Origin of the sequence: Roseobacter sp. HKCC-CH-9208 (assembly GCF_037805125.1) — a bacterium.
Lineage (GTDB): Bacteria > Pseudomonadota > Alphaproteobacteria > Rhodobacterales > Rhodobacteraceae > M30B80.
The window spans coordinates 1-113706 of record NZ_JBBLYK010000001.1 but is presented as its reverse complement, the minus strand read 5'-3'; the positions used below and the strand labels follow the sequence as shown (position 1 = coordinate 113706).

The 113706-nt window shown below is 56.2% G+C and carries 112 protein-coding genes, 1 tRNA gene and 1 other RNA gene (1 of these 114 only partly in view); 50 read left to right on the top strand and 64 right to left on the bottom strand.

Going from position 1 to position 113706, the window contains the following annotated elements; all coding sequences use genetic code 11:
* Positions 1-919, bottom strand: the 5' portion of a protein-coding gene (locus AAC621_RS00575) for a deoxyguanosinetriphosphate triphosphohydrolase (RefSeq protein WP_340251151.1). The gene continues 245 nt to the left of window position 1, outside the view; only the first 919 of its 1164 coding nucleotides appear in the window; the start codon lies at positions 917-919; its stop codon lies off the left edge, out of view.
* A gap of 94 nt (positions 920-1013) precedes the next feature.
* On the opposite strand from AAC621_RS00575, the gene AAC621_RS00570 reads away from it, so the two are divergent.
* The 3 genes from AAC621_RS00570 to AAC621_RS00560 all read left to right on the top strand — a co-directional run bounded on the left by AAC621_RS00570 (position 1014) and on the right by AAC621_RS00560 (position 4710).
* Positions 1014-1352 (top strand): HesB/IscA family protein, encoded by a 339-nt coding sequence (locus tag AAC621_RS00570; protein ID WP_340243585.1) that lies wholly within the window; start codon positions 1014-1016, stop codon positions 1350-1352.
* A 26-nt stretch (positions 1353-1378) separates the two neighbouring features.
* A complete protein-coding gene (gene xth / locus AAC621_RS00565) occupies positions 1379-2158 on the top strand; it encodes an exodeoxyribonuclease III (RefSeq protein ID WP_340251149.1) in 780 nt (259 codons plus the stop codon).
* A gap of 131 nt (positions 2159-2289) precedes the next feature.
* The gene (locus tag AAC621_RS00560) at positions 2290-4710 is read left to right on the top strand and encodes a GcvT family protein (protein WP_340251147.1); all 2421 of its coding nucleotides are present in this window, start codon (positions 2290-2292) and stop codon (positions 4708-4710) included.
* Here AAC621_RS00560 and AAC621_RS00555 read toward each other — a convergent pair.
* From AAC621_RS00555 to AAC621_RS00540, 4 genes are all read right to left on the bottom strand, one after another.
* Positions 4707-5060 (bottom strand): holin family protein, encoded by a 354-nt coding sequence (locus tag AAC621_RS00555; RefSeq protein ID WP_340251145.1) that lies wholly within the window; start codon positions 5058-5060, stop codon positions 4707-4709. The genes AAC621_RS00560 and AAC621_RS00555 overlap by 4 nt on opposite strands.
* 116 nt (positions 5061-5176) lie before the next feature.
* A complete protein-coding gene (locus AAC621_RS00550) occupies positions 5177-5788 on the bottom strand; it encodes a holin-associated N-acetylmuramidase (RefSeq protein WP_340251143.1) in 612 nt (203 codons plus the stop codon).
* A gap of 74 nt (positions 5789-5862) precedes the next feature.
* Positions 5863-7227: a PQQ-like beta-propeller repeat protein gene (locus tag AAC621_RS00545; protein WP_340251141.1), complete on the bottom strand. Its 1365-nt coding sequence runs from the start codon at positions 7225-7227 to the stop codon at positions 5863-5865.
* A gap of 13 nt (positions 7228-7240) precedes the next feature.
* Complete coding sequence (locus tag AAC621_RS00540; RefSeq protein WP_340251138.1) at positions 7241-7912, bottom strand: hypothetical protein; 672 nt, start codon at positions 7910-7912, stop codon at positions 7241-7243.
* Positions 7913-8206: 294 nt separating this feature from the next.
* On the opposite strand from AAC621_RS00540, the gene AAC621_RS00535 reads away from it, so the two are divergent.
* The gene (locus AAC621_RS00535) at positions 8207-9394 is read left to right on the top strand and encodes an efflux RND transporter periplasmic adaptor subunit (protein WP_340251135.1); all 1188 of its coding nucleotides are present in this window, start codon (positions 8207-8209) and stop codon (positions 9392-9394) included.
* Positions 9391-13086 carry an efflux RND transporter permease subunit gene (locus tag AAC621_RS00530; RefSeq protein ID WP_340251133.1) on the top strand — a complete coding sequence of 1232 codons (3696 nt, stop codon included), beginning with the start codon at positions 9391-9393 and terminating at the stop codon, positions 13084-13086. Before AAC621_RS00535 ends, AAC621_RS00530 begins: the two co-directional genes overlap by 4 nt.
* Positions 13087-13101: 15 nt before the next feature.
* On the opposite strand, the gene AAC621_RS00525 is transcribed toward AAC621_RS00530, so the two are convergent.
* Together AAC621_RS00525 and AAC621_RS00520 are read right to left on the bottom strand one after the other, a co-directional pair.
* Positions 13102-14934, bottom strand: coding sequence for an ABCB family ABC transporter ATP-binding protein/permease (locus tag AAC621_RS00525; protein WP_445322473.1), 1833 nt, complete (start codon positions 14932-14934; stop codon positions 13102-13104).
* A 100-nt stretch (positions 14935-15034) separates the two neighbouring features.
* A complete protein-coding gene (locus AAC621_RS00520) occupies positions 15035-16363 on the bottom strand; it encodes a LysM peptidoglycan-binding domain-containing protein (protein WP_340251131.1) in 1329 nt (442 codons plus the stop codon).
* A gap of 210 nt (positions 16364-16573) precedes the next feature.
* Here AAC621_RS00520 and AAC621_RS00515 point away from each other — a divergent pair, with 210 nt between their 5' ends.
* Positions 16574-17128, top strand: a complete 555-nt coding sequence (locus tag AAC621_RS00515; protein WP_340251129.1) for an LOG family protein — start codon at positions 16574-16576, stop codon at positions 17126-17128.
* On the opposite strand, the gene rarD is transcribed toward AAC621_RS00515, so the two are convergent.
* The 6 genes from rarD to AAC621_RS00485 all read right to left on the bottom strand — a co-directional run bounded on the left by rarD (position 17113) and on the right by AAC621_RS00485 (position 24000).
* A complete protein-coding gene (gene rarD / locus AAC621_RS00510) occupies positions 17113-17985 on the bottom strand; it encodes an EamA family transporter RarD (protein WP_340251127.1) in 873 nt (290 codons plus the stop codon). The two genes, AAC621_RS00515 and rarD, sit on opposite strands and share 16 nt — an antisense overlap.
* 174 nt (positions 17986-18159) lie before the next feature.
* The gene (locus tag AAC621_RS00505) at positions 18160-18762 is read right to left on the bottom strand and encodes a superoxide dismutase (RefSeq protein ID WP_340251125.1); all 603 of its coding nucleotides are present in this window, start codon (positions 18760-18762) and stop codon (positions 18160-18162) included.
* Between the two features lie 80 nt (positions 18763-18842).
* Positions 18843-19400 (bottom strand): sarcosine oxidase subunit gamma, encoded by a 558-nt coding sequence (locus AAC621_RS00500; protein WP_340251123.1) that lies wholly within the window; start codon positions 19398-19400, stop codon positions 18843-18845.
* Positions 19393-22395, bottom strand: a complete 3003-nt coding sequence (locus AAC621_RS00495) for a sarcosine oxidase subunit alpha family protein (RefSeq protein WP_340251121.1) — start codon at positions 22393-22395, stop codon at positions 19393-19395. The genes AAC621_RS00500 and AAC621_RS00495 overlap by 8 nt, the downstream gene beginning before the upstream one ends.
* Positions 22392-22712: a sarcosine oxidase subunit delta gene (locus AAC621_RS00490; protein ID WP_317654691.1), complete on the bottom strand. Its 321-nt coding sequence runs from the start codon at positions 22710-22712 to the stop codon at positions 22392-22394. Before AAC621_RS00490 ends, AAC621_RS00495 begins: the two co-directional genes overlap by 4 nt.
* 43 nt (positions 22713-22755) lie before the next feature.
* Positions 22756-24000: a sarcosine oxidase subunit beta family protein gene (locus AAC621_RS00485; RefSeq protein WP_340251119.1), complete on the bottom strand. Its 1245-nt coding sequence runs from the start codon at positions 23998-24000 to the stop codon at positions 22756-22758.
* A gap of 241 nt (positions 24001-24241) precedes the next feature.
* Between AAC621_RS00485 and ccmI the strand changes: the two genes are divergently transcribed.
* From ccmI to AAC621_RS00470, 3 genes are read left to right on the top strand one after another with little or no spacing between them, the layout of a single operon-like run.
* Positions 24242-25489: a c-type cytochrome biogenesis protein CcmI gene (ccmI, locus tag AAC621_RS00480; protein ID WP_340251117.1), complete on the top strand. Its 1248-nt coding sequence runs from the start codon at positions 24242-24244 to the stop codon at positions 25487-25489.
* On the top strand, positions 25486-25977 hold the full coding sequence (ruvX, locus tag AAC621_RS00475) for a Holliday junction resolvase RuvX (RefSeq protein ID WP_340242668.1): 492 nt from the start codon (positions 25486-25488) through the stop codon (positions 25975-25977). Before ccmI ends, ruvX begins: the two co-directional genes overlap by 4 nt.
* Before the next feature lie 14 nt (positions 25978-25991).
* Positions 25992-26222 carry a DUF1289 domain-containing protein gene (locus AAC621_RS00470; RefSeq protein WP_340251115.1) on the top strand — a complete coding sequence of 77 codons (231 nt, stop codon included), beginning with the start codon at positions 25992-25994 and terminating at the stop codon, positions 26220-26222.
* On the opposite strand, the gene dusA is transcribed toward AAC621_RS00470, so the two are convergent.
* Together dusA and AAC621_RS00460 are read right to left on the bottom strand one after the other, a co-directional pair.
* Positions 26219-27211: a tRNA dihydrouridine(20/20a) synthase DusA gene (dusA, locus tag AAC621_RS00465; RefSeq protein WP_340251113.1), complete on the bottom strand. Its 993-nt coding sequence runs from the start codon at positions 27209-27211 to the stop codon at positions 26219-26221. The genes AAC621_RS00470 and dusA overlap by 4 nt on opposite strands.
* A 25-nt stretch (positions 27212-27236) precedes the next feature.
* On the bottom strand, positions 27237-27515 hold the full coding sequence (locus AAC621_RS00460; RefSeq protein ID WP_340251111.1) for a hypothetical protein: 279 nt from the start codon (positions 27513-27515) through the stop codon (positions 27237-27239).
* 459 nt (positions 27516-27974) lie between these two features.
* Between AAC621_RS00460 and AAC621_RS00455 the strand changes: the two genes are divergently transcribed.
* The 7 genes from AAC621_RS00455 (at position 27975) to AAC621_RS00425 (ending at position 36724) form a co-directional block, all read left to right on the top strand.
* Complete coding sequence (locus tag AAC621_RS00455) at positions 27975-29465, top strand: SulP family inorganic anion transporter (RefSeq protein ID WP_340251109.1); 1491 nt, start codon at positions 27975-27977, stop codon at positions 29463-29465.
* Positions 29466-29477: 12 nt separating this feature from the next.
* Positions 29478-30350, top strand: a complete 873-nt coding sequence (locus AAC621_RS00450) for a universal stress protein (RefSeq protein ID WP_340251107.1) — start codon at positions 29478-29480, stop codon at positions 30348-30350.
* Between the two features lie 104 nt (positions 30351-30454).
* On the top strand, positions 30455-32608 hold the full coding sequence (locus tag AAC621_RS00445; RefSeq protein ID WP_340251105.1) for an FAD-dependent oxidoreductase: 2154 nt from the start codon (positions 30455-30457) through the stop codon (positions 32606-32608).
* Positions 32605-33222, top strand: coding sequence for a CDP-alcohol phosphatidyltransferase family protein (locus AAC621_RS00440; protein ID WP_340251103.1), 618 nt, complete (start codon positions 32605-32607; stop codon positions 33220-33222). Before AAC621_RS00445 ends, AAC621_RS00440 begins: the two co-directional genes overlap by 4 nt.
* Before the next feature lie 12 nt (positions 33223-33234).
* Entirely contained in the window at positions 33235-34422 is a 1188-nt protein-coding gene (locus AAC621_RS00435) for an ABC transporter substrate-binding protein (protein WP_340251101.1), read from the top strand.
* Complete coding sequence (locus AAC621_RS00430) at positions 34422-36092, top strand: ABC transporter permease (RefSeq protein ID WP_340251099.1); 1671 nt, start codon at positions 34422-34424, stop codon at positions 36090-36092. The genes AAC621_RS00435 and AAC621_RS00430 overlap by 1 nt, the downstream gene beginning before the upstream one ends.
* Positions 36089-36724 carry an ATP-binding cassette domain-containing protein gene (locus AAC621_RS00425; protein WP_340251097.1) on the top strand — a complete coding sequence of 212 codons (636 nt, stop codon included), beginning with the start codon at positions 36089-36091 and terminating at the stop codon, positions 36722-36724. The genes AAC621_RS00430 and AAC621_RS00425 overlap by 4 nt, the downstream gene beginning before the upstream one ends.
* Here the strand turns inward: AAC621_RS00425 and AAC621_RS00420 are convergent.
* From AAC621_RS00420 to iolD, 6 genes are all read right to left on the bottom strand, one after another.
* Positions 36721-37491 carry an ATP-binding cassette domain-containing protein gene (locus AAC621_RS00420; protein ID WP_340242657.1) on the bottom strand — a complete coding sequence of 257 codons (771 nt, stop codon included), beginning with the start codon at positions 37489-37491 and terminating at the stop codon, positions 36721-36723. The two genes, AAC621_RS00425 and AAC621_RS00420, sit on opposite strands and share 4 nt — an antisense overlap.
* A gap of 2 nt (positions 37492-37493) precedes the next feature.
* On the bottom strand, positions 37494-38606 hold the full coding sequence (locus AAC621_RS00415) for an ABC transporter permease (RefSeq protein ID WP_340251095.1): 1113 nt from the start codon (positions 38604-38606) through the stop codon (positions 37494-37496).
* Between the two features lie 86 nt (positions 38607-38692).
* Positions 38693-39604, bottom strand: coding sequence for a sugar ABC transporter substrate-binding protein (locus AAC621_RS00410; protein ID WP_340251093.1), 912 nt, complete (start codon positions 39602-39604; stop codon positions 38693-38695).
* Between the two features lie 101 nt (positions 39605-39705).
* Complete coding sequence (locus AAC621_RS00405) at positions 39706-40521, bottom strand: SDR family oxidoreductase (RefSeq protein ID WP_340251091.1); 816 nt, start codon at positions 40519-40521, stop codon at positions 39706-39708.
* A 136-nt stretch (positions 40522-40657) separates the two neighbouring features.
* Positions 40658-41554: a myo-inosose-2 dehydratase gene (gene iolE / locus AAC621_RS00400; protein ID WP_340251089.1), complete on the bottom strand. Its 897-nt coding sequence runs from the start codon at positions 41552-41554 to the stop codon at positions 40658-40660.
* A gap of 5 nt (positions 41555-41559) precedes the next feature.
* A complete protein-coding gene (gene iolD / locus AAC621_RS00395; RefSeq protein ID WP_340251087.1) occupies positions 41560-43437 on the bottom strand; it encodes a 3D-(3,5/4)-trihydroxycyclohexane-1,2-dione acylhydrolase (decyclizing) in 1878 nt (625 codons plus the stop codon).
* Between the two features lie 188 nt (positions 43438-43625).
* Between iolD and AAC621_RS00390 the strand changes: the two genes are divergently transcribed.
* Genes AAC621_RS00390 through AAC621_RS00370 form a run of 5 tightly spaced genes read left to right on the top strand, consistent with a single transcriptional unit; the run spans position 43626 to position 47825 of the window.
* Positions 43626-44447 (top strand): HpcH/HpaI aldolase family protein, encoded by an 822-nt coding sequence (locus tag AAC621_RS00390; protein WP_340251085.1) that lies wholly within the window; start codon positions 43626-43628, stop codon positions 44445-44447.
* Positions 44447-45430, top strand: coding sequence for a hydroxyacid dehydrogenase (locus AAC621_RS00385; RefSeq protein WP_340251083.1), 984 nt, complete (start codon positions 44447-44449; stop codon positions 45428-45430). Before AAC621_RS00390 ends, AAC621_RS00385 begins: the two co-directional genes overlap by 1 nt.
* Positions 45420-46541, top strand: coding sequence for a Gfo/Idh/MocA family protein (locus tag AAC621_RS00380; RefSeq protein ID WP_340251081.1), 1122 nt, complete (start codon positions 45420-45422; stop codon positions 46539-46541). Before AAC621_RS00385 ends, AAC621_RS00380 begins: the two co-directional genes overlap by 11 nt.
* A complete protein-coding gene (locus AAC621_RS00375) occupies positions 46523-47449 on the top strand; it encodes a MurR/RpiR family transcriptional regulator (RefSeq protein ID WP_340251079.1) in 927 nt (308 codons plus the stop codon). The genes AAC621_RS00380 and AAC621_RS00375 overlap by 19 nt, the downstream gene beginning before the upstream one ends.
* A gap of 28 nt (positions 47450-47477) precedes the next feature.
* Positions 47478-47825, top strand: a complete 348-nt coding sequence (locus AAC621_RS00370; RefSeq protein WP_340251077.1) for a hypothetical protein — start codon at positions 47478-47480, stop codon at positions 47823-47825.
* A gap of 30 nt (positions 47826-47855) precedes the next feature.
* Here AAC621_RS00370 and AAC621_RS00365 read toward each other — a convergent pair whose 3' ends face one another.
* Positions 47856-48626: an SDR family NAD(P)-dependent oxidoreductase gene (locus AAC621_RS00365; RefSeq protein ID WP_340251074.1), complete on the bottom strand. Its 771-nt coding sequence runs from the start codon at positions 48624-48626 to the stop codon at positions 47856-47858.
* A 155-nt stretch (positions 48627-48781) separates the two neighbouring features.
* On the opposite strand from AAC621_RS00365, the gene AAC621_RS00360 reads away from it, so the two are divergent.
* Complete coding sequence (locus AAC621_RS00360; protein WP_445322472.1) at positions 48782-49852, top strand: fatty acid desaturase; 1071 nt, start codon at positions 48782-48784, stop codon at positions 49850-49852.
* Here AAC621_RS00360 and AAC621_RS00355 read toward each other — a convergent pair.
* From AAC621_RS00355 to AAC621_RS00345, 3 genes are read right to left on the bottom strand one after another with little or no spacing between them, the layout of a single operon-like run.
* Positions 49849-50676 carry a class II fructose-bisphosphate aldolase gene (locus AAC621_RS00355; RefSeq protein ID WP_340251070.1) on the bottom strand — a complete coding sequence of 276 codons (828 nt, stop codon included), beginning with the start codon at positions 50674-50676 and terminating at the stop codon, positions 49849-49851. The genes AAC621_RS00360 and AAC621_RS00355 overlap by 4 nt on opposite strands.
* Complete coding sequence (locus AAC621_RS00350; RefSeq protein ID WP_340251068.1) at positions 50673-51530, bottom strand: 5-deoxy-glucuronate isomerase; 858 nt, start codon at positions 51528-51530, stop codon at positions 50673-50675. Before AAC621_RS00350 ends, AAC621_RS00355 begins: the two co-directional genes overlap by 4 nt.
* Before the next feature lie 12 nt (positions 51531-51542).
* On the bottom strand, positions 51543-52520 hold the full coding sequence (locus tag AAC621_RS00345) for a PfkB family carbohydrate kinase (protein WP_340251066.1): 978 nt from the start codon (positions 52518-52520) through the stop codon (positions 51543-51545).
* A gap of 115 nt (positions 52521-52635) precedes the next feature.
* Between AAC621_RS00345 and AAC621_RS00340 the strand changes: the two genes are divergently transcribed.
* From AAC621_RS00340 to AAC621_RS00330, 3 genes are read left to right on the top strand one after another with little or no spacing between them, the layout of a single operon-like run.
* Complete coding sequence (locus AAC621_RS00340) at positions 52636-53739, top strand: Gfo/Idh/MocA family protein (protein ID WP_340251063.1); 1104 nt, start codon at positions 52636-52638, stop codon at positions 53737-53739.
* A gap of 18 nt (positions 53740-53757) precedes the next feature.
* The gene (locus AAC621_RS00335; RefSeq protein WP_340251061.1) at positions 53758-54648 is read left to right on the top strand and encodes a sugar phosphate isomerase/epimerase family protein; all 891 of its coding nucleotides are present in this window, start codon (positions 53758-53760) and stop codon (positions 54646-54648) included.
* Between the two features lie 18 nt (positions 54649-54666).
* Complete coding sequence (locus tag AAC621_RS00330) at positions 54667-55803, top strand: Gfo/Idh/MocA family protein (RefSeq protein ID WP_340251059.1); 1137 nt, start codon at positions 54667-54669, stop codon at positions 55801-55803.
* On the opposite strand, the gene AAC621_RS00325 is transcribed toward AAC621_RS00330, so the two are convergent.
* The 4 genes from AAC621_RS00325 to AAC621_RS00310 form a co-directional block, all read right to left on the bottom strand.
* Positions 55793-56800, bottom strand: coding sequence for a LacI family DNA-binding transcriptional regulator (locus AAC621_RS00325; protein ID WP_340251057.1), 1008 nt, complete (start codon positions 56798-56800; stop codon positions 55793-55795). The genes AAC621_RS00330 and AAC621_RS00325 overlap by 11 nt on opposite strands.
* 69 nt (positions 56801-56869) lie before the next feature.
* On the bottom strand, positions 56870-57790 hold the full coding sequence (locus AAC621_RS00320) for a ribokinase (RefSeq protein ID WP_340251055.1): 921 nt from the start codon (positions 57788-57790) through the stop codon (positions 56870-56872).
* A 9-nt stretch (positions 57791-57799) separates the two neighbouring features.
* Positions 57800-58252: an RbsD/FucU family protein gene (locus tag AAC621_RS00315; RefSeq protein WP_340242635.1), complete on the bottom strand. Its 453-nt coding sequence runs from the start codon at positions 58250-58252 to the stop codon at positions 57800-57802.
* 31 nt (positions 58253-58283) lie between these two features.
* Positions 58284-59348: an ABC transporter ATP-binding protein gene (locus AAC621_RS00310; protein WP_340251053.1), complete on the bottom strand. Its 1065-nt coding sequence runs from the start codon at positions 59346-59348 to the stop codon at positions 58284-58286.
* 222 nt (positions 59349-59570) lie between these two features.
* On the opposite strand from AAC621_RS00310, the gene AAC621_RS00305 reads away from it, so the two are divergent.
* From AAC621_RS00305 to AAC621_RS00290, 4 genes are all read left to right on the top strand, one after another.
* A complete protein-coding gene (locus AAC621_RS00305; RefSeq protein ID WP_340251051.1) occupies positions 59571-61208 on the top strand; it encodes an extracellular solute-binding protein in 1638 nt (545 codons plus the stop codon).
* 82 nt (positions 61209-61290) lie between these two features.
* Complete coding sequence (locus AAC621_RS00300) at positions 61291-62472, top strand: carbohydrate ABC transporter permease (RefSeq protein ID WP_340251048.1); 1182 nt, start codon at positions 61291-61293, stop codon at positions 62470-62472.
* 1 nt (position 62473) lies between these two features.
* A complete protein-coding gene (locus tag AAC621_RS00295) occupies positions 62474-63391 on the top strand; it encodes a carbohydrate ABC transporter permease (RefSeq protein WP_340251046.1) in 918 nt (305 codons plus the stop codon).
* Positions 63391-63846 carry an RbsD/FucU family protein gene (locus AAC621_RS00290; protein ID WP_340251044.1) on the top strand — a complete coding sequence of 152 codons (456 nt, stop codon included), beginning with the start codon at positions 63391-63393 and terminating at the stop codon, positions 63844-63846. Before AAC621_RS00295 ends, AAC621_RS00290 begins: the two co-directional genes overlap by 1 nt.
* Positions 63847-63859: 13 nt before the next feature.
* On the opposite strand, the gene AAC621_RS00285 is transcribed toward AAC621_RS00290, so the two are convergent.
* From AAC621_RS00285 to AAC621_RS00270, 4 genes are read right to left on the bottom strand one after another with little or no spacing between them, the layout of a single operon-like run.
* Positions 63860-64600 carry a creatininase family protein gene (locus AAC621_RS00285; protein WP_340251042.1) on the bottom strand — a complete coding sequence of 247 codons (741 nt, stop codon included), beginning with the start codon at positions 64598-64600 and terminating at the stop codon, positions 63860-63862.
* Positions 64600-66096, bottom strand: a complete 1497-nt coding sequence (locus AAC621_RS00280) for an FGGY-family carbohydrate kinase (RefSeq protein WP_340251040.1) — start codon at positions 66094-66096, stop codon at positions 64600-64602. Before AAC621_RS00280 ends, AAC621_RS00285 begins: the two co-directional genes overlap by 1 nt.
* Before the next feature lie 15 nt (positions 66097-66111).
* The gene (locus AAC621_RS00275; protein ID WP_340251038.1) at positions 66112-67203 is read right to left on the bottom strand and encodes a M42 family metallopeptidase; all 1092 of its coding nucleotides are present in this window, start codon (positions 67201-67203) and stop codon (positions 66112-66114) included.
* Positions 67200-68003, bottom strand: coding sequence for a BtpA/SgcQ family protein (locus tag AAC621_RS00270; RefSeq protein WP_340251036.1), 804 nt, complete (start codon positions 68001-68003; stop codon positions 67200-67202). Before AAC621_RS00270 ends, AAC621_RS00275 begins: the two co-directional genes overlap by 4 nt.
* Before the next feature lie 106 nt (positions 68004-68109).
* Here AAC621_RS00270 and AAC621_RS00265 point away from each other — a divergent pair, with 106 nt between their 5' ends.
* Both AAC621_RS00265 and AAC621_RS00260 read left to right on the top strand, forming a co-directional pair.
* Positions 68110-69135 (top strand): aldo/keto reductase, encoded by a 1026-nt coding sequence (locus tag AAC621_RS00265; RefSeq protein ID WP_340251034.1) that lies wholly within the window; start codon positions 68110-68112, stop codon positions 69133-69135.
* Between the two features lie 22 nt (positions 69136-69157).
* On the top strand, positions 69158-69997 hold the full coding sequence (locus AAC621_RS00260; protein ID WP_340251033.1) for an amidohydrolase family protein: 840 nt from the start codon (positions 69158-69160) through the stop codon (positions 69995-69997).
* Here AAC621_RS00260 and AAC621_RS00255 read toward each other — a convergent pair.
* From AAC621_RS00255 to AAC621_RS00245, 3 genes are read right to left on the bottom strand one after another with little or no spacing between them, the layout of a single operon-like run.
* Entirely contained in the window at positions 69992-70888 is an 897-nt protein-coding gene (locus tag AAC621_RS00255; RefSeq protein WP_340251031.1) for a PfkB family carbohydrate kinase, read from the bottom strand. The two genes, AAC621_RS00260 and AAC621_RS00255, sit on opposite strands and share 6 nt — an antisense overlap.
* Entirely contained in the window at positions 70878-71870 is a 993-nt protein-coding gene (locus AAC621_RS00250) for a sugar phosphate isomerase/epimerase family protein (RefSeq protein ID WP_340251028.1), read from the bottom strand. Before AAC621_RS00250 ends, AAC621_RS00255 begins: the two co-directional genes overlap by 11 nt.
* Positions 71871-71880: 10 nt before the next feature.
* Positions 71881-72609: a GntR family transcriptional regulator gene (locus AAC621_RS00245; RefSeq protein WP_340251026.1), complete on the bottom strand. Its 729-nt coding sequence runs from the start codon at positions 72607-72609 to the stop codon at positions 71881-71883.
* A 95-nt stretch (positions 72610-72704) separates the two neighbouring features.
* On the opposite strand from AAC621_RS00245, the gene AAC621_RS00240 reads away from it, so the two are divergent.
* The gene (locus tag AAC621_RS00240; protein WP_340251024.1) at positions 72705-74222 is read left to right on the top strand and encodes a UxaA family hydrolase; all 1518 of its coding nucleotides are present in this window, start codon (positions 72705-72707) and stop codon (positions 74220-74222) included.
* Between the two features lie 5 nt (positions 74223-74227).
* Here the strand turns inward: AAC621_RS00240 and AAC621_RS00235 are convergent, their stop codons facing one another.
* Entirely contained in the window at positions 74228-74980 is a 753-nt protein-coding gene (locus AAC621_RS00235; RefSeq protein ID WP_340251022.1) for an SDR family oxidoreductase, read from the bottom strand.
* A 129-nt stretch (positions 74981-75109) separates the two neighbouring features.
* Here AAC621_RS00235 and AAC621_RS00230 point away from each other — a divergent pair, with 129 nt between their 5' ends.
* A complete protein-coding gene (locus tag AAC621_RS00230; RefSeq protein WP_340251020.1) occupies positions 75110-75442 on the top strand; it encodes a hypothetical protein in 333 nt (110 codons plus the stop codon).
* A gap of 21 nt (positions 75443-75463) precedes the next feature.
* Here the strand turns inward: AAC621_RS00230 and AAC621_RS00225 are convergent.
* The 7 genes from AAC621_RS00225 to AAC621_RS00195 all read right to left on the bottom strand — a co-directional run bounded on the left by AAC621_RS00225 (position 75464) and on the right by AAC621_RS00195 (position 83621).
* Positions 75464-75553: transfer RNA gene (locus AAC621_RS00225), tRNA-Ser, on the bottom strand.
* Between the two features lie 85 nt (positions 75554-75638).
* Positions 75639-76355 (bottom strand): alanyl-tRNA editing protein, encoded by a 717-nt coding sequence (locus AAC621_RS00220; RefSeq protein WP_340251018.1) that lies wholly within the window; start codon positions 76353-76355, stop codon positions 75639-75641.
* A gap of 8 nt (positions 76356-76363) precedes the next feature.
* On the bottom strand, positions 76364-78691 hold the full coding sequence (locus AAC621_RS00215; protein WP_340251016.1) for a mechanosensitive ion channel family protein: 2328 nt from the start codon (positions 78689-78691) through the stop codon (positions 76364-76366).
* Positions 78692-78693: 2 nt separating this feature from the next.
* On the bottom strand, positions 78694-79722 hold the full coding sequence (locus tag AAC621_RS00210) for a cysteine synthase A (RefSeq protein WP_340251014.1): 1029 nt from the start codon (positions 79720-79722) through the stop codon (positions 78694-78696).
* Positions 79723-79800: 78 nt separating this feature from the next.
* Complete coding sequence (locus AAC621_RS00205) at positions 79801-80907, bottom strand: NUDIX domain-containing protein (protein ID WP_340251013.1); 1107 nt, start codon at positions 80905-80907, stop codon at positions 79801-79803.
* 8 nt (positions 80908-80915) lie between these two features.
* Positions 80916-82127, bottom strand: coding sequence for a cyclopropane-fatty-acyl-phospholipid synthase family protein (locus AAC621_RS00200; RefSeq protein WP_340251012.1), 1212 nt, complete (start codon positions 82125-82127; stop codon positions 80916-80918).
* Positions 82128-82205: 78 nt separating this feature from the next.
* Positions 82206-83621: a cryptochrome/photolyase family protein gene (locus AAC621_RS00195; protein ID WP_340251011.1), complete on the bottom strand. Its 1416-nt coding sequence runs from the start codon at positions 83619-83621 to the stop codon at positions 82206-82208.
* A 282-nt stretch (positions 83622-83903) separates the two neighbouring features.
* Here AAC621_RS00195 and AAC621_RS00190 point away from each other — a divergent pair, with 282 nt between their 5' ends.
* The 8 genes from AAC621_RS00190 to AAC621_RS00155 all read left to right on the top strand — a co-directional run bounded on the left by AAC621_RS00190 (position 83904) and on the right by AAC621_RS00155 (position 89089).
* Positions 83904-84947: an extracellular solute-binding protein gene (locus tag AAC621_RS00190; RefSeq protein WP_340251009.1), complete on the top strand. Its 1044-nt coding sequence runs from the start codon at positions 83904-83906 to the stop codon at positions 84945-84947.
* A 106-nt stretch (positions 84948-85053) separates the two neighbouring features.
* Positions 85054-85407, top strand: a transfer-messenger RNA (tmRNA) gene (ssrA, locus tag AAC621_RS00185).
* 126 nt (positions 85408-85533) lie between these two features.
* Positions 85534-85890 (top strand): DUF4345 domain-containing protein, encoded by a 357-nt coding sequence (locus tag AAC621_RS00180; protein ID WP_340251007.1) that lies wholly within the window; start codon positions 85534-85536, stop codon positions 85888-85890.
* A 79-nt stretch (positions 85891-85969) separates the two neighbouring features.
* Positions 85970-86467 carry an SspB family protein gene (locus AAC621_RS00175; RefSeq protein ID WP_317654856.1) on the top strand — a complete coding sequence of 166 codons (498 nt, stop codon included), beginning with the start codon at positions 85970-85972 and terminating at the stop codon, positions 86465-86467.
* A 63-nt stretch (positions 86468-86530) separates the two neighbouring features.
* The gene (locus tag AAC621_RS00170; protein WP_340251003.1) at positions 86531-87091 is read left to right on the top strand and encodes a class I SAM-dependent methyltransferase; all 561 of its coding nucleotides are present in this window, start codon (positions 86531-86533) and stop codon (positions 87089-87091) included.
* 66 nt (positions 87092-87157) lie between these two features.
* The gene (fumC, locus tag AAC621_RS00165; protein ID WP_317654858.1) at positions 87158-88552 is read left to right on the top strand and encodes a class II fumarate hydratase; all 1395 of its coding nucleotides are present in this window, start codon (positions 87158-87160) and stop codon (positions 88550-88552) included.
* A gap of 112 nt (positions 88553-88664) precedes the next feature.
* Positions 88665-88862: a DUF4169 family protein gene (locus AAC621_RS00160; protein ID WP_317654859.1), complete on the top strand. Its 198-nt coding sequence runs from the start codon at positions 88665-88667 to the stop codon at positions 88860-88862.
* Positions 88859-89089 (top strand): ribbon-helix-helix domain-containing protein, encoded by a 231-nt coding sequence (locus AAC621_RS00155; RefSeq protein WP_340251000.1) that lies wholly within the window; start codon positions 88859-88861, stop codon positions 89087-89089. The genes AAC621_RS00160 and AAC621_RS00155 overlap by 4 nt, the downstream gene beginning before the upstream one ends.
* Here the strand turns inward: AAC621_RS00155 and AAC621_RS00150 are convergent.
* From AAC621_RS00150 to AAC621_RS00140, 3 genes are all read right to left on the bottom strand, one after another.
* Positions 89071-89964 (bottom strand): fructose bisphosphate aldolase, encoded by an 894-nt coding sequence (locus tag AAC621_RS00150; protein ID WP_445322471.1) that lies wholly within the window; start codon positions 89962-89964, stop codon positions 89071-89073. The two genes, AAC621_RS00155 and AAC621_RS00150, sit on opposite strands and share 19 nt — an antisense overlap.
* Before the next feature lie 92 nt (positions 89965-90056).
* Positions 90057-90227: a hypothetical protein gene (locus AAC621_RS00145; RefSeq protein ID WP_340250998.1), complete on the bottom strand. Its 171-nt coding sequence runs from the start codon at positions 90225-90227 to the stop codon at positions 90057-90059.
* A gap of 52 nt (positions 90228-90279) precedes the next feature.
* On the bottom strand, positions 90280-91026 hold the full coding sequence (locus tag AAC621_RS00140) for a cytochrome c biogenesis CcdA family protein (RefSeq protein WP_340250996.1): 747 nt from the start codon (positions 91024-91026) through the stop codon (positions 90280-90282).
* Positions 91027-91133: 107 nt separating this feature from the next.
* Here AAC621_RS00140 and AAC621_RS00135 point away from each other — a divergent pair, with 107 nt between their 5' ends.
* Complete coding sequence (locus AAC621_RS00135) at positions 91134-91376, top strand: sulfurtransferase TusA family protein (RefSeq protein WP_340250994.1); 243 nt, start codon at positions 91134-91136, stop codon at positions 91374-91376.
* Here the strand turns inward: AAC621_RS00135 and AAC621_RS00130 are convergent.
* The 3 genes from AAC621_RS00130 to AAC621_RS00120 are packed head-to-tail and all read right to left on the bottom strand — an operon-like array spanning position 91373 to position 94154.
* A complete protein-coding gene (locus AAC621_RS00130; RefSeq protein WP_340250992.1) occupies positions 91373-92461 on the bottom strand; it encodes an ABC transporter ATP-binding protein in 1089 nt (362 codons plus the stop codon). The two genes, AAC621_RS00135 and AAC621_RS00130, sit on opposite strands and share 4 nt — an antisense overlap.
* Entirely contained in the window at positions 92458-93264 is an 807-nt protein-coding gene (locus AAC621_RS00125) for an ABC transporter permease (RefSeq protein ID WP_340250990.1), read from the bottom strand. Before AAC621_RS00125 ends, AAC621_RS00130 begins: the two co-directional genes overlap by 4 nt.
* Complete coding sequence (locus AAC621_RS00120) at positions 93261-94154, bottom strand: ABC transporter permease (protein WP_340250988.1); 894 nt, start codon at positions 94152-94154, stop codon at positions 93261-93263. Before AAC621_RS00120 ends, AAC621_RS00125 begins: the two co-directional genes overlap by 4 nt.
* A gap of 225 nt (positions 94155-94379) precedes the next feature.
* Between AAC621_RS00120 and AAC621_RS00115 the strand changes: the two genes are divergently transcribed.
* Entirely contained in the window at positions 94380-95162 is a 783-nt protein-coding gene (locus AAC621_RS00115; protein ID WP_340250986.1) for a glycosyltransferase family 25 protein, read from the top strand.
* A gap of 217 nt (positions 95163-95379) precedes the next feature.
* Positions 95380-95718 (top strand): methyl-accepting chemotaxis protein, encoded by a 339-nt coding sequence (locus AAC621_RS00110; RefSeq protein WP_340250984.1) that lies wholly within the window; start codon positions 95380-95382, stop codon positions 95716-95718.
* 97 nt (positions 95719-95815) lie between these two features.
* On the opposite strand, the gene rpsI is transcribed toward AAC621_RS00110, so the two are convergent.
* From rpsI to AAC621_RS00060, 10 genes are all read right to left on the bottom strand, one after another.
* The gene (gene rpsI, locus AAC621_RS00105; protein ID WP_317654870.1) at positions 95816-96325 is read right to left on the bottom strand and encodes a 30S ribosomal protein S9; all 510 of its coding nucleotides are present in this window, start codon (positions 96323-96325) and stop codon (positions 95816-95818) included.
* A 3-nt stretch (positions 96326-96328) separates the two neighbouring features.
* Positions 96329-96787: a 50S ribosomal protein L13 gene (rplM, locus tag AAC621_RS00100; protein WP_317654871.1), complete on the bottom strand. Its 459-nt coding sequence runs from the start codon at positions 96785-96787 to the stop codon at positions 96329-96331.
* Between the two features lie 169 nt (positions 96788-96956).
* A complete protein-coding gene (gene lpxB, locus AAC621_RS00095) occupies positions 96957-98144 on the bottom strand; it encodes a lipid-A-disaccharide synthase (RefSeq protein ID WP_340250982.1) in 1188 nt (395 codons plus the stop codon).
* Entirely contained in the window at positions 98141-98926 is a 786-nt protein-coding gene (locus tag AAC621_RS00090; RefSeq protein ID WP_340250980.1) for an LpxI family protein, read from the bottom strand. Before AAC621_RS00090 ends, lpxB begins: the two co-directional genes overlap by 4 nt.
* A gap of 11 nt (positions 98927-98937) precedes the next feature.
* Positions 98938-99738: an acyl-ACP--UDP-N-acetylglucosamine O-acyltransferase gene (gene lpxA / locus AAC621_RS00085; protein WP_340250978.1), complete on the bottom strand. Its 801-nt coding sequence runs from the start codon at positions 99736-99738 to the stop codon at positions 98938-98940.
* On the bottom strand, positions 99738-100220 hold the full coding sequence (fabZ, locus tag AAC621_RS00080; protein WP_340250976.1) for a 3-hydroxyacyl-ACP dehydratase FabZ: 483 nt from the start codon (positions 100218-100220) through the stop codon (positions 99738-99740). The genes lpxA and fabZ overlap by 1 nt, the downstream gene beginning before the upstream one ends.
* Positions 100221-100333: 113 nt before the next feature.
* A complete protein-coding gene (locus AAC621_RS00075; protein ID WP_340250974.1) occupies positions 100334-101110 on the bottom strand; it encodes an enoyl-CoA hydratase-related protein in 777 nt (258 codons plus the stop codon).
* Positions 101111-101137: 27 nt separating this feature from the next.
* The gene (locus tag AAC621_RS00070; RefSeq protein WP_340250972.1) at positions 101138-101614 is read right to left on the bottom strand and encodes a cytochrome c-type biogenesis protein; all 477 of its coding nucleotides are present in this window, start codon (positions 101612-101614) and stop codon (positions 101138-101140) included.
* A complete protein-coding gene (locus AAC621_RS00065) occupies positions 101611-103590 on the bottom strand; it encodes a heme lyase CcmF/NrfE family subunit (RefSeq protein ID WP_340250969.1) in 1980 nt (659 codons plus the stop codon). Before AAC621_RS00065 ends, AAC621_RS00070 begins: the two co-directional genes overlap by 4 nt.
* 152 nt (positions 103591-103742) lie before the next feature.
* Entirely contained in the window at positions 103743-103937 is a 195-nt protein-coding gene (locus tag AAC621_RS00060; protein ID WP_340250966.1) for a hypothetical protein, read from the bottom strand.
* A gap of 294 nt (positions 103938-104231) precedes the next feature.
* On the opposite strand from AAC621_RS00060, the gene AAC621_RS00055 reads away from it, so the two are divergent.
* Positions 104232-104744 carry an invasion associated locus B family protein gene (locus AAC621_RS00055; protein ID WP_340250964.1) on the top strand — a complete coding sequence of 171 codons (513 nt, stop codon included), beginning with the start codon at positions 104232-104234 and terminating at the stop codon, positions 104742-104744.
* A 22-nt stretch (positions 104745-104766) separates the two neighbouring features.
* Here AAC621_RS00055 and AAC621_RS00050 read toward each other — a convergent pair whose 3' ends face one another.
* From AAC621_RS00050 to AAC621_RS00035, 4 genes are read right to left on the bottom strand one after another with little or no spacing between them, the layout of a single operon-like run.
* The gene (locus AAC621_RS00050; protein WP_340250962.1) at positions 104767-105978 is read right to left on the bottom strand and encodes a beta-ketoacyl-[acyl-carrier-protein] synthase family protein; all 1212 of its coding nucleotides are present in this window, start codon (positions 105976-105978) and stop codon (positions 104767-104769) included.
* Positions 105975-106241 carry an acyl carrier protein gene (locus tag AAC621_RS00045; protein ID WP_340250960.1) on the bottom strand — a complete coding sequence of 89 codons (267 nt, stop codon included), beginning with the start codon at positions 106239-106241 and terminating at the stop codon, positions 105975-105977. Before AAC621_RS00045 ends, AAC621_RS00050 begins: the two co-directional genes overlap by 4 nt.
* Positions 106242-106279: 38 nt before the next feature.
* Complete coding sequence (locus tag AAC621_RS00040) at positions 106280-107365, bottom strand: UDP-3-O-(3-hydroxymyristoyl)glucosamine N-acyltransferase (protein ID WP_340250958.1); 1086 nt, start codon at positions 107363-107365, stop codon at positions 106280-106282.
* 53 nt (positions 107366-107418) lie between these two features.
* Entirely contained in the window at positions 107419-109125 is a 1707-nt protein-coding gene (locus AAC621_RS00035) for a L,D-transpeptidase family protein (RefSeq protein ID WP_340250956.1), read from the bottom strand.
* A 423-nt stretch (positions 109126-109548) separates the two neighbouring features.
* On the opposite strand from AAC621_RS00035, the gene AAC621_RS00030 reads away from it, so the two are divergent.
* From AAC621_RS00030 to AAC621_RS00010, 5 genes are all read left to right on the top strand, one after another.
* Positions 109549-110103, top strand: a complete 555-nt coding sequence (locus AAC621_RS00030; RefSeq protein ID WP_340242585.1) for a YcbK family protein — start codon at positions 109549-109551, stop codon at positions 110101-110103.
* A 142-nt stretch (positions 110104-110245) separates the two neighbouring features.
* Positions 110246-110689 carry a peptide-methionine (R)-S-oxide reductase MsrB gene (gene msrB / locus AAC621_RS00025; protein ID WP_340250954.1) on the top strand — a complete coding sequence of 148 codons (444 nt, stop codon included), beginning with the start codon at positions 110246-110248 and terminating at the stop codon, positions 110687-110689.
* Between the two features lie 3 nt (positions 110690-110692).
* Entirely contained in the window at positions 110693-111193 is a 501-nt protein-coding gene (gene msrA / locus AAC621_RS00020) for a peptide-methionine (S)-S-oxide reductase MsrA (protein WP_340250952.1), read from the top strand.
* Between the two features lie 47 nt (positions 111194-111240).
* Positions 111241-111375, top strand: coding sequence for a hypothetical protein (locus tag AAC621_RS00015; RefSeq protein ID WP_340250950.1), 135 nt, complete (start codon positions 111241-111243; stop codon positions 111373-111375).
* 109 nt (positions 111376-111484) lie between these two features.
* Positions 111485-113521: an NADH:flavin oxidoreductase gene (locus AAC621_RS00010; protein ID WP_340250948.1), complete on the top strand. Its 2037-nt coding sequence runs from the start codon at positions 111485-111487 to the stop codon at positions 113519-113521.
* The last annotated feature ends 185 nt before the right edge of the window (positions 113522-113706 follow it).

Here is a 113706-nt window from a genome sequence, read left to right as displayed (position 1 = left end):
GATACATGCGGGTGAACAAAAACGCGCGCACCTCTTTGAGATCAGCAAAAACCTGATCCGAAAACCGCACCGTTGCGCGCCCCGCGTAGCGGATATCTTGCGGCGACACAGGGTCAAGCGCGCCAAGGGCTGTATTGGCATAGGCAATCACATCCTCAACCAATACCCCAAAAAAGCGGCGCAGCGCCTCGTGCCTGCGGCGGGTTGGTTCAACATCGGGATAGGCCGTATCCACCTCGCCAAAACACGGCCCCAAAAGGGGCAGCGCCATAATATCGGCCACCTCAAATAGCCCTGCCCTTAGCCCGTCATGAAGATCATGGTGATTATAGGCGATATCATCCGCAATCGCGGCAATCTGTGCCTCAAGGCTGGCATAGGCGGTCAATTCTAGATCGTGGCGCGCATTATATTCGGCCAAGGCCCAAGGATATGGGGCGGCTACAGGCCCGTTATGTTTCGCAATCCCCTCAAGGCTTTCCCAAGTCAGGTTTAGCCCGTCAAAATCCGCATAATGGCGTTCGAGATTGGTGACGATGCGAATGGCCTGCGCATTATGATCGAACCCGCCATAGGGCGCCATCAAATCGCAAAGCGCATCCTCGCCCGTATGGCCAAAGGGCGTGTGGCCCAGATCATGGGCCAGTGCAATCGCCTCGGTCAAATCCTCGTTTGCCCCAAGGGCGCGGGCAATCGTGCGGGCCACTTGCGCTACCTCGATCGAATGGGTCAGACGGGTGCGAAAATAATCGCCCTCATGCTCGACAAAAACTTGAGTCTTATGCTTAAGGCGGCGAAAACTAGAGGCATGGATGATGCGGTCGCGGTCGCGCTGAAAGCAAGACCTGTGCCCACTTTCCGCCTCGGGGTAGAGCCTGCCGCGACTGTCGCTCGGAGTGCAGGCATAGTTTGCGCGCATGATCCCTATCCTTGCCGTTTCAATTTGGCGGTCTTATATTGTAAAACACTCTGTTCTAACAGCCCGCAATCACAGCAATTTTTGCCCAAGCGAGATGGCGATGGATTTGAACCTACCTCCCAAAGTAACCCCTCGCGCCTTTGCGCGTCTGGCTGAGATTAACGCAGATACACCTGCACCGAAGGCGCTGCGCGTGGCCGTTGAGGGGGGCGGGTGTTCAGGCTTTCAATATGATATTCGGCTTGATGATCCCGCCGATGGTGATCTGATCTTGGAGGATGCAGGCCAAAAGGTTGTGGTTGATGAAACCTCGCTGCCGTTTTTGGCCAATGCCGTGATTGATTTTTCTGAAGAATTGATCGGCGCGCGCTTTGTGATCGACAATCCAAATGCCGCGTCATCCTGCGGCTGCGGGATTAGCTTTTCTCTTTAACCCATTGATTAAAAAGGCCTGCGCTTATGAAAATAGCCACATTTAACATCAATGGGATCAAAGCGCGCATAGATGCCCTGCCGCAATGGTTGGATGAGGCGACCCCTGACGTGGCGCTATTGCAAGAGATCAAATCGGTTGACGAGGGCTTCCCCCGCGAGATTTTCGAGGAGCGGGGGTATAACGTGGAAACCCATGGTCAAAAAAGTTTCAACGGCGTGGCCATTTTGTCGAAATATCCGCTCGAAGATGTGATCCGCGGCCTGCCCAGTGACGCAGAGGATGAGCAGGCACGTTGGATTGAGGCCACAGTGGTCGGTCAAAAGGCGCTGCGGATTTGCGGGCTTTATCTGCCCAATGGCAATCCCTGCCCCGGCCCGAAATATGAGTATAAATTAGCGTGGATGGCGCGGATGCAGGCGCGGGTTGCCGAACTTTTGGCGGAAGAAACCCCCGTTTTGTTTGCAGGGGATTACAATATCATCCCCCAAGACGAAGATGCGGCCCGCCCCGATGCATGGCGCGAGGATGCATTGGCGCGTCAAACCAGCCGCGAGGCGTTTCGCAAAATCGTGAACCTTGGCCTGACGGATGCGTTTCGCGCGCGGGTGCAAGGTGGCGACAATTATTCGTTCTGGGATTACCAAGCGGGGGCGTGGAACCGCAATGATGGGATCCGCATTGATCACATTTTGCTGTGCCCCTACGCGGCTGATCTTTTGCAAGATGTTGGAATAGATCGTGAAATCCGCGCGCGTGAAAAACCATCAGATCACGTGCCTGTTTGGGTTGAACTGGCTGCCTGATTTCCAGCGCCCCGCGATTTAGCCTATTCGCGGCATTTGCCCCCCCAATTTGGTCGAATTTAAGCACCTCAGCCGCCATTTGGCGGTCTAGGTTTGGTGCAAGGTAAGGATCATCTCAACGGGAGGTATGGATGTCTGAAACAGCGCGGGTCGTGATTATCGGGGGTGGTGTTGTGGGTGCATCCGTTCTCTACCACCTCGCCAAAGCGGGTTGGACAGATAGCCTTTTGATCGAACGGTCTGAACTGACCTCGGGCAGCACATGGCACGCAGCGGGCGGGTGCCACACCATCAACGGTGATCCAAATGTTGCCAAGCTTCAGAAATACACCATTGATCTTTATAAAGAAATTGAAGAGCTGTCAGGCCAGGCCACAGGCTTTCACATGACAGGTGGGGTGATGTTGGCCTCCACGCCTGAGCGGTTTGATTGGTTGAAATCCATCTCTGCCAAGGGGCGCTATCAGGGTATTGAAACCGAAGTGATCACTCCCGAAGAGGCGCATGAGCTGATGCCGCTTCTTGATCCGCGGCAGTTTACGGGCGCTTTGCGCACCGTTGTCGATGGCCATCTTGACCCTTCTGGTGTGACCTATGCCTATGCCAAATCCGCCAAAATTCTTGGGGCCAGCTATCAGACCCACCGCATGGTGACGGGCATCCTGCGCGCGCGCGATGGTGGTTGGATCGTGCAAACCGACAAAGGCGATATCGCCTGCGAGCATGTGGTGAATGCAGGCGGGCTTTGGGCGCGCGAAGTGGGGCGCATGGTGGGCATTGAGCTGCCCATCTTGGCGATGGAGCATATGTATCTCATCACCGAAGACATGCCCGAAGTGGCCGAGATCAACGCAAAAACGGGCCGCGAAGTGATCCATGCGGTCGATTTCGATGGCGAGCTGTATTTGCGCCAAGAACGTGGCGGGATGCTTATGGGCACCTATGAGAAGGCCTGTGTCCCATGGTCGACCCGCAACACGCCCTGGGAATTCGGGCATGAACTGCTGCAACCCGATATTGACCGCATTGCGCCAAGCCTTGAGGTGGGGTTTGAACATTTCCCCGCCTTTGCGAATGCGGGCATCAAACAGATCATCAATGGCCCCTTCACCTTTGCCCCCGATGGCAATCCGCTGATCGGGCCTATTCGCGGACTTGAGGGGATGTGGTCGGCCTGCGGGGTTATGGCGGGCTTCAGCCAAGGCGGGGGCGTTGGTCTGGCGCTGGCCAATTGGATCACCCAAGGGGATCCTGGCTTTGACGTGTGGGCGATGGATGTCGCGCGCTATGGCGATTGGACGACCCTCAGCTACACCAACCCGAAAGTGCAAGAAAACTATTCGAGGCGGTTCTCAATCAAATTCCCGAACGAGGAATTGCAGGCCGCCCGCCCCCATAAGACAACGCCAATTTATGATCGCATGGTCGGGCTTGGTGCGCAGATGGGCGAATCTTGGGGGCTTGAAGTGCCGCTTTGGTTTGCGCCCGAAGGTGTGCGGGATCAATTCTCATGGCGGCGCTCAAGTGATTTTGACCATGTTGGAGCCGAGGTGCGCAATTTGCGCAAGGCTGCGGGCCTGTTGGAAATCTCCGGCTATTCCAAATTTCGGATCGCGGGCGCGGATGCAGGCGCGTTTCTTGACCGCGTTTTGGCCTGTGCCCTGCCCAAACCTGGTCGGATGACGTTGGCACCAATGTTAAAGGAAAATGGCAAGCTGCAAGGTGATCTCACCTGCGCCTGCTTAGATCCTGAGACTTATATGCTGTTTGGCTCTGGCATGGCTGAAAATTTCTATGCCCGTTGGTTCGAGGCCCAAAAATTGAGCACCGAAGACGCCACCATTGAGGTGATCGGTTTGGGCCTTTGCGGGCTGCATATCGCAGGGCCAAAGGCGCGCGACATCCTTGCGCAAATTGCCCCTGATATGGCGAAGATGCGCTTCATGGATTTTGCGAAAATGGATGTGGCCATGGCCCCCGCCTATGTTGGGCGGGTCAGCTTTACGGGTGATTTAGGCTATGAAATTTGGATGCGCCCAGAATTCCAGCGCCAAATTTTTGAGGCCTTGTTGCGCGTTGGGGCGGATCACGGGCTGCGTCCTATCGGTCTGCGGGCGCTCAATTCTTTGCGTTTGGAAAAAAACTTTGGCGGTTGGGCGCGCGAATATCGCCCCGTCTATGGCCCGCTTGAGGCCCGTCTTGATCGGTTTGTGGCTTATAATAAACCCGCTGATTTTATCGGTAAAGCCGCAGCCTTGGCCGAGCGGGAGACGGGCGGAGCTTTACGCCTAATGAGTTTCGCGATTGACGCACATGATGCCGATGTGATCGGGGATGAGCCAATTGATTTTCAGGGGAAAACCATCGGTTGGGTTACATCTGGCGGCTATGCCCATACCAGCGCGACATCGGTTGCGATGGGATATGTGGCGAAGGAATATGCCGATCAGGCGGATGGCTTCACCATCGAGGTTTTGGGCAATGCCCTCAAGGCCACGCCCCTGCCCCAGCCCCTGTTTGACCCAGAGGCCAAGGTGATGCGCGCGCCTTAATCGGCGCGCCATTCCTCAAGCGCGGGATTTTCGTGACTGCCCCTTTGGCCAAAAGGCCTCCATCGGCGTGCTGATCTTTGCGGCGGTGTGTCGGCTATGCGGGCATAATACATTTCGCGCGCGCCGAAATAGAAACTCACCACCGCCCCCAAAAGCCACCAAAGCGGCTCGGGGATGGCCGCCAAACCCGTCATGCGCGCGGCAAAAGCCACAGGGTCGATCATAGCAAAGGCGAATAGGCCAATGACCGACAGCGCCATCAAAGGACGCGGCAGGCGGTTAAGCCCATTAATCGCGCGGTCAAACCCCGTGCTGCCACTATGGGTGAATTCGGCCGCGTAGCTGCGCAAGATTTCTGCGCGAAATTCTGCATCTGCGGCCTAGCGCGCGGCCGCATTGCCGGCAAAGACCTCGGATATATTTTCAACAGTGTGACCAAGGGCCGTTAGCCCGCCAAGCGCCCCAATCACCGCCATGATTTAACCCTTTCGTGATGCTCTGCCGCGCTTAAATGATATTTGGGCGACAAGAATGTTTCTGCCCGCGTAATCCAACCGCCCTTTCCGCCATCGCGCTTGCGCGCAAATTTCCGCAAACTGGGGCGTCTCTCCCCCAAGCTGTAATAGGAATTGCGCCGTGCAATGGCATAGGCATCAATCAACGCGCGCTCATTTCGGCTGCTTGCGGCCTGAGCGGCCCGTGCGGTGATGGGGCCAATCACCCCATCAACCGCGATATCAAACATCAAATCGCGCAGCAGGCGTTGCAGCAAAATGATTGCCTGCGCGCCCGCCTTCACCTGCATATCGTAAACGACAGGCTGCAACGCCTCAGGCAGCAAATATATGCGCGGGGCGCGATAGTAATCTTCTTCGAAGATTTCGATGGCAATAGCGCGAGTGAGGCGCAGGATATCATCACGGTCGATGTCACCATCGCCACCCAAATCGCGCCCCGCATTTCGCAGGGCGGCCAAGGCGATGCCAAAATTTGTGGGGCCGCCCGGATCATCGGGATCATCGGGAAAGCCGCCCTCATGGCTTAGGATCTGGTGTGAAATCGCCCAAACCGAAAGCATGGGCGCGCCCTCCCTGCTCTGCGGTTAATGACGGGGAGGGTCTATCAGCCTATGGTTAAAACAGGCTTAACAGCTCAGCGATAGGCATGCAGGCGACCATCTGCGCTGACCACATAAAGCGTATCATTGACAACGATGGGTTGGCTTGCCGCCCCGCCCCGCAGGGCAAGGCTGCCATCAAGCGCGGCACCTGTTTCGGGATCAAAACGCAGAATTCCACCATCGCCCGTGGCCAAGATCAAATGACCCCCCGCCAAAATCGGCCCGTAATAGGTAAATACGGCCTTGCGGCGGCGCTCGCGGCGGGCCTCGTACAGGGGCAATTCGGTTTCCCAAATCATATCACCAGTCGCTTGATCAAGACGGATCAACGCATTGCGGTCAGATACGAAAAACACGGAATTTCCTGCAACGATCAGACCAGAATAGGCCCCTTCTGTCGCTGTCCAAAGACGCTCGCCCGATCCCGCATCGATCGCGACAACGCGGCCAGACAGATTGCCCGCATAAAGCCTGCCCCCCACCAGAACGGGGTCAGAGGTGATATCGTTGATATAATTATAAGCCACACCGATCCGCTCACCCGCGATGGCACCCGACCAGACCCGCACGCCCGATTGGCGCAGCACGCCTGTCAACTCGCCCGAGCCAAAGGGAAACACGACCAAGCGCGAGGTCAGCGCAGGGGATGGGCTGCCTGACAAGACCGCAGCGGCCCCAGTTGCGGGGATTTCCCACCGCACACGCCCCGTGGCCGCATCCACGGCATAGGCCTGATCATCACGGCCCGTCACATAAACAACGCCGCCCGCCACAGTTGGTGCGCCAAGCGTTGCCCCAAGACGTTGACGCCATGAAATAGCACCGCTTGCGGCATCAATGGCCAGCAATTCACCATAGCCAGTGGTTGCAAAAATCTGGTCCCCTGCGGCGCCAATCCCGCCGCCAGAGACACCGCCGTCACGTTCGCTTGCAGGGGTCAAATCAATGCGCCAAATCACGGCCCCCTCGGGCGAGGTCGCCTGAAGCCCTGCATCACTATCAAGCGTAACAATTGCGCCATTTGTGAAAATTGGGTCCGCGGTCAGTCGGGTCCGTCTGCCATTGCCTTGACCAATATCCGTTGACCACAGCAGGCTTGCTGATTGCGAGAACCCAAGCGCAGGGATCGCATTGGCAGCATTCGCACCGCGCAATGGCCAATCCGTCAAACTTTGCGCTGTTGGTTGCGCGAAAGGCACGAGGGCCCTATCCGCCGCTTCGGCGGTGGCGTCCAACCCTTCCTTGCTTGGCAGGGTTTGCGCCAAAGGCACGCGTGTCCCGAACCGTTCACCTTGCAAGATCGGCTCGCGCTCACAGCCCGCCAAAAGGGCCAAAGCAATGAGGCTGACACCGCAGAGCCGCGCCATAGGTTTTGCGAAAGAAACGGTGCTATGCATAAAACCTGTCCCTTTATTCAGATGACGCGTTTTGGCCCGTGATCGTAGCGCCACTTTGCAGCGCGAAGATCAAGGCGCTGATCCGCTGACGCTGTGACAGGGTCACAACGGATTGTTCAGACAAGGCCTCAAGTGCTGCAATCGCCCCCTCTTTATCGCCCACCTTTAAGAGTTCCAGCGCCTGCATTTCACGCGCGATGCCTGCGAAAGGCGCACCATCCTCAGCCAAACGCGCCAATGTTGCATCGACTAATCCCTGATCCTCCAAGGGGGCAAGGATATGGGCGCGCAACAGGGCCAGATCGCGGTAACGCGGCAAGAGATCGGGTGCATCTGCAATCGCACGCAACGCTGCTGCAGCGGCCACCGGGTCGCTTTCGCTCAGGTCTGAGGCGCGAATGAAAGCCAATAGCACCTCTTGATTGCTGCGGCTTGGGGTGATCTCAGCGAGGGCCGCAGCGCGGGCCTCTGCATCGGGCAGATCAAGGGCGGCAATCACCGCATCCCCAAAATCACGCGCCGCCGCAAGATCGCGATTTGTGCTGATCTCGCGATAGGTCGCGGCCCCGACCAATGCGACAACAGCCAAAACGCCAATCCAGCCCCACCTTTTGAGCGCGCGAAACAGCTGATCGCGGCGCAATTCTTCGGTGACTTCATCAATGAAACTGTCGCTTTGGCTCATGCTGTGCCGTTCTTTCTTTGAAATCAAAACCCACAAGCCTCACTTAACGCGAAGCACAGAGCTTTGCCAAGTGCAACCGCACCCATAGAGCGCATTCGCAACCGATGATCAAATTCTGTCACAAAATAAAAACTAAACCATTCCGTTCATTCTTGCGGACGTAGGTATAAAAGACTAATCTAAACGCAACAGTTCACTCGTATAAGTCACAAAGCGTTACCCAGGCAAACGCAGAATACAAAAGATCAGCGGGCGTGATCAGATCGTAGTTGCGCCCCGAAAAGAGGTTATTTAATGCGCATTTTTCCAGTCATCACGGCCCTTTTGGTCTGCGCGGCGCTTTATGTGCTGATTTTTCAGCGCGATGCCTTGATGGGGCGCGACAGTGAAAGCCCTGCCGCGGCTGAGGCCGCGCAAATGGACAGCGGCACATTTGGGGATGCGATGCGCGTAGTGATTTTGCCAAGCCGCGCTGAGGTGATTTCCGATGCCGTGCGCCTGCGCGGGCGATCCGAGGCCGCGCGCTTTGTTGAGATTCGCGCAGAAACCTCGGGTCGGATTATTTCAGACCCGATCAAGGCGGGCCAATCCGTGACGGCAGGTGATATTCTGTGCCAAATCGATGAAGGCACCCGCGCCGCCGCCCTAGCCGAGGCTGAGGCCGCGCGCAGCACCGCTGAAGCGCAACTTGCAGCCGCGCAAATTGACGCCAATGCCGCAACCCGCCTGAATGAGAGCGGTTTTGCCTCTGAGACACGCGCGGCCAGCGCCTCAGCCAGCCTCAGCAGCGCCGAGGCCGCCTTGCGCTCGGCTGAGGCGGCCATTGATCGCGCCGCGGAAGAATTGGCCCGCGTAGAAATTCGCGCCCCCTTCAACGGGCTGTTGGAAAGCGACACTGCCGAACTGGGCACATTGATGCAGCCGGGCGCATTATGCGCCACGGTGATTGATCTTGATCCCATCAAATTCGTTGGGTTCCTGCCCGAGGCTGAATTGGCGCGTATCAGCATCGGCCAACTGGCGACCACGCGGCTGGTGAATGGGCGTGAGGTGGACGGGATTGTGCGATTTGTTGCGCGTTCTGCTGATCCGCAAACCCGCACCTTCCGCGTTGAGATTGAGGCGGAAAACCCCGATCTCAGCATTGGGGATGGCCAAAGTGCCGATATCGCAATTGCCACCGAAGGGACAGCCGCCCATTTGGTGCCAAGTTCTGCGCTGACTTTGGATGATCAGGGTGATTTGGGGCTGCGTGTTGTGGCCGAAGATAATCTTGTTGCCTTTTACCCCGTCACCCTCCTGCGCGACACGCCTGATGGGGCCTTGGTCACAGGGCTGCCTGACCAGGTCGACATCATCATTGTGGGGCAGGAATTTGTCTCAAACGGGGGGCAGGTCGTGCCTGTCTCGATCCAGGACATCCCCACAGGCCAAAACGCCACGATTGATGCAGCGCGATCCGCGCTTGGAGGGGCACAATGACCGGGATCATCGATTGGGCCGCCGCCCGTGCGCGGATGGTCTTGGCCTTTATCGTTCTGTCGCTGACGGTTGGCGCCGCCGCCTATGTGGGACTGCCCAAAGAGGGTGAACCTGACATTGATATTCCAGGTTTGTTTGTTTCTGTCCCCTTCCCCGGCATTTCCGCCACAGATAGCGAGCGTCAATTGGTGCGTCCGATGGAGGCAGAGTTTAAAGACCTCGATGGCTTGAAATCTATCAACTCCACCGCCGCCGAAGGGTATGCGGGGATCTTTATCGAGTTTGAATTTGGGTGGGATAAATCCGCAACCATTGCCGATGTGCGCGATGCCATGAACCGCGCCGAGACGCAATTCCCACAAGGTGTGGAGAACTATTCCATCAATGAAATCAATTTTTCGGAATTTCCAATCATCATCGTGGCGCTGTCTGGCAACGCGCCCGAGCGCACATTGATCCGCCTTGCGCAGGATTTGCAAACACGGCTTGAGGGGTTGTCGCCTATTCTGGAGGCGGGGATTGCAGGCGCGCGCGATGAGATGTTGGAGGTCTTGATCGACCCGCTCTCGCTAGAGGCCTATAATGTCACGGCGCAGGAATTGATTTCGGCGGTTGCAAACAACAACCAATTGATCGCGGCAGGCGTGGTCGACACCCCAACGGGTGCCTTGTCTGTGCGCATTCCATCCTCGTTTGAAAGTCCGCAGGACGTTTATGATTTGCCCGTCAAGGTAAATGGTGACCGAGTTGTGACCTTAGGGGATTTGGCGCAAATTCGCCTCACCTATGAGGATCGCACGGGCGCTGCGCGCTTTAACGGGAACCCCACGATTGCGCTTCAGGTCGTCAAGCGCCAAGGGTTTAACATTATCGACACCGCCGAATTGGTGCGCCAAGAAGTGGCCGCCTTCGAGGCGGAATGGCCCGAAGAATTGCGTGCCGCTGTTCATATAACCACCTCCTTGGATCAATCCAACACAGTTGCCTCAATGGTTGCGCAGCTTGAAGGTTCAGTCCTAACCGCAATCGCGCTTGTGATGATCGTTGTTCTGGCCACGCTTGGCACAAGATCGGCGCTTCTTGTGGGCTTTGCGATCCCAACCTCATTCTTATTGTGCTTTATCTTTTTGGGCATCATGGGCATCGCGGTGTCAAATATCGTGATGTTCGGCCTGATCTTGGCTGTAGGGATGCTCGTTGATGGCGCGATTGTTGTGGTCGAATATGCCGACAAACGCCTTGCGGAGGGCGCGCGCCCCATGCAGGCCTATACAGATTCCGCAAAGCGGATGTTCTGGCCCGTTATATCTTCGACCGCGACCACGCTTTGCGCCTTTCTGCCAATGTTATTCTGGCCCGGGGTTCCGGGTGAATTTATGGGGATGCTCCCAGTCACTTTAATCTTTGTTCTGTCCGCCTCTCTGATTGTGGCGCTGGTCTATCTGCCCGTGATGGGGGGCGTTGCCGCCCGTCTGTCGCGCAGCGCGGATCGCTTTGGTGGGCTGTTGATGCGCCTTGTGCCAAGTCGCGCCATTCGCATTGCTCTTGGGGTTGTGGTGGGGTTTGCTCTGTTTCAATCCGCCTTGATGGTTATGCGCGGCGGCGGTGCGGGGCCAGACACCCCCGCCCTTCTTGCAATCCTGCCGGGCGTTTTGGCTTTTTCGGTTACAGGTTTGGTCATGTCGGTTGTCATGGGCACATTGATCCGCCCGCGCGCGGTAGAACGGGTTGAGGGCGGATATAAGCGCACAAGATTGGGCCTGCTGATAGAGCGTTTGGTGGGCAACCCGTTTGCCCCCGTTTTGACCATTGCCGCGGTTTTGGGCTTTGTTGTCGTGACCTTCAGCTATTACGGGGCCAACAATAACGGCGTGGATTTCTTCGTGGAGACCGAGCCTGAAAACGCAATTGTCTATGTGCGCGCGCGCGGCAATCTGTCGGTCGAAGAAAAAGACGCTTTGGTCGCACAGGTCGAGGCGCGGGTGCTTGGCTTTGAGGGCGTGCGCGATGTCTTTGCCTTTTCAGGTGATGGCGGATTGAACAATAACACAGGCGGCGCAAGCGCCCCTGAGGACACAATCGGTCAGGTTCAAATCGACCTCGCCCCTTGGGGAACGCGGGCCGATGGCAATATCATTCTTGATGCGATCCAAGCGGAGTTGGACACCATTCCCGGCATCCATACCGAGATATTCGAGCAGGCCAATGGCCCTGCCAACGGCAAGCCGATTGATCTCGAACTAACAGGCGATGATTGGGCGCAACTTCAGCAAGCAACGGCGGACGTTCATGCCTATTTCGAGAACCTCGAGGGGCTGACCCTCATCGAAGATACGCTGCCCCTTCCGGGGATTGATTGGCAGATCAATGTCGATGTCGAGGCCGCAGGCCGCTATGGTGCGAATGTGGCCACAGTGGGCGCTATGGTGCAATTGGTCACGCGCGGGATTTTGCTTGATCGGATGCGCGTGCCTACATCTGATGATGAGATAGAAATCCGCGTGCGTTTTCCAGAAGATGCCCGCGTCCTGTCGACCTTAGACACTTTGCGCGTGCGCACCGCAGATGGATTGGTGCCGCTGTCAAATTTCGTCACATGGGAACCCGTGCGCCGTTTGGCCGAGATCAAACGCCTTGATCAATCGCGCATATTCCAAGTGAAGGCCGATGTTATCTCGGGGCTTATGCGGGTGACGATCGGGGATCGTGACTTGGGATTGCTGCGCAATGCGGCGCCTGAACACGCCAACAGGCCCGCTGAATTCAGCATAGATGGGCGCGACTATGTGCTTCATTCCTTGGCCGAAGGCGTGAGCCGCGCCGAGTTTGACGATGCATTGAACGGCGATGTTACCCTGACGGCTATCACGGCCAATGAACGGATTGCCCATATTACCGCCGCGTTAGAAACAGGCACGATTTTGCCCGATGGCGTGAATTGGCAATGGGGCGGCGACCAAGCCGAGCAAGCCGAAAGTCAGGCCTTCTTATCTCAGGCCTTTGCGGCCTCATTGGGCTTGATGTTCATCATCCTGCTGGCGCAGTTCAATTCGTTTTACAATTCGGTTCTGGTGCTTCTGGCGGTTGTCTTGTCGACCGCAGGGGTATTGATCGGGCTTTTGACCATGGGGCAAAGCTTTTCGATCATCATGACGGGCACGGGCATTGTCGCCTTGGCGGGGATTGTGGTGAACAATAACATTGTTCTGATTGACACCTATCAAGAATATAACCGCTATCTGGCCCCGATTGAGGCAATCATCCGCACAGTCGAGGCTCGCATTCGCCCTGTTCTTTTGACCACCATCACGACGATGGCGGGGCTCGCGCCGATGATGCTTGGCATCAGCCTTGATTTTGCAAATGGCGGTTACACCATTGATAGCCCGACTGCCCTGTGGTGGAAAAACCTTGCCACGGCAGTGGTCTTTGGATTGGGCATTGCCACAGTTCTGACCTTGGTCTTCACGCCATCGCTTTTGGCGGTGCGGGTCTGGTGGAATGAAATATTAGGCTGGATTGCGCAGGCCTTGGCGCGCATTGGCGCGGCGCGCTTGTCACAGCGCACCCAAGATTACGCTTTGGCGCGCGCGGCATTGGAAACGGCAAACCCCCTCATCTTGTGGGAGGATGACACAGCCGAAGATCAAAAAACACAACCTGCAGGCCCGACTGTTCACGCCGCACAGTAAAGGCAATCGCGCCCCTTATTGGAGCGCGCGTTCCTGTTCACTCATCTGCCGCGCCCACATGGCCGCATAGCGGCCACCTGCGGCAACCAAATCATCGTGGCGCCCCCGTTCTACAACAACGCCTTTTTCAAGCACCATGACCAAATCCGCATCCACCACAGTCGACAGGCGATGCGCGATCATGATCACGCTGCGCCCTTGACCAAGCGCGCGCAATTGGCCCTGTATCTCGCGCTCGGTTTCCGTATCAAGCGCCGATGTCGCCTCATCGAGCAAAAGAATGGGGGGATCTTTCAACAAGGTGCGCGCAATCCCCACGCGCTGCTTTTCACCACCAGAGAGCTTTAAGCCTCTCTCCCCCACGATTGTCTCATAGCCTTCGGGCAGGCTTTCGATGAAATCATGGATTTTCGCGGATTTTGCGGCGGCCTCAACCTCGGCACGGGTGGCATTGGGACGGCCATAGGCGATGTTGTAGAAAATCGTATCATTGAACAAAACCGTGTCCTGCGGCACCACGCCAATGGCGTCATGCAGCGAGCTTTGCGTCACCTTGGCGACATCTTGCCCGTCAATCAAAATCTGGCCCTTTTGGGGATCGTAAAAGCGGAACAATAAGCGCCCAATAGTGGATTTCCCCGACCCAGACGGCCCAACCAGTGCCACGCTTTGACCCGCCTCTAGGGTGAAATCCACCCCGTGCAAAATCGCGCGCGTGCTTTCATATGAAAAATCAATGGCGCGGAATTCCACTTTGCCACGGCTCACCTTCAGCTCTTGCGCATCAGCGGCATCATGCACATCGGCGGGCTGCTCAAGCAACGTGAATAATTCGCCCATATCAACCAAAGCCTGTCGAATTTCGCGATAGACTGTGCCCAAGAAATTCAATGGCATGGTGATTTGGATCATAAACGCGTTGACCATGACGAAATCGCCCACAGTCAAATCGCCCCGCTCAACCCCCAAAGCCGCCATGATCATCACAATCACAAGACCCGTGGTGATGATCAATGATTGGCCGAAGTTTAGAAATCCGAGTGAGTAATTGGTCTTGATCGCCGCCTCTTCATAGCCCGCCATCGCGCGGTCATAACGCTGTGCCTCACGCTCTTCGGCGTTGAAATATTTGACGGTTTCAAAATTCAAAAGACTATCGACCGCCTTTTGATTGGCATCGGTGTCCTGATCATTCATTTGGCGGCGAATTTTCACGCGCCATTCCGTTACCTTAAAGGTAAACCAAACGTAGAGGGCAATAGTTACAATCAGAACCGCCAAATAGCTGATGTCAAACACCGTGGCGAGGATGATCCCCGTTAGCAGTAATTCAAGGATCAGCGGCCCGATTGAGAACAGCAAAAACCGCAAAAGAAAATCTACGCCCTTGACCCCGCGCTCGATGATGCGGCTTAGGCCCCCTGTGCGCCGCGTGATGTGAAACCGCATCGATAAGGCGTGGATATGGCGGAAGGTTTCAATCGCGATCATGCGCAGGGCGCGTTGCCCAACACGGGCAAAAATCACATCACGCAATTGCTGAAAGCCGACATTGCCCGCGCGCGCGACCCCATAGGCCACTGTTAGGCCAACCGCCCCAAGGCCAAGGGCCCAAGCGGGGCTTGGCGCGCCTCCCCCAAGCGCGTCCACGGCGGCCTTATAGGCAAATGGCCCCGCAACCGCGACCAATTTGGCAACCACCAAGGCGGCAAGGGCAAAGACAACCCGATATTTCACCCATGGCATCTCTTTGGGCCAGAGATAGGGCCCCACCTTGCGCAAGGTGATCATGCTAGAGGCGCGACTTTCAGGATCAATCGCTGGCCCGTTTGTATGTGGTGCGGTCATTATCTGGAGACTCGGATATGGTCAGGTGACCCAAACGTAAAGAAGCGGGGCGCTGATGACTAGAGCCCCGCTTGAGCGATCCCGCCCCTACACGCGCGACCTATTGCGCAGGGATGGTGAAGACCTGACCCGGATAAATCAGATCGGGATCCCGAATTTGGTCGCGGTTGGCATTGAAAATCTGAACATAGTCAAAGCCAGACCCTAGCATATTTTCGGCAATTCCCCATAGCGTAAAGCCACGTTCAACTGTCACCACGCGAATGGCGTTTTGCGCGCCACCTGCGGCATCCGCAATCTCAGCCGCAGCCTCGCGGATAAAGCTGGTTTCAGACCGCGCGATCACTGTGCCATCCGCGGCCAGTTGATCTATGCGCAGATCATAAGCACCTGCGGCAACATTGGCGACATCGGCGCGCCATGTGCCATCTTCGGCGCCTGTCACCTCAGCCACAAGCGCGTTGTTGAGGTAAACCCGCAAAGCAGCGCCGCTATCGGCACGCCCCGCAATTTGAACATCCCCCGCACTGGAATAGCTGACCGTGTCAATGCTGAGGGCCGCGCCATCGGTGCTGCCACCTTGCACTAGCGAAACCTCCTGCCCGTCTGATTGCAGAACGATGGGCGTTGTGGTGCTTTGGGTCACTGTTTCCGCCTCGTCTGTGGCCTCTGCAACAGTCACAGGCGCGGCAATTGGGGCCACGACCAAGGTTTGTGCTGCAGCCACCCGCGCACCTGTCTCATCGGTCGCTTCAACCGACAAAAGACGCGGACTGTCCGAAGGGGCAAGTTTGGACAAAAGCACGAAATTGCCGGCTCGATCCGCAGTAGCATCCGCGCTATCTACACCATCCAGCAAAAGATAAATCTCGGCATTAGGCATCGCGCTGCCGGCGATCACGGTCATGCCATCGGGCGAGACACGGATGACATCCAAAACAGGCGCGGTCGTGACCACGGCCTCAGCCACATCAGCCGCCTCCTGCGCCGTAGAAGGTGTTTCGGGCGCAGTGGTTTCATCGCTCGCGGTTTCAGCAGCAGTAGTTTCTTCTGTGACCTCAGAGCTGACTTCTTCCGCAGCCGCTTCTACTGCGGTTTCCGAAGCAGCGGTTTCCTCTACGACCTCTGTACTGATTTCTTCCGATGCCACTTCTACTGCGGTTTCCGAAGCAGCGGTTTCCTCTGTAACCTCTGTACTAACTTCTTCCGCTGCCACTTCTTCTGCGGGCTCTGGCGCTGCCGTGCCGTTTGTGGCGTCATCTGCCACGGCAGGCGCCTCTGCTACGGCCTCCTCACCAGCGCGGTCTTCGTTCACCACTTGCCAGCCCAAATAACCCAAAGCGGCGATGGCAAGGGCGATTATGCCCATCCCAAGCCCCGACAAGCCACCCGCAACTTTTGACCCGTTTGCCATATTTTCTACCTTCATGACCGCACCGCATTGCGAGCGTATATATTTATCCCCAATCCGAAGGGCTTGCGCACATATTGCACCACGCTTAGCACCATCCGCAAGATGTTGCGAAACCTATCTGTCACAAAACTGCGCCACACTAACATCGCCGCAACAGTTGAGCCCTTTGTCGAACGCGGCTATCACAGAACCGACCCAATATGCAAAAACCAAAGGATAGGCCCGATGCGCGATTTTTCAGTTTGTGTCTTTTGTGGCGCGCGGGACGGGGCAAATCCCCTTTATGCAAAGGCCGCGCGCGACTTAGGCCTTGGGATTGCAAAGGCGGGAATGCGCCTTGTTTACGGGGCTGGTGATGTTGGGCTGATGGGGCATATCGCCCGCGCCGCGCAAGAAGCAGGTGGTGACACATTCGGGGTCATCCCAACCCATCTGATGGCCCGCGAGGTCGGCAAACGCGACCTGACGCGTTTTGTCATCACCGAGACAATGCATGAGCGCAAAAAGGTGATGTTCATGAATTGCGATGCGGTCGTGATGATGCCAGGCGGCGCTGGTAGCTTGGACGAGTTTTTTGAAGTGCTCACATGGCGACAATTGGGACTCCATGATAAGCCCATTATCCTCATGAACACCGCAGGCTATTGGGACAGGCTGACCCATCTGTTGCACCATATGGTCACAGACGGCTTTGCCGATGCCAGCCTGTTGGGCTTTGTTGAAACGGTAGATACGCCTGCCGACACTTTGGCGCGGCTCTCTGCCTATCGCGCTGCCTGAGGGCGCATAGCCCCTACCGAATAGATTGCGAGACCTGACCAGATCATTAGAAACGTAATTGTATGCCAAAGCGTCATAGCTTCGCCAAAAATGAGAACAGCCACGCTGAATTGTATTGTGGGATTAAGATATTGCACTAATCCGATTGTCGATAATGCAGTACGTTTCGAAGCATAAGAAAAAAGTATCATCGGTATAGCCGTCAGCGGCCCTGACAGTATCAATAAAATCAATTCTGTAAGGTCGGGAGAAAAGCCACTTTTGGTAGAATAGAGCCATGCAAGGTATACCATAGCGAGTGGCATCAGTAGTGATACCTCTGCTGTCACCGAAACTACGGGTCCAGCAATTACGTGACGTTTGATTAAGCCATAAAAACCGAAGCTGAATGCCAAAATCAATGAAATCCAGGGCGCGACACCCAAGCCTAAGGTTAGTTGTACCACCGCAAGTCCCGCCAACAATACAGCGATCTTCTTTGATCTCGTAAACGGCTCTTTTAAAATGAATGCCCCAAGCGCTACGGCCACCAGCGGAAATATATAAAAACCGAGCGAACTTTGCATCAGATGGCCAAGATTTACCGAAACGATAAAAAAATACCAATTTGTTGAAACCAAAACTGCAGCAGCAAATACTTGAGATAACGAACGTTTGTTAGAAAGCACGATGCGCAATTCGCCAAGACGGGACTGGATTGATAAAACTATAACAAAGCAAACAGCTGACCATATCGTGCGGTGCGCAAGGACTTCTGAGGAAGTAATGTCCGACAGTAATTTATAATAAAGCGCGGAGAAGCCCCAAATCAAGCAGGCCCCCACCATCGCCAAAACGCCTTTGGTGGCCTCTGTCATGAAGCATCGCCTTCGGTTCTGTGATTATGATCACATGTGAGGGGGGATTACGGGGGAGGTCAAGGGGGGCATTTGCGATCGATGCCCACCTTTGCATTAAATCTGACGGGAAAAGAAAAAACCCCCCGCTTTCGCGAGGGGTTATTGGTTCAATGAACGCTGCCTTCAAAGGGCTTAGCCCATCCGAGAGGCCACGTTTTCCCAATTCACGAGGTTGTTCAGGAAATTGTCCAAATATGCGGGGCGCTTGTTGCGGTAGTCGATGTAATAGGAATGCTCCCACACATCGCAGCCCAACAGGGCCGTTTGACCAAAGCAGAGCGGGTTCACGCCGTTTTCGGTCTTGGTAACCTTAAGGCCGCCATCTTTGTCCTGCACCAACCAGCACCAGCCCGCACCAAACTGACCAGCGCCTGCGGCGGCGAAATCAGCCTTGAACTGATCAACCGAGCCAAAACTATCAACCAGTGCCTTTTCCAATTCCGATGGCATGGCCGACGAACCTGGTCCCATCATTTCCCAGAACTGCACATGGTTCCAATGCTGGCTTGCATTGTTGAAGATGCCGTTTTGGGCCACAGCGCCTGCCTGATAGGTGCCTGTGATGATTTCTTCAACAGATTTGCCTTCCCATTCGGTTCCTGCAATCAGCTTATTGCCATTATCGACATAGGCCTTGTGGTGCAGGTCGTGGTGAAATTCCAATGTCTCGGCCGACATCCCCTTTGCGGCAAGCGCATCATGGGCATAGGGCAGGTCAGGAAGTGTAAAAGCCATGGGTTTATCCCCTCGTCTCGCGGTTTCAATTTCTAGACCACAGATGGGGGGCATAGCCCCCAAAGGTCAAGGGGGGCAGATCAGAAATACCCCACCTCGCCACCTTTTGCGCCAGAGACACGTAACAGGTCATGGACATATTGTTTGACCGAACGAAACGCAAAAAGCCGCGCTGTCTTTGGATCGGTCAACCAAACTGCGGCTGCCGCCTGTGCCACGCGACTGCGGCGCAATTCACCAACCCCAAAACTGTCGGGATGAAAATCCGCGGGCATCAGTTTGGCCAAACAATCGCGCAATGCGCCCGCTGTGGGTGCGGTGATCTCAAACACCGCGCGCGCATCGGACATATCGAGCGCCAAATGATGCAGCTTGGCCAATTTCTTGTCCAAACTGGCGACATGGGCAGCGCATTCCGCATAGGGGCAGAGGATCATCACCTCGTCATGTGACATCCATGCGACCCCATAGGCGCCCTTCTCAAGGATTGCGCGCGGGGCGGGCATGGCAAGGCCCGTGATGGCCTTGACCACTGTCGCCACTGTTTTCTGGGACAGATCTGCGCGCAAGGTGATCATCCCTTGCAGCGGCAGTTCGTTGACGCTGACATAAGGTGTTAGGGTGCTGAGATCAGACATTTTGCTTCTCCCCCTCGGGATCAAAGAAGATGGTCGAACAAATCCGTGCCTTGATCTGACCACCCTTACCATCGGTGAGATTCACCACCTCGCCCATGCGATCAGGGCCATTATGGATCAGCGCCATCGCGATCCCGCGTTTCAGGGTTGGTGAATAATAGGTCGATGTCACCCGCCCTTGGACATTGTTCTGGCCATTGGCGTTTTTGCCTGCGCGGATCACATAGGCACCATCTGGCAGAACCCCACCATCCAGCGTCTCAAGACCGACCAATTTCCACCGATCAGGATTATCCATGAAACTCCGCGCCTGTGCGCGTTTGCCCAAATAATCCTCTTTCTTTTTGGAAATCGCCCAATCGAGGCCCAAATCCTGTGGGATGACCGTGCCATCAGTTTCATCCCCGATCATGATAAAGCCCTTTTCAGCCCGCATGACATGCAGCCCTTCGGTGCCATAGGGGGTAATGTTCCATTCTGCGCCCGCCTCAATCAGGCTTTTCCAGAAATCCAATCCCTGACTTGCAGGAACAGCGATTTCAAAGGACAGCTCACCCGAGAAGGAAATACGGAACACCCGCGCCTCAAACCCGCCGATTTTCGCATCTGTCCACGCCATAAAGGGCAGTGCTTCTGCAGACAAATCAGTATCAGAGCCGAGCTTTTCCAACAGCTTGCGCGCATTTGGGCCAACCACGGCCACCTGTGCCCATCTTTCGGACACATTGGCCGTGTATACCTTAAAGTCCCACCATTCGCATTGCAGCCAATCTTCCATGTGCGCGTGGATGTGATCAGCCCCGCCTGTGGTGGTATGCACGAGGAACGTCTCTTCATCGAGACGAGCCACAACGCCATCATCCATCAAAAAGCCGTTCTCATTGCACATAAGACCATAACGGCAGCGGCCCGGTTTCAGGGTGCTCATCATATTGGTGTAGAGCATATCCATGAACCGCCCCGCATCAGGCCCTTTGACGATGATCTTGCCCAAGGTCGATGCATCAAGCAGACCAAGCGAGCCGCGGGTGGCATTGATCTCGCGGGTCACGGCTGCGTGGCGATCTTCGCCCGCCCGTGGATAGCAATAGGGGCGCCGCCACTGACCCACAGGCTCAAAATCGGCGCCATGTTCAACGTGCCAGTCAAAGATCGGCGTGCGGCGCAGCGGTTGGAACACCGCACCACGCGCCTCGCCTGCGATGGCCCCCATGGAAATGGGCGTATAGGGTGGGCGGAATGTGGTGGTTCCCACAGCAGGGATTTGCGCCTGAAGCGCATCAGCAAGCACCGCAAGACCATTGATATTGCTAAGCTTTCCTTGATCGGTTGCCATGCCCAATGTGGTGTAGCGTTTGGTATGCTCAACGCTTTCATAACCCTCGCGCGCGGCCAACTGAACGTCAGACACTTTCACATCGTTTTGGAAATCCAACCACATTTTCGTGCGTTTCTGAATGGGTGCGCGGGCGGGCATGATCCAAATCGGGGCCAAGGCCCCCAATTCAGGCTCCACCACTTTGGGCAGGCGCGATTTAACCGCTTGGCCCGTGGCGGCCGCAACAGCCGCCTGCGCGGATTTCAAAGACGCAGCTGCGGTGGAATGCCCGTCTGCCGCCCCCGCAACGAAAACAAACCCTTCGCCATCATGGCTGAGCGGCGGGCGTGTAGGATCGGGGCGGAAACAGGCCTGTGCCTCATCCCAAATCAGCTTGCCACCGCAATGTGACCAAAGATGCACCACAGGCGACCATCCGCCCGACATGCCGACCGCATCACAGGCGATGACCTCGCCCGTGCTGCCATCGCTGTCTTGCGCGCAGATTTTTACGCCCGTGACACGCTTGCCCCCCTGCGCCTCTGCAATGGCCATCCCCTGCTTGATCGCAATCCCCGCACAACGGGCGGCTTCAATCAAATCGCCTTTCGCATCGGGGCGTGGGTCGATAACGGCTGCAACCTCAAGACCCGCCTCTTTTGCGATTAAAGCACTGCGATAGCCATCATCATTATTGGTGGCAATCACGATACGCTTGCCCGCAGCCACGCCATAATTGACGATGTAATCGCGTAGGGCGCTGGCCAACATCACGCCCGGAATATCATTGCCTGCAAAAGACAGCGGGCGTTCGATTGCACCTGTCGCGGTGATGATGCGTGCGGCGCGAATACGCCACAACCGATGACGGGGGGCATCAACGCTCGGCGCGTGATCCGTCACGCGCTCATAGGCCAAGGCATAGCCGTGATCATAGACCCCTGCCCCCATAGTGCGGCTGCGCAAGGTGACATTCTTCATCTTACCAAGGGCGACCAATGTTGCGGTGATCCATTCATCCGCAGATTTACCGCCCAATTCGATCCCATCGACAGGCGCGCGGCCACCCCAATGGGCGGTTTGTTCAACCAACAGCACCCGCTTGCCTTGCTTACCTGCGTCCAACGCAGCCTGAAGCCCTGCAATACCGCCGCCGATAATCAGCAGATCAACATGGGCGTAGAAATGCTCGTAACGATCTGCATCGCGATCTTTTGGGGCTTTGCCCAAACCCGCAGATTGACGGATAATGGGTTCAAACACATGCTTCCAAAACGGGCGCGGGTGAATGAATGTCTTGTAATAAAAGCCCGCAGGCAAGAACCGCGCAAGGTAATTGTTCACCACGCCAATATCGTTCTCAAGGCTCGGCCAGTGGTTTTGGCTTTGCGCCTGAAGTCCTTCGAACAATTCGGTGGTGGTCACGCGTTGGTTCGGCTCAAACCGCGCATCACGGCCCAAACCGACAAGCGCGTTTGGTTCTTCCGCGCCCGAGGCCACAATACCGCGCGGGCGGTGATATTTGAACGAGCGGCCCACCAGCATCTGATCTTCCGCCAAAAGCGCAGAGGCCAGCGTATCGCCCGCAAGCCCACGCATTTTCTGGCCGTTAAATTCAAAAGAAACTGTGCGGGCCTTGTCGATCAGACGGCCGCCTTGAGGCAAACGATGGCTCATGTCAGGCTCCAATCAGGGCGTTTTGCCTGTATCTTTGCAATAATCTCTTTAGGGGGTTCGGGCGTTTGTGCGCTATAGGTTCCAAACACCTCTAGGGTCGCGGTGCAGCGCGCCGCCAAGAACCATTTGCCACAGCCATATGTGTGCCGCCAGCGTTCAAAATGCACGCCTTTTTGATTGTGCCGCATGAACAAATAACCTTCAAAATCCTCATCCGAAGATCCTGGGCCAAAGCGTTTGAGATGCGCCTCACCACCAGGGGAAAGTTCAGTCTCATCGGCGGAGACACCGCAATAAGGGCAGGTCAAAAGCAGCATAGCTGAACCTCGCTTTGGTAAATCTTAAACATCAAGGCAGGCATCAATGCGCCACCCCTGCGGCCACGCTTTCATCAATGAAGCGGCCCTCGCGGAAGCGGTTTAGGCCAAACTCATCGGCCAAAGGTGAATGCCCTTTGGCCATAAGTTCCGCCATCGCCCAACCTGATCCGGGGATAGCCTTAAAGCCGCCTGTGCCCCAACCGCAGTTGATAAAGCAATTTTCAACAGGGGTTTTCGAGATAATCGGGGAACGATCCCCCGTCATGTCAACAATCCCGCCCCATTGGCGCAGCATCTTAAGGCGCGAAATCATCGGGAATGTCTCGACCAAGGCGCGCACCGTCTCCTCAATATGCTGGAAAGAGCCGCGCTGTGTGTAGTTGTTATAACCATCTGCGCCGCCGCCAATGACCATTTCACCTTTGTCGGATTGGCTCATATAGCCATGCACCGTATTGGCCATGACCACCACATCCATGCAGGGCTTAATAGGTTCAGACACCAGCGCCTGCAGCGCAACCGATTCAATGGGCAGACGGAAGCCTGCCATATCGGCCACATGGCTGGAATGGCCCGCCACCACGATGCCCAATTTATTGCAGCCAATGCGGCCCTTGGTGGTTTCAATCGCGCTGACTGCGCCATTTTCGCGGTGGATGGCTGTGACCTCGCATTGTTGGATGATGTCCATCCCCATCGCCGAACAGGCCCGCGCATAGCCCCAAGCCACCGCATCGTGGCGCGCCGTGCCGCCTCGCGCCTGCCACAGACCGCCCAAGACAGGATAACGCGGCCCCTCAAGATGGATGATCGGGCAAAGTTCTTTGACCTCGCGCGGGGTGATGAAGCGTGTCTCAACGCCCTGCAGCGAATTTGCATGCGCCGTGCGCAAATAGCCGCGCTTTTCATGCTCGGTCTGCGCCAACATGATCACGCCACGCGGGCTGAACATGATGTTATAATTCAAATCTTGGCTCAGGGTTTCATAAAGGCTGCGCGATTTCTCATAGATCGCGGCAGAAGGATCTTGGAGATAGTTTGAGCGAATGATCGTGGTGTTGCGCCCCGTGTTCCCGCCGCCAAGCCAGCCCTTTTCAATCACGGCCAAATTGGTGATGCCAAAATTCTTACCCAAATAATAGGCCGTGGCCAAACCATGGCCGCCAGCGCCAATGATGATCGCGTCATACTGGGCCTTTGGTGTTGGGTTGCGCCACGCGCGTTCCCAACCTTGGTGATATCCCAATGCCTCTTTGACGATGGCAAAGACAGAATAGTGGCGCATAGCGAAAGACACTCCTGAAAACTTGCCCCTGTTTGGCCCTGTTCGGGACGCAAAAGGATACTGCGGGCGGCATATTTGCGCGCAAAAACGACCAGATGCAAAACGCAATTCCTGCATTTCTTGCCGTGCTTTGCGGGCCTGCGCAAGATGGTCGCGGCTTTGTGTCACGATTATCCTTTTGATCTGCGTGCCAAGGGCTTACATCTGAGCCAAGACGACATTTCGCGGGAGAATAGGCTTGATGGTTTTCTGGATCGCAACTGCTGCAATTTCTGTGGCAGCTATCTTGATTTTGCTGCGTGCTTTTCTGCGCGGCGTATCCGCGACAACCCCAACCGAAGCCTATGATGTGCAGGTCTATCGCGACCAATTGCAGGAACTTGAGCGCGATGAAGCGCGTGGCGTGCTATCGCCGCAAGATGCAGAACGCGCCCGCGCCGAAGTTTCGCGCCGCCTGATTGAGGCAGATCGCGCCCTGCAAGCGGCCAAAGAGGCGGGAACGGGCCTCGCCAATGGCAAGGTTTTGATCCCTGTGGGTTTGGTTGCGACATTGGCCCTTGCTGTTTTGGTCTATGCGCAATTGGGGGTGCCCAATTATCCAGATATGCCGATCGCAACCCGCATTGAACGGATTGAAGAAAATCGCGCCACCCGCCCCTCACAGGCCGAGGCGGTGGCCGAGGCGTCGGTGTCGGCCCGCCCCGCAATCCCTGAAAACCCAGAACTTGAGGCCTTGGTTGAACGTCTGCGCGCGATTATGGCCGAGCGGCGCGATGACCCAACAGGGTGGCGCCTCTTGGCGGAAAACGAGTTGCGCCTTGGCAATTTCGAGGCTGCCGTTGCCGCGCAAGAACAGCTTGTCGGCCTGCTTGCCCCAGAAAGCCCCGAGGGTGTGGCCGCAAGGGCCAATCTGGCCGAAATGATGATTTTGGCGGCGGGCGGGTATGTTTCGCCCGAGGCTGAGGCCGTGTTGACCGACACCATCGCGCAAGAGCCGCGCAATGGAACCGCGCGCTATTACATGGGCCTCATGTATGCCCAAGGGGGCCGCCCTGATCTGGCCTATACAATCTGGCGCACTCTTTTGGCCGAAAGCACGCCTGATGCGCCATGGCTTGAACCCATCCGCTTGCAGATTGAAGAAGTGGCCTTCCTTGCGGGTGATCCCATCAATGTGGATGACCTGCCTCAGCCCCGCCGTGAAGACGCCCCCCTTCGCGGCCCCGATGCCGCGCAAATGGAAGCCGCAGGTCAAATGAGCGCCGAAGATCGCGCTGCAATGATTGAAGGCATGGTTGGCAATTTATCGGCCCGTTTGGCCAATGAGGGTGGCACTGTTGAAGAATACGCACAGCTGATTACGGCCTTGGGGGTTTTGGGCCGCCTTGATGAGGCGCGCGCAATTCTGGCTGAGGCGCGCGCAAATTTTGCGGGCCAAGACGGCGCTGCGGCAGTGCTCGACAATGCTGAGGCAGGCCTGCCCCAATGACCGAGGGTTTTGTCGACCTTCACGACTTTGCAGCGGCCACCGCGCCGCCTGCCGCGATTTTGGGTTTGGATTTTGGCACCAAAACCATTGGCATTGCCATCAGTGATTTGTTCCAAAGCGTTGCAACCCCGCTGATCACAATCAAGCGCGAGAAATTCACCCAAGACGCCGCAGAATTGGCAAAACTGGTGGCGGCACGGGATATTCGCGGCCTCATCCTTGGCCTGCCCCGCAATATGGATGGCAGCGAAGGCCCCCGCGCCCAATCAACCCGCGCTTTTTTGCGCAATATCGGCCGATTTGAGGGGCTGTCGCATTTGCCCGCCGCGTTTTGGGATGAAAGATTATCCACTGTGGCCGCCGAAAGGGCGCTTTTAGAGGCGGATACGTCCCGAAAACGTCGCGCCGAGGTGATTGATGCGGTCGCTGCAAGCTATATATTGCAAGGATCACTAGATCGCATGCGGGTGATCCGCAGCGCAGAATAGAGGCAGGGCAGGCAATGGTGGATGAGGTTTGGTCGCGCGAAGCAATCGCTTCGCCTTGCATAAAAATCTGCCTTGTACATCCGACCGAACGGATTTGCACAGGGTGCTATCGCACGATTGATGAAATCAGCACATGGGGCCGCAAGTCACCCGAAGAACGCGCTGACATCATGAAAGCCCTGCCAAGCCGCGCAAGTCTTTTGAGCAAGCGCCGTGGCGGTCGCGCGGCACGGGTGCCGAACTAGGCAGGCTCACGCATCATCTGCATCGCGCGCGCAATCACCTTGGGGCTTGCATCGGCTGTTTGTGCCTCGGTCGATAAAATACGCCGCCATGCGCGCGCGCCAGGCTGCCCCGAAAATAGCCCCAAGATATGACGCGTCACATGATGCAACCGCCCGCCTTTGGTGATATGGCGCTCGGCATAGGGGATCATCGCCTCGGCCACCTCATGCGCCGACAGCACTGTGCGCGGGTCATCAAAAATCACCGCATCCGCGTGGCCCAAGATCACATAGGGGCTATGATAGGCCGCGCGCCCAACCATCACGCCATCAAGACCATCCCTAAGGTGGGATGCGACCGCGTCTAGATCCTTAACACCGCCATTGATTGATAGATGTAGGTTCGGAAATTCTTCCTTCATGCGCCGCACCAAGGTGTAATCAAGCGGCGGGATGGTGCGGTTTTCCTTGGGGCTTAGCCCCTCAAGCCACGCTTTGCGTGCGTGAATTGTCAGACGACTGACACCTGCCTCTGCCATCTGTTTCAAAAATGCGGGCAAAATCTCGGCGGGATTTTGATCATCCACCCCGATGCGGCATTTCACAGTCACCTCGACAGTCGCAGCATCCTGCATGGCCCGCACGCAATCCGCAACAAGCTGTGGGGACTTCATCAAAACCGCCCCAAAACACCCTGACTGCACCCGATCAGACGGGCACCCCACGTTGAGATTGATCTCATCATACCCATAGGGCGCAGCAATTTTCACCGCCTGTGCCAATTCAGCAGGATCAGAGCCCCCCAATTGCAGCGCAACGGGATGCTCGGCCGCATCATAGGTCAAATGCCATGCAGCTTCCCCATTCACCAAAGCAGCGGAGGTCACCATTTCAGTATAAAGCAAAGCGTGACGCGACATCAGACGATGGAAATAACGACAATGCCGATCCGTCCAATCCATCATGGGCGCCACGCTGAGGCGGGAATTGTGGGTGAGGGTCTGGGTCACATCATTACCGCGTTGGTGGTCGGGCCTACCAATATGCGGGATTTTGCAAGGCAGGCGCGCAGGTTGCGGGGCCTTCTAGCGGTAAAATCGGGGCCTTTGTCAAGGATTGTGCAATCCACCCTTGCGGTTGGCTTAACGGGTAAGGTGCGGGCAAAACCACAGGGTCAATGGCCGCAAACCCCGTTTTTCCGTAAAACGCAGGGTCACCATATCTCACCACGATATCGCCCACCAACTGTGACAGGGCGTAGGCAATCAACCCCTGCCCCACGCCCTGCCCCTGATGGTTTGGCAATACCGCCATTGGCGAGAGCAAGAAACAATCGCACTTGTCTGCGAAAAATAGAGCCGCGTGAAAATCACCGCGCCCACGCACAGATCACCCTCATGGGCGGTAAAGGCTGCAATGTCAAATTTTGGGGTGGTTTTGATCAAGTCCGCAGCGAGTGCTGATACAAATTCACCCTCCTCCTCCCCTTCAGAGGCGGTGAAGCCTTTCAAAAATACATCCGCAAAGGCGGTGGGATCAGGATTTATGGCACGGCGATACTGCATGTCTGGCAGAGTTAGCATCGGCCATCACGAACTCAAGCCAAAATGCGACTTTGCCCTCTGGGCTTGGCAAGTTCGGCTTTTCCCCCTAAAACCCGCCCGAACAGCATAGGGGGCGCACTGGCCCCTCGCGGCCAAAATCAACGCTTGATCACGCTGATCGGACATGACCCCGCCTTGGTATCCCAAGGCCGGCAAGGGACTAGATTTGATGATATCTCTCGCGCATTACCGCCATGAATGGACGCACAATATCCGTGGCGATCTTTTGTCAGGTTTGGTTGTGGCCTTGGCCCTGATCCCTGAGGCAATCGCCTTTTCCATCATTGCGGGTGTTGACCCCAAAGTAGGCCTTTACGCCAGTTTCTCCATCGCTGTCATTTGCGCAATCACAGGCGGGCGGCCTGGCATGATTTCGGCGGCCACCGCCGCCACCGCCGTTTTGATGGTGACTTTGGTGCGCGATCACGGGCTGCAATATCTCTTGGCGGCTACTGTTTTGGCAGGCCTTTTGCAAATCATGGCGGGTCTTTCGCGGCTAGGTTATGTGATGCGCTTTGTTTCAAAATCCGTCATGACGGGCTTTGTGAACGCCTTGGCCATTTTGATCTTCATGGCGCAATTGCCGGAACTTGACCCGCGCAATGTGCCGATTTTGACCTATCCCTTGGTCGCGGCGGGGCTTGCGATCATCTATCTATTTCCGCGCCTGACGCGGGCTGTTCCATCGCCCCTTGTCACGATCATCGTGTTGACGGCGCTATGTGTCTTCATGGGGTGGGATGTGCGCACTGTAGGCGATATGGGGCAATTGCCTGACACGCTGCCCGTATTTTTGATCCCCGATATCCCGCTGACTTTTGAAACATTGCAGATCATTTTCCCGTATTCACTCGCCGTTGCGGTTGTGGGCCTGTTGGAAAGCCTGATGACACAGCAGATTGTGGATGATCTCACCGACACAGCGTCAGATCGCAATCAAGAATGCATCGGCCAAGGTCTGGCCAATTCAGCCACGGGGTTCATCGGCGGGATGGCGGGCTGCGCGATGATCGGGCAGTCGATTATCAATGTAAAATCAGGCGGGCGTGGACGGCTTTCGACCTTTGTGGCGGGAATTTTCTTGTTGATCCTCTGCGTCTCGCTTGGTGACATCGTGGCAATTATCCCGATGCCCGCCTTGGTCGCGATTATGATCATGGTGTCGATTGGCACATTTTCATGGTCATCCATCACCAATTTGCGCGAGCATCCCAAATCCTCCTCTATCGTAATGTTGGCGACCGTGTTCTTTGTGATTTACACGCACAACCTTGCGATTGGCGTTTTGGTCGGGGTGCTTCTGTCTGGCATTTTCTTTGCGTGGAAAATCTCGCAGCTCTTTCGCGTTACATCGAGCATCACCGCCGATGGACGCCATCGCAACTATCGGATTGAAGGCCAGCTTTTCTTTGCCTCCTCCGAAGATTTTATGAAGGCCTTTGATTTCCGCGAAGCCTTGGATCGTGTCACCATTGATCTAACCCATGCCCATATCTGGGATATTTCATCCGTAGCAGCCTTGGATATGGCGATTTTGAAATTCCGCCGTGAGGGTGCTGAGGTTGAGGTCATCGGCTTAAACGACGCCTCAGAGACCATCGTTGATAAACTTGCCATTCATGACAAACCTGGCGCCTTGGATGCGCTGACGGGCCATTGAGGGGATTGTGTGATGACCGATAAACCAAACCTGATGGCGCTTGTGGATGCCTCGGCCTATTCCGAAAGCCTGTGCCATTACGCAGCATGGATCGCGGGGCAGAACGCGTGGAAGGTCAAGCTTTATCATATCTTGGGTCGCCGGTCGGGGCATGATCGGGGGGATTATAGCGGCGCAATTCGACTTGGTGCGCGCAGCCGCCTTTTGGCCGAGCTGTCACAAATGGACGAAGCCCGCGCGAAATTGGCCCAAGAGCAAGGACGCGCTGTGCTAGAGGATGCCGCCGCCCTTATCAGCGCCGAGGGGATCGATGTCGAAACCCGCCTGCGGCAGGGGGATCTTGTCGATACGGTGGCTGACAAAGAACAAGCGGCTGAAATGATCATGATCGGCAAACGTGGCGAGGCTGCAAGCCACGCCATGGCGCATCTGGGGTCAAACCTTGAACGGATATTGCGCAGCGCTCACCGCCCCGTATTCATCGCCAATCGCAGCTTTGCCCCTATTTCAAAACTTTTGATCGCATTTGATGGTGGGGCCTCTGCCACAAAGGCAGTCGATTATGTCGCCACTTTGCCCGCGTTTTCAAAGCGCGCCGTCACTTTGGTTTTTGCGGGAACACCAAGCGCCGAACAAGTCACGGCGCTTGAGGCGGCAAAAAATCGTCTGACCGCGGCAGGCATGGGCGCTGACATCCTGATCGAGGCGGGCGAGCCCGAGCACCTGCTTGCGCGGCTCTGTGACAGTGACAGCAGCAGTGGCGCCGCCCATGATCTCTTGGTAATGGGGGCCTATGGCCACAGCCGTGTGCGCCAATTGATGATCGGCTCAACCACCACGCAAATGATCCAATCCTGCAAGGCCCCCGTTTTGGTCATGCGGTAACGCCCCTCTCAAATGGGTGTGAGGGAAAGAAATAAGACTAGGCGCGCGCAGGATTCTTCGTCAAAAGCGGTGAAACGCTGTCGAATGAGGCTAAGGGGACCACGATGAAAAAACGCGCTATAGCCGCATTTTTGGTGGTGCTGATTGTCTTGGGGTTTTGGGCTCTATCCGCGCTTGATTTATCCCTTGAGGGGCTGCGCGGCTTTGTGGATGGCGCGCAAATGTGGCGCGACCAAAATGCAGGGCTTTTGTGGGGCCTCTATTTCCTGATCTATTTGGCGGTCACCGCGCTGTCTTTGCCCTTGGCGGTTTGGATGACCTTGGGGGCTGGCGCAACTTTCGGTTTTTGGTCGGCGTTGTTAATGGTGTCCTTTGCCGCATCCCTTGGGGCGACCTTGGCCTTTCTCACCGCCCGCTATCTGGCGCGAGATTGGGTTATGGCCCGATTTGGCGCGCGGCTTGAGGGGGTCAATCGCGGGCTTGCACAAAATGGGGCCTTTTACCTCTTTACCTTGCGCCTTGTGCCTATTGTGCCCTTTTTCGTAGTTAATCTGGTGATGGGCCTATCGCCGATGAGGGCCTTGACCTTTTACGGGGTAAGCCAAGTGGGGATGCTTGCAGGAACGGCTGTTTATGTGAACGCAGGGACGCAATTGGCAACGATCACAGCCGTTGCTGATATCCTGTCGCCCGCGCTGATTGGGTCTTTTGCAGCGCTTGGCCTTTTTCCATGGATTGCAAAATTTGCGATTGCGCGCATCAAACGCTATCGCGCATATCGCCCCTATACGCGCCCTGCCCGTTTTGATCGCAATCTGATCGTGATTGGCGCAGGCGCAGCTGGTCTTGTTTCGGCCTATATCGCCGCTGCAGTCAAGGCCAAGGTCACCTTGGTTGAGGCCGGAGAAATGGGGGGGGATTGCCTCAATTTTGGCTGCGTCCCCTCTAAGGCGTTGGTCAAATCTGCCAAGCGCGCCCATGACATTGCCCATGCCGAGGAATACGGCCTAATCGCAGCGCCCCCCAAGGTGGATTTCCCGCGCATCATGGCCCGCATTCATGAGGTGATCGAAACCATCGCACCCCATGACAGCGCAGAGCGCTACGAGGGTTTGGGGGTTGAAGTGATCAAAGGCTATGCCCGCATCCGTGACCCTTGGCATGTTGAGATCACGCAAAATGATGGCAGCGTTGCGACCTTATCCACCCGCGCGATCATCGTGGCCACGGGCGCATCCCCGACCATCCCCCCCATCACGGGACTGTCCGATGTGCCCTATCTGACCTCTGACACATTGTGGTCAGAGATGAAAACCCGTGAAACCGCCCCACAATCCATGGTGGTTTTAGGGGGTGGGCCGATTGGCTGCGAATTGGCGCAAAGCTTCGCACGGCTTGGGGTTCAGGTCACGCAAATCGAACGCGCGCTGCGGCTTTTGGCGCGCGAAGATGAGGAGGTCAGCGCCGCCCTTCTTGCCGCGATAGAGGGCGATGGGGTTGCCGTCAAAACAGGCTCCACGGCGCAATCCGTGAGCCGTGCGGGCGATCAGATTGCCGTGGAAATCGAAGGGCCAGAGGGCCGTGAGGTGATCCTTGCCGATGATCTTTTGGTGGCAGTCGGGCGCAGCCCGCGCCTGACGGGGTTTGGCCTTGAGGAATTGGGGATTGTCACAGATCGCAAGGTCGACACGAATGACTATTTGCAAACCCTTTTCCCCAACATCCTCGCCGCTGGCGATGTCGCAGGCCCTTATCAATTCACCCATACGGCAAGCCACGAGGCCTATTACGCCGCCGTAAACGCGCTGTTCGGGGATATTAAGCGCAGCAAAGCCGATTATCGTACCATTCCTTTTGCAATTTTTACCGATCCCGAAATCGCCCGCGTTGGCCTGTCTGAAAGTGAGGCCCGAACCAAGGGAGTGGCCTATGAGGTCACGCGCTATGATCTCGATGATCTTGACCGCGCCATTGCCGATGGCACCAGAAAGGGGTTTGTAAAGGTGCTGACCGCAAAGGGCAGTGACCGCATTCTTGGGGCCACAATCATCGGGGCCGAGGCGGGAAATCTCTTGGCCGAATTCACCTTGGCCATGAAACACGGGCTTGGGCTGAACAAAATCTTGGGCACCATTCACATTTATCCAACCCTCGCAGAGGCGAATAAATATGTCGCGGGGAATTGGCGCAAAGCACGCGTGAACCCCCGCGCCCTTGCGCTGCTGCAGCGGTTTCACGCCTGGAGGTTGGGAAAATGATCGATGCCCGCCTATTGCCCCTGCAACGCCGCCTGACCCGACCCTTTGCCGAAGCTTTGTATAAGGCCGGTATCAGTGCAGATCAGATCAGTTTGTTTGGCTTTGCTCTGGGGCTGTGCGCCCTGCCTGCGCTTGCCATGGGGCACTTTGGGCTGGGTCTTATGTTCATCCTGCTCAACCGCCTTTGTGACGGGCTGGATGGGGCTGTGGCGCGGATCGCGGGGCCAACAGATCGGGGCGCGTTTTTGGATATCGCGCTTGATTTTCTCTTTTACGCTAGCATCCCAATTGGGTTTGCGCTCTTCGATCCGACCCGCAACGCCCTTCCTGCTGCGCTCTTATTGGCTAGTTTCATTGGAACGGGCGTGTCATTTATGGCTTATGCGGTGATTGCCGCGAAACGCGGGTTGCACTCTTCAGCCTTCCCGCAAAAAGGGTTCTATTATTTGGGCGGCCTGACCGAAGGGGCCGAAACAATTGCCGCATTTGTGGTCTTTTGCCTTTTCCCCATGGCCTTCCCCGCCTTTGCGTTTATTTTTGCGGCGGCCTGCGCCATTACAACGCTCACCCGCCTCATCGCGGCATGGGTGGCTTTTTCACCGAACACGCATTGAGAGAGAGACCTCATGATCAAACGCCTTTTGCCGATACTGGCCATGATGATGGCCACACAAACCCATGCGCAAACATGGCAAGACACAGTGGATGCCGCGCGCGGGCAGACTGTGTATTGGCATGCATGGGGCGGTGATCCACGCACGAACAACTATATTGATTGGGTCGATGCGCAGATGCAGGCGCGGTTTGGTATCACGGTCGAGCATGTGCCTTTAACCGACACGGCCGAGGCCGTGACAAGGGTTCTCTCAGAACGTGCCGCAGGTCAGAACACGGACGGCGCGGTTGATCTGATCTGGATCAACGGCCCAAATTTTCTAGCGATGAAAGAGCAAGATTTGCTGTTTGGCCCCTTTGTTCAACGCCTGCCAAATGCGCGCTTTGTTGACCTTTCGCCTGATGCGCCTGCATCGATTGATTTTACCGTTCCCGTTGATGGGCTAGAGGCCCCATGGCGCTTGGCCAAATTTGTGTTCATCCATGACAGCGCCCGCGTCCCGAACCCGCCACAATCTATGAGCGAATTGCTCGATTGGGCGCGCGACAATCCCAGCCGCTTTACCCATCCCGATCCTGCCAATTTTATGGGGGCCAGTTTTCTAAAACAGGCTTTGATCAGTTTGGTTGATACCCCCGCCACCCTGCAAAACCCTGTGAGCGAGGAGGATTATGCCGCCCTCACTGCCCCCCTTTGGGCATGGTATGATGCCTTGCGCCCCTTGATGTGGCGGGAGGGTGACACATTCCCTGAAAACGAGTCGATCCAAGCGCGCCTTTTGAACGATGGCGAAATCGATATCACCATGTCCTTTGACCCAAGCTATGCGGCAGCGGCCATCAACTTGGGGCTTTTGCCCGACACGGCCCGCGTTTTCGTGCCCGAGGGGGGAACGCTTGGAAATATAAGTTTTGTGGCGATCCCCTATAACGCGGCCCATGTTGAGGGGGCGCAGGTTGTGGCAGATTTCCTTCTATCGCCCGAAGCGCAGGCGCGTATGCAAAATATCGACAATCTCGGCGCGTTTTCCGTGCTTGACCCCGCGCTGATGGATGCCGAAGCGGCAGCGTTTTTTGCAGACCTTCCGCAAAGCCCCGCCTTGCCCGAATTGGCCGATCTGGGGCCAACCTTGCTTGAGCCCCATGCCAGCTGGATGACCGCCATCGCCGAAGATTGGGCGGCGCGCTACGCACGCTGATGGGGCGTGGCGCATATATCGGTGTGTTCAGCGCGGCGGCGGCCTTGGTCTTGGCCCCGATTGTCGCGGGCTTTGCCATTGGCCTTGCGGCCAGTTTGGGCTTTTTCCCCGCGATTGGCGCAGATTACCTGACATTTGCGCCCTATCACCACTTGATAGCGGTGCCCGAGTTTTGGGGCGCGCTTGGTCTGTCGCTGCAAACAGGGGGGGTGGCCACGGCCCTGTCGCTGTTGCTTGCGCTGATCTTCGTGGCGCAAGGCGGCGGGGAAACCCGTATCTTAGCGCCGCTATTGGCCGTTCCCCACGCCGCAATCGCCCTTGGCGTTGCATTCTTAATTGCGCCTTCGGGGTGGATCATGCGCGCGCTTGCGCCTCTTTTGGGCTTTGAGCGCCCCCCAGATCTGGCCTTGGTGAATGATCCTGCGGGATTCGCGCTGATCCTTGGCTTAGTGATCAAGGAAATCCCCTTTTTGGTCATCGCTATCGCCAGTGCCATGGCGCAATTGCCCGTGACCCGCACGCGCCAAATCGGGGCAAGCCTTGGCTATGGCACGCTGCGCATTTGGGCGCTGCTGATCTTGCCGCAGCTTTACCCGCTGATCCGACTGCCTATAATGGTGGTGTTGGCTTACGGGCTATCTGTGGTGGATATGGCCTTGATCTTGGGGCCGAATGCGCCGCCAACCTTCGCCGTCTTAGTCACGCGCCTGTTCATCGCGCCTGATTTGACGCTGCTATTGCCCGCATTTTCTGGGGCTATCGTTCAAATCGCACTGATTGCCTTGGCCTGTCTCAGCCTATGGTTATGTGAGCGCGGCATGATGCGACTTGCCAAGGCCGAGGCGCGCATGGGGCGGCGCGGGGGAACGCGGATACCCCTGTCATGGATCACGCTCCTGCCGCGCGGGATCATGGGGTTGGGTCTGATCGGCATTTTGGGCTTGCTTTTGTGGTCGATCACATGGCGGTGGGTTTGGCCTGATGTTTTTCCACAATCCCTATCCCTCAGGGCATGGCAAAGCGGCGATTGGGGTGCCCCCCTTCATACAAGCCTTGAGATCGCAGTGGTCAGTCTGACAATCGCAACACCGCTTGCGCTTCTGACACTCGAGGCGGTGGATCATTTGCCCAATAAATTGGCGAAACCTATCCTTTTGCCGCTGATCTACACCCCGCTATTGATGCCCCAAATTGGGTTTCTTTATGGGGTGAATATTGCCGCGCTGAAACTTGGCATCACGGCAGGGGTGGCGCCCGTGATTTGGGCGCATATTTTGTTCGTTTATCCCTATATTTTGTTGATACTGCTCGATCCGTGGCGCGCAATAGATCGCAGGGTTTTACAAGCGGCAGCCGCACTTGGCGCAGGGCCTTGGCGGCGGTTTTTCGCCGTGAAACTTCCCATGATGCTTCGGGCCATCATGGTGGCCATGGCAGTTGGCTTTGCCGTTTCCATTGCACAATATCTGCCGACCCTCTTTGTGGGCGGCGGCAGGGTTGCTACGATCACCACTGAGGCGGTCACGCTCGCCTCAGGCGGGGATCGCAGGATCACAGGTGTTTATGGCAGCCTTCAGGCCACGCTGCCCCTGTTGGTCTATCTGCTTGCCTTCTTGACCCCGCGCTATGTTTGGCACAACAGACGCGCGATGCAAGCGAGGGTGACATGAGCCTAGAGATCACAGAACTAAGCCTCAGCATTGGGGAACGGAGGCTGTTTCAGCCCCTTAGCCTGAGTGTTGCGCCTGGTAAGGTTGCCACGATTATGGGGCCATCTGGCATCGGAAAATCCACCCTTTTGGCGGCGATCGCAGGCCATCTTGCCCCATCCGTCACGGTGACTGGTCATATGACCCTTGAGGGGCAAGACCTAGCTTCCCTTGCCCCCGAAACACGCGAGGTGGGCATGATTTTTCAAGATCCGTGCCTTTTTCCCCATCTCAGCCTTGGTGACAATCTTGCCTTTGGTCTGCGGGCAAGCGCCGACCGCACCGCGCGCCGCGCAGGCATAGAGGCAGCCCTTGAGACAGCGGGCCTTGCGGGCCTCTATGAGGCTGACCCAGACACCCTTTCAGGCGGCCAAAGATCCCGTGCCAGCCTGATGCGCAGCCTCTTGGCAGAGCCTCGCGCACTGTTGATGGACGAGCCTTTTTCGGCCTTGGACATGGAATTGCGAGATGAGATGCGCCGCTTTGTTTTTGCACATATCCGCGCGCGCAATATTCCTGCGGTTTTAGTCACACATGACCCCGCGGATGCAGAGGCCGCGAACGGCCCCTGCTGTCAGTTACAGCGAGATTAGATCGCGTCTAGCTCTGCCTTAAGGTCGCCCATCTCTGCGCCACCTGACATCAAGCGGCGCATTTCCTTGTCACCGATCTCGGTAGCGGTGCCCGCCCCAATCGTTTTACCAAGCGCAAGGAAAGTATAGCGATCTCCCACCAGACGCGAATGGATTTCGTTATGCGTGATGAAAATAATCGCAATATCCCCGCGTGCGCGGACGCGTTTGATTGTTTTCAAAACACCCATCTGCTGACGCTGACCAAGCGCTGATGTTGGTTCATCCAAGATCAGAACCTTGGCCCCAAAATAAATCGCGCGCGCAATCGCCAATGTCTGACGCTGACCGCCCGACATTGTGCCGACCGCCTGCGTGGGGTCAGAGAAATCAATACCGATTTTCAGCATCTCATCATGCGCAATCTTGTTCATTTCATTCATGCGCAAGCTGCCAAGGGGCCCTGTCAATTCACGACCCATAAAGAAATTACGGGTGACGCTCATTAACGGGTTCAGGGCCAAATCCTGATACACTGTGCCAATGCCAGCAGCAGACGCATCCCGCGGCGAGCGGAAGGTAACAGGTTTCCCTTCGATATAGATTTTGCCTTCGGTGGGTTGGTGAACACCTGCAAGGGTTTTGATCAGGGTCGATTTACCCGCCCCGTTATCTCCCAACAGGCAATGCACCTCACCAGGAAAAACCTCAAGGTCAACGCCACCAAGGGCTGTGAAAGGGCCAAAGCGTTTGACCAGATTTTCTACGCGAAGATATGGTTCGGCCATGGTTAAATCCCTCCCGTGATACGCTTGCGGATACGCTCATTGGCGAAAACCGCAGCAAGCAGGATACCGCCAAGGAAAACGCGGAACCATGCGCCATCGATAGCAGGAATGAAGAACACCGCATTCGCCACAAGGCCAACGGTAATCGCCCCAAAGACCACGCCAAGGATGGATCCAAACCCGCCCGTCATCAGCGTGCCACCCACAACCGCGATGGCAATCGCGAACAATTCCATCAAATTGCCTTTGGCGGCATCTGATGTGTTGGTGTCATACACCTGGCATGCGGCAAACATCGTAGCGCAAAAGGCGGTGAACATGAACAGGCCCACTTTTACCTTGTCGACTGGCACACCATTGGCGCGTGCGGCCTCTTTGTTGTCGCCTGTCGCGTAAATCCAGTTGCCGATTTGCGTGCGGCTGAGCACGAAATAGGCCACGCTCGCGATCACAATCCACCAGAAAAACCGCGCGTCAAACCCGTGAACCCATTGTTCGCCATTGCGGTTAAGATTACCGCCAAGCGCGAACCAAATATCATAGAACCACCCGAAAACCTCGCCGCCCATGATGTCGGCGAACCAGCTTTCCAGTTTAAAATCTTGTAAACCCGAGATTTGGGTCGATTGGTTGATCAGGCGGAAGCAAACTTCGGTAACCCCGCGCAAGAAAAACAAAAACGCCAAGGTCACGATAAAACTCGAGAGGCCAGATCGCACAACGATCATGCCAATCACCCAACCAATCCCCAAGGTCATCGCAAGGGTGATGAAAAACGCTGCGGCAGGGGTTGCTTCGCCCAGACCAAAGGGCAAACCCCATTTCAGCATCATCGCCATCGACATGCCCGCAAAGCCAATCATCGAACCGATTGACAGGTCAAATTCGCCTGCAATCATCAGCACAGCGGCCCCTGTGGCAATGATCCCATATTGGGCAATAATCGCGATGTTATTTTTCAGACCCAAGGGGTTAAACGCCTTACCATCCGAGGCAATCGCCAAGGCCACAATGATGATAATCATCACCACGAAAGAGCCGATCTCGGGACGGCGTAAGATTTTTTGAAAGGCAGTTTCTTGTTGAAGCCTGTTCGCTTCGCTTCGATCGGCCATATCTCACATCCTGTTTTTATCTGGATTTTGAAGGTGAAAACAGGCGGGAAATCCCGCCTGTTTCATGTCTTGACTGATCAAAAAACTTAGCGATCGATACCTGCGAGTGCAGAAACCGATGCCGCGTTTGATGCATCCACAAAGCCTGGGCCAGATGGGATGTTCGCACCAGGCAACAGGCCTGCGCCTGTGTTGTAGAGGTGCAGAACGATCACAGGCATGTAGCCCTGCAGACGCTGCTGCTGGTCGATTGTGAAGGCCGCATCACCTGCTTGGATCATGTCCATAACGCCGGGGGAAAGGTCGAAACATGCCAAATGCACGTCTGCGCCAACTTCCTTGATCGCGCGGTTTGCCGCTTCACAGACATGTGGGCCAACAGCCAAAACGCCATCGATGGATGCGTCTGCCTGCAGCGCCGCTGCGGTGCGGGTTTCGATCTGTGCAGGGTCGTTTGACACGTCAATCATGTTCAGATCGCCGCCGACACCTTCGAAGTAGCCTGTGCAACGATCCACAAGCGCGGTGTTGAACGCTTCTTGGTTCAAGCAAAGCCCGTTGGTCACGCCTTCTGCTGCGGCGCGCTCACCTGCTTTTTGACCTGCCAAACGCTCTGGCTGACCTACGTGCATCAAGGCACCAAGCGCTGCGGATGACTCAAGACCTGAGTTCATAGTAACCACAGGAATGCCGTCCGCAACAGCGGACCGGATTGCTCCACCAAGCGCGTCTGCGTCAGGCAGCGATACGATGATGCCATCGGGCTGTGTTGCTGCTGCGGCTTCGATCAGCTGCGCCATTGCAGCCATGTCGCCAGATACGTCGAAGTTATATTCAAGGGTCGCGCCTACAGCCTCAGCTGCGTCACGGCCACCCTTTTCCACAACAGGCCAGAACGGGTCTGTGCCCTGCGTGTGGGTGATCATAACATAACGCTCAGCATGTGCCGCACCTGCCATCAAAGCAGCTGCTGCAGCGGTGAGAATGAGTTTCTTCATGGTCTTCCTCCCAAGTTATAGGCTCCGAAGAGCTGTTATTCTGCGCTTATGGCAGAATTCTTTGAAACACCCACGCGCGCGTCCTCACGTTTGGCCCCTCCTCACGGCACCAATGCATGAGCAGGCGCAGGTGCCTGTCCATCATACCCGCCCCAGACAGATTGATCGAAATGAATAACAGAGCCCGTCATCATTCCACTATCGTCTGACGCCATCCACAACACTGCTTTTGCCACTTCCACCGGGTCAAGCAGTCTTCCGAAAGGTAACTCTTTTGCGGCGCGATCAAGGGCGCCTGGATCTCCCGTCTCCGCCTCTTGCAAGGCGCGTTCGCCATCGGAATTCATCCATCCGATATCCAATTGGTTCACCCGCACCCTATTGCGCATCAGGGCAAACCCCGCATGGCGGCTCAGCGTGGCAAGCGCACCCTTTGACACTGCGTAAGGTGCAAGAAACGGTTGCCCCACCCTCGAAGATGCGGATCCGATATTGACGATGCTGCCTTTGACACCTGCCTCTTGCATCAGCAATACGGCGTCTTGCATCAAGAAAAACGGCGCACGGGTGTTAACCGCAATCATTTTGTCAAACAGGGCGGCGTTAGTGTTCAGCAGATTGCCACGATCGGTCATGCCTGCCGCATTTACCAAAATATCCACGCGGCCAAATTGCGCCTTGGCTGCGGGAATAATACCACGCACGGCATCTAAATCGGACAAATCCGCGCCCACAAAGTGACATTGGGTGCCAAATTCATCCGCGATAAGATCGCAAACACGCTGACCTCTCGCAGCGTTACGACCTACAACAATAAGGCCTTCTACATCCGCCTCTGCAAATACGCGAGCGATTGCTGCTCCAAGGCCCTGAGTGGCGCCTGTTAGAACAGCAATTTTACCAACTAAACTACTCACGAGAATGCGCCCCGCGCCAAAATCGAATTGCACAGCGCCTTGTTAGCGCTAACTAAACACTTGCACAAGCAACAATAAAGAAAAACAGAAAATATTTTAAGCGAAGCTATGCTAAAAAAATTAGTTTTAAAAATCATTATATTTCTACACTATATCCAGATTTAGAAAATAACTCTGATAGTACTCTGTGTCCAAGTGACGCCATTTCACGAGGCGAATTCAGTTTGGGATCCTGCTCTGCCTCCACAACAAACCAGCCCTCGTAACCGACACCTTCGAGTGCGGCAATAATGCTAGAAAAATTTAGATCCCCATCGCCTGGTACAGTAAAGACTCCCATAACCACTGCATCAAGGAAACTATTTCTAGTTCTGTCAATTTTTTCCACAACCTTTTTGCGAATATCCTTCGTATGGACATGAGAGATCCGCGCATGATGATTGTGAATTACGCGTAAATTATCCCCGCCCGCAAAAGCCATATGCCCCGCATCAAACAGCAGCGGAACCGAAGAATGCTTCATAAACACATCAAGCTCAGGCTCGGTTTCGACCACAGCGGCCATGTGATGATGATAGGAAATCGGCATCCCTTGGGCCGCGCACCAATCGGCAAAGTCCGACATCTTGCGCCCATAGGCGGCCATCTCGGCCTCACTGATCACTGGCTTTTGCGCCAAAGGCACCTCGCGCTTGCCCTGCACAGACCGCGCTGTTTCCCCGTAGACGATGCACGGCGCGCCTGCGGCTTTGAAAAACGCCATTTGCTCTGCAATGCGATCCTTTTCGCGCTCGATATCCCCATCAAGCAATTCACCCGAAAACCATCCGCCACAAACCGAGATCCGATAGCGATCCAAGATCGGGCCCAAAACCGCCATATCCATTGGAAAGCGGCGGCCTGTTTCCATGCCGCTAAACCCTGCCTCCGAGGCTTGGGTCAGACATTCCTCTAGGCTGACGTCATCTGATAATTCAGGCAGGTCGTCATTCCACCATGCAATCGGGGCAATGCCCAATTTGGCCTTCAACATGAGGTTTACACTCCAATCCGCTGTTTTTTACGGAATTCTTCTTGGCCCTTGCGGGCGGCTTGAACGCTTTCACGGGGGCTGACTTCGGGCACGCCCACATACCAATCCGCACCGCCATCTGTCCAAGTATAGGCATCAGAGGCGATTGAAATCACCGTTGTCGCATCGGTGGTCTGCGCCCATTCCATCGCGGCCTCTAGATCGGCAAGGCTGTCACAATGGCGTGCATAGGCCCCCATGGCCTCTGCATGTTTTGCAAAATCAACATGGCGCACATTGGCTGGGTCTTTCACGCGGCAATCTTTCAGCAGGTTGTTGAACCCTGCCCCGCCCGTATTGGTCTGCAAACGATTGATCACCGCATAACCACCGTTGTCGCAGACGATAACAATCATCTTATGGCCTGAGATCACCGAGGAATGGATGTCGGAATTCATCATCATATAAGACCCATCCCCAACCATGACGATGGGTGTGCCTTTGCTGCCTGCCATCGCCAACGCGTGGCCCCAGCCCCCTGCAACCTCATAGCCCATGCAGGAATAGCCGAATTCACAATCATAGGTGTGCGGTGCTTTGCAGCGCCAATTTTTGATCGTTTCACCGGGCAATCCGCCTGCGGCAGTCACCATCACATCTTCGGGGCGCGCCATACGGTTCACAACACCGATGACTTGCGCATAGGATGGCACGGCCTGATTTGTGGGGGCTTGGCCCTTGTCCAAGAAATCATTCCACTCGGCATACCATTTTTGTGCCTGCGTCATACGGGCGGTAGAGGCAGACCAATCCCCCAATTGCGCATCAATCTCGGTGATCGCCTCAAACGCATCCCCCACAACGGCCTGTGCGCGGTGCTTTTGCGCATCAAACCGCGCCGCGTTGATATTGATAAACCGCGCATCCTTTGGGAATGTTGTCCATGATCCTGTGGTGAAATCCTGCAAACGGGTGCCAATGGCGATCACCACATCCGCCGTTTCGGCCAATTGCCGCGCGGCCTCGGTGCCCTCAATCCCCATTGGGCCTGCATAGGCAGGGTTGTCATGCACAACGCCGCCCTTGCCAGCAATGGTTTCAGCCATCGGGATACCACGGCGCTTCGCGAAATCTGCCACCGCGGCCTCGGCCCCAGAATAGCGCACTCCACCGCCCGCGATAATTAAAGGGTTTTTCGCAGTTTTCAAAATTTCGACCGCCGCCTTGACCTGATCGCGCGAGGGGCGTGGGCGGGCGATAGTCCAAACTTTGCGCTCGAAAAACGCCTCTGGATAATCATAGGCCAATTCCTGCGTGTCCTGAGGCAGGCCAAGAAAGGCCGGCCCACAATCTGCAGGGTCTAGCATCGTGGCCACAGCCGCAGGCAAGGATTGGATAATCTGCGCGGGATGGGTGATCCGATCCCAATAGCGCGTCACAGCGCGGAAACTGTCGTTCACCGTGATGCTTGGATCCCCGAAATGCTCGACCTGCTGCAACACAGGATCGGGCAAGCGGTTTACATAAGTGTCGCCCGACAACAACAGGACAGGCAGGCGATTGGCATGCGCAACGCCCGCAGCGGTGACCATATTAGTGGCACCTGGCCCGACTGATGAGGTCGCGACCATGATCTGACGGCGTTTCTTTGCTTTGGCATAGGCAATCGCGGCCAAGGCCATGGATTGCTCATTCTGCCCGCGCCAAGTGGGAAGCTGATCTTGAACGCGCTCTAGCGCCTCGGCCAAGCAGGTTACGTTGCCGTGGCCAAAGATCCCGAACACCCCTGCAAACAGCGGCACCTCCTCGCCATCAATGATGGTGAATTGATTAACCATGTAGCGCACGATTGCCTGCGCCATAGTTAGACGCACAGTGCCGTTTGCACTTGCTCGGTTACTCATACCAGCACCCCTCCCCTGGGCTAGATTCGTCCTCACACGAAATGTATATTGACAAAAAAATTTTGACGCAACGATCATTGCAAAAACTTTTTGACGCTGCAATAGTGACGCTGAAAGAGTGTGCGCTTGCTTAAACTTTGGGCGAAGGATTCCCCCAAATCGTGACCGCAGTCATGGGGAGGTTAGAAATGAAAGCAAACAAACTCAAGGCCTTATGGCAAGGGGATCAGCCCGCGTTGAATGGGTGGTGTTCCATCGGTTCTAGCTTTACCGCCGAGATCATGGCGGCGCAGGGTTTTGACAGCATCACCATTGATATGCAGCATGGCGCGTTGGATTATGGCATGGCTTTGCCCATGGTGCAGGCCTTGCGTAATGTAGGCCCCACGATCATGGCCCGCGTACCGTGGCGTGACCCCAGTTGGATCATGAAGGCCTTGGATATGGGCGTTGAGGGGATCATCTGCCCCATGGTGAATTCTCGCGCCGAAGCAGAAGAATTCGTCAGCTACCTGCGCTACCCCCCGCATGGGCAGCGCAGCTATGGCCCGACCCGCGCGGTGATTGCCGACCCCAGTTACAACGTCAAAGACGCGAATGCGCAGGTTCTGGCCATTGCCATGATCGAAACCGCAGCGGGCATGGAACATCTTGAGGAAATCGCAGCGACCCCTGGCCTAGACGGTATTTATGTTGGCCCTGCTGATCTGACCCTCGGCACCCAAGCGGGGCGTTTGCCCCCAGGGTTTGACCGCGAAGAACCCGAGATGATCGCGATGATTAAGGAAATCGCCGCCGTATGTCGCAAGAACAAGATCGCCGCCTGCCTGCATTGCGGCAGCCCCGCCTATGCAGCCCGCGCCATTGAGTGGGGCTATCGCCTCACCACTGTTGGGGGTGATGTGCGCTTTTTGGCGCAATCAGCCCGCGCGGCGGTCACAGGCTGGCATGAGGTTGTGGGCCGCGCCGGTGGTTCGGACAGCACAGGTGCTGGCAAAGGGGGCTATTGATGACACGGCTCTTGGTTGCAGGGGCGCTTCATCCAACGGGCGAGGCGCTGCTTGAGCGACTTAAAACGCAGGGCGTGGATGTCACCTATGTGACCGATCCCGCACCTACGGCCTATCTGCCCTATCTACCGCAGGCCGATGCGCTTGTGCTGCGCACACAACCCCTGACGGCCGAGATGATTGCAACTGCACCAGACCTGAAAATCGTCTCGCGCCACGGCGTGGGATATGACGCGGTGGATGTAGATGCATTGTCGGCCCGCGGAATTGGCTTGGCCATTGTGGGGGATGTCAATTCTATCTCCGTGGCCGAGCAGGCCATGATGATGATGCTTGCTGGCGCGAAACAGGCGTTAGACGCGCATTTCGCCACACGTGGTAGCGAAGGGTTCGATTGGAACTGGCGTAATCTTTTGCGCGCGCGCGAAGTGTATAACAAACGCCTCTTGATCATCGGCTATGGCCGCATCGGGCGGCGTTTGGCGAAAATGGCCGATGGGTTTGGCATGCATATATCCGCCTATGACCCCTATCTTTCCCAAATGGGCGCATGGCCCGAAGGGACCGTGCAAGAAGTGACAGATTTATCCGCAGCCTTGGCTGAGGCTGATTTCATTTCGGTGCATATCCCCGCCGCCAAAGGCGCGCTGTTGGATCACACCGCCTTTGCGCATATGAAACGCGGTGTTGTGATCTGCAACACGGCGCGCGGTGGCGTTGTCGATGAGGCGGCCCTGTTGGCGGCGCTAAAGGATGGCACGGTGGCCGCGGCAGGTTTGGATGTGTTCCAATCCGAACCCCCTGCCCTTGATAACCCACTTTTCTCGGATCCGCGGGTGATCCTGTCACCCCATATTGGCGGGCTGTCCAATGAGGCGGCTGAACGTATGGCCTGCGCCTGTGTGGAAAACGCGCTGAACTTTATCAAAGGCAGGATTGATCCTGCGCTCATTGTCAATCACGAGGCAATCAATGGCAGCTAAACCGAAACTTCGCATCGGCTTGATTGGATCGGGCTTTATGGGCAAAGCGCATGTGTTTGGCTTTGCCACCGCCGCGCGGGTGTTTGATTTGCCCTATGAGGTGGAATTACACACGCTGGCAGATGTCACGCTTGCGGGGGCGCAGGCCGCGGCGGCAGGGTTTGGCTTTGCTCATGCCACAGATCGGTGGCAGGATTTGATCGAAAACCCCGATATAGATGTGGTCGATATCACCGCGCCAAATGCGTTGCACAAAGAAATGGCCATGGCAGCGATTGCGGCGGGCAAGCATGTTTATTGCGAAAAGCCCTTGGCCCCCTTGGCGCGTGACGCAGAGGAGATGGCCATTGCGGCAGAGGCGGCAGGGGTCAAAACCCAAGTTGGTTTCAATTATCTGTGTAACCCTATCATGGCGCTTGCCCGCGAGATGATTGCGGGCGGCGAATTGGGTGACATTCGCAGCTACCGCGGCGCGCATGCCGAGGATTATATGCGTGATGCAAACGCGCCCTATTCCTTCCGTCATGATCCTGCGGGCGGCGGGGCCTTGGCCGATATTGGCAGCCATGCCTTGGCCACGGCAGAATATCTGTTGGGGCCAATCACCCGCGTTATGGGGGATTGCGTCACCATGATTGACCACCGCAAGGATGCCACGGGATCCACCCGCAAAATTGAGGTCGATGATGTCGGGCGCGCCTTTTTGCGGTTTGAAAATGGCGCAACGGGCTCGATTGAGGCCAATTGGGTCGCCACGGGCCGCAAGATGCAGCATGATTTCGAAGTCTATGGCAGCAAGGGCGCGCTTATCTTTACGGGCGAGCGGTTCAACGAACTGCATTTCTACAACACCGATGACGCAACAGGCCGTCAGGGGTTTCGCAAAATCGAGGCCAGCCCAGATCACCCGCCCTATGGGCAATTCTGTGTGGCACCAGGCCATCAGATTGGCTTTAACGACCTCAAGGCGATTGAGATCGCAGGCTATCTTGATGCCATCGCAGATCGCGCGCCTGAACCCTTTAACTTCCGTGCGGGGTTGCGCATTCAATATCTGGTTGAAATCATTCAAGCCTCGGCCAAATCCGAGGCGTGGATCGCGACAGTCTGATCGGGGGCGTGATGGATCACAACACCTCCCTCAACGATACCCCGCCGCCTGATACCTATGAGGGGTTCATCCGCCTGATCCATGAACGTCACAACGCGATGAGCAACACCTATCAGGCCATCGCGCTCTATCTGACGCAGAACCCCAATGATGTGGCGGTGCGTTCGGTCAATACGATTGCCGAAAGCTGCGGGGTGCATGCCTCGAGTTTCGTACGCTTTGCGCAGGCCTTGGGGTATAAAGGGTTTCGGGATGTGCAGGCCATGTTCCAACAACGCCTAGAGACGGCTGCGCCTGGATTTGGGGCGCGCGTGCAATCCTTGCGTGATGGCATGGCCGCGCGCGATGATATCTCGGAAATCGGATTCCTGCGCGAGATGATCGTGCAAGACATTGCTTCGCTCGAAGGTCTGGTTGATGAGATTTCAGGCCTTGATATGGCCGCCGCCGCCAAGCTGATGGAGCGGGCCGAAACCATTTATTTGGTCGGACAAAATCGATCTTCACCCGTGGTTTTGCTCATGCGCTATCTGCTGACCATGATTGGCAAACGCTGCATCCTTCTGGATGCCAGCGGCGGCCTTGCCACCCATATCGCGCGCAGTATGGGGCCGCGGGACGTGCTCTTTGCTGTATCCTTTCGCTACTACGCCAATGAGGTTGTGCAGATTGTCGATCAGGCCGCCTCGGCGGGGCATGATGTGATTGCCATTTCCGACACGACCCTATCGCCCCTCGCAAAATCGGCAAAGATCCTGTTTGCCGTGCCCGAATATCAGCAAAGCCTCACTCGCTCCTTAGCCGCGCCCATGTGCGTGGCGCAGGCTTTGGTTGTGGCGACAGCGGCGCGCCTACAAAAGGGGGCGGAGGCACCGCTGATCCCCCATGTGACCCAAAAAGACACTTGAACCCCGACTTCCAAAGGAAAGATCCGCAATGAGCGTGAAAAAAGACCTGGATGTCATCACAATTGGCCGCGCTTGGCTTACGGGGCAAGTCAGCGATGCGCAGGCAATTTTGCAAATGGCAGATCGCTATCGCAGCTTGTCAGCGCTTTGGGATCAGGCCCGGAAAGGACGAGAGATGGCCGCGCATAAAACCCTTGCTGATCCCATTTTCAACCCGCTGTGGCGGCGGGTTGCCTTGACCATGTTTCTCTGCCTCTGGACAGGGGTCGAGATCTGGAACCAAACCTATGGGTGGGCCGCATTCATCGCAGCCATCACGATCTATTGCGGGTGGAATTTCTTTGTCCTGTGGGAAGATGTCCCAAGCAAGGAATAAGGGCGGCAAATATGCCGCCCCCTTGGTCGCTTAGATTGACCCAGCCTCGACCATGTAATTATTTGCGGTGCACATGGCCGCATCGTCAGAGGCCAAGAACAAAACCATCCGCGCGAGATAAACGGGTTCGATCTCATCGGGCAGACATTGACGATCGAGCGCCTCTTTCAAGGCCTCAGGCGTCACCCAAAGCTGTTTTTGCCGCTCTGTCATCACCCAGCCCGGAACGACCGTATTCACCCGAATGCGATGATCCCCCAAATCGCGCGCCATTGTGCGGGTCAGGCCGTGCACCGCCGATTTAGAACTGGTATAGGCGGGCATATCGCCACTGGCCTGCATCCAAGAGTTGGACCCAAAATTGATGATCGAGCCACCACCCGCCTCAATCATCGCGGGCGCTACGGCCTGAATGGCGAAAAACATATGACGCAGGTTGGTTGCATATCGCTCGTCCCAATAATCGGGTTCGACTGTCCGCCAGTCATGACGATCATCACGGGCGGCGTTATTCACCAAAATATGTGCGGGCCCGCAGGCCTCAGCCAATGATTTGAAGGCTGTTCGCAATGCAGAAATATCGCGCAGGTCACATTGCTCGAAATGCACAGTATCGCCCAATTCGGCGGCCAAGGCCGCACCGCCTTTGGCATCAATATCGACAAAACCAACGCGGCTGCCTTGCGCCGCAAAAGCCTTGACGATTTCCGCGCCAATCCCAGATGCACCGCCCGTAACAAAGACGGATTTATCCTTTAGGCTCGGATATATGGCGAATTGTGATTGATCAATCTGACCCATGGGTCTGCCCCTCCTTTGGCAATGCCTCTTTTCGCGCAAAACCTAACCGCTGCCCCTTTAGGCGGCAAGGCGCAAAGCGGTTATTCGTGGAAAGGATTGACAGAAATGAGTGGCAATGGTTGCATCTATAAAGGCGTGCATAGGGGAGGATGCCCGTGAATAAGATCACCCGAGATTACAGCCTGCTTGGCGCATCTGCGGTCGAGGCAGAGGAAAAGGGTCTGGCCGCCGCGCAGTGGTATCACTCAGATATCCCGCGCGAGGATATGCGCCGCCTGATGCAGCGCAAAGATGGGCCTGCCATTCGTGATACGATCCTTTACTTCGCGGTCTTGTTCGCCTCTGCCACGGGCGGGATCATGCTGTGGGGGTCATGGTGGTCAGCGCCCTTTTGGGTGATATATGCCACATTTTACACCGCAGGCGCAGATAGCCGCTGGCACGAGGCAGGTCATCGCACGGCGTTCTTGACCCCTTGGATGAATGCCGTGGTCTATCACATCGCCTGCTTCATGCTGTTCCGTAATCCTGTCTTGTGGCGATGGAGCCATTCCCGCCACCACACCGACACGATCATCGTGGGCCGTGATCCCGAAATTATCACCATGCGCCCGCCGCAAATATTTAAGGTTCTATGGCTCTTTATTGGCAGCCATACATGGGATGGGTTCAAGGCCACGTTCCGCCACGCCCTTTATGGGCTGAACAAAGAAGAACGCAGTTTCACCCCTGACCGCTATTGGAGAAAGGCGCAGGTGATTGCGCAGATTTGGCTTGCGATCTGTGCCGTGGTTTTGGCATTGGTGCCGATCACGGGGTCGATCTTGCCGTTGATGTTGGTGGGGGTTGGCCCTGCCCTCTTGGGGTCATGGCATCTGATCATGACGGGGTTATTGCAGCACACCGGCATGGCCGATAACGTGCTTGATCACCGCCTCAATTCCCGTAGCGTTTACATGAACCCGATCAGCCGTTTCATCTATTGGAACATGAATTATCATGTTGAGCATCATATGTTCCCAATGGTGCCCTATCACAATCTGCCCGCCCTGCATGAGGTGATCAAACATGATCTGCCGCCCGCAAATCGTGGCTTTGTCGATGGGCTGCGCGAGGTGGCGCATGCGCTGAAAATGCAGCTGAATGACCCCGAATATCAAATTCAGAAAACCTTACCCCCGACCGCAAAACCCTATCAGGCGCATCTGCACGATCTGGAGGTTTAGGGTTTAAGCGCGCGCAAAACGGGGCGGGTCAGCGCGACCAAGGCTTCCTCGGTTTGGCCAAGGATTTTGATACGATCAAATTCGGCGGGCTGCTCTGATATCACATGGGACAAGGCCGCGCCAAACCCCATGCGCAATTCGGTTCCGATGTTGAATTTACAAATCTTAGACATGCGCGCCAAATCTTGACGCTCTCGCACAGGCACGCCTGAGCCGCCATGAATAACCAGTGGAATGTCACAAAGCGCCTCAATCGCAGCAAGGCGGTTGCGATCCAGACCTTGGTGCTTTTCTTGTTGCAAATGCACATTCCCGATGGAAATCGCCATTGCATCTATGCCCGTCTCTTGGGCAAATCGGGCAGCCTCCTCAGGGTCTGTGCCCCGCGATTTTGCCCCATCCGCATAGCCGACATACCCAATTTCACCTTCACAAGAGACACCTGCCGCATGGGCCATCTCTGCGATTTCGGCGGTGCGGGCAATGTTTAGCGATAGGGGCAGCGCCGAGCCGTCAAACATCACCGAGGAAAAGCCTGCTGCTATTGCTGCGGCGCACTCCTCAAGTGACGTGCCGTGATCCAAATGGCTGACCACGGGCACTGAAACGCTTTCGGCCAATTCGCCAAACATCACCCCCCAAACCGAAATCGGCATATGCGCCCGCGCGCCTGGGCCCGCCTGCAAAATAATGGGCAGCCCCTCTAATTCCGCGGCGCGCGTGTAGGCGCGCGCGTCTTCCCACCCCAAACAGACCACGCCTGCCACTGCATAACCTTGGGCTAAGGCGGGCGTCAGGACATCGGTGAGGGTCGCGCGGGTCATTTAAACTTGGCCACCATATCCAAAATGCCTGGGATCGTATGGATCTGTTCGGCATGGGTTGGTTGGAAATATTGTTTGAGCGAGCGTTGGCTCAGGCCGCCTAGAATGGTGAAGTAATACATCTCATAGCCCGGCAGCGCGGCGCAAGGGTGATAGCCGCTATCAAGCAAAATGGTCGAGCCATCCATGATGTGATAGGCTTCGCCCACCTCATTATCGAGCCGCTGCAACATTTGCACACCTGACCCGTAATTGGGGCGGAAGCGGAAATTATAGGTTTCATCATGACGGGTTTCGATGATCTCGCCCGCGTCATCGGTTCGATCCGTGTCATGTTTGTGGCTGGGAAAGCCTGACCAGCCCCCTGCCCCTACAGTGAACAATTCCGACACCAAAAGCCGCCCAACCTTATCCGCGTATTTTGTGCCGAGGATATGTTTGATCTTACGATGCGTTTTGGTGTCATCCGATCCGTATTGGATCACATCCAATTCCGCTTCGCGCACATCAAACGGCTCCAAAACTTTGTCATATTTGGCCCCCGCAATGAAGGTTTCAGTCGTGTCACTAACACATGTGATCCGCACCCGCGCGCCCACGGGAACATAAACCCCCTCGGGTTCGCCATCCCAAACATCGGCCCCGCGATTGCCAAGGCGGGGATAGGACGCGCCATCAACATCCACATCGACACTGCCCGTAGCAGGCACGATGCAAGTCTCATATCCAGCAACTTGATAGTCAAACACCTCGCCTTTTTTCAGCTTTACGATGTTGAAATAATTCAGCGGCACTAAGTCGTGATCTACGTCAACGATGGGTTTATTTTGGTTGTCATGGGGTGGGATATGCATCGGGCCCCTCCTTTACTGATGAATTTCGATGAATTGGGATAGGGTCGCGCGGTCGGGCATGGCCCCCGCACAACCTGGATGCGAGACGGTGATGGCCGCCGCTGCGGCACCTTGATCCACGGCATCGGCAAGGGTTGCCCCATTGGCCAAGGCCGCAAGAGTTGCCGCCATAAAACTATCACCCGCCCCAACAGGCTTGAGCGGCGTGGCGGGATAGGTGCCTGTGCGCAATTCCTGATCCCCCGTCATAGTGATCGCGCCTTCGGCCCCCATTTTGTAAATCACCAATTTGCCGCGCGCGGCCAAGCCCCGTGCCGCGTCAAGACCGCGCTCATAGGCGCCTGCCATAAATCCGAATTCCTCATCATTGCCGACAATCATCGCCGATGCGTCTGCCGCACGGGTCAGAACATCGGCTGCAACGTCTGGCGAGGGCCAAGAATAGGGCCGATAATCAATATCAAATATAATCGGCACACCCGCTTTTTTCGCCAAATCAAAAGCGGCAAAGGTGGCGCTGCGCGAAGGTTCCGCTGCGAAAACCGTGCCTGCGGTGACGAGCGCGCCAAAGCGGCCATAGTCAATATCGGCAACATCCTCAGGCGTGACCTGAAAATCGACTGCATTGTTGCGATAGATGCAGACCTGAAAATCCTCCATCACCGATTCATAAACCGCCAAGGAGGAGCGGTATTCCCCCGCTAGAGTGCGGATGTACTCCACATCCACGCCATACTGGATCAGCTTATTACGGATAAACCGCCCCACCGTGTCATCGCTCAGCGAGGTCACAAGCGCGGCTTGCATCCCCAATTTACAGAGGCCTGCACAAATATTCGCAGAAGACCCGCCAAGATCGGCCCGAAAATTTTCGCCGAATTCGGCCTTTACCCCAATCGGATCGGCATAGAGATCCATGCCCGCGCGGCCCAAAACCACGAAACTGCCTTTTGCGATCCCATTGTGTAATTGCGCAGATAATTCGGACACTGGCCCCCGCCCCTCATTCGTAACCTTGCTTGCACTGCAATCGTGCTTGCATGACTATGCGTTCAAAGCTACTTCTTTTGCAACCGCTTGCAAGCCATTTCACGAGGGGGCCGCCATGTCAGAAATTGGGATAGGAATTATCGGAGGCGGCTATATGGGCAAGGCTCATGCCGTGGCCATGTCCGCCGTTGGTGCGGTGTTCAACACCACGCTGCGGCCCCGTTTGGAAATGGTCTGCGCGAGCAGCACAAAAAGCGCAGAAGCCTATCGCGCCGCATATGGTTTTGCCCGCGCGACCGATGATTGGCGCGTTTTGGTCCATGATCCGAAGGTGGAGGCAATCATCATCGCCTCGCCGCAAACCACACATCACGACATCGCACTTGCCGCATTCGCGGCGAAAAAACCTGTTTTATGCGAAAAACCCCTTGGCGCTTCTTTGGCCGAAAGTCAGGCTATGGTCGCCGCAGCTGAGGCCGCAGGTGTCGCCAATATGGTTGGGTTCAACTATATCCGCACCCCAGCCAGCCAATATGCCCGCGCGCTGATTGCACAGGGGGCAATTGGCCAAATCACATGGTTTCGCGGCGAACATACCGAAGATTTTTTGGCCGATCCAAACCTGCCCGCAAATTGGCGCACTTCGGGAATGGCCAATGGCACAATGGGGGATCTGGCCTCGCATATCATCAACGCAAGCCTTGCACTGATGGGTCCCATTGCATCGGTCATGGGGGTTTATGAAACCGTCCACACATCACGGCCCGAAGGCGTGGTGACCAATGACGACCATGTGCAGTTCATGTGTCGCTTTGAAAACGGGGCCATGGGGCAAATCTATGCTTCGCGCATCGCGACTGGCCGCAAAATGGGCTATGCTTACGAGATCACAGGCACCAAAGGCGCCATTCGATTTGATCAGGAAGATCAAAACGCGCTCTGGCTCTATGAGATGACAGGGCCAGAAGCCACGCGCGGCTTTCGCAAGATTTTAACGGGGCCTGCGCATCCTGATTATCTGCCCTTTTGCCAAGGGCCAGGTCATGGGACGGGCTATCAAGACCAAATCATCATCGAAGCCCGTGATTTTCTGCGCGCGATTGAAACGGGAGAGGCGATTTGGCCCACCTTCCGTGATGGTCACGATGTGAACCGCGTGATTGCCGCCGTTATCGCCTCAAGCGATCAAGGCGCGTGGTGCGATATTTCATCTGTTTAAACGAGGGCATAACCCATTATGACGATCGAAATCGGCAATGCGCCCTGCTCTTGGGGCGTTGAATTTGCAAATGACCCCCGCAATCCAACATGGCGCAAAGTCCTGCAGGATTGCGCTGAGGCGGGCTATCGCGGGATTGAACTGGGGCCTGTTGGCTTTATGCCCGAAGATCCCGCAATTTTGGGCGAGGCGCTTGATGAATTTGGCCTCACCTTAATTGGCGGTGTGATTTTCCGCCCCTATCACGACCCTGATGCATGGGAGGATGTGCTCGATGCCACGCATCGCACCGCCCGCGCCCTCAAGGCACATGGGGCCGAGCATCTGGTGATTATCGACAGTATCTCACCGCGCCGCGCCCCCACTGCGGGCCGCGCTGATGAGGCGGTGCAGATGGATAAGGCCGAATGGACTGGATTTCGCGACCGCATCATAGAAAGCGCGCGAATTGGAGCCGAAGACTATGGCCTCACGGTTGGCATCCACGCCCATGCGGCAGGATTTATGGATTTTGAACCTGAATTGATCCGCCTGCTTGATGAGGTTGATGAGGGCCTTTTGAAAATCTGCTTTGACACGGGCCATCACTCCTATGCGGGGTTTGATCCTGTGGCCTTCATGCAAAAATATGTCAGCCGCATTTCCTATATGCATTTCAAGGATATAGACCCCAAGGTTAAGGCAGATGTGATTGCCAATCGCACAGGGTTTTATGAGGCCTGCGGACAGGGGATTTTCTGCAATCTCGGCCAAGGCGATGTAGATTTTGAGGCGGTGCGCAAGGTTCTTTTGGATGCAAATTTTGCAGGCTGGTGCACAGTCGAGCAAGATTGCGATCCAACCCTAGATGTGCGCCCCATTGATGACGCACGCGCCAACCGCGCCTATCTGCAATCCATTGGTTTTTAAGCGAAAAGAGATCAAATCATGACAAAACTAAAATGGGGTCTTATCGGTGGTGGCGAAGGCAGCCAGATCGGCCCTGCACATCGCTTAGGCGCACAGGCGGATGGGCATTTTGACTTTGTGGCAGGCGCTTTGGATCACCGCGCGGATATGGGTCGTGCCTATGCACAGCGTCTGGGAATTGCCGCTAATCGCGCATATGGCGATTGGCGCGAGATGTTGGCAGGGGAAAGCGCCCGCGAGGATCGCGTTGATCTCGTGACTGTAGCCACGCCAAATTCCACGCATTTTGAAATCACCAAAGCCTTTCTTGAAGCGGGCTTCAATGTTCTTTGCGAAAAGCCCATGACGGTGACAGTCGAAGAAGGCGAAGAAATCGTAAAAATCGCCCGCGCCAATGGCCGAATTTGCGCGGTGAATTATTGCTATTCCGCCTATCCGATGATCCGTCAGGCGCGTGCCATGGTGCGCGCGGGCGAATTGGGCAACATTCGGTTGGTCGTCACCAATTTCAGCCATGGCCATCACGGCGATGCGGAAGATGCCGATAACCCACGGGTGCGGTGGCGCTATGACCCTGCGATGGCGGGTGTTTCTGGGCAGTTTGCTGATTGTGGTATCCATGCGCTGCATATGGCAGGGTTTATTTGTGATGATCACGTCACCACATTGTCCGCTGACTTCGCCTCAACAATTTCATCGCGCGTGCTCGAAGATGACGCAATGGTGAATTTCCGTATGTCCAAGGGCACTGTCGGGCGGCTCTGGACATCTTCGGTTGCGATTGGCCGCCAACACGGGTTCGACATTCAGGTCTTTGGCGAAAAAGGCGGCATAAGATGGGCGTCAGAGCAGCCCAATCAATTGATCTATACCCGCACTGGCGGGCGCACGGAGATCATCGAGAAGGGCGAAGGGGGGTTGCATGACGAGGCCACGCGGCTCAGCCGTGTCGCCATTGCACATCCCGAAGGGTTTCCCTTGGCTGTGGCCAATATTTACTGCGATCTGGCCGATGCCATTCGTGGTCAGGCCCGTGATGGGTTGCCAACGGCAGAAGATGGATGTCGCTCGCTGGCGGCTGTTTATGCGGCGGTGGCCTCAGCCAAGGATCACGGCGCGTGGCAGGAGGCCCGCCCGCCCATGTTCAGGGGTTAAGCGCACGCAAACTTGCGCGTTCGACCAAATGACAAGGAAACATCTGTGCCTCAGCCTGCGGGCTGGGGTATTCACTTAGGCGCACGACAAGCGACAACGCCGCCCCCACAATCGCCTCAATCGGCTGCGCAATCGTGGTGAGGCGAATATTGGGCCACGCGGCCATTGCCATATCATTCAGCCCCAATATGCCAATATCATCAGGGCAGCCTAGACCTGCCGCGCCAATCGCGGCCATGGCGCCGATGGATAGAATATCATCGCCACAAAAATAAACCTCAGCAGGCCCCGCAAACAGTTCGGCGGACATAGCCGCCTGCCCCGCCTCAAACCGATAGGCGGGCACAAAGCGCGCGCGGCAGGTCAGCCCTGCCTCTGCAAGGGCCGCGCGGAAACCCGCCAAACGATCTTGGGTTGAGGTGGCCCCTTCTGGCCCGCCTAGAAACCCGATCTCGCGGTAGCCGCGCGCGATTAATGTCTCGCCCGCCAAACGGCCTGCAGCGTGGTTATCAATGCCCACCACATTGACCCGCGCCTGCGGATCATGGCGACCAAAGGCGTGAACCACAGGCACGCCCTCTTCATAGAATTGCTCGACCAAACCAGCGGGCAAGGTGGATGAGGCCACCACCACCCCATCGACCGAATATTGCCGCAGCATTGCGGCGGCTTGTTCAATATCGCCCACATCGCTGAGATTAAACAAAAGTGGCCGCAACCCCATCTGCTGCAAGCCACGGGTGAACTGATCGAAAATCTCGAGAAAGACAGGGTTCTGGAAATTATTTGCAACCAAGCCAATCAGCTTACTGCGTCCAGTGGTCAGGGATGAGGCCAAGGCGTTTGGACGATAGCCAAGGGCAGCGGCGGCCGCCTCGACCCGCACGCGCATCGCAGACGAAACAGATGCACCATCGGTAAAGGCGCGCGACACGGCAGAGGGTGAAACCCCCGCCTTTGCCGCAACATCCCTAAGCGTGATTTTCGCCTTGCGCATCAAACCCGTCCCCTCTCCGCGTTTGACTATGACCCAAAGCGGGGAAGCGCGGCAATCACAAAGCGCGACTTACGAGGACACGACCGCCTCAATCTCGGGGCGGGTTGGCATTGCGGGTGCCGTGCCTTGGCGGGTGACAGACAAGCTTGCAGTCGCGCACGCAAAGCGCAACGCGGCCTCGATCCCCTGCCCTTCGGCAAGCGCCACAGCAAAGCCGCCATTGAACGCATCCCCTGCGCCCGTTGTCTCGACCACCGCACCGCAGTTAAAGGCGGGTTGGTGCAGGGTTTGCTGGCCATCATGGTAAAGGGCGCCTTGCTCACCCAAGGTGATCACCGCCGCCTTGGCACCAAGATTAAGCAATTTTTGCGCGGCCAATTGCGCAGTTTCAGGCGTGGTCACCTTCACCCCTGTCAGCTGCTCCGCCTCAATCTCATTGGGCGTCACATAATCGCAAAGGCCCAAGATATCCCGCCCTAATTCTTGCGCAGGTGCGGGGTTTAAGATCGTCAGTGCCCCTGCGGATTTCGCCATGCTCAACCCGTGCTTTGCAGCGGACAAAGGTTGTTCAAGTTGGGTCATGAAAACCTTTGCCGTGTTGATGACGCTGGCGCGCGCCTCAAGATCAGCAACCGCAATCTCCGCGGCCGCACCGGGGCTGACGATAATCGCGTTATTGCCGCTGGCCTCTTCGATAAAGATATACGCAGCCCCCGTATAGCTTTCGGGGTGGTGGCTGACATGGGGGGTCACGCCGCACTCGGCCCAAAGATCAAGCGCCATCTTGGCAAAATCATCTTGGCCAAGCCGCGTGATCATATGCACATCCCCGCCTGCCTTGGCTGCAGCAACCGATTGGTTCGACCCTTTGCCACCTGGCCCCAACACAAAACGTGATCCAATCAGCGTCTCGCCCATCACGGGCTGACGCAGCGCGGTATAGGCCGTATCAGCCACAAATACGCCCAAAATCACAATCGCATTAGACATCCATTCCCCCTATGCGTCAGGGCCGATCACGCCTTTGCGCAACATGAAGCAGCCATAAAAACGCCGCTCGCCCGTTTGAATCACAGCATAGCTTTGCCGCGCCATATCATAAAAGGCAAATCGCTCAATGCTGATCATGGGCCGCTCCGCCCCTTCGGCGGCGTTGATTTTTTGCTGCACCTCGGCCTGAACGGCGGGGATTGTGTCAGGCTCGCCCACAATTTCCATACGGCCGGCAAAATCATCAACAAAAGTATCAAGGGGCATGACCGACAGAACCGCCTCGACCGCCTCGGCAGCGGTGAGGTTATCCATGCGCAACAGGTTGCCGTAAACCGTGGCGCGGGCAACCGAGTCGGATGGAAAATTCGTGTCCGCAATTATCAGAACATCGCCATGCCCCATCATGCGCAAAACATGCAAAACATCGGCATTAAGCCTTGGATCAATTCCTTTCAGCATGATACCCCCCCTTTTTCTCGAATAGTGATGATCACACGCGTTCTTTGGTGGATTTATCGAAAATATGCAGGTGATCTGGATCAGCCGTCATTGTGATCATTTGACCCACCTTGAAATCGCGCCGCTCGCGCGAGATCAGTGTAAAATCCTGCCCCGTGCTATGGCGCAACATCACATGTGTCTCTGAACCTGTTGGCTCGATCACTGAAATCGTGCCAGAAATCCCCTCATCCGCGATTTGCAAGGCCTCGGGACGGATGCCGATGATGACCTCTTGGCCTTCGTCAACGCCCGCCCCTTTTGGCAAGGAAACCACCGCACCACCGATCTGCGCCGCCAGAGAACGCCCAGATTTGACCACCTGCCCTTCAAAGAAATTCATCGAAGGGCTGCCGATAAAGCCCGCAACAAAGACATTGCGCGGGCGGTCATATAGCTCAAGCGGGGTGCCAATTTGTTCGATATAGCCGCCTTGCATGACCACAATCTTATCGGCCATCGTCATCGCCTCGATTTGGTCATGAGTTACATAAACTGTGGTTGTTTGTAGCCTTTGGTGCAGTTCCCGAATTTCGGTACGCATTTGCACGCGCAATTTCGCATCAAGGTTTGAAAGCGGCTCATCAAACAAAAACACCTGCGGGTCACGCACAATGGCGCGCCCCATGGCAACGCGTTGGCGCTGCCCGCCTGACAAGGCGCGGGGATAGCGATCAATATAAGGGGTCAGACCCAAAATCTCGGCGGCGCGATCAACGCGGCTGTTGATCTCACCCTTATCCATGCCGCGCATACGCAAGGAAAAGGCCATATTAGCACGCACTGTCTTATGAGGGTAAAGCGCGTAATTCTGGAACACCATCGCGATGTCCCGCTCAGCCGGTGGCAAATTATTCACGATACGATCACCAATTTGGACTGTACCACCCGTTATACCCTCAAGACCTGCGATCATACGCAAAAGAGTTGATTTACCACAACCAGACGGGCCAACTAAAACAACAAACTCACCGTGTTCGATGTCAATATCCAAACCATGCAAAACCATTACATCGCTGTAGGACTTCATCAGTGATCGTATTTCTAACCCTGCCATGCTCATGTTCCTTAAGTCAGTCGGCCTTTAACAACTAAATCGAAAGTCTTTCTCTGTCCATTCCAGATGCATACTAACATGTTAGAATCTTGACAGAATGATTGCTGGCTGGAAAGATAATATCGCTAGCAACTAAAAAATATTCAAACGTCGGACTCAGCTAGCGTCAAAACTGCACAAGTTAAGCGAAGATATCTGGGAGGATAAGTCGTGAAAGTTGAAATGTATAAAGCTATTGTGGCTGCACAGATGAGCCGCCGTAATATGCTCAAAGGTGCCGCCAGCGTCGGCGCAATTGCCGCCGTAGGTGGCGCTGGTGCCTTGACAGCACCTAAAGTTGCGAACGCAGCAGGTCATAGTGACGTCCGCGCTCAAATTCTACAAATTCCGGGGGTAGGAATGGGCTCACCGACCGATGCAGACTGGCAGCGCGTTGGAGAGTTATGCCTTGGTCCGGTCCGAGAGAATGTTGCGGAAGGCGAATTTGAAGGTGTTGAACTGACTTTCTTGGGCCTCAACAACCAAAACCTGCATAACTTCTTGTTCCGCGGGTTCCTCAAGCCATGGGAGGCCTACACAGGCGCGAAGATCAACTGGATTGACCTTGCACAGGCCGATTATAACCCCCGCTTGCAGCAGGCAATTGCCACTGGCACAGTTGACTTCGACATCATCGAAATGGGCGCCCCATTTGAAGGCGACACCGCAGGCAAGGGTCTGTTGGATGAAATGCCAGAATGGGTGAAAGACCAGATCGAAGCCGATGATTTGGTTGGGTATTTGCAGCCACCTGTGGGCACATGGGATGGCAAAACATATCGCATTACCATTGATGGCGACTGCCATACATTCTGCTATCGCAAGGATTACTTCGGCAATGGCGCAATCGGTGGGGCAGAAGTGCCACGCACATGGCAACAGGTGAACCAAGTGACCAAGGATTTGGTGGGCAAGACCGACCCCCTCACTGGTCTGCCTGCGCATGGCTATCTTGACCCGCTGAAAGGCTGGGGCGGTTTTGGCTTCTACTTTATTGCCAACCGCGCTGCCGCCTATGCCAAGCACCCAAGTGACCCAGCATGGCTGTTTGATCCAGACACCATGGCCCCACGGGTAAACAATCCCGCATGGGTTCAGGCCATCCAAGACGTGATGGATTTGATCGAGACTCCAGGTGCATACCCTGCAGATCAGATCAATGCTGACCCCGGGACAACAGGCTTCCAGCAATTCTTGGCTGGCACAGGTTCGATGCTAATGTGGTGGGGTGATATTGGCTCCAACGCACGGACATCAGATACGTCCGTAGTCGGTGACGTTGTAGGCTTTGGTATTAATCCGGGCTCAGACCGGGTCTACAACTCGCAGACGGGCCAGTGGGAAGACACCTACAACGAGGCGCCCAATATGGCCTATTTGGGCTGGGGCATCTATGTCACCAAAAACGTGCAGGGTGATGACCTTAAGCGTAAAGCTGCTTGGTCTGCGGCGGCGCATCTTGGCGGCAAAGATATATCCTTGTGGATGTCCGCATATCCATCGGGCTTCCAGCCCTATCGTAACTCGCACTTCCAATATGACGAGTGGGAAGCAGCGGGCTATGACCGCGATTATGTTGAGGATTATTTGGGCTCGAACGCGGATAGCTACAACCACCCTAACGCGGCAATTGAACCGCGTATCCCTGGTATCTTCCAATACTACTCGGTGGCGGAAGACGAACTGGCCAAAGGGTTTGCCGGCCAATACGGATCGGCACAAGAGACCGCCGATGCGATTGCCGCTGCCTGGGAAGGCATCACCGATCAAATCGGTAGAGACACTCAAATCAGCCTCTATCGCGCCTCTCTCGGGCTCTAAGGGCAAAAACACGCTGTGGCCGATCTTTCGGGGTCGGCCACAGACTTGTTAATCCATTTACACGATAAATCGGGCGATAAGCATGGAAGACGGCGACAGGCTTCACGTGGTGACGGCAGATCACATTTCGGATCAACGCCGCCGTTTGGGAAAAACCCTTGTCTGGGGATCAGCCGCGCTGATGGCATTGATTATGGCCGTACAAACCCTCGATGGGATTGGCACACTGTCCATCGGGTTTGAAAATTGGCGGCCCTCCCTCTATGCGTATCTATTTTGGTCAACCTGCCTTTGCGTGTCGCAGGTTTTGATCCGCGGCGAACATGGAAAACGCACATTGTTTGTTCTGCCCGCCGCGTTATTTGTGATCTCTATGGTGGTGTTCCCGCTGCTCTTTGGATTGGTCATTGCCTTTTCAGATTGGAACCTCTCCTCGCCCGATGGGCGGCAATTTAATGGCATCGACAATCTGCGGCAGATGGCGGGCGACCCGTTTTACTGGAACGCGATGCGCAACATGTTTTGGTATACCGCCGCGATTGTTGTGGAATATACGGTTGCCTTTGGCCTTGCCCTGTTGCTGAACGGGCAAATTCGAGGGCGCAAATTCTTTCGTGTGGCCTTCCTTCTGCCATTGATGCTGTCCCCCGTTGCGGTCAGCTGGATGATTGGTAAATCCATGTTGGAAATCCGCTTTGGCCCGATTTCGCGCTTTATGCGCTATATCGCCGCCGAGCCTTCAGCCGACCTGCCTGCCCCGCTGTTTTGGCTGGGTTCCTATATCAGTGATTTTGGTCAATGGTTGGGATGGGCAAGCCCGTCCTTCTTCGGCTCTGCGGGGGTTGCGCGTGCGATGATCATGATGATGGACGCGTGGACGTTCATCCCTTTCATGATGATCATGATCCTTGCAGGGCTTCAGGCAATCCCGCGCGAATTGTTCGAAGCGGCCGAGGTCGATGGCGCCTCGAAATGGCGGCAATTTTGGGAGGTGACCTTCCCCTTAATGTTGCCCGTTTCCATCACTGCGATTTTGATCCGCATTATCTTTAAGCTCAAATTGGCGGATATCATCATCAACATCACCTCGGGCGGGCCAGGCGGCGCGACCGATAGTGTAACCAGCTTTATTTTCCGAGAATATCGTGACCGATCCAATGTGGGATATGGCACGCTTTTGGCGATTGTTTATTTGGTTGTGATCGTGATTGCGATGACAATCCTGATGAAACTGGCAGATCGCTGGATGAAACCGAGGTATTAAAATGTCGGCGCAGATTTTCAAAGACAGCGACACTGACCGCAAATTTCGCCCCGTTTGGTATCTCTCGCGCGGCCTGATCTATGGCGTGTTGATCCTATGGGCCATTGTGTGCCTGTTTCCAATTTTTTGGACAGCCACAACAGCCTTTAAGACCGCGCCTGATGTGATGCAGGGCAATATAATCCCTTGGGCAGATTTCACGCCTAATTGGTTGGGGTGGCGCTCGCTTGGCCTGTCACCTGATACGATTGGAAACGAATCCACCGTGCGCGAAGAATTTCTCAAGCGCTTTTGGAATTCGACAGTCGTCTCTGTCACCGCTTCGTTTTTTGCGGTCGTTTTGGGCAGTTGCGCCGCCTATGGCCTGTCGCGGTTCAGCTACAAATTTGGCTTCATGCGCAATTCGGACATCTCGTTCTTTTTCCTCAGCCAGTTGATCCTGCCGCCTGTGGTTTTGGCCCTGCCCTTTTTGGTTTTATATAAGTCGCTTGATCTTCTCGACACACGGATTGGGTTGATCTTGCTTTATACGCTGACAGTTTTGCCCATTGTTATTTGGATCATGCGGGATCAGTTCAGCTCAATCCCGACCGAGTTGGAAGAGGCAGCCTTGGTTGATGGGTTGTCGATCTGGGGAGCCTTTAGCACCATTGTGATGCCAATCGCCCTGCCCGGTATGGTGGCCGCGTTCATCTTGTCGCTTGTGCTGACATGGAACGAGTATTTCTTTGCAGCACTTCTGACCTCATCTGCGGCAAAGACCTTGCCTGTGATGGTGGCCTCACAAACGGGCTCACAGGGCATTTCATGGTGGTCTATGGCGGCGCTGTCCTTTGCGGCGATTGTGCCCTTGATCATCATCGGCATCATCCTTGAGAGATATATCATCAAGGGCATGGCAGCAGGGGCGGTCAAATAATGCTGAAGGGCATTGATCAGCGCCTTTCCGCTGAAATCGTCTATGCGCTGATGCAAATGGGGCATGGGGATGATCTGGTGATCTGCGACATCAACCACCCCGCCGTGACCATCGCAAAAGAGACGACCTATGGCAGCCTTTTGGATATGGCGGGGTGCGATATTCCGACCGCAACGCGCGCCATTCTGTCCCTCATGCCGCTCGATAGCTTTGTCCCTGCCCCCGTTAGGCGGATGCAAGTTGTGGGTGACCCAGAGGGCGTAGTGCCTATTTTCGACAAGATGCAGAAGGTTCTCGATGCCTCAAACGGTGCGCCTGTCTTGGTCGAGGCCTTGGAACGATTTGCCTTCTACGAGGCCGCAAAGCGGGCCTTTTGCATCATTCGCACCGCCGATAGCGGGCCCTACGGCTGCTTTATCCTGAAAAAAGGTGTGGTGGATTTAGCGCCGCTTTAGCGCACGCGGGGTGTTAGCTCAGGCGCTTGCGCATCTCAGCCATGATCAAGGAAACCCCTTTCGCGCCAAGCTCTGGTGTCGCCTCACTCGCGCTTGACGTATACCATGCGGCGTTCTGCGCCATGCGCGCAGCCTCGACCACATCGGGGGCAAGTGCCATCATCAGGGCAGTTTCCCCTGCCCCCGCATGATCAAAGGGATAATGCGCCGTCACCTCGGGCCCCATAAGCGGGTGAATTTTGATCCAGTTGAAGGGATCACTGCCCTTGGCGTGCTCAGCATAGTAATCGGCCATGGCGTTATCGCCCCACCACCCTTCGCCGCGAGTCTCTTGCAGATACCGAAACAAGGCGCGCCGCGCCGCGAATTTGAACGCCAGATCGGTTGGCATACCTGCGGTGAAGTTTTCCGATTGGTGATGGATAATGCCGTGAATATTGCGAAACCCGATGCGCAAAAGCGCAAAAAACATATCCTCGGCCAGTGCCGAAATTTTGGATGCATCAATATCCATGCTGCCCGTGCCCTCTGGCCCCGCAACCGCATAACTGGCCGCGCCATAGGCAAAGGGCGGTAGGATCACCAAATCCATCTCCGCCTCAAGACGCGCGAGGATCTCTGTGACCGCCAAGAGATCCATCCCAACGGCCATATGTTCGCCGTGATATTCCATAACCCCAAGCGCCAAGGCGACAGGCGTGTTTTCGGCAATCGCATGCCGAATTTGGTGGGGCAACATCCGCTCGAACCGCATTACTGCCCCCCTGATAGGCTATGCACCACGCCGCGGCTGTCCTCGTATAATTGGCGGAACAGCTTATAGTGACGGGTATGCGCCGCGCTATGGTTGGGCGCCACTTCGTGGGTGGAAGGGTTCCATTTGCTGATATCCTCGGGCCGCGCAGCCCCAATGGCGCAGGCGGCAAGGAATGCGTCCCCAAATGACGCGCCGATGGTCTTTTCACAGACGATCTGCGGGATATTCCCAAAATCTGAGGTTGCCTGTAACCACAGTGGGTTTTTCGTGCCGCCCCCAACCGCCAAACAGCGTTCGGGTGAATGGCCAATCTCGCGATAGGTTTCGATAACATGGGCAGTTCCCATCGCAATCCCCTCAATCAAGGCGCGATAGATGTCGCCACGGCTATGGGTCAGGTTCAGGCCAAAAATCGCCCCTTTGGCCAACGGGTCATGGATCGGCGTCCTTTCGCCCGAAAAATAGGGCAAAACCAAAACGCCATTGGCCCCCACGGGGGAGGCTGCCGCCTCCTGTGCCAATGTGCCAAAGGCGGTGTCCTTTGGCAGGTCTGAGGCGAACCTGTCGCGAAACCAATGGGTCAGCGTGCCCGATGTGGCAAGGCCCGCCATTGAGGCGTGGCTGTCGGGCCAAAGCCATGGCGCATACCACAGCCGTGCGTCACTCACCCGTTCTGCGGTGCGCTGTATGATAAAGATGGTCGAGCCATACATCATCATCATATCACCCGCCTCTTGCACCCCGACACTCAGCGCCTCGGCAGCGGCATCAATTGTGCCTGCCGTTACAGGGGTGCCAACGGCCAACCCCGTCTGCGCTGCGGCCTGTTCGGTCACCCGCCCTGCAATCTCGCTTGACCATAAAAGGCGCGGCAAACGCCCCGTTTCGATGATCTGATCGCTTAAGGATTGTGTCCAGTCCTGCGTGGTTACATCGTAAAGCGGGCTGAAATTTGCAGCTGTGTAATGGTCAATGACATGTTCCCCCGTCAGGCGATGCACGAGAAACGAGGTCGAGGTCAGAATTTTCGCTGTGGCCGCGTAAAGATCGGGCTGCGTCTCTTTCAGCCACAGGATTTTTGGCCCCACAGATTGCGAGGTCAGCGCGTTGCCGCAGCGTGCCAAGATCTGATCTTCGCCAATCTCAGCGTTAAGGCGGTCAATTTGCGTGGTGGCGCGGGTATCCACCCCATAAAGCACGCCATTCATCAAGGGCGTCCCTGCGGCATCCACGGGCAGCATACAGGGGCCGATGGCTGAGGTGGCGATGCTGGCAATCTCCTGCGGATCAACCTCAGACTGGGCAAGCAGCGCCTTGGTGACCGCAACGAAATCACCCCACCAATCTTCTTCTGCGCGATGCTCGGCCCAACCCGCGCGTGGCACGATCATCTCATGTCTGACAGCGGCCTGCGCCAAAATCTGGCCGACCTCATTGGTCAAAACACCCTTTGTCTCATAGGTGCCAATGTCTACGCCAAGAAACACGGCCATAGCCCAAGCCCCCCATTAATCGCGGTTGAGATTGAAATCTGGGCCAATTTGCGCAAGCCCTGTTTCAAGAAGCTGCGCAAGATCAGTCAAATCACTGAGCGCGCAAACCTCGAGACTGGAATGCGTGTAGCGGCATGGAAAGCCCAAATCGATTGCGGCAACACCCTGCCCCATCTGCTGAATATAGGATAGGTCAGTCAAAACCCCGACCTGCGCGCTGCGCTGCAGGGGCAGATTGGCCGTTTTGGCAGCGCCTTCGAATAGGGCAACCATCTCAGGGTGCGGGATCACACCATTGAGGGTGCCCCGACCATGAAAGGAATAGAGCGACATTCCGGGGCCACCGCCCAAAACCATCTCCCCCCGATCCGCCATGTCGGGCGTGTCACAGGCCAGCATCAGATCTAATTGTATGGCAATATCAGGCTGCGAAATTTGTGCAGCAGACATTGCACCCCGCAAATTGAATTCTTCTTGAACCGAAAAGACGATGGCAACAGGCGGCCCTGATTTGCGCGCTTGAAGGCGCGCGGCCAAATCCAGAAGAACGGCACAGCCCGCGCGATCATCAACGGCTGTGCCCGCAATGCGGCCATTTGCCAATTCGATCACATTGGGCCGATAGACCACGGGCGTGCCGATTTGCACCCCTGCGGCCTCTGCCTCAGCCTTGGCTGTAAAGCCTGCATCAATGCGGATCTGCGGCGTGGTCAAAACCTGATATTTCTCGTCAGGGGTGGTTGCGTGATGCGATTTATTGGCAATCACAGCATCAATATCACGCCCTTCCCCGATACAGAGCCGCACCGCCTGCGAGGCTTGCGCACGCTCGGGCACGCCGCCCATGCGTTCAACCCTGATGCTGCCATCTTGTTCGATTTTACGCACAAAGAACCCAAGCTGATCCATATGCGCAAAAACCATCACGGACGGCGCATCAGGATCGCCTGAAAACCGCGCGATGAGATTGCCGAGCCTGTCGGTTTCATGCGCAATACCCATTTGCGACAGACGCGCCGCAATCGCGCGGCGCACCCGATCCTCATGGCCTGACAGGCCCACGATCTGCATCAGATCAATAAGATCTTTTTTTAATTGCTCGCTCATCTGATTGCTCGCACCCGATCCATGAAATCCTTGGCCCGATCAGGATCAACCGCGTTCCATGTGTGCCCATCCACCTTGAGCGCCGATCCAATAATACAGCCATCCGAGACCCGCATAACATCGGCCACAGTTTCATGCTTAACGCCTGTATTCGCCAAAACGGGCGCATCGGGCACAGCCGCTTTGACGCTTTCGAGATCCTCCATTTTCGCGGCCTCACCCGTGATGGTGCCTGAGACTAGAACCGCATCAGGGATGGACGAGAACACGGCGCTGCGCGCACGATCCGCGACCGAGCGCTGATCAAGGCTATAGGCGAATTCGGCACTAATGTTGAAAAACTTTGCAACATCGCCCGCGCCGACACGCGCGCCATAGCGATAGGCCGCACCCGCATCAGGCGCCCAAACCCCCATATCCGAGGCATAGGTGCCCGTGAAAATCTCACGCACAAAACGCGCGCCTGTTGCCGCCGCCAAAGCAAGGCTTGCTTTGGGATCCCACAAAACATTCACGCCAAAGGGTACAGTGATCTCATCGCGCAGCCGACCGATGACATAGGCCATGGTCGCAGTCGAGGCAGTATCTACATTCAATTCATAGGGGCGATCATTCTCATTTCCAAACATCACCGCATCAACGCCTGCGGCCTGCAAGGCGTGCAAATCTTTCCTGCAGCCTGCAATCAACCCCTCAATACCTGCCTCTGCATCATAGAGCGGCGCACCTGGCAGGGCGCCGAAATGAACCATGGCGATGACAGGTTTCTTATACCCAAAAATAGCTTTGAATTTCTGCACGACACTCTCCCATGCGCGACCTGCGCGAGACATAGCCTAACGTGAAACTATCTTGCATCCAAGGCAAAACATACTAGCATGTCAGTTAAACCTTGGAGGGAGCAGAATGATCAAATTTCGCAATTGGGATCGCCTTGGAAATGGCGGGCTGAGGCTGAGCGAGCTCGGGTTTGGCGCGGCCCCTTTGGGCAATCTCTATCGCGCGATCTCTGAGGAGGATGCGCAAAACACCCTGCAAGATGCGTGGGATGCAGGGTTGCGGTATTTCGATACTGCACCGCTTTATGGGCTTGGCCTCTCTGAGACGCGGATCAACCATTTTCTGCGGGGTAAACCGCGCGAAGACTATGTGATCTCGACCAAGGTTGGGCGGCTGATGCAGGTCACAGCGCCAGAGGCGCGGGATGGGATCGGGAAATGGTTTGATGTGCCCGCGCGGCGCGAGGTGTTCGATTATAGCTATGATGGTGTGATGCGCTCTTTTGAGGCCTCGCTTGAGCGCTTGGGAATAGACCGCATTGATGTGCTTTATGTGCATGATCTTGACCTCTTCACCCACAAGACCAATGCCGTGCTTGAGGAAAAGCGCGCCGCATTCATGGGGGGTGGCTTAGCCGCGCTGACCGCATTGCGTGATCAAGGGGTGATCACGGCATTTGGTGCGGGCCTGAATGAATGGCAAGCATCTCAATGGCTGGCCGAGCGTGGCGATTTCGACATCTTCCTTCTTGCGGGCCGCTACACGCTGCTTGAGCAAGAGGCGCTTGAAACCTTTCTCCCCCTCTGCGCCGCGCGTGGAATTGGGATTGTCATTGGCGGCCCCTATAATTCGGGCATTTTGGCGACAGGTGCGCACGAGGGGGCGTATTTCAACTATGACCCTGCCCCGCGACACATCTTGGACAAGGTCGCGGCCATTGAGGCGGTTTGTGCCGCGCATGATGTGCGCCTTGTCGATGCCGCCTTTCGGTTTCCGCTGATGCATCCATCGGTGATCTCGGTGATCCCAGGAGGGCAAAGCCCTGCAGAAATGGCCAGCAATCTGCGCGCGGCACAGGCGCAAATCCCGCCCGCCCTTTGGTCTGATCTCAAATCCGCAGGATTGATGCGCCAAGACGCACCAACCGCCTAAATTCGCAACGGGGAGACAAACGATGCAAATTGATGCCCACCAACATTTCTGGAACCCTGCCCGTGGCGATTATGGATGGATGGATCCCTCAAACGCCACGCTCTATCGCCCCTATGGCCCGGATGATTTACGCCCGCATCTGGCGCGTCATGGCATCGATAAAACCGTTTTGGTGCAGGCCGCCCCAACAGTGGAGGAAAGCGCCTATATGTTGGGCCTTGCCGATGCCACGCCTTTTGTTGCAGGCGTTGTGGGGTGGATTGATTTTGAAAATCCAGACGATGAGGCGGTCTTAGCGCGATTTGCAAAGCATCCTAAATTCGTGGGCGTGCGCCCCATGATCCAAGATATTGAAGACGATAACTGGATGCTGCGCGCAGATATCGCATGGGCCTATCAGGCCATCGCCAAGCATGATCTGTGCTTTGACGCGCTTGGATTTCCGCGACATTTGGCGAATTTCCACACCATCTTGACCCGCCACAGCGAGATGCGCTGCGTGATTGATCACTGCATGAAGCCGCAAATCCACGCGCATAGCGCCGAGACGTTTCAGGTTTGGGCCGATGGCATGGCCGCTTTGGCGCGTGACACCAAGGCCTATTTGAAATTTTCGGCCCTTGTGACCGAGGCAAATGAAGGTTGGACAGTCGAAGATCTCCGCCCCTATGCGGATCATGTCTTTGCCTGTTTCGGCGCTGAGCGCATCATGTGGGGGTCAGATTGGCCCGTCTGCCGTCTGCGGGCGGAATATGACGCATGGCGCCATGCAGCGGAGGAGCTGACCCATACTCTAACCGCCGAAGAACGGGCACGGGTCTTTGGCGGCACGGCGGCCGAGGCCTATCGCTTGGCGCTATAGGCCAAAGGCATGGTGCAGTTGCGCAGAGGTAATATTGGCGCGTCCCTCAAGCGGGGTTGAGACATGAAGGGCCGCCGCCCCTTGGGCAAAGGCCGCAGCCGCCGCTAAATCGGCACCGCGCGCAATCTCAGCGGCAAGCGCCCCCACGAAAGCATCCCCCGCCCCATGGGTGGAGATGACGGGCACGCGATGCGCCTTGGCCTCAAAGCGAGTGCCGTCCCGCGCTTGCGCGATATAGCCATCCGCGCCAAGTGTAATGATCACCGCACGCCCTTCGCGCGCAAGCTGCGCTAAGGCCGCCCCAGGATCGGGCAGATCATGCGGCAGCCCTGCCTGCATTGCGGCCTCTAGGCGATTAACCACCAAAATATCAGCCCGCTCAATCATCACCGCGTCACGCGCCAAAGCGGGGGCCGCATTCCAGATAACGATGACATCCTGCGGCAAACGCGCCAAGAGCGCGTGATTTTCCGCAACAGGGATTTCATTTTGCAGCACGACCACTTTGGGGGGTGGGTCAAGTTTTGCCTGCTGCGCGTTGATTTGGCGGTTCACGCCCGAAACGACCACGGCGCCATAGCTGCCATCATTTTGCACGATGGCCACGCTCATGCCTGAGGCCCCATCACACGTGGCAAGCATGGACCTATCGACATCTGCGCGCGCCAGTTCAGCGCGCAAAGGCTGCGCAAAATCATCCGTGCCAACCACGCCAATCATGGCAACCTTGCCCCCCATGCGGGCGGCAGAAACCGCCTGATTGCCGCCTTTGCCACCAAAACGATAGGCCACATCTTGGCCCATCATCGTCTCGTCTGGGGCGGGCAAAGCGGGGGCGTTGACAATCACATCAAGATGCAGCGCCCCCATCACAAGGATATCAGCGCCCATCGGGGATCACCCCGCCATAAAGCCGCTCGGCGATCAATCGCTGGGTGAGGGCCGCGTTTTGCTTTTGCAACAGATCAGACAGCTCTGAACTTTCGGCGAGTTCTGCGGCAATGGCGCGCAACCGCTCGATAATCAGGATATTTGTGCACCCCTCTTCAATCGGGTTCAGGCCCGAATGGTCGGGAAATGTGTCGAAATAAATAACACCATCATAGCCCATGCGGTGCAATTGCACGAATAACTCGACTGTCGCCACAGGATGCACCGTGCCCGCCATCAAGCCATCATCGCGCTTGCCATAGCCATCATTCAGGTGAACCCCCAAAATCTTGGCATGGCGCTGCGCCAGATAGGCCACATGGGCGGGCATTTCATTTGCATAAAGCACATGGGCAAAATCCACAGTGACGCCCAAATTTTCGGCCCCGACATCACGAATGGCCAATAATGTTGTGGCCATGTCGGGCATCAGCGCAAAGGCGCGGGGCTCATTGGGTTTATATTCGATGGCAATTTGCAGATCGCGGTTATGGGCGCTGACTTCGGCCAAAGCATCAAGCGTATCGCCCCAAAGACGCGCGTAATCGGCCTGAAGGGCGTAATCAAACCCGTCTTGGCCCATCCAAAGGGTCATCACGCCCCCACCCATTTCCGCCAAAGCATCTAGACCCTGTTTGGTCAGATCAATCGCCTTGCGCCGTGTTGCGGGATCTGGGTTGGTAAAGGCCCCTATGGCAAAGGCAGGGTCAGAGTAATAGCGCATCGCAAGCCCGTTTAACCCCAAGCCATTATCGCGCAACATATCGCCAATCTCGCGCGCAGGACGCCCTTCGAAATGATCAGGATAGTTCAAATCCGCCGCATCCATCCCCTCAACACGGGCGGCGGCGGCAATCATGCCCGCAATACCCCGCCCCTCGGCCAGTGGTTTGAATGCATTCAGACGCGCGGCATAGCGGGGTTTATTCGCAGGATAGGACATTTACTGACTTTCAACTGGGGTCGAATAATTCTGGATGGGTCTTCTCAAGCGGGATCAAAGATTTCATCAACTGGCCCAAATGGGCGCGCATCGCTTTTCGCGCCGCTTGCGGATCACGCGCGGCAATCGCATCGACCAAATCGTAATGCTCTTGCAATGTCTCGGCCACGCGCCCTGGCATGGGCAAGATCAACTGCCGTGCGCGATCCACATGAAGCCATCCCGTTTTGGCAATGGTCGATAATTGCTTGAACCCCGTAAAGCCGATGATGAGATCGTGCATTTCACCATCTAGCCGATAAAATTCGGCAAAATCGCCCTCCTCAACCATCACCTTTTGCAGGCGCAAATTGCGGCGCAATTCGGTGATCTGCTCGTCTGTGATAATCTCGGCCAAAAGCTCGGCGCAGGCCAGTTCGATACTTTCCCGCAGAAACGCACCTTCGCGAATTTCTTCCATCGAGAAGCGCGCGACAAATGTGCCAGATTGCGGCACCACATCCACCAAACCCTCGTTGGAGAGGCGTGTTATCGCCTCTGCCACAGGGGACCGCGACACGCCAAGCGTTGCGCAAATATCCTGCTTGCGCAGCGCCTCGCCCGGTTTGTAGCGCAAGGTCAAAATTGCCTCACGCAGGGCGGCGTAGGTGCGCCGTGCCAAATTCCCTTCATAGTCATCCAAAGACCGCAGCCTAAATTCGCTGCCTTGCGCGGGGTCTGATGGTGAATTCTCTTGCATCATGTCGCTCAATCTCAATAATTCTAGCATGTTAGTATGATTGCCGTGGAAATTTCAAGATCGTAAACTCTCACTTTGAATGAATGATGCCAGCGATGACCCAAGATATTTTGATCCTGAACGCAGATGATACGGTCGGAATTGCCTTGGTCGATATCCGATCAGGCGCGGCTCTATCATCTTTTGAAACGCTTGCGCAATCCGACATTCCAAAAGGGCATAAATTTGCATTGCGCCCCATTGCCAAGGGCGCGGCGGTGATCCGCTATGGTCAAATTATCGGCTATGCGACCGAAGATATTGCCGCAGGCGCGCATGTGCATAGCCACAACCTGTCTTTTGGCGATCACAAACGCGGCTATGAATTTGCCACGCAGAACACCCCCCTTCCTGCGGCGGATGAAAGCGACAGCTTTATGGGCTATCATAGGCCTGATGGGCAGGTCGGCACGCGCAACTATATTGGCATTCTGACATCCGTGAACTGCGCAGGTAGTGTGGCCCGTTTCATCGCGGAGGCTGCTGAAAAATCGGGGCTCTTGAAGGATTTCCCAAATGTCGATGGGATTGTCCCGATTGTGCACAGTTCTGGCTGCGGGATGTCTGGCTTAGGCGAAGGGTATCAGATGCTTTTCCGAACCTTGGCAGGATATTCGAAAAACCCAAATTTTGGGGCGATCCTGTTGGTCGGTCTGGGCTGCGAGGTGATGCAGGTGCCTGACCTGATCGGCCCCGCCCGTCTGCGCGATGGCGTGAGTTTCCGCTATATGACCATTCAGCAGACAGGCGGCACAAAGCGCACAATTGAACGGGGTCTCAGCATGCTGCGCGAGATTGCAGCCGTGGCCAATCGTGCGACACGCGCCCCTGCGCCGGCCTCAAAATTGGTGGTAGGCATGCAATGTGGGGGCTCGGACGGCTATTCTGGCATCACCGCCAACCCTGCCATGGGGTATGCGTCTGATTTAATCGTGCGTCAGGGCGGCACCACAATCCTGTCTGAAACCCCAGAAATCTATGGGGCAGAGCATCTTTTGACCCGCCGCGCGATATCGCCCGAAATTGGTGAAAAACTGATTTCGCGTATTCAGTGGTGGGAAGATTATACCGCCCGAAATGGCGGCGAGATGGACAATAACCCATCCCCAGGCAACAAACGCGGCGGGCTGACCACAATTCTTGAAAAATCTTTGGGCGCAGTGGCCAAAAGTGGAACTGCCCCTTTGGCGGGGGTTTATGAATTTGCGGAGACCCTGACCACGCAGGGCTTTGTCTATATGGACAGTCCTGGATATGATCCATGCTCGGTCACAGGGCAGATTGCCTCAGGCGCCAATATCATCACATTCACCACGGGCCGTGGGTCTGTGTCGGGTTATATGCCCACACCTTGTATCAAGCTTTCGACCAATGATGATCTTTATGCCCGCATGGGGGACGATATGGATATCAATTGCGGTGACATCATCAGCGGCGACATCAGCCTTGCAGATAAGGGGCAAGAGATTTACCGCGAAATCCTACGCGTGGCCTCGGGCGGCACCACGAAAAGCGAGGAATTGGGCTTTGGTGGGGTCGAATTCGTGCCGTGGCAAGTGGGGGCAGTGATGTAGTTGGATCAGAGCGTCAGCTTGCGATCCAGATGCACATATCCGCCATCCACGAACATCCATTGCCCCGTGGTATGGCCCGACCGCGCAGAGAGCAAAAACACCACCATTGCCGCGATTTCCGCGATTTCGGTCATCCGGCGCGACAGGGGAATCGCGGCCTCGATCTTGCCGCGCATCCCATCTGGATCAGGCAAGGTCGACAGCCAGTTTTGATACATAGGCGTCATAACCTCGGCGGGCAAAACAGCATTCACGCGGACACCCTCCGAGGCCAGCTCCGCCGCCCATTCCCGCGTCAAACCCAAGACGCCCGCCTTTGCGGCCACATAGGCCGATGTGCCGCCCTGCCCTGTCACAGCGGTTTTTGAGGCCACATTGACCACCGCACCACGGCTTGCGCGCAGGTCATGATGCAGGTGATGCATCAAGGTGTAATATTGCACGAGGTTGAGATTGAGAGATGCCCGAAACGCGTCAGGCCCCGCATCTAGCCCCACGCCATCATTGAGGCCTGCATTATTCACAAGCCCGTAAATCGTCCCGAATTCAGCGCGAATGTCGCGCAATGCTGCAGCACAAGCCGCATCATCGGTCAAATCAAGGGTGACGGATGTCGCAATCTGCGCCACCTTGCAGGGGTTTTTGTCGATCACGATGACCTTGGCCCCTTCGGCCACAAGATCCTGCACAATCGCCTCGCCAATCCCCGATGCCCCGCCTGTCACGATGCAGGGTTTCCCCTTTAGTTCAAAATCCATGACCCGCCCCCATTTCTCGCTTACATGACCCCCATGGTTCACAGGGGCGAACATCCATCCCATTCCCCTTGCTTGTGCGCAGGCTTTCGGCAATCCTATCGCTGCAACACATAGAATGGAGCGGGACAGATGTTTGTAAGATGCGCCTTTTTTAAGGGTAAAATCAAGGATGGCATGGAGGCAGACTTCCACAGCCATTGGTGCGAAAATCTTGTGCCGCTTTGGTCAGCCTTTCCCAATCTGCAAGAGTTGCGCGTGATGCGCGAAGTGGAAAGCGATGACCCCGACAGCCCCTTCCCGCTTGTGATGGCCATGAAATTCAAAACCCGCGATGACATCGAAGAGGCGCTGAATTCCCCCACAAGATGGCAAAGCAAAGAAGTATCAAAGCGGCTGTTCGAGATGTTTGACGGCCATGTCATTCACACGGTCTTTGCCGCCGATCAGTTTGATCCGATGTAAGCAGCTCATCAAAGGGTGGGGTGGCGGACAGACAGGGATTCGAACCCTGGAGACGGTTTCCCGCCTACACGCGTTCCAGGCGTGCGCCTTCGACCACTCGGCCACCTGTCCGTGAGGGGTCTCCTATAGGATTTCACCCCCTTTGTGCAACCCGTGAATTGACATCCCCCGCAGAGAATTTCACCGTAGCCCGAGATTAGGCAAACCCGATGCTGACGCGGCGGTTTTGGCGGCCTTTGTTTTCGATTTTAAGGATCTCCAATTTGCCGATCTCGCCCGTGCGCGCAACATGGGTGCCGCCGCAAGGTTGCAGGTCAATCTGCGCAGCCCCCTCGCCGATTTGCACAAGACGAATACGGCCCGCGCCGCGCGGGGGTTTTACCGAGAGGGTTTTGACCATCTCAGGCTTTGCATCCAATTCCGCCTCGGTGATCCAGTGCTGTATTACGGGCAGGTTGCGATCCACCAATGCGTTAAGTTGACCTTGCAGGATCATACGCTCGGGCAAACTATCGGGAATGTCGAAATCAAGCCGCCCGCGTTCCGCGCCAATCGCCCCGCCTGTCACCCCATAAGGCAGCACAACAGACAAAAGATGCAAGGCGGTGTGCATGCGCATATGATTAAAGCGGCGCGCCCAATCAAGACGCTGCTCAACCGCCGCGCCAGATTTTGGCAAGGCCACGGGTTCGGCAGGCAAGAGAACAACATCCCCGCCCTCGCCCTTCATCGTGGTGGCGATGGCGATGCGCCCGCCCTCGTAATCCAACCACCCGCTATCGCCCGGCTGCCCGCCCCCTTGGGCATAGAAAATGGTTTGATCCAAGATGATCCCACCTGCATCCGTCAGCCCCTTTACAGTCGCAGGCGCAGTTTTGCGATAGGCATCTTCCAGAAATAAAAGCTCACTCATACCAGCACTCAAGATTTAGGGGCGGCAAGCGCCTCGGGGTTGCGCAGCCACAAATCACGCTGTGCGAATGGGATTTCGATACCTGCCTCGCGGAACCTGCGCAGCAATTCAAGGTTCATCTCGGATTTCACCGACAATAGAAAATTCACATCCCGCAGGATCGCGCGAATTTCAAATTCCAACGCATCTGCCCCAAAATTTACCATCAAGATGGTTGGTTTTGGTTTCAAGATCACCATCGGATGCGCCTCGGCAACCTCGGCCATGATTTTCATCACAAGCTGCGGGTCGCTGTCATAGGCCACCCCAACGGGCAAAATCAGGCGGCCTGTGTCGGAGGAATGGGTCATATTGGTGACCACCCCCGCAATCAAATCGGCATTCGGCACAATCAAATCGGAACGATCAAAGGTTTCAATGCGGGTCGAGCGCACGGAGATTTCACGCACATACCCCATCTGGCCATTGACCTCGATCCAATCACCCTCTTTGAACGGGCGCTCGATCAACAAAATGATCCCTGAGACGAAATTGGACACGATTGTTTGCAGGCCAAAACCGATACCGACCGACAGCGCACCAGCCACAATCGCAAGGGAGGACAGATCAATTCCTGCCGAGGTGATGGCAAAAAGTGCGGCCAAGAAAATACCAACATAGCCCGTTCCCGCCAAAATCGCGCTTTGACCGCCTTGGTCGATTTGGGTTTTTGGCAGAAGGTTATATCGCAGCGTGCTTTGAAGCGCGCGGGTTGCCGTATAGCCAATCGCAAAGACAATCGCGAAAATCAGGAAATTGCGAGGCGAAATCGTCACGCCGCCAATGCTGAACCCCGAGACAATCTGCGCCCAAATGTCAGATAATTGCGCGGGCCGCACCCCCCAGATCAGGGCAAAGGCGGGTAAGGAGGCCAAGACCAAGATAAACCCGATCAAGGTCGGGGTCAGGGCCTCGTCCAACCCCTCGCTGCGGCGGGTTAAGGCCCCGTAGGCATCAGTCACCACCCGCTGCAAGATGCCGAGAACCGCAAGCAAAGACAGGCTGAACAACATCGGCAAAAGGAAGGACGATCCTGCGGTGAAATACCCAACCCCTGCCAAAATCGGCCCCAAAAGACCAAGCGCCATGACCGCCAAAGACAGCGCGCGTGTCATGCGCAGCATCAGGGGGCGCGCGCCGTCCAACTGGGCTGAATTTTTGACATGAACGGCCAACAGACAGCCTAATTGCCACATCATCAGACCCGCCAAGACCACGATTGGGAAACTGATCACCAATCGGTCTGCGGAAGTGAAATTTTCGGTTTGTGCGACCTGCCCCACCAAAAGCCACAGCCCCACAATCGCCCCCAAAACTCGTGCCAAGCGGCGGCCTGTTGCGCGTGTCGCCTCGTCTAGGCGCAGAAGGGGGCGGTTAGTCTCATCGAGGGGGAAAACCTGCCGCCCAAGCCAAATCGCCGCCATAAAGCTGAGCGCCATCGGGGCGGCCATTTGCACCAACACCGCCGCGCGAAACCCGACCATGCCCGAGATCTGCACCGCATAGGCCAAGGCCCAAACCCCAATGACGGGCATGGCATGATGCAAAAGTGACAGACCTAACAGGGCAAGCCGCGCTGTGGGGGTTGGGCTTGGGCTGTGGTGCGTTTCCATCCACCGTCCCACAAACCCCCTGCCACGGGTCAAAAGAACAAGCCCCACAATCACAAAAATCGCCACAAGCGGCAGGTTCGCCCCAAGGGCGGATATCTGCGCAGGCGCCAGTGAGTAGGTTACGACCTCCTGCCCTACGGCAAAAGCGAAGCCAAGCAGTGTTGCAACCGCACTGGGCCAATTGGCGGGGTTAATCGGGGCGGGTTCAAGCTGCAACAAGGCGCCCGCCTGACGGGCGGCGATTTGCGCATCAATTTCCCCGATGAGGCCTTGCGCCTCGCGATGGGCCGCCTCCGCGCGCCGCGCGGGTGCCTCTGCATCAGTCAGGCGTTGGGTCAAATCCGCGCGTTGTGCGGCAATCGCCGCAGGCTCGACCTCCCCTTCTGCGGGGACAGGGCCAAGGGCTGCGATCTGTTCGCGCAATGTTGCGATGCGACTGGCATTGATATCTTGCGCGTCCAAAAACACCGTGCGCCACGTGACGATCTCAGCGCGCACCGCCTCAAGCATCGAGGTTGACGCGCGATCCCCGTCAATCATCACCTGCGCGCGCGCGCTCAGTTGTGACCACGCGGTGTAATCGGGCGGGTCTTGCGCCAAAACCTCGGCTGTGAGGCTAAGCCACAAGACCGCAAAAGCGATCAAAAGCCGCGTCAGGGCCAAACTTGGTCGTGCGAATGTCATCATTACTCAAATACCACGGGCAAATCCGCCGCGCCACAGTCAAGCCACGCGGGCACGGGCAAGCCCTTTTCACGCAGGAATTCAGGGTTGTACAGCTTTGATTGATAGCGGGTGCCATAGTCGCACAAAATGGTCACGATGGTATGACCCCGCCCCATCTCGCGCGCCATGTGAACCGCGCCTGCGATATTCACCCCTGATGAGCCACCGAGGCACAAGCCCTCCGTGCTGAGCAAATCAAACACGATCGGCAGCGCCTCTTGATCTGAGATGCGATAGGCGCAATCCGGCGTGAACCCCTCTAAATTCGCAGTAATGCGACCCTGCCCGATCCCTTCGGCGATCGAGGTTCCTGGCGCGTCAAAGGTTCCATTGGTGTAAAAGCTATAAAGCGCGGCCCCTTCAGGATCAGCCAAACCGATGCGCACGCCTTTGGGTTGCAGCGCGGCACCAACCCCCGCCAATGTGCCGCCGGATCCGACCGCGCAGATGAACCCATCCACCTTTCCCGCGGTCTGTTCCCAAATCTCGGGGCCTGTTGTCTCAATGTGCGCCTGACGATTGGCGGTATTGTCAAACTGATTGGCCCAAATCGCCCCATTAGGTTCGGATTTTGCAAGTTCAGCCGCCAAACGCCCCGAATATCGCACATAATTGTTCGGATTTTTATAGGGAGCCGCAGGCACTTGCACCAATTCGGCGCCTGCCAAACGCAACATGTCTTTCTTTTCTTGGCTTTGCGTTTCGGGGATCACGATCACAGTGCGAAACCCAAGCGAGGCACCGACAAGCGCAAGACCAATGCCCGTATTGCCCGCCGTGCCCTCAACAATCGTGCCGCCGGGCTTGAGATCACCGCGCGCAATGGCATCGCGGATGATGTAAAGGGCTGCGCGATCCTTAACCGACTGGCCGGGATTCATGAATTCCGCTTTGCCCAAAATCTCGCACCCAGTCTCATCGCTGACTTTGTTCAGACGGATCAGGGGCGTATTGCCAATCGAAGCAGAAAGATCGGAATAAATGGTCATAGCGCGCCCCTTTTGGCAGAATTCTTTGCTTTCTCAAGGGATAGGTGGGATGGGGCGATAACTCAAGGGGCGTTGGCGCTATTGTGAGGGCCAGCCCCGCTCGGCACGCATACGATCAAGCGCCATCAAGGATAGCAAAAGCGGCGCGTTGCTCAGGCGCGCCTCCCGCACAAGGCGAAAGGCTTCGTCAAAGGGTAAGGTTAAGGCGCGAATATCCTCTCCTTCGGCCAACAGGCTATGGGTGCTGTCATAATCCTGCGCCAAATCAGCAAGCCCGATGTAAGAAATCAGGATTTGCGCAACCGCCCCTTGGCTTGGGTAATACCGCCCGATGAGATGCAGCGCGTGCAGCGCAACCCCTGCTTCCTCGCGGGCTTCGCGCTGCGCAGTCTGCTCATAGGTTTCGCCCTCGTCACATATGCCTGCCACAGTCTCAAGCAGCCATGGGTTTGGGTCACCTTGAACCACAGCGGCAGGGCGGAATTGTTCAATCAAAAGCACCAAGTCCCGCTTGGGGTCATAAGGCAGCACAGTGACAGCTTCGCCCAGATCAAGGATCAAACGCCCCGCAGGCTCAGACAGACTGCCATCAAATCGCTGATAAGAGGCCGCAATGTCTATTAAATTAAAAAATCCATTATAAACAGTTTCTTGATGCGCGATGCTCATGTGGCGCTTGGAGGTCTTGCCCGCGGGCGGATGATCGCTCGCACGCAGATGGGCCTGCGCCCTTGCGCGAATAATCGGCAGGCGGCCGGCAACGGCCTTGGCTGTTTCAATACCATATGACGACATGATTTCTTGCGCGGCCAAACGGGTCAGCGCGCCATGTGCCACCGCCCAAGTTACAGGATCAAAGACCCCACCCTTCGGCCAAGACCCACCTTCAGGTGGCAGATAAATCTGCAGCGGTCGCGCCTCATGGGAAATGGTTATGCGGGTATATCCAAACACATCCTCATAAAAATCAAGCCGTGCGAGATCGCCTGCATCCAACCCGTGCAAAATTTCTATCTCGCAGTCCGCCCCACCCTCGGGCCTGATCATAGGATAATGCTGTCCCGCAACCATTGCCACACGATAGCCAGAAAGACGGGCAGATGGCATCTCGCCCCCTGCCCGCCCTAAGACAATCGTGAGGATATCAGGATCACGCAGCGTGCCGTAAAGCGCGAGATCAGTCATACTATCCCTCAGCTTGGCCTGCGCACCGTGATTTGGGTCACATCGCAATTGCGGAAATGAAAGGTTGCGGCACAAGAGGTTAGATAGAAATTCCACATCCTGCGGAAGCGATCATCAAACCCAAGGGCGGCCACCTCATCCCAACAATCGTTGAAAGTGTCATACCAACGCCGCAAAGTCTGACTATAGCTTTCGCCAAATTCAATTGACCCCGCCACTTCAAGCCCCGCTTTTTGCACTTCTTCGCGCAAAACAACGGGCGATGGCAGCATACCACCGGGAAAGATATATTTCTGAATGAAATCAACCGTGTTGCGGTAAATTTGCCAACGGCGATGCTGAACTGTAATGATTTGCAAAGTCGCCTGTTTGCCAGGTTTCAGGCGATCGCGCAGCGTTTTGAAATAGACGGGCCAATATTTCTCGCCAACCGCCTCGAACATCTCAATCGAGGCGATCCCATCATAAACACCCGTTTCATCGCGGTAATCTTGCATCTTGATCTCGACCTGATCAGACAGGCCCGCGCGGGCAATCCGATCAACCGCGTAATCATGCTGCTCGCGCGAGATGGTTAGGCCCGTAACCTTAAGGCCGCGTTCGCGCGCGGCATATTCGGCAAATCCACCCCATCCACAGCCGATTTCCAAAACATGATCCCCAGGCTGTGCGCCCATCTGATCCACCATCGAGGCGTATTTGGCGATCTGCGCGGCCTCAAGGCTTTCTTGGCCCGTTTGGAACAGGGCCGAGGAATAGGTCATCGTGTCATCAAGCCACAATTTGTAGAAATCATTACCCAGATCATAGTGATAAGAGATGTTCTTGCGCGCCTGAGATTTGGAATTGCTTTGCAGCCAAAACCGAAAGCGCTCGTAGGCGCGGGCGATTTTGAGACCCAAGAAACCATCATAGATATCGTCATTGCCCGCGTGAACCAGATCAAGAAAGGCTTGCAGGTCAGGGGTTGACCACCACCCATCCAAATAGGCCTCGCAAAATCCGAGATCCCCTTCGCGGATCAGGCGTGCAAACACATCCACATTGTGAATGTGAATTTCAGCAACAGGCCCCTGCCCAGCCCCTTCGGCGCGGAAGATGCGACCGTCGGGCAGAACCATATCTAAACGGCCGTTTTTCATGTCCACAGATTTGGCAAAAACCGCCTCAAAATAGCGCGGTAGGTTTGGTTCACCTTTGGTGGTTGTTTTTATTGTCATCATTCCCCCTGACATTGTCAGCCAGTTTCGCCTTAAACCCGTGCAGGCTCAAGCGAATTCATCTCATCGTTGCATGCGTTAAGAATTTCGCGCGCCATATGCAGCAAGCGCCCGCGCGCGCCCCTCGGCCAGATCCACAATGGGGCGGGTGGGATAGCCCATTTTAGGCTGCAAATTCCACGACCGCGGCGCGGCTTCAAAGAAATCAAGCGCGGTTTGCGGTGCAGGGTTTGATAGCTCAGCAATCCAGCGCGCCCGATACCGCCCGTGCTTGTCAAATTTTTCGCCTTGGGTTTCTGGGTTGAAGATGCGGAAATAAGGGGCCGCATCAGGGCCAGAGCCCGCAACCCATTGCCACCCCATCGCATTGGCGGCGGGATCCCAATCAATCAGGCAATCGGCGAACCAATCAAGCCCAATTTTCCAATGGCACATCATATGTTTGGTCAGATAGGACCCCACCAACATCCGCGCGCGATTGTGCATACGCCCCGTCACATACAGCTCGCGCATCGCTGCATCGATCACTTGAATGCCCGTCCGCCCCTGTTTCCACGCCATAACCTGCGGGGCATGCCGGTCGGTGGCCCATGGGAAACTGTCCCAATCAGGTCGCCAATTTTCAGTCGCAATCTGGGGCGAGTGATACAGAAGATGATAGGCGAATTCGCGCCAAACCAATTCCTTCACAAAATGCTCAGCCCCCGCCGCACCATGGCGATGTGCCTCCCACCCCATATGCCAAATCTCGCGCGGGCTGATTTCGCCAAGCGACAGATGCTCGGACAGGTTAGAACAAGCGTCTTGATCAAGAAAATCACGTTTGTCTTTGTAGGCCCCCACCTTGTGATCGAGGAATTGCGCCAGACGGGTTTGGGCAGCCTCGGCCCCGATTTGCGCATAGCGCGCCAAAACGCCCGCGCCACGGCGCATTTGCGGCGCAAGGTTCAGATCCTCGGCTGATAGGCTGTCAAGCGCGTGATCGACCCCGCGCAAGGCGGGCACGGGCAAGGGGCGCGCCACATCACGCCCCATCACCGCGCGCCAATAGGGGGTATAGACGCGATAAAACCCACCCTGCCCTGTTTGCACTTCCCATGGCTCGAACAGGAGATGGCCATTATGGCTTTGTGCAGCGATGCCTTGATCGCGCAACGCGGTCTTGATGGCACTGTCGCGCGCGCGGGCATGGGGGTCATAGAGCCTGTTCCAATGCACCGCCTTGGCCCCAGTCGTGGCCACAAGATCCGCCAAGACCGCATCAGCCGCCCCTTTGCGGATCACCAGATCAAGACCGTGGGCGCGATAGGCGCGGGCCAAGCCACGCAGCCCCATTTCATAGCGCCAACGGGGGGCCGCGCCCATCTGATCAATGCTGTCATCCAAAATCACAACGGGGATCACAGGCCCCATGGCGGCGGCGGCCACAAGCGCGGGATTATCGCTGAGGCGAAAATCACGGCGGATCCAATATAGGACAGGCGCGTCTGTCATGGCCCCTCTTTTTGATCTTTTGCCGTTGGCGCAATTGGCCTTGGCATTTCCTGTTTTGGGGCGGTGTCATAAGGCCCAACCCGATCTTTTGGGTGCAAGCTAGTGCAGCATCTGGCGGGTCAAGGTATGGGGGGTAAAATCTCGGGTCACAAACTGCTTAATGCTTTGGCACTTGCCCGATCCCAGAGCGCGAATTTCGCGAATCCTCTTGCGTGATGGCTGGCTTCGCCCTAGCGTCCGTTGCGATTTTTCCCTTAACTCACAGGATCGGGATTGCTGCTTATGACCAAGAAAATGCTCTTTAGCACTGTTGCACTGATGGCGATGTCTGGTGTGGCCCTCGCCCAAGATAGAGAATTGACCGTGTTCGATTATTCAGGCTTTGAAGAACCCGGCTACCACCAACCCTATATCGACCAACATGGCGCAAGCCCCAGCTTTGTGTTCTTCGGGGATGAGGACGAAGCGTTTCAGCGTCTGGTCTCTGGGTTCAAATCCGATGTGACCCATATTTGCGCAGGCTCCGTGCCGCGTTGGCAAGAGTCGGGCATCATCGAACCATGGGATCAGAACCGCATCGCGGCCTTTGACAATCTCGATGCAAGCCTCGTGGGCCAAGATGTGCTTGCGGGCACGTCTGAGCTGTTCTTCCTGCCCACCGATTACGGCACGACCGCGATCACCTATAACACCGAGGAAGTGACCGCCGAACAGGTGGCCTCCTTGCAAGTCTTCACTGATCCCGCCTTCGCGGGCCGCTTGTCGATCCCTGACAATGTCGATGACGCCTATGCGCTGGCCTATCTGGCGACAGGCATGACCGATTGGACAAAAGCCACAGATGCCGAGTTTGAGGCGGCCACCGAATGGCTGCGTTCGATTCACGAAAACCTGCGCACCTATTGGACCGACCCCGCCGAATTAGGCCAGTTGATGGCATCGGGCGAGGTTCTGGTGGCTTGGGCATGGAACGAGGTGCCCGTGGCATTGGCCGATGAAGGCTTCTCCGTTGGGTTTGAACGCAACACGGTCGAGGGCACATCGGTCTGGCTGTGCGGCTATGTGAATATGGCCGATGCACCAGGGTCAGAGGACAAGGCCTATGACTTCGTCAACGCGATGCAGTCCGAGGTGTCAGCACAGCCCCTGCTTGATGGCGGCTTTGGCACCGCCAATAGCGCGGCCCTTGCCGCCCTTGGCGCAGAAACGCTCGAGGCCAATGGCTTGGGCGAAGTGACCGTACCCGTTCTGGCACAGCTGCCCATCAGCAACGACCGCCGCGAGGCACAGGCCGAGGCCTTTGTGCGGATCAAAGCAGGCTTCTGATTTAGGTCAGAAGGTGGAAACGAGACGAGCGCCCGAAAGGGCGCTCGTTTTGCGTTTGGGGGGGGCGTGGGACGGACGCTAATCGAACCAACCATTAGAAGGCTGCCCCCTTCCCATCCGCCCCCACAGCGCCTATATTCCCCCTGTCCCCTTCGCGGGGCTATGGACATAAACGCGCTCGTAATAAGCGGATCGGACCCGGGGGCGGTACCCGGCGGCTCCACCACACTCCGTCATTTGCGGATCATGGGGCCGAAATAGGATCGACGAACGTCTAAAGGGGTTAGCTTTGTCTCGGTGAGATACCACCGTTATCGGTTCAAATCGTACAGTTGCAAATGACAACCGTGCTCCGGCAATGGCTCTGGCTGCGTAAGCAGTTCGGGTCGCCGAAACTAAGCCCTTGCGCCTAGCCGCGTAAGGCGGGGTCCGCAGGCACCTGGCAACAGAAGCCTGCACTTTCCCCCCGATTGCCCCCCAATTTCCAACCAAGACGCAAAAAAGATTTTCTTGCGAATGCAAGGAAAAGTGATCCAATCCCACGCCCCCGCCGAATAAGGGGAAAGACAGGGCTTGGAAGGGTCAGATGAGCATCGTTGATATTCTAAATTTCGCGGCGGGCGCGATCACCATCGCCCTTGGCGCGCTTGGGTGGTTGGCCACGCGTTGGACGATGGATGTGCTTGATATGCGCGCAGGCCCCACCAATATGGCCTATACCGAAGTCTCTGCCGCCTCGGGCTGTTTGTTTGTGGGCCTTGGTCTGGGCGCGATCTTGATCAGTGACCCGCTGGCATGGGTTGTGATGGGATTGGCCTATGCGGGGGCAGCGCTTGGTCGGATCACCTCTATCCTGCGCGACAAGGCGTGGTCGCGTCAAAGCCTGACCTTTTTTGGCTGCGAGGCGGGATTGGCCGCGTGGTTGATCCTCGCAAATAGCTGAGGCGCGGGCCAAAACCGCGCTTTCTTTCCGTTCCGAATCTTCTATGCTTGGTGCTGCAGATGCAGCAAAGGCAATGAAGATGAGTTCGAGTTCCAACGCCTCTATACCCTATGGTCGCTTGATGCATCACGCAATGCGCAAGCTGATCCAGACTGTGCTAGAGGATGTCGCGGATAACGGCCTGCCCGGGAACCATCATTTCTTCATCACCTTCGCCACGGGCCACCCTGATGTGGAAATGGCCGATTGGCTGCGCGAGCGGTATGACGCAGAAATGACCATTGTGATCCAACACTGGTATGACGCGCTTGAGGTGGATGAGGACGGGTTTTCCATCGTTCTGAATTTTGGCGACAACCCCGAGGCGCTGCGCGTGCCCTTTGACGCGATTGTCACCTTCGTTGATCCTTCCGTTGAATTTGGTCTGCGGTTTGAATCGGTGGAAGCCGAAGATGACACCCCCGACCCAGACACCCCCGCCGAGGATGACCCCGTCACTGACCCCGACCCCGCCCCGAAAGGAGCCAAAGCGCAAGGCGAAGTGGTATCACTGGATCGGTTCAGAAAAAATACCTGAAATTTGTGGGCATCCCGCATATTCGACATAAATAAATTACAATAACCCTGCATCGGATGCGGTATGAACAAAGATCTGCGCTTATTCCTGTCTCAGATTGTGTCAAAACCCCATCAGGTTGTGGCATTGGCCCCCTCATCGGCGGCGCTGTGCCAAGAGATGGTTGCAGGTCTTGATCCCAATAAAGGCCCCGTGATCGAATTGGGCCCGGGCACGGGCAACATCACCCACGCCATTTTGGGCCGTGGAATTGCCCCGCATATGCTTCATTCGGTTGAAATGAACCCCAACTTTTGCACCCATCTGCGCGAGAGTTTTGCAGGGGTGAATGTCCATAATATGAGTGCCTGTGATCTCGACAAGTTGGGGTTAAACAATGTGCAGGCCGTGATCTCGGGCCTGCCGCTCCTGTCGATGCCCATTGGGGTGCAGCGCGATATTCTCAACGGCAGTTTCAACAGCCTCGCGCCCGAGGGCAGCTTTGTGCAATTCACCTATGGGCCAAACCCTTCGGTGAATGCCGATCTACGCAAGGAGATGGCCCTGTCATGGACACGCAGCGATAAGATCTGGCGCAACCTGCCCCCTGCCCGCGTCTATCGCTTTACGCGGCCGATGCACTAAATTCCCCGTTGCGATTAAGCGGCGCAGGCCCTATTTGGTATGCAACAGCATACTGGAGGATCTTTGATGACCCAAACCCGCACCGAATCCGATAGTTTTGGCCCGTTGGAGGTTCCTGCCGACCGCTATTGGGGCGCGCAGACACAGCGCAGCCTGATGAACTTCCCCATTGGGTGGGAGAAACAGCCCGTTGCCATCGTGCGCGCCCTTGGGGTGATCAAACGCGCCTGTGCCGAGGCGAATAAGGCAAGCGGCAAACTGCCCGCGGACTTGGCCGATGCCATGATTACGGCGGCGCAAGAGGTGATTGATGGCAAGCTTGATGATCATTTCCCCCTTGTGGTGTGGCAAACAGGCTCTGGCACGCAATCCAATATGAACGCGAATGAGGTGATCTCGAACCGCGCGATTGAAATCTTGGGCGGTGTGATTGGCTCGAAAACACCCGTGCACCCCAATGATCATTGCAATATGGGGCAATCGTCTAACGACACCTTCCCCACCGCAATGCATATCGCCGCCGCAATGACCGCGCGCGATGTCTTGCTGCCTGGCCTCGACAAACTGGCCACCGCCCTTGAGGCGAAGGCCAAGGAATTCAAGGACATTATCAAGATTGGGCGCACCCATACCCAAGACGCGACCCCACTGACCTTGGGGCAAGAATTCTCGGGCTATGCGCAGCAAATCCGCAATGGGATTGCCCGTATCGAAATGGCCCTGCCAGGCATTTACGAATTGGCACAGGGCGGCACAGCGGTTGGCACTGGCCTAAACACGGATAAAGGCTGGGACACCACAGTTGCGGCCAATATGGCGCGGATCACGGGCCTGCCCTTCATCACCGCACCCAATAAATTCGAAGCCTTGGCCGCGCATGATGCGATGGTCTTTATGTCGGGCGCGATTAAAACAACGGCAATGGCCGCCTATAAGATCGCCAATGATATGCGCTTTTTGGGCTCTGGCCCGCGGTCGGGCCTTGGTGAACTGATCCTGCCCGAAAATGAACCAGGCAGCTCAATCATGCCCGGCAAAGTGAACCCAACACAGGCCGAGGCGATGACACAGGTCTGCGCCCATATCTTGGGTAATGACGCCGCGATTTCCTTTGCGGGCAGCCAAGGCCATTTTGAACTAAACGTCTATAACCCGATGATGGCCTATAACCTGCTGCAATCTATGCAGCTGTTGGGGGATGCTGCCGATAGCTTTACCGAGCGTATGCTGAAAGACACACAGGCCAATGTCGAGCGGATCGAAAAGCTGATGCGCGAAAGCCTAATGTTGGTCACCGCGCTTGCGCCCACAATCGGTTATGACAATGCCACCAAGGTTGCGAAAACCGCCCATAAGAATGGCACGACCTTGCGCGAAGAGGCCATTAATCTGGGCTTTGTCGATGGGGAAACCTTTGACCGCGTGGTGCGGCCCGAAGATATGATTGGCCCCAAAGGCTAATCACTGCAGCATTTTCATCACGGATGATGGGGTGCCTCTTGCAGGCACCCCATTTTTCTTGCCAAATCACTGATGAAACCGCGAGATAGCCACCTTGCAAAAAGTGACGAGTATGAGCCAGATCATCAATCTACGCCGCGCGCGCAAGGAAAAACAACGCATGAAGAACCGCGAACAGGCATCTGAAAATGCTGTAAAATTTGGTCAATCAAAGGCTGAGAAATTACTCGCCGCCACGCGCGAGGCGCGTCTTCGCGAAGTGTTGGATCAGCATAAACTGACCCCCGATTCAGAATATGATGCAGAATGACTGACCGCCCCAAAAAGCATTCCCTCACCTTGCGCGGGCATCGCAGCTCCGTCTCATTGGAGGATCCGTTTTGGGAGGAATTCTGCGCTATTGCCGCTGCGCGCGGGCAGTCGGTGAATGCCCTAGCCGCAGAAATAGACGAGGCCCGTGGATTATCCTCGGGCCTTGCCACGGCGATTAGGTTATTTGTCCTAAAAGAATTGCGCGCTCAAAGAGACGCGCGGTAAATCTTATCAATATTCGCCCCAAGTGCCGCGCTAAATTCGGCATCAGATTGCGCCACATTTAAGCCTTCGGTCAGGGCACGGCTAAAGCTTGCTATCATTTTTGGGTTATGCGATAGGCGCGCGCAAGCGTCATCTGTGCTATAGCCCCCCGACAGGGCCACCACCCGCAAGACACAGGGGTGATCGGCCAAACCATCATAAAGCCCTGCTTCATTTGGAATGGTCAGCTTGAGCATCACCTCATGGCCAACGGCCAGTTGATCCAAATGGTGGGCAATGGCATCGCGCAATTGGGTTTCCGCCTCGGATTTGGTATCCGCGTGAATATTCACTTCTGGCTCAATAATCGGCACCAACCCTGCTGCGCAGACCTCTGCCGCAAGATCGAATTGCTGCGCCACGACCGCCTCGATGCCACCAGCATTGGCGGCATGGATGACCGAGCGTTCCTTGGTGCCAAAGACGCCAAAGGCGCGCGCATCTGACAAAAGTGCCGTTAAGCCCGAAATCGGTTTAAGAAGCTGCACATCATCGCGCGTCTCTTCCAAGCCTTTGTCGATTTTCAAAAACGGCACAACGCCCTTATCGCGCCACAGAAGTTCTGCCACAGGCGCGCCGTTGATCGTGTCGCGCATGGTGCGCTCGAACAGGATCGCGCCTAGAATTTTCTCGGCGGTGAAATCGCGCGCCATAATGATCCGAGCGCGCATCTGATGCATCAGCGCAAACATTTCCGCCTCGCTGCTATAAGCATCTTCCGTGATGCCATAAAGCGCCAGCGCCTTCGGGGTGGAGCCGCCCGATTGATCCAAAGCGGCGATAAAACCTGCATCCGTCATGATGCGCGTGCGCATGTCTTGAAACATATCAAACATCGTAAAACCGCCTTTTTCTAGCTGCGCTTTTTTGGCTGCATACGCCAATAAAACAAGCCTGCATAGGGGCATGGGCGATGTTATCGCTACCGTTAGCGCTGCGTGATGTTTAGCCAAATCCCATTGGCGGCGCGCAGGGTGAGATGGGCCTGTTTCGCGGCGTCGCGGCGATACCGTTCGCGCAAGGCGCTTGGCGGCGCAGGGTCAAACCCTGGCACAAAGAACACCGCCCTACGGCGCACGATATGACCCACCCGATCCATGCGGCCAGACTATCGCCGAAAGAGTGGAAATTGCTATATGAAAAAGGAACCTTTAACCAAGCGCACCAAGGGCTGGGAAATTCTCTAAAAGCCAGAAAGAAACGGCGGAAAACGCACCCGTCAAAAGGGCAAGCCCCACGACAATCAAAAGCGCCCCCATCAGCCGCTCGATCAGCTTCATATGGCGCTTGAGCCGCGCCATGACCCCCATCGCACGCTCAAGAAACAGCGCGCTTAGCAGGAACGGTACCCCCAAGCCTGCGGCATATACCCCAAGTAAGATTGTGCCGCGCGCAAGGCTGGCCTCATTCGCGGCCAAGGTCAGGATCACGCCAAGCTGCGGGCCGATGCACGGCGTCCAGCCAAAGGCAAAAGCTAAGCCCAAAACATAGGCCCCAAGTGCAGACCCGCCCCGATCACCCGCATCAAGCCGTGCTTCGCGATCCAACATCGGGATACGGAAAACCCCTAAAAAATGAAGGCCAAAAACGATGATAACCGCGCCCGAGATACGGGATAAAAGAATTTGGTTTTGCAGAAAAAACTGGCCGAAAATCGAAGCGGTAAAGCCCAAAAATAAAAACACGGTCGAAAGGCCCAGAACAAAAAACAAGGCTGCAACGACCGCACGATTGCGTCCCCGCCCCTTGGCATCGTCTAAGCTGATCCCGCCCATATAGGCCAGATAAGGTGGAACAATGGGCAACACACAAGGGCTGAGAAAACTCAGCACCCCTGCGGTTAACGCCACTAGGATCGCGGGCAAAAGCGATGCGTCATATAGATCGATTCCGAACATAAGTTTGGCTTTAGGGTATTTTTGCCCCTGCGTCACCTATGGCCGCTCTGCGCAGGAGATCACATTCTTGTGGACGGCAGGCAGGCCCGCGCGCTAAGCCACACCCCATGCAAGACCATATCCCATATGAGATTGAAATTGATGCGCGCGATTTACGCTGCCCGCTGCCTGTTTTGCGTCTGCAAAAGGCGATACGGGCGGCGCAGATCGGCGCGGTGGTCAAGCTCTGCGCCACCGATGCGATGGCCCAGATTGATGTGCCGCATTTTTGTGCCGAGGCGGGCCACGCCCTGATCTCATCTCACCAAGAGAATGGCACCTATATGTTTTTTGTAGAAAAGCAGTGTTAAGTGAAGACCGTAAACGCGCGGGGATCCCAACTGACGCGGGCTCGCGCGCCAACCTCAAGAACAGGGCGGCCCACCACATTGCGCATAGAAATCCGCACAGGGCGCGCAGCCCCATCAAGGCGCAAATCATAATAGGTCATATCGCCATAATAGACGACCTCATCCACCACACCTTGAGCGGTGCGCGCGGATTTGGGATCATCGTCGAAGAGGATCGACAGGGTTTCAGGGCGCAGCCCAATGGAAACGGCCCCCGCAGCGCCTGATCCAACCACTTGCTCAGGGGCGATCTCCGCGCGGCCAAGCCCCGCGATATCTACAGACAAACCGCCCGAGTGTTCCAAACTGCCCTCAAGGAAATTCATCATCCCGATGAATTCCCCTACCCTGCGGCTGACAGGGCGGCGATAAAGGCGCTCGGGGTCATCCAATTGCGCAATCTCGCCCTCGAACATCACCGCGATGCGATCAGACATGACCAAAGCCTCTTCTTGGTCATGGGTCACAAGGATAAAGGTAATCCCCACTTCGCGTTGCAGTTTGATCAATTCAACCTGCATCACCTCGCGCATTTTTTTGTCCAAGGCCGAAAGCGGCTCATCAAGAAGCAAAACCTTAGGCTTTAGGATCAGGGCACGGGCCAAGGCGACACGCTGCCTTTGCCCGCCCGAAAGCGCATGTGCCGCGCGCACGCCATAGCCCCCAAGGCCCACCATTTCCAAGGCCTGCCCTACGGCGCGTGTCTTATCCGCTGCAGACATCCCCGATTTTCGCAAACCAAAGGCCACGTTTTGCTCGACATTCAAATGCGGGAAAATCGCATAGGATTGAAACACCATATTGGTGGGGCGATGGTTTGGCGCCACCCCCTCCATATTCTTGCCGCCAAGCATGATCGCGCCTGAGGAGATATCCTCAAAGCCCGCAATCGCGCGCAAAAGCGTGGTCTTGCCGCAGCCTGATGGCCCCAGCAGCGAGAAGAATTCACCCTGCCCGATTTCGGCCGTGATGCCCCGCAGCGCATGATAATCACCGTAATATTTGTGGACATTCTCTAGACGGATGATTGGCTCTTGCTTGGTCATAAAAACCCTCCAACATCGCGCTTGCCTGCACGGCGCAGGCCACGGCGGCGGAAATATTCGGCAGTGATCAACAGAATAATCGACAACGCCACCAACAATGTGCCAAGCGCCATGATCACAGGAACCCGCGCAGGAAAGCGCAGCAAACCCCAGATATAAACGGGCAAGGTTGGCTCATTCCCAGACAGGAAGAAGGCGATAATAAATTCGTCCAGACTGATCGTGAAGCAGATCAAAAGGGACGCAATGATGCCAGGTGCGACAAGCGGCAAGGTGACAAGGCGAAACGTGCTGAGGGGTGTTTCGCCCAAATCCACAGCCGCCTCTTCTAGGCTTTTGTCCATATTGGTAAAGCTGCCTTGCAGGATCGCAATTGAAAACGGGGTGCAGATCAAAACATGGCCTGCAATCACCGACCAAATCCCCGTGGACAGCCCTGCTTGGATCAACACGACCAATAAGGACACCGCCACAATGATTTCGGGTAGAACCAAGGGCAACATGACAAAGCCCACAATTCCCCCTTTGGCAGGAAAATTATACCGCGTGGCGGCGCGTGCCGCGAACAGGCCAAAACAGGTCGACAAGACCGCAACCGAGACCGCGATAAAGACGGAATTGCGCGTGGCCTCAACCAAGGCTTGGGTGGTGAAAACCTCGATGAACCAGCCAAAGGTAAAGCCTTGCAACGGGAAGGCGATGACCGTGCCCGAATTGAAGGCAAATAATGGCAAAAGCACAATCGGCGCGTATAAAAACACCAAATAAAGGATCACATAGATCTTAAGGCTTTGCCCCTTCATTTCGATTTGCCCCCGCGTGTCCACCGCAATGTGCCAAGGATCATCACAAGCGAGACAAACCCCACCATCAGCATCGCCAAAACCGATAAGGTCGCCCCCATCGGCGCGTTATTAAGGCGCATGAATTGTGTTTGGATCATATTCGCAATCATCGTGCCATCCGACCCGCCCACAAGACGCGGAGTGACGTAATCGCCGATTGTCGGAATAAACACGATCAAAACCGCGGCCAAAACACCCGGCATCGCAAGGGGCAATGTGACACGCAAAAACACCATCACACGGTTTTCCCCCAAATCACGCCCCGCCTCATGCAAGGATCGATCTATTTTCTCAAGGCTGACGAAAATCGGCAAAATCGCAAAGGGGGCATAAGCATGCGCCAAGGTAATAACCACGGAATTGGCCGAGTAGAGGATCCAGGCCAAAGGCTCGTCTATCACACCAAGGCCCACCAATGTGCCGTTTACGGGCCCATCATAGGCCAAAATCACCCGCCACAAAAACACGCGGATCAGGTAGCTTGTCCAAAACGGGATTGTGATCAAAAACAGCCACAAGGATTTGCGTTCTGGGGCCACATAGAAGGACACGAAATAGGCCACGGGAAATGCCAACACGACTGTGATGGCCGTCACCGATAACGATATGCGCAGAGAGCGCGACAGCAATTCCATATATAGCGGGTCTGTGAAAGCCTCGCGGTAATTCGACAAAGTAAAGCTGCGATCAATCGTCATGAAATCCTGCGTCCAGAAGGAAAACAAAACAATCGCGGTCAAAGGGGCCGCCAGCAGCAAAACCGCGTAAATGAATGGGGGCGCGATCAGAACCATTCCTTTGGTCTCATCGCGGCGCAGGAACCTTCCCAGATCAAAGGATCGGGCCATTTATATCCCCCAAATTTGCCCCTAATCAGGGGTGCATAGCATTCGACCTTTAGAAGAAATCAATCTTTGCGCAAGGGATTCGATGCGTGAAGGCGCAAGATCGGGCGCTTGCGCGAATATTCTGCACAGTCGTGCCGCACCATTGCCTGCGCCTTGGCCCTTGCACCAACGCAGGCAAGCCTGTAGCCCCTTTTTCACCAACACTGACAGGCCCTCATAATATCCATGCCCCAATCTGCACGCGCCTCCCTTGATAAGGTGAAAACCTATCTGATCAATTTGGATCGAGCGCCTGCGCGCTTGGCCAAACTTGACGCGCGGCTTCGGGCGATTGGCCTGCCCTATCAGCGGATCGCGGCGGTGGATGGCAAAATGCTGCAGTTTCCGCATCCTGATTTCAGCGATTTGGCCTATCGCCTGCTGCATGGCCGCAGACGCGCACCCGCTGAGGTTGGGTGTTACTTCAGCCATATCGAGGCCCTGCGCGAATTTCTAAACAGTGACGCGGATCACGCGCTGATCTTAGAAGATGACATTACATTCGAGCCTGATTTTACGCAGGTGATGCAGGCCGCAGTCGCGCGGGCGGGCGAATGGGATATTCTGCGCCTTTCAACTGTGAATACGGGCCGCGCCATTCCCTATAGCGGGCTTACAGGGCGCTATCGTCTAGCCCTGGCCCTAACCCGCGAAAAAGGTGCGGGGGCCTATATGGTCAATCGGCGCGCGGCCAAATGGTTGGTGCGGCAACTGCCCATGCGGTTGGCCTATGACATTATGTTTGACCTCGAATATCTTGCAGGCCTTCGGGCGGTTTTCGTCAAACCCCTGCCTTGCGCGCAAATTACCGGCGAGGTTACGCAAATCCAAAACCAAGGGCCAGATTTCAAACTGCCCAAATGGCGCTATTTGACGGTTTTGCCCTATCGCGCATGGCTGGAAATCTCTCGCTTGATCATACGGCTGTTTCAACTTTTCCGTGCATGGGGCAACAACCTTCTGCGATAAGATGATCGCAGCAAAATCGAAGCTTTGATTCAAAATCTTTGCATCAAATATTTTTTGCGCGAGAGGCTAAACTTAACCTTAAGCTGTGCTTTATCATTTGTAACTGAATATAGATGACGGATTCCTTCATGACCCTACAGCGCGCCACACCACATCAGCATGATATTGATGGCGAAGAGGCCCGCCTTTCTGCCATCGCAGATCAGGCGGGGTTGATTTGGTCGATAAAACAGGCAGCGAACTGCGCCGCATTTTCGAAGATATTGGCCAAATCGCCCATGAGGTCGATGGCATCGTGGCGGGTGTCAGCGAACAAAGCATCGCCCTTGCCGATATTAATAGCGCCATTTTCAATATGGAACGCGCGACCCAAGAAAACGCCACGATGGCCGAGGAATTGGTCAAGGACAGCGGCAAGATGACGAAGGCCGCAACGGGCCTGACGGGGGAATTGCAGTTCTTCAAGCTTGGGGAGACGACACAGGGCCATAATCAGGCCTATCCAACACAGAACGGGGCAATGCCAACACCACAGGACTATGCGCGCGCCATGTAAATTGACCGCGCACAGAATGGGGACGCGTCAAAGGGACAAAGAAAAAGGCCACCCAAACGGGTGGCCTTTTTGTAATCTTGAACAGCGTTGATCCAGATTAACGCTTGGAGAACTGGAAGCTGCGGCGCGCTTTGCGCTTACCGAACTTCTTACGTTCCACAACGCGGCTGTCGCGGGTCAGGAAGCCTGCCGCCTTCAGCGCGCCGCGCAAGGAGGGATCATAAAGCTGCAGCGCCTTAGAGATGCCGTGCTTTACCGCGCCTGCCTGACCTGACAAGCCACCGCCTTTGACGGTTGCCATCACATCGAACTGATCTTCCACACCAGCCACAGAGAAAGGCTGACGCAGGATCATCTGCAACACAGGGCGGGCAAAGTAGGTTTTGATCTCTTTGCCGTTCACGGTGACCTTGCCAGAGCCTGGCTTGATCCAGACGCGGGCAACCGCATCTTTCCGCTTACCCGTTGCATAAGAGCGGCCAAGCGCATCGCGCACAGGCTCGCGGGGGGAGGCATCCACGGAAATGGATGTCGCACCTGCGGCGGGGGCAGAGCCCTCAGCCACGGCGCCTTTCAGCTCATCGAGCGAAGAGAGTGTCTCGGCCATGGTTTAGCTCCGCGTGTTCTTTTTGTTCATGGATTTTACATCCAGAACTGTGGGGTTTTGTGCCTCATGCGGGTGCGCTGCACCTGCATAGACGCGCAGATTGGTCATCTGGCGGCGCGACAGCGGGCCACCGGGAAGCATGCGCTTGACCGCCTGCATCACAACGCGCTCAGGATGCGCACCTTCGAGGATCTGGCCTGTGGTGCGGCTCTTGATCCCGCCGGGATAGCCTGTGTGCCAATAGTTTGGCTTGTTGCGCTTGTTGCCCGTCACCTGCACTTTTTCAGCGTTGATGACGATGACATTGTCGCCCATATCCATATGGGGCGTGAAGGACGGCTTGTGCTTGCCGCGCAGCCGCATGGCGATGATCGAGGCAAGACGACCGAGAACAACGCCCTCAGCGTCAATCACGATCCATGACTTGTCGATATCCGCAGGAGTTGCGGTAAAGGTTTTCATGTATACGTTCCTTGGTCTTAGATTTTGACCGAAAAAAGAGGCCGCCTGTGCGACCCCCGTTAAAGATGGCAGGCTTATGCGGCAGAGACGGGGTAAGGTCAAGCCTCTTTAGCACGCCTAAATTATGATTAATTATTGAAAATCAATTGCTTGGATATGGGGTTATATTTTACCCCACAATTTCCTTCTCCAAAACCCGCAAAACTGCCTCTGCCGCGCGGGCCTTTGGGTCGCGATCCCCTGCCCCAAGCTGCGCCATCGTCACTTCGGCGGCTTGGATTTGATCGTTGCGCGCAGTCTGATCGCTCACCAACCGCTCAAGCGCCGCCAAAACAGGCGCAGGTTCAAAGTCCTTCCCCAAAAATTCGGGGATGTGGCGGGATTCGCTGACCAAATTGACCAAAGTGACCGTGTCAATTTTCAACATCCACCGCATCAAAACTCGTGACAGCGGCGCCATATCATAAGCAATCACCATCGGGGTTTTTGCGGCAGCCAATTCCAAGGACACTGTCCCCGAAGCCGCAAGCGTCAGATCCGCCGCCCCAAAAGCGCAGGATTTTTGATGTGGATAGTCCGCGCCCGCGGCACGCGGGTCGAGCAGGTGCGCCCTTGGCCCAAGATCCCAAGCGGCCATCATCCGCGCGACATCATCGGCAATGGCGGGGGCCGCAGGCAAAACGAGATGGCCGCGTGGATGCGCATGCAAGAACCCGCGCGCAACCTGCCCAAATCGGGGGCCAAGCCGCGCAATTTCGCCCCGCCGCGAGCCAGGCAGCAGCAACAGCAAGGGATCCCCTGCCCCAACACCAAGGCCCGCGCGATAGGCGCTGCAGTCCTCGGGCGCGGCTTGCGGCATCTGCGCGACTGGATGCCCCACAAAATCACAGCCCATCCCCACAGCCTGCATCAATGGCGGCTCAAACGGAAACAGCGCCAGTACATGGTCAACAAAGCGTGCCATTTTACGCGCACGCCCCGCCCGCCATGCCCAGACAGTTGGGGCGACATAATGGATCACAGGAAGCTTCGGTGCGCATTTCTTCACCTGCTTGGCCACGCGCAAGCAAAAATCAGGGCTATCAATGGTGATGAGCGCATCAATCTGCCCCTCAATCACCGCATTGACCGCCTGATCGCGGCGCTTGAACAAACGCCGAAGGCGCGGCAGCACCTCAGCCAGCCCCATGACCGACAGATCAGACATGGGAAACAGGCTGTTTAGCCCTTCGGCCTGCATCAACGGGCCACCAATGCCTGAGAATTCAATGTCAGAACGCGCGGCCTTCAGCCCCGCCATCAGGCTGGCCCCAAGCGCATCGCCCGAAGGTTCGCCCGCAATGAGAAACAGTTTCACGGCGCGGCCCATAGGGTGATGCCCGCCAATGCCGCGCGGGCGAGAACCTTTTCCCGCTCAAGGATCAGCGCGCCACCCGCCTGCACCACCAAGCCCGACAGCCCCGCCTTTTGCATCATCGCAATCGTCTGCGGGCCAATTCCGGGCATATCAACGCGCAAATCCTGTCCTGCCTTGGGGCGCTTCATCAAAACACCCCCCGAATTGGGGCAAGTCTGCGCCACGAATTCTAGCATCGCATCTGTGCCGGGTAGGGTTTCAATCGCAAGAACTTGGCCCTTTGCAACCACAGCACCTTGGCCGACATCTTGGGGTGCAAGCGCCGCCAAAACGGCGGCAGCGCGATGTGCATCGGCGCGCAAAGCCGTGCTCACCTCGCCCACCATCACGCCCTCGGACGCCAAAAGATCGGGACGGATGTCATGTGGGGCGCAAATTTTGAATCCCTGTTCCTCCAACAGCGCGATCACGGCGCGCAACAGCCCATCATCCCCCTGCTGCAACGCCGCCATAAGGCGCGGCATCAGCGCGGCTGTGCCCGCATCAAGCGCAGTGGGGTCAAACACGGGGCGGCGCATTGCGCCTGCAAGGCACAGTTCCGTCACGCCCACGGATTTTAGGCGCGCAAACAGGGAGGCCAATTGCTCAAACCGCGCCTCAATCTGCTGCGGTGCGCGGGCATCCACGGGCGTGCCGTGGAAGGTGACCAATATCGCGTCCCCCGCCTCAAGCAGCGATTGCGGAAGAGCACCCCCACCCGCCAAGATTGCGCGTTTTGGCATGATCCCCCCGTTCAACCCGGCGTTAAGAATGACCGATCCGAGCCTTTCAGCACAAAATCCACCACGTCCCTTACATATTGGGAATTTGGTGCCTCTTCTGATAAACGGCGCGCGCGTTCCTGAAATGCACCTTCGCCTTGCGCCAAGGCCTGATAGGCGGCGCGCAACGCATTGATATCTTCTTTGGCCACGCCACGGCGTTTTAGGCCAACCAAATTCAGACCATCCAAGGCCCCGCGCGGGCCTTGCACAAGGCCATAGGGAATAACATCATTGGTCACCATCGTGACCGCGCCGATGATGGCCCCGCGCCCGATGCGCACAAATTGGTGGATGCCCGAAAGCCCGCCGATGATCACGCCATCCTCAATGATGCAATGGCCTGCAATAGCGGATTGGTTGGCCACCACAACATGGTTGCCCACGATTGCGTCATGGCCAACATGCGCGCCTGTCATAAAGAGGTTGTCATCACCAACACGGGTGATCCCGCCCCCGCCATCTGTGCCCGTATTCATGGTCACACCTTCGCGGATGCGATTGCGTTTGCCCACAATCAGCTGCGTCTTTTCACCCGCATATTTCAAATCTTGCGGAATATCGCCGATATTCGCGAAGGGAAAAATCACGGTTTCAGCGCCAATTTCGGTCATTCCTGTGACCACAGCGTGGGATTTAAGCACCACCCCCTCATGCAAGGTCACCTCAGGGCCAACATGGCAAAACGGGCCAATATGACAGCCCGCAGCGATAGTTGCCCCGCTTTCAACGACAGCCGATGGATGGATAGAGGCCGAAGGATCAATCGCCATTACGCAGCCCCACCCGTGGCACCCTCAAGATCCATCATCGCGGTAAATTCAGCCTCGGCTGCCATTTCCCCCTCGACAGTGGCCAGCCCCTTAAAGCGCCAAACCTTACCACCGGGTTTGCCGCGCGTGGTTTCGATTTTCAGCTCGAGCACATCGCCCGGCACAACCTTGCGGCGGAATTTGCAGGCATCAATACCCATGAAATACACAAGCAAATTGCGATCAGCCATACCCATAGCCACCCCGACCATCACCGCGGCAGTTTGCGCCATCGCCTCGATGATTGTGACGCCGGGCATAATGGGGGCGGATGGGAAGTGACCCTGAAAATGAGGCTCATTAAAGGTGACATTCTTGATGCCCGTGGCCGAATGATACCCTTCGATATCGCGCACGCGGTCAATCAACAAAAACGGATAGCGATGCGGAATAATCCGCTGGATCAGATGAATATCTGCCTCTTTCGGCGTCTCGCCCGTCATTTTGGTCTTCCTTTATCAAATTCCGCCTTGCGTGAGTGGGACGATCACATCCCCCCGCGGCCTTGCATCCCTAGCACTTTGGCGCCCCTTGGGGCAAGCCTGCGCAAGCGGCCTTAGCGGCCTTCAAATGCGGGTTTGCGCTTATCGTTAAAGGCCAAAACACCTTCTTTGAAATCGCGCGTACGGCTGAGCGCGCCTTGATGCGCAGCTTCTTGCAACATTTGCGCCTCAAGCCCCTGTTGCGCAGAGGCGCGCAGTGCAGATTTTATCTTGCTATAGGCCTGTGTGGGGCCACTGGCCAAATGCGCGGCGCGGGCGCGCCATGTGGCGTCAAACTCGGCCTCACTTGTGGTCTGCCAAATCATCCCCATTGCTTCGGCCTCCCGCGCGGTGACAGGCTCGCCAAAAAGTGCTGCCCCCATGGCACGGGCCTGCCCCACGAGGCGGGGCAAAACCCAAGTTGCCCCCGCATCAGGCATGAGGCCGATTTGTGCAAAAGCTTGGATAAATCGTGCATTTTCGGCGGCAATGACGATATCACAGATCAAGGCAAGGCTTGCACCCGCCCCCGCCGCCACGCCATTGACCGCCGCAATCACAGGGATCGGGCAATCGGCAATCGCTGAGATCAGCGGCATGTATTCATCCCGCAAGACCCGCTCAAGATTGAGATCAGCCACACGGCCCGCATCGCCCAGATCCTGTCCCGCGCAAAAGGCGCGACCTGCGCCTGTGATCACCAAAACCCGCACAGAGGCCCCCACCTGCCCTATCGCATAGGTCAATTCGGCCCGCATCTGCGTGTCGAGCGCATTTAAGACATCGGGTCGATTGAGCGTAATCACCGCAATGCCATCATCCAATTGATAGAGAATCCGCTCGTAGTTCATGATCGCCTCAATCTGGGTTTGGAAGGCTCAACTTTGCTTGTCGCTAAGAATACGCGCAAGGGCGGCCTGCTCATCCGGGGTGAGTTCTGCTTCGGTGGGGTTCGTGCTGCGCGCTCGCGTGCGGATAAAGGCAAAGGCCACACCAAAGCCCAACAAAAGCAAGGCAGGCCCTGCGAGCCAAAGCGCCAGATTGCTGCCCGACATCGGCGGGCGCATCAGCACATATTCACCATATCGATCCACCACCTCTGCGATGACCTGCTCGTTGCTATCGCCCATCATGATCCGTTCGCGCACGAAAATGCGCAGATCGCGGGCGACTGTGGCGTTGCTTTCGTCAATCGATTCATTGCGACACACCACGCAGCGCAAATCGGCTGAAATCTCACGCGCCCGCGCCTCGAGGGCAGGATCAGGCAAAACTTCATCAGGCTGCACCGCAAGCGCGGGGCTTGAAATCAACCACATTGCGGCAAGCGCGGCTTTTGCGAAGGCCCGCGTCATTCGGCAGGCACCCCAATAGCGGCCCGATCCCGCGCGGCCCCCGCCGCGACACGATAGCGGCGATCGGTCAGGCTAAGCGCCCCGCCAAGGGCCATGATAATTGCACCGCCCCAAATCCAATTTGCAAAGGGTTTGATCCATGTGCGCACGGCCCACCCTCCATCCAACTGAGGATCGCCAAGCGCCACATAAACATCACGGGTAAATCCACTGTCGATCCCGGCCTCTGTGGTGGGCATACCCGCCACGGGATATATCCGCTTTTCAGGGGTCAAAAGATCCACGATACGCCCGTCTTTGGCGACTTCGACAAAGGCCATGGTTGAGATGTAATTTGGCCCCTGCACCTCGCGCACATCGCGCACAATCAAATGATAGGCGCCCACATCGAATTCTTCGCCAATTTGCGCCACGCGGATATCTTCGATTTGATAGGTCACCAAGGCCCCCACACCAATAAAGGTGATGCCAAGCCCCGCATGGGCCAAGGCCTTGCCCCAATCGGCGCGCGGCAGGCGGGTCAGGCGGCTAAATTTCGCGGCAATCTCACGCCCCTGCCCTGTGCGCTGCCACAGATCAACCGCGGCCCCTGCAACCAGCCAAACCCCAAGCGCGAGGGTGATCAACCCCGCCAACGAGCGCCCCGTTCCAAGCGCATAAAACAAACCTAAAAGCGCGATGGTCAAAAGAGCCACGCCGCTCATCAGGCGCATCGCACGGCCAAGCTGCGCGCGTTTCCACGGCAAGACCGCCCCAATGGGCAAGGCCACCGCAATGGCAAAGGCGAAGGGCGTAAAGGCCGCATTAAAGAAAGGTGGCCCCACAGAAACGGTGCGGCCCCAAAACATCTCCGCCACCAAGGGCCAGATTGTGCCGATGAACACAACAAAGGATGACACCGCCAAAAGAAGGTTATTCAAGACCAAACCGCTTTCGCGGCTCACAGTTGAGAACACGCCCTTAGCCTCCATCGCGCTTGCGCGGAAAGCATAGAGCGTAAAGGCCCCGCCCATGAAAACGACCAAGATCATTAGAATAAACATCCCGCGCTCTGGATCATTGGCAAAGGCGTGCACCGAAGTGATGATGCCCGACCGCACGATAAATGTTCCGATCAGCGAGAAACCAAAGGCCAAAATCGCCAAGAGAATTGTCCAGCTTTTCAGCGCCTCGCGTTTTTCGACCACAATTGCCGAATGCAACAGGGCCGCCGCAATCAACCACGGCATGAAAGAGGCGTTTTCAACAGGATCCCAGAACCAGAACCCACCCCAACCAAGCTCGTAATAGGCCCACCAAGACCCAAGGCCGATCCCGATGGTCAGAAACACCCATGCCGCCAATGTCCAAGGGCGCACCCATCTGGCCCATGCTGCATCAACGCGCCCTTCGATCAAGGCCGCCACAGCAAAAGAAAACGCCATGCTGAGGCCGACATATCCCAAGTATAAAAACGGTGGGTGGAAGGCGAGACCAGGATCTTGCAGAAGCGGGTTCAAATCTTGGCCATTAAAGGGCGGCAATTCGAGCCGCAAAAACGGGTTCGATGTGAACAAAATGAAGGCGTAAAATGCAACCCCCACCGAAGATTGCACGGCCAAAACGCGCGCGCGCAGTCGCGGCGGCAGGTTTCCACCGAACCACGCCGCTGAGGCCCCAAATAGTGCCAAAATCAAAACCCATAGCAATAGCGAGCCTTCGTGATTGCCCCAGACACCGCTGATTTTATACAGTAGCGGCTTGTCGGTATGGGAATTGGCAACAACCAAATTCAGCGAGAAATCAGAGGTCACAAAGGCATAGGTCAGCGCGGCAAAGGAAATCGCCACAAGCGCGAATTGCAAGCTGGCCGCGGGGCCGGCAACCGCCATCCATGCGCTCCAATTTTTATGTGCGCCAATCATCGGCACAATCATTTGGAACACAGCCACGGCAAAGGCCAAAACCAAAGAAAAATGGCCAATTTCAACGATCATCTCTGCCCTCCTTCATCACATCGCGGCCAGCATGATCCAGATTTTGCCGTCCCTTCGCGGCAAAGAGTAACGACAAAGCCGCCCGCATCCAAGGGGTTAGCGCGAAAGAGCCGCACCCCTGATCACAGAGCCGTGATCTAGCAGGGGACATCTCAACGCCCCGTGAGCGCCCCCAAGACGCCGCGCATCACCGCGCGCCCTGCCCTTGTGCCCATTTGACGGGCGAAACTTTTGGCAAAGGCTGTGCCAACACTATCGCCACGCAAGGGTGCTTTTCGCTTGGGGCTGTCCCCCGCAGTATAACGGCGCGCTGCTGAAAACTCGCGCGCGGCTTTTTTGTGCCCCAAGGGCCCGCAGCAAAAAATCGCAGCTTCATAAAAAACCCCTGTTGACGGAATGAAAATCCTGACATAGCGTTCGTGACAATAGATCGGCCAGTCCGACAGGGAGCGATAAATCAGTCGCAAAGACTGATCAAAAAAGGGCCTCGTTGCGAGGCTCTTTTTTGTTGGGAACGCGCCACATGTAAATCATGGCAATTCTGCCCCGCCGGCCAAGAATTTAAATCATATCGCGCTGCACCCGCTGACAATGGTGCCATGCTATGTTAGCGCAGAGGTCACATGACATATGAGGATATTATGACCCGATTTTCACGTCACCTTTCGCATACGGTTCTGGCGCTGGCGCTTTGCGGGGGCGTGGCCCCACAGGCCTTCGCGCAAGACACTGAAACCTTTGGCGCATGGAAAAAAATTTGCAGCGGCGAAGGCGAGGCGCAAGCCTGTCTGATTTCGCAGGTGCTGCAAGATACGGATGGCAATAACGTGGCCGAGGTCAGCATTGCCAATGTCATTGACGGCGGCGATACGGTGGGCGCGATCAGCATCGCAACCCCGATTGATACGCTGCTTTTGCCGGGTGTTCGGTTCAAGGTCGATGAATTCGATGAAAACCGCCTCCCGTTCAATTTCTGCCAACCCGGTGGATGCGTGGTGCAAATCGGTCTGACCCAAGACAATATTGACGCCTTCGAAGGGGCAACGGCGGCGGCTGTCACCATTGTGCCAATTGCTGCGCCTGATGCAGAGGTTGCCCTAACCCTGTCTTTTGACGGGTTCACCGCAGCCTTTGCTAGCCTTCAACCTGAATAAACCATCATGAGCAGCGCCCCGCTTAGGGCGCTGCTTTTAGGGCCAAAACCGCGTTCAACCCGCCAAAGGCAAAGGCGTTGGAGAGAACTGCATCAACCTTGGCCTCTCGTGCCTCATTGGGGACAACATCAAGGGCACATTCAGGGTCGGGCTCCTCATAGCCGATGGTGGGTGCAATCACCCCATCACGCAGCGCCATGATACAGGCCAACAGCTCGACCGCGCCTGTGCCGCCGATCAAATGCCCGTGCATCGATTTGGTGGAGGATATCATCAGATCATCGGCGTGATGGCTAAATACATCGGCGACAGCCGCGCATTCCACCTTGTCATTGGCCGCCGTGCCCGTGCCATGCGCATTGATATAGCAAATATCCTCAGGGTTCAGCCGCGCATCCTTGAGCGCGCCTGAAATCGAACGACCTGCCCCTTGCTTGGACGGCATGACGATATCCGCCGCGTCCGATGTCATGGCAAACCCCACCACTTCGGCCAAAATCTCGGCACCACGCCGTTTGGCGTGATCATAGTCTTCGAACACAAACACCGCGGCCCCTTCGCCCTGCACCATCCCATTGCGGTTGGCCGAAAACGGGCGACACGCATCTTTGGACATGACCCGCAACCCTTCCCAAGCTTTCACCCCGCCAAAGGAGAGCATCGCCTCAGACCCGCCTGTAACCATAACGTCACAGGCCCCGCCGCGGATCAATTGGAAAGCCAAACCCATCGCATGGTTTGACGAGGCGCAGGCGGTGGCGACCGAAAAGGATGGCCCCTTAAGGTTCCATTCCATCGACACATGGCTGGCTGCGGCATTGTTCATCAGCTTGGGAACAACAAAGGGGTGAACGCGATTTTTTCCCTCTTCATAGACAGTGCGGTAATTCTCGTCCCATGTATTAACACCGCCCCCTGCCGTGCCCAGAACTACGCCCGCCCGCGTGGCCGCCTCGCCCCCAAAGACAAGGCCAGAATGATCTAAGGCTTGATGCGCAGCGATTAAGGTGAATTGCGTAAAGCGGTCATAGAGCGCGATTTGCTGGCGGTTGAACCGCGCCTCAGGATCATAGCCCCTCACCTGCGCCCCAATTTTGACGGACAGCCGATCCACATCGCGCAAATCAAGGGGGCCAATCCCGCATTTTCCTTCGCGCATCGCGGCCAAGGTGGTCGGCACATCATGCCCTAATGCATTGATTGTGCCCTGCCCCGTGATAACAACGCGCCTCATGCGTGCTGCTCGGCCACGAGTTTTTCGACCGCCGCCACAATGGCCGCAACCGATGAGATATCAAAATCGCTTTTGTCAGGCTCATTGGCGTTGAACGGCACCTGAATGTCGAATTCTTCTTCGATGGCAAAGATGGCTTCGACCAACCCTAACGAGTCGACCCCCAAATCTTCGAGTGTTTTTTCAGGCAAGACATCGCTTGTCTCAAGCACCGCTTGTTCTGCAATGATCTTGATGATCCGCTCAGAAATATCTCCAGACATAAAACCTTGCCTCCATCAGCATATCCAAAGGCCTAACCTTACGGATTGGTCAATTTCTTCTCAAGCGCCGCCACAGTTTTTGCAAGACGCGGCAATCGCCTTAGCGCCTTATACATCTCGATATGTGTCTCCATTTTGACAGCCGGGCTGCCCATCACCATTCTGCCCGATGGAAGGCTAGAATAAATCTTGGTGGCCCCTGCGGCGACCACATCAGAGCCGATCTCGATATTATCGGAGACACCGCACTGCCCGCCCAGAACCACGCGATCGCCCACGCTACAAGATCCCGCAAACCCGACCTGCCCGCAGAGCAGGCAATCGCGACCAATGCGGCAATTGTGGCCGATATGAACCAAATTATCGATCTTTGTGCCTGATCCGATTTCCGTATTCGCTACAGTGCCACGGTCAATCGCAGCGCCTGCGCCAATTTCGACATCATCCCCGATGACGACACGACCCAAAGAATGAATGCGCGCCCAAGATTGCGGGGTCTGCGCCGCGTCTGATTTCCCTAAAGATTGGCGGGCAATTTCGACTTGGGATTTTTCTGGGGTGACGAAAGAGAACCCATCCCCCCCAATCACCGCATTGGGTTGAATGATCACACGATCCCCAATTTGCACATGATGCGCGATGCGCACACCCGCATGGATCAACGCATCAGCACCAATTTCCGCGCCTTCGGCAATGCTGACATGCGGGGCGATACGGGCGCGTGGCCCGATGATGGCGCCCGCCGCGATGACCACAAAAGGTCCGATGGCAGCATCCGCGCCAATTTGGGCGCTTGGGTCAACCACCGCGCTGGGGTGAATTCCTGCCACAATATGCGGCCCTTGATCCATGAGGGCCGTAACACCCGCCATCGCATAGCGCGGACGGGCGATTAAAATCGCAGCCTCTAATCCAAGGGCCTTCCAATCCGTGCCCTCAGCCAAAATCGCAGCCTTGGCCTGTCCTTTGGCCAAATCGGGCAGATATTTTTCTGACATCGCCAAGGCCAGATGATCAGCGGCCGCCGTGGCGGGCTCGGACAGGCGCGAGACGACCAATCCAACCGCGCCTTCGGCTTTTGCGCCCAATTCCTTGGCGATATGCTCAATGCTGCTGTCAGCCATGTGGGATGCGCCTTATTTTTGCTATGGCCCAACCACGGGGCCACCCTTTGCCTTTAACTTGAGATTGCCGCAACGGAAACCCCCGCCGCCTCAAGGGCCTGCCACAAATCGGCATTGCGCCCATAAATATCGGCGCGGTGCTGCAGACGCCCATCAGGGTCCACAAAGGATGTCCAATAGACCAAATGCACGGGGATCGGTGTTTCAAGCCGCACCGTTGTTTCGCGACCCGTTGCAAGGATACGCGCGAAATAGGCTTCGGGATCGTCCACTTGATGGTCCAAAAGATGATAGGCGAAGTCAAACGGATCCTGCAGCCGCACGCAGCCATGGCTATAGGCCCGCGTTTCGCGCGCAAAAAGGTTTTTTGCAGGTGTGTCATGCAGGTAAATGTTCCACGGATTGGGGAACATGAATTTCACCAACCCCAAGGCATTGCTGGTTGAGGGGGCTTGGCGCAACGTATACGGGAAGGTGCTTGCCGTGTATTGGGTGAAATCCACCTGCGCGCGATCAACAACTTGTCCTCCGCCCCATAATTCCAACTGACTTTGCGCGGTGGGGTCTTCTTGCAATTGCGGCAGATATTCGCGTGTGGTGATTGAACGGGGCACCGTCCAACTGGGGTTAATGACCATATATTCCATAACGTCTGAGAATTCGGGCGTGTGACGGCGTGGATTGGGGTGCCCAACAACCGAACGGGTTGAGAAGGTCACGACATCTTGATCCACCACAGTCGCATGGAAGTCAGGGATATTGACCAAGACATGGCGCTCACCGCGGTCAAAATTCATCCAACGTTGCCGCTCCATGGCTAAGATCACATCTTTAAGGCGCGTTTCGGCATCCACATTGATCGCGGCCAATGTATTGGCGCCAACAATTCCATCTTGGGTTAACCCGTTATCCGCTTGGAAGCGCATCACCGCCCCGACCAGCCTGTCATCGAACAGGGGTGGCACGGGCGCTTCGGTCGCCGTTTGCGCATCATTCGCGGTTGATAGGGTTACGGATGCAGAACTGGGCTCTTCGGCGAGATATCCCATCGCTTGCAGCCGCGCAATTAGGGCCGCGACAGCGGGCCCTTGGTCGCCCAATTCCAGTCTTTCGGCCACCACAGGCGCCCCCCATCCGCCCGCCTCAACCACGCGCGCCAAATCAAACATTGCGCGCTGAAGGCGAGCATATTGTGGGTGCTGCGGCGTCAAATTTGACAGATATATCATTGGATTATCAGCCGAAGCGAAGCCTGAAAGTAATGCCTCACTGCTTTGGCGTGGGGTGGTTTTATGAATGTCTTCGGCCAAGGTTGCAGGCTCTAACACCCCTGCGCTGATATCTTGCGCATAGTCCAGATAGGTCAAAGCCGCGCGCAACTCGGTTGCAATATCTGCCCCAGTTGCAAAGCCCGCGCGTAAACCTGCGATGTCATAAGTCGCGCGCGGCAGGCCGTGATCGCCAGATGCCTCAAGGGCCGCAAGCAGCGCAGCACGGCGCAGCTCAAATTCAGGCCCCTCGCCGGTCCAAATTGGTGCAAAATCGCGTGCGGCATAAAAGACGAATACCTCAGGATTATTGGCAAAGCGGGCCGCCATTTCTTCGCGCGCGGCGACATCTTGCCAGAACTGCGCCGATGATGGCGGTGAGGTGACCACCGTGGTAGGCAGGCTTTGCGCCACGGCAGCGCCCGCGATGATCAGGCCTAAGCCCGCCCCAGCCACCAACTCAACCCAAAAACCAGTTTTTTCAACACTCACGATAATACCTATTTTCAAACGAACCCCTCCGCCAAATATGGGGAAGAAGGCCCGCGCCGTCCATCTCCAATCGCGGGCGCACGATCGCTCAGGCGTCACGCCTATGCAGCATTGCAACAGATGTTTTTTAACCTTAACGAGCGTCTGATGGGCACCACGAGGCCAAACCTGTGCAGAGACAGGCGAATTTTTACTTAAAAACAAAGCATTACACCGATTGGCAAATTTCCGCCGAATCGAAAGACCCTGCCCGCCAAAAGGTTAATCAATGCTTTCACAATCATTTCACCTGTGTCATATTTCGTGACGTATCGTGCAAATAAAAAACCGCCCGCTGCCATTCACGCTGGATCCGTCCAGCTAAGGGACAGAGGCACCCGTATCGAGTGTAGTGGTAATCAGGGCAGAAGCATGGGGACTGGAATGAAATTGATTAGCCGTCGGGGCTTATTGCGGGCATTTGCTGCGACAACGATCGCGGCGGCACCTGTATCGGCCAACGCCTTTGGGATTTTGCGCGGCGCAGGCGATTTTCGCAAATTGCGCATGCACAATGGCCGCACGGGCGAAACGCTGGATATGATTTACTGGATTGATGGCGACTATATTCGCCCCGCAATCGAAGAAATCAGCTACTTCATGCGCGATTGGCGCCAAAATGAGGTGCATGCGATTGACCCGCGCACCCTCGACATCATGGCGGCCTCTCATAACCTTTTGGATACGAACGAACCTTATCTGTTGTTGTCTGGCTATCGCTCGCCTGCAACCAACGCGATGCTGCGTCAACGCTCGTCAGGTGTTGCGCGCAACTCACTCCATATGGTCGGCGAGGCGGCTGATTTGCGCCTCACCTCCCGCAGCGTCAGTCAAATTGCGCGCGCGGCCGAAAGCTGCGCTGCGGGTGGGGTTGGACGGTATTCGCGCTCGAACTTTGTGCATATGGATTGTGGCGATGTCCGCCATTGGGGCGGGTAAGTCAGCCAATATCCGCCTCAATTCGGCATAAAGTGCGCTTATTTCGGCGTAACGTCTTTGTGTGACTTACCATTCTCACTGGATAATTTGCGCGGCGCCCCCACATTATGGCTCGAACCCCAGAAGGAGTGAGCCGTTCCTCATGACAAAATATCAAAAGACGCCGCAGGCCATCGCGGCACTGACGCCCGAGCAATACCACATTACCCAAGAAAATGGCACCGAGCGCCCCTTTACGGGGGCCTATACCGATTTAGAGGCGCGCGGGATTTATGTCGATATCGTATCTGGCGAGCCGCTGTTTTTGTCGAATGACAAATTTCATTCTGGCTGTGGTTGGCCCTCATTCACAAAGCCCGTCAGCGATGAAATGGTGGTCGAAAAGCGCGACCTCAGCCATGGGATGGTGCGCGTTGAGGTGCGTTCGAAATATGGCGACAGCCATTTGGGCCATGTTTTTCCCGATGGGCCGCGGGATCGCGGGGGCTTGCGCTATTGTATCAATTCGGCCGCTTTACGTTTCATTCCCGAAGCAGATATGCAAGCCGAAGGGTATGGCGATTATCTGATGATGTTGGAGGCGTAAACAATGGCGCAAGAACGGGCGGTTTTAGCAGGTGGATGCTTTTGGGGGATGCAACAATTGATCCGCCGCATGGATGGGGTGTGTGCAACCCGTGTTGGCTATTCGGGGGGCGATGTTCAAAATGCCACCTATCGCAACCATGGCACCCATGCCGAGGCGATTGAAATTTTCTTTGATCCCGAGCGCCTAACCTATCGCGATCTGTTGGCGTTTTTCTTTCAAATTCATGACCCCACCACGTTGAACCGTCAGGGAAATGATATTGGGATGTCCTATCGCTCTGCGATCTTCTATGTCGATGAAGCACAACGCGAAACTGCGTTAGAGGTTATCGCAGATGTAAACGCATCGGGGCTTTGGCCTGGAAAGGTTGTGACTGAGGTGGCGCCTGTCGGCCCGTTTTGGGAGGCAGAACCTGAGCATCAAGATTATCTTGAGCGCCTTCCCAATGGGTATACCTGCCATTTCCCGCGGCCTGATTGGGTTCTAAAAAAAAATATATGATTTGGCGAAACTTAAAGCCGTCAGCCCACAGCGGAGAGGCGCGGCTGTTGCAGAGATGGATTGATCACGGCCACACCCCCGAAGCGGCCCGCGCAAGGCGCGATGCCAATGACCTGCCAAATGCCGAATTGGTCTTGGCCAATGCCCTGCCTGCACATTGGGTCATGGCAGGGGCCGCCTAGGCGCAAATGGCGCAAACGCGCCTTTTCGTGACGCGCCCCTTCCTTGACAAGCAGAGCCTGCCACGGCCAGCCTAGGCTGACACAGTCGCAAACCGTTAAGAGGCATCCTATGGCAGACCCGATCTTGCAGCCGTTTCAGCTGAAACATCTGACCTTGCGCAATCGGGTCATGATCACCAGCCACGAGCCTGCCTATAGTGAGGATGGCCTACCCACCGATGCCTATCGCGCCTATCATGTGGAACGCGCCCGTGCTGGCATTGCGCTGACCATGACGGCGGGCTCTGCCGTGGTCAGCCGCGACAGCCCGCCCGCCTTTGGCAATCTCTTGGCCTATCGGGACGAGATCACCCCGCATATGGCCCGTCTTGCCCGCGAGGTGCATGACGAGGGCGCGGCCGTGATGATCCAACTCACCCATCTGGGGCGGCGCACGCGCTGGGACACAGGCGATTGGCTGCCTGTCCTCTCGCCAAGTGCGCTGCGCGAGCCCGCACATCGCGCCTATCCCAAAGTGCTTGAGGATTGGGACATCGCGCGGATCATCAGTGATTACGCCGATGCGGCTGAACGGATGAAGGATGCAGGGCTAGACGGGATCGAATTGGAATCCTACGGCCATTTGATGGATGCATTTTGGTCGCCCCGCCTCAATCACCTAGACGGGCGATACGGGGCTGAAACGCTTGAGACGCGCATGGCTTTTTCGATGGATGTCCTGCACGCCATTCGTGCCCGCGTTGGGGATGATTTCATCGTTGGCGTCCGTTTTGTGGCTGATGAAGATATCAAGGGCGGTATTTCTGCCACCGAAGGCCAAGAGATTGCCCGCCGCCTGCGCGACAGCGGGATGGTCGATTTCCTAAACGTCATTCGGGGCAATATCGACACCGATGCAAGCCTGACCCGCGTGATCCCGTTGCAGGGCATGGCCTCGGCCCCGCATCTGGATTTTGCGGGCGAGTTACGCGCGCAGACGGGCATCCCGATCTTTCATGCCGCGCGTATTCCCGATTTATCGACCGCGCGCCACGCCATTGCTGCGGGAAAGTTGGATATGGTGGGAATGACGCGGGCGCATATTGCCGACCCGCATATCATGGCAAAACTTCTCGAGGGGCGCGAGGAGGATATTCGCCCCTGCGTGGGCGCCAATTACTGTATCGACCGCATCTATCAGGGCGAAAAGGCGCTTTGTTTGCACAACCCCTCAACGGGGCGGGAATTGAGCCAACCGCATAAGATTGCGCCAACAGACACCCCGACCCGCGTCACGATTATCGGCGCGGGCCCTGCGGGCCTTGAGGCCGCGCGGGTTGCGGCCACGCGCGGGCATCAAGTGCATCTCCTTGAGGCCGCCCCGCAGGCAGGCGGGCAAATTCGCCTCACCGCGCAATCGCCCCGCCGCCGCGAGATGTTGGCGATCACCGAATGGCGGGTTGCACAATGCGAAAAGCTTGGCGTGCGCCTGCAATATAACACCTATGCCGAACCCGAAGATGTTTTGGCGACTGCGCCCGATGTGGTGATTGTGGCCACAGGCGGGATGGCCCGCGAAGGGGGGTTAGAGACGGGCAGCGACCTCATTTGCAGCGCATGGGATGTTTTATCGGGCGATGTCAAACCCGAAGGCGATATGCTGATCTTTGATGAGGCAGGCGATCACGCAGGGTTGCAGGCCGCAGAATTTGCAGCCCCCCATGCCCGCAGCATTGAGATCGTCACCCGCGACCGCGCCATCGCGCCCGAGGTGATGGGCATGAACCTCACCCCCTATATTCGTGCGCTGCAACACTCAGGCGCGCAGATGACCATCACATGGTATCTCAGCCACGTAACGCGCACAGGCAATCGCCTGACCGCGCATTTAATCAGTGACTATAGCGACAAAATAGAAACCCGCGAGGTGGACCAGGTCGTGGTCAATCAAGGCACAACGCCGCTTGATGATCTTTATTTTGCGCTCAAACCGCAGTCGCGCAATTTGGGCGAGTTGGATTACCATGCCTTTCTTGCGGGGCAGTCCCAAAAGATTATCAAAAATCCAGACGGGCAGTTTGACCTCTACCGCATTGGTGATGCAGTCTCACCGCGCAACACCCATGCCGCAATTTATGATGGGTTGCGCCTTGCGCGTAGCCTCTGAGGGAAGAGCCTAGAAATGACCCGCTACCCGCCCCTCGACAACACCCATTGGCCCGCCGAAATCGCGGATATGCAAGCGGGGTTTGCGGGGCGGCTGAATGTCTATCGGGTGATGGCACATCACCCTGCATTATTACGGGCTTGGGCGGATTTGCGGGATCATGTGGTGGTCAAAACCGCGCTTGG

Bases quoted from the DNA above. Each gene is read 5' to 3' on its own strand.
- AAC621_RS00570 (WP_340243585.1), top strand. From the start codon at position 1,014: ATGGCGATGGATTTGAACCTACCTCCCAAAGTAACCCCTCGCGCCTTT.
- xth (WP_340251149.1), top strand. From the start codon at position 1,379: ATGAAAATAGCCACATTTAACATCAATGGGATCAAAGCGCGCATAGAT.
- AAC621_RS00560 (WP_340251147.1), top strand. From the start codon at position 2,290: ATGTCTGAAACAGCGCGGGTCGTGATTATCGGGGGTGGTGTTGTGGGT.
- AAC621_RS00550 (WP_340251143.1), bottom strand. From the start codon at position 5,788: ATGCTTTCGGTTTGGGCGATTTCACACCAGATCCTAAGCCATGAGGGC.
- AAC621_RS00545 (WP_340251141.1), bottom strand. From the start codon at position 7,227: ATGCATAGCACCGTTTCTTTCGCAAAACCTATGGCGCGGCTCTGCGGT.
- AAC621_RS00540 (WP_340251138.1), bottom strand. From the start codon at position 7,912: ATGAGCCAAAGCGACAGTTTCATTGATGAAGTCACCGAAGAATTGCGC.
- AAC621_RS00535 (WP_340251135.1), top strand. From the start codon at position 8,207: ATGCGCATTTTTCCAGTCATCACGGCCCTTTTGGTCTGCGCGGCGCTT.
- AAC621_RS00530 (WP_340251133.1), top strand. From the start codon at position 9,391: ATGACCGGGATCATCGATTGGGCCGCCGCCCGTGCGCGGATGGTCTTG.
- AAC621_RS00525 (WP_445322473.1), bottom strand. From the start codon at position 14,934: ATGACCGCACCACATACAAACGGGCCAGCGATTGATCCTGAAAGTCGC.
- AAC621_RS00520 (WP_340251131.1), bottom strand. From the start codon at position 16,363: ATGAAGGTAGAAAATATGGCAAACGGGTCAAAAGTTGCGGGTGGCTTG.
- AAC621_RS00515 (WP_340251129.1), top strand. From the start codon at position 16,574: ATGCGCGATTTTTCAGTTTGTGTCTTTTGTGGCGCGCGGGACGGGGCA.
- rarD (WP_340251127.1), bottom strand. From the start codon at position 17,985: ATGACAGAGGCCACCAAAGGCGTTTTGGCGATGGTGGGGGCCTGCTTG.
- AAC621_RS00505 (WP_340251125.1), bottom strand. From the start codon at position 18,762: ATGGCTTTTACACTTCCTGACCTGCCCTATGCCCATGATGCGCTTGCC.
- AAC621_RS00500 (WP_340251123.1), bottom strand. From the start codon at position 19,400: ATGTCTGATCTCAGCACCCTAACACCTTATGTCAGCGTCAACGAACTG.
- AAC621_RS00495 (WP_340251121.1), bottom strand. From the start codon at position 22,395: ATGAGCCATCGTTTGCCTCAAGGCGGCCGTCTGATCGACAAGGCCCGC.
- AAC621_RS00490 (WP_317654691.1), bottom strand. From the start codon at position 22,712: ATGCTGCTTTTGACCTGCCCTTATTGCGGTGTCTCCGCCGATGAGACT.
- AAC621_RS00485 (WP_340251119.1), bottom strand. From the start codon at position 24,000: ATGCGCCACTATTCTGTCTTTGCCATCGTCAAAGAGGCATTGGGATAT.
- ccmI (WP_340251117.1), top strand. From the start codon at position 24,242: ATGGTTTTCTGGATCGCAACTGCTGCAATTTCTGTGGCAGCTATCTTG.
- ruvX (WP_340242668.1), top strand. From the start codon at position 25,486: ATGACCGAGGGTTTTGTCGACCTTCACGACTTTGCAGCGGCCACCGCG.
- AAC621_RS00470 (WP_340251115.1), top strand. From the start codon at position 25,992: ATGGTGGATGAGGTTTGGTCGCGCGAAGCAATCGCTTCGCCTTGCATA.
- AAC621_RS00460 (WP_340251111.1), bottom strand. From the start codon at position 27,515: ATGGCGGTATTGCCAAACCATCAGGGGCAGGGCGTGGGGCAGGGGTTG.
- AAC621_RS00455 (WP_340251109.1), top strand. From the start codon at position 27,975: ATGATATCTCTCGCGCATTACCGCCATGAATGGACGCACAATATCCGT.
- AAC621_RS00450 (WP_340251107.1), top strand. From the start codon at position 29,478: ATGACCGATAAACCAAACCTGATGGCGCTTGTGGATGCCTCGGCCTAT.
- AAC621_RS00445 (WP_340251105.1), top strand. From the start codon at position 30,455: ATGAAAAAACGCGCTATAGCCGCATTTTTGGTGGTGCTGATTGTCTTG.
- AAC621_RS00440 (WP_340251103.1), top strand. From the start codon at position 32,605: ATGATCGATGCCCGCCTATTGCCCCTGCAACGCCGCCTGACCCGACCC.
- AAC621_RS00435 (WP_340251101.1), top strand. From the start codon at position 33,235: ATGATCAAACGCCTTTTGCCGATACTGGCCATGATGATGGCCACACAA.
- AAC621_RS00430 (WP_340251099.1), top strand. From the start codon at position 34,422: ATGGGGCGTGGCGCATATATCGGTGTGTTCAGCGCGGCGGCGGCCTTG.
- AAC621_RS00425 (WP_340251097.1), top strand. From the start codon at position 36,089: ATGAGCCTAGAGATCACAGAACTAAGCCTCAGCATTGGGGAACGGAGG.
- AAC621_RS00420 (WP_340242657.1), bottom strand. From the start codon at position 37,491: ATGGCCGAACCATATCTTCGCGTAGAAAATCTGGTCAAACGCTTTGGC.
- AAC621_RS00415 (WP_340251095.1), bottom strand. From the start codon at position 38,606: ATGGCCGATCGAAGCGAAGCGAACAGGCTTCAACAAGAAACTGCCTTT.
- AAC621_RS00410 (WP_340251093.1), bottom strand. From the start codon at position 39,604: ATGAAGAAACTCATTCTCACCGCTGCAGCAGCTGCTTTGATGGCAGGT.
- iolE (WP_340251089.1), bottom strand. From the start codon at position 41,554: ATGTTGAAGGCCAAATTGGGCATTGCCCCGATTGCATGGTGGAATGAC.
- iolD (WP_340251087.1), bottom strand. From the start codon at position 43,437: ATGAGTAACCGAGCAAGTGCAAACGGCACTGTGCGTCTAACTATGGCG.
- AAC621_RS00390 (WP_340251085.1), top strand. From the start codon at position 43,626: ATGAAAGCAAACAAACTCAAGGCCTTATGGCAAGGGGATCAGCCCGCG.
- AAC621_RS00385 (WP_340251083.1), top strand. From the start codon at position 44,447: ATGACACGGCTCTTGGTTGCAGGGGCGCTTCATCCAACGGGCGAGGCG.
- AAC621_RS00380 (WP_340251081.1), top strand. From the start codon at position 45,420: ATGGCAGCTAAACCGAAACTTCGCATCGGCTTGATTGGATCGGGCTTT.
- AAC621_RS00370 (WP_340251077.1), top strand. From the start codon at position 47,478: ATGAGCGTGAAAAAAGACCTGGATGTCATCACAATTGGCCGCGCTTGG.
- AAC621_RS00365 (WP_340251074.1), bottom strand. From the start codon at position 48,626: ATGGGTCAGATTGATCAATCACAATTCGCCATATATCCGAGCCTAAAG.
- AAC621_RS00355 (WP_340251070.1), bottom strand. From the start codon at position 50,676: ATGACCCGCGCGACCCTCACCGATGTCCTGACGCCCGCCTTAGCCCAA.
- AAC621_RS00350 (WP_340251068.1), bottom strand. From the start codon at position 51,530: ATGCATATCCCACCCCATGACAACCAAAATAAACCCATCGTTGACGTA.
- AAC621_RS00340 (WP_340251063.1), top strand. From the start codon at position 52,636: ATGTCAGAAATTGGGATAGGAATTATCGGAGGCGGCTATATGGGCAAG.
- AAC621_RS00335 (WP_340251061.1), top strand. From the start codon at position 53,758: ATGACGATCGAAATCGGCAATGCGCCCTGCTCTTGGGGCGTTGAATTT.
- AAC621_RS00330 (WP_340251059.1), top strand. From the start codon at position 54,667: ATGACAAAACTAAAATGGGGTCTTATCGGTGGTGGCGAAGGCAGCCAG.
- AAC621_RS00325 (WP_340251057.1), bottom strand. From the start codon at position 56,800: ATGCGCAAGGCGAAAATCACGCTTAGGGATGTTGCGGCAAAGGCGGGG.
- AAC621_RS00320 (WP_340251055.1), bottom strand. From the start codon at position 57,790: ATGTCTAATGCGATTGTGATTTTGGGCGTATTTGTGGCTGATACGGCC.
- AAC621_RS00315 (WP_340242635.1), bottom strand. From the start codon at position 58,252: ATGCTGAAAGGAATTGATCCAAGGCTTAATGCCGATGTTTTGCATGTT.
- AAC621_RS00310 (WP_340251053.1), bottom strand. From the start codon at position 59,348: ATGGCAGGGTTAGAAATACGATCACTGATGAAGTCCTACAGCGATGTA.
- AAC621_RS00305 (WP_340251051.1), top strand. From the start codon at position 59,571: ATGTATAAAGCTATTGTGGCTGCACAGATGAGCCGCCGTAATATGCTC.
- AAC621_RS00300 (WP_340251048.1), top strand. From the start codon at position 61,291: ATGGAAGACGGCGACAGGCTTCACGTGGTGACGGCAGATCACATTTCG.
- AAC621_RS00295 (WP_340251046.1), top strand. From the start codon at position 62,474: ATGTCGGCGCAGATTTTCAAAGACAGCGACACTGACCGCAAATTTCGC.
- AAC621_RS00290 (WP_340251044.1), top strand. From the start codon at position 63,391: ATGCTGAAGGGCATTGATCAGCGCCTTTCCGCTGAAATCGTCTATGCG.
- AAC621_RS00285 (WP_340251042.1), bottom strand. From the start codon at position 64,600: ATGCGGTTCGAGCGGATGTTGCCCCACCAAATTCGGCATGCGATTGCC.
- AAC621_RS00280 (WP_340251040.1), bottom strand. From the start codon at position 66,096: ATGGCCGTGTTTCTTGGCGTAGACATTGGCACCTATGAGACAAAGGGT.
- AAC621_RS00275 (WP_340251038.1), bottom strand. From the start codon at position 67,203: ATGAGCGAGCAATTAAAAAAAGATCTTATTGATCTGATGCAGATCGTG.
- AAC621_RS00265 (WP_340251034.1), top strand. From the start codon at position 68,110: ATGATCAAATTTCGCAATTGGGATCGCCTTGGAAATGGCGGGCTGAGG.
- AAC621_RS00260 (WP_340251033.1), top strand. From the start codon at position 69,158: ATGCAAATTGATGCCCACCAACATTTCTGGAACCCTGCCCGTGGCGAT.
- AAC621_RS00255 (WP_340251031.1), bottom strand. From the start codon at position 70,888: ATGGGCGCTGATATCCTTGTGATGGGGGCGCTGCATCTTGATGTGATT.
- AAC621_RS00250 (WP_340251028.1), bottom strand. From the start codon at position 71,870: ATGTCCTATCCTGCGAATAAACCCCGCTATGCCGCGCGTCTGAATGCA.
- AAC621_RS00245 (WP_340251026.1), bottom strand. From the start codon at position 72,609: ATGCAAGAGAATTCACCATCAGACCCCGCGCAAGGCAGCGAATTTAGG.
- AAC621_RS00240 (WP_340251024.1), top strand. From the start codon at position 72,705: ATGACCCAAGATATTTTGATCCTGAACGCAGATGATACGGTCGGAATT.
- AAC621_RS00235 (WP_340251022.1), bottom strand. From the start codon at position 74,980: ATGGATTTTGAACTAAAGGGGAAACCCTGCATCGTGACAGGCGGGGCA.
- AAC621_RS00230 (WP_340251020.1), top strand. From the start codon at position 75,110: ATGTTTGTAAGATGCGCCTTTTTTAAGGGTAAAATCAAGGATGGCATG.
- AAC621_RS00220 (WP_340251018.1), bottom strand. From the start codon at position 76,355: ATGAGTGAGCTTTTATTTCTGGAAGATGCCTATCGCAAAACTGCGCCT.
- AAC621_RS00215 (WP_340251016.1), bottom strand. From the start codon at position 78,691: ATGACATTCGCACGACCAAGTTTGGCCCTGACGCGGCTTTTGATCGCT.
- AAC621_RS00210 (WP_340251014.1), bottom strand. From the start codon at position 79,722: ATGACCATTTATTCCGATCTTTCTGCTTCGATTGGCAATACGCCCCTG.
- AAC621_RS00205 (WP_340251013.1), bottom strand. From the start codon at position 80,907: ATGACTGATCTCGCGCTTTACGGCACGCTGCGTGATCCTGATATCCTC.
- AAC621_RS00200 (WP_340251012.1), bottom strand. From the start codon at position 82,127: ATGACAATAAAAACAACCACCAAAGGTGAACCAAACCTACCGCGCTAT.
- AAC621_RS00195 (WP_340251011.1), bottom strand. From the start codon at position 83,621: ATGACAGACGCGCCTGTCCTATATTGGATCCGCCGTGATTTTCGCCTC.
- AAC621_RS00190 (WP_340251009.1), top strand. From the start codon at position 83,904: ATGACCAAGAAAATGCTCTTTAGCACTGTTGCACTGATGGCGATGTCT.
- AAC621_RS00180 (WP_340251007.1), top strand. From the start codon at position 85,534: ATGAGCATCGTTGATATTCTAAATTTCGCGGCGGGCGCGATCACCATC.
- AAC621_RS00175 (WP_317654856.1), top strand. From the start codon at position 85,970: ATGAGTTCGAGTTCCAACGCCTCTATACCCTATGGTCGCTTGATGCAT.
- AAC621_RS00170 (WP_340251003.1), top strand. From the start codon at position 86,531: ATGAACAAAGATCTGCGCTTATTCCTGTCTCAGATTGTGTCAAAACCC.
- fumC (WP_317654858.1), top strand. From the start codon at position 87,158: ATGACCCAAACCCGCACCGAATCCGATAGTTTTGGCCCGTTGGAGGTT.
- AAC621_RS00160 (WP_317654859.1), top strand. From the start codon at position 88,665: ATGAGCCAGATCATCAATCTACGCCGCGCGCGCAAGGAAAAACAACGC.
- AAC621_RS00155 (WP_340251000.1), top strand. From the start codon at position 88,859: ATGACTGACCGCCCCAAAAAGCATTCCCTCACCTTGCGCGGGCATCGC.
- AAC621_RS00150 (WP_445322471.1), bottom strand. From the start codon at position 89,964: ATGTTTGATATGTTTCAAGACATGCGCACGCGCATCATGACGGATGCA.
- AAC621_RS00145 (WP_340250998.1), bottom strand. From the start codon at position 90,227: ATGGATCGGGTGGGTCATATCGTGCGCCGTAGGGCGGTGTTCTTTGTG.
- AAC621_RS00140 (WP_340250996.1), bottom strand. From the start codon at position 91,026: ATGTTCGGAATCGATCTATATGACGCATCGCTTTTGCCCGCGATCCTA.
- AAC621_RS00135 (WP_340250994.1), top strand. From the start codon at position 91,134: ATGCAAGACCATATCCCATATGAGATTGAAATTGATGCGCGCGATTTA.
- AAC621_RS00130 (WP_340250992.1), bottom strand. From the start codon at position 92,461: ATGACCAAGCAAGAGCCAATCATCCGTCTAGAGAATGTCCACAAATAT.
- AAC621_RS00125 (WP_340250990.1), bottom strand. From the start codon at position 93,264: ATGAAGGGGCAAAGCCTTAAGATCTATGTGATCCTTTATTTGGTGTTT.
- AAC621_RS00120 (WP_340250988.1), bottom strand. From the start codon at position 94,154: ATGGCCCGATCCTTTGATCTGGGAAGGTTCCTGCGCCGCGATGAGACC.
- AAC621_RS00115 (WP_340250986.1), top strand. From the start codon at position 94,380: ATGCCCCAATCTGCACGCGCCTCCCTTGATAAGGTGAAAACCTATCTG.
- rpsI (WP_317654870.1), bottom strand. From the start codon at position 96,325: ATGGCCGAGACACTCTCTTCGCTCGATGAGCTGAAAGGCGCCGTGGCT.
- rplM (WP_317654871.1), bottom strand. From the start codon at position 96,787: ATGAAAACCTTTACCGCAACTCCTGCGGATATCGACAAGTCATGGATC.
- AAC621_RS00090 (WP_340250980.1), bottom strand. From the start codon at position 98,926: ATGCCAAAACGCGCAATCTTGGCGGGTGGGGGTGCTCTTCCGCAATCG.
- lpxA (WP_340250978.1), bottom strand. From the start codon at position 99,738: ATGGCGATTGATCCTTCGGCCTCTATCCATCCATCGGCTGTCGTTGAA.
- fabZ (WP_340250976.1), bottom strand. From the start codon at position 100,220: ATGACGGGCGAGACGCCGAAAGAGGCAGATATTCATCTGATCCAGCGG.
- AAC621_RS00075 (WP_340250974.1), bottom strand. From the start codon at position 101,110: ATGAACTACGAGCGGATTCTCTATCAATTGGATGATGGCATTGCGGTG.
- AAC621_RS00070 (WP_340250972.1), bottom strand. From the start codon at position 101,614: ATGACGCGGGCCTTCGCAAAAGCCGCGCTTGCCGCAATGTGGTTGATT.
- AAC621_RS00065 (WP_340250969.1), bottom strand. From the start codon at position 103,590: ATGATCGTTGAAATTGGCCATTTTTCTTTGGTTTTGGCCTTTGCCGTG.
- AAC621_RS00055 (WP_340250964.1), top strand. From the start codon at position 104,232: ATGACCCGATTTTCACGTCACCTTTCGCATACGGTTCTGGCGCTGGCG.
- AAC621_RS00050 (WP_340250962.1), bottom strand. From the start codon at position 105,978: ATGAGGCGCGTTGTTATCACGGGGCAGGGCACAATCAATGCATTAGGG.
- AAC621_RS00045 (WP_340250960.1), bottom strand. From the start codon at position 106,241: ATGTCTGGAGATATTTCTGAGCGGATCATCAAGATCATTGCAGAACAA.
- AAC621_RS00040 (WP_340250958.1), bottom strand. From the start codon at position 107,365: ATGGCTGACAGCAGCATTGAGCATATCGCCAAGGAATTGGGCGCAAAA.
- AAC621_RS00030 (WP_340242585.1), top strand. From the start codon at position 109,549: ATGAAATTGATTAGCCGTCGGGGCTTATTGCGGGCATTTGCTGCGACA.
- msrB (WP_340250954.1), top strand. From the start codon at position 110,246: ATGACAAAATATCAAAAGACGCCGCAGGCCATCGCGGCACTGACGCCC.
- msrA (WP_340250952.1), top strand. From the start codon at position 110,693: ATGGCGCAAGAACGGGCGGTTTTAGCAGGTGGATGCTTTTGGGGGATG.
- AAC621_RS00010 (WP_340250948.1), top strand. From the start codon at position 111,485: ATGGCAGACCCGATCTTGCAGCCGTTTCAGCTGAAACATCTGACCTTG.